Raw genomic sequence first — 115343 nt, forward strand, 5'->3', positions numbered from 1 at the left:
CAAGGCTAGAAACAGAACCAACCAGAGGGGATGGCTTTGACCGCGCTTGCTTCGCGGATCGGGAATCGTTTTTAATTGGTCTATGAGGGACATGGACGGCTACTTTTATGATGATTCCAGTCCATCCTCATTTTTCTCTCTAGACCTTGAAACCACCCTGCTTGTTTGCATCAGAGAAGGGGTCTCTACCGAGTCATCAGTTTCCTAACTGCCAGACTTTGTAGTAGCCGCATGTAGCTTTTGACGCTGTTCGTCGGTCAAAACGGCATCTTCTTTTGTGCGTCCCTCTTTTTTGACCGCAGCCACGCTTACTTTCTGCTCAGGGGTTAGCTTTAGAGAAGCTAGCGCTTTGTGGAAGGAAAGCTTTTGACCTCTAGCCGCTTCTAGCTGAGACTGCTGCTCTGGAGTCAATAGTTTTTGAATCTCCGCACGGGTCATGTCTTGAATCTTTTTAAGCTGTGCTTTTTGGGGAGCCGTGAGATTCAAATCTAAGGCAGGTTTAGCTTGAGCCATCAAAGAAGGAGACTGAGCGAATGCAGGAATCATCGGGACGCAAGTCAGCGTTGCGGCTAACACTGCACTAGGCAATAGTTTAATCAAGTTCATGTTCGGTACCAGTAATAGAATGGCTAGCTTGACGATCGAGAAAAGATGGTCTGACTGCTGAATGGTAAGAAACTTCAGCGTTGCGGCTCAGGTCTAGTCAGCAAACTCGACTTCATAGTTTCCGTCACTGTCAACCGTGACTTGATTGCCTTCATCATCAACCGTAGAGATGGCTGTATTCCCGTCTTCATCGACACAGACCGCAGTGTCAACCCCGTTGTGAGCGCATTCGACTTCTCCATCTGCTTTGGCAGGATGGGCAAACACCAGCAGACTGGCAGCAGTAACCATTGCCACTATGCAAACAGAAAAGAGTTTTTTCATCATAATCAGCAGTATTCAAAGAGTTAACAGGCTTAGAATTTGAGGAATCACAACTTTGCAGTTGAAATTGTGAACATAGCTACATGAATGCAGTGCTAGCGATAGATTTAAACTAGCTAAGAAATCATTTTTATTTATCAGAAGAACTTCTATAAACGGACGAGAGGCAGATAGAGAATTGGTTGTATTTACGTATTGTGAATTGAGGTAGGTGTGATAGTTGACGAGCCAACCTTTAGCGCTCTGCAACAATTCCATTTAAGGTCTGTCTTTGCACTAAGATACGGTCACTCTTTACGATCGCTCACCATCACTCTCTATGCAAAGATTTCTAGGGCAGGCATTTTTGATGGTGCTGTTGGTGGCGCTCCCAACTTGGGCGAGTCAGTCGTTGGGGGTGGTTTATCCCCCTGCGGATCACCAAACGACGGCAGCGCGAATTTTTTTGATTGGCTCGGCTCCGATCGCGGGTTCTGTCTCAGTGAATGGTCACGCGATCGCCCGCAGCCCCGGCGGACATTTTGCCCCTAGTTTTCCATTGCAGTTGGGTGAGAATCTATTTTCGTTGCGCTATCGAGATCAGGAAGTCAAGATCAAGGTGACGCGCAAATCGACGGAGCCTGTTGCTCCAGAAGGATTGGCGTTTGGTCAGAATTCTTTAATGCCGATCGCCGAGATCGCCCGATTGCCAGGAGAGCTGGTGTGTTTTGGAGCGATCGCCCCGGCAAACGCGATGGTGTCGGTCAAACTGGCGGATCAGATTATTCCATTGCAGCGTCAAACGGCGATCGTCACCTTGCCCGAAAATTCTGGAGTGTTAACGGGATTGACTCAACCCACTCCTATCAATGGAGCAGGACAGTATGCAGGATGCGTCAAGGCTGACGCGGCTGGAGAATTAGGTCAGCCTGAATATCTCCTGAATGTGAAAGGAGCCAGTTTTGCTCAAGCTGCTCCTGGAAAGGTCAAAATCCTGGCTCCTGCCCAGCTAGAAGTTGCCGAAGTGACGGCAGATCAAGGCGTTGCTCGAACGGGAGCCAGCACCGATTATTCGCGCTTGACTCCTCTCCCAAAAGGGACTCGCGCCAGCGTGACTGGGCGGGAAGGCGAGTGGCTGCGGCTCGACTATGGCGGATGGATTAAAAGCGGCGAGACTAAAATTGTCGCGAGTTCGGTGCCTGTACGATCGCTAATTCGCGGAGTCACCTCTCGTCAAAAAGCCGATTGGACAGAGATTCTCTTCCCGCTTCAGGTGCCCATTCCCGTTACAGTTCAGCAAAGTAGAGACACGTTTGTTTTGACGCTCTACAATACGACCGCCCAAACCGATACGATTCGTCTCAGCAGCAATCCGTTGATCAGCTTTCTAAACTGGCAGCAAGTTGAGCCGGGAAGAATTGACTATCGATTCTTGCTCAAATCGTCTCAGCAGTGGGGCTACAAGCTCCGATATGATGGCACAACGCTCGTGTTGTCTCTCCGAAATCCGCCGAAGAGTGTCCCCAAACGACAGGCAAAATCCCTTGCAGGTGTGCGGATTCTGCTCGACCCAGGGCACGGCGGACCCGAAGATTTTGGGTCACGAGGTCCGACGGGCTATCCCGAAAAAGAGGTCGCGTTGATCACCTCAAAATTGGTGCGATCTCATCTCCTCGATCGAGGCGCAACGGTCTTGATGACTCGTGAAGCCGATGTAGATTTGTTGCCCAACGATCGAGCCGCGATGATTCAAACAATGGAGCCAACGATCGCCATCAGTCTCCATTACAATGCACTGCCGGACGATGGCGATGCCTTCAACACCAAAGGCGTTGCTGCGTTTTGGTATCAGCCGCAGGCGCAGGATTTAGCCGCCTTTCTGCATGATTATTTAGTCAAAACCCTCGATCGACCTTCCTACGGCGTTTTCTGGAATAATTTAGCGTTAACCCGTCCCACTGTTGCCCCTTCTGTCTTGCTAGAACTGGGGTTTATGATTAATCCGATCGAGTTTGAGTGGATCACAAACCCGCAGGCGCAGCAAAAATTAGCCCTCGCCTTAGCCGATGGGATCACAGAATGGTTGGTGCAAAACCGTGAGCCGATCGCCAACAGTCATTAGAATGATAAAAACACCACAAGGGGGGCGCAATCGATGCCAGGGCAACTAGTATTAGTCGATGATGAACCTGGACTGCGCGAGGCAGTGCAAGCCTATCTCGAGGACAGTGGTTTTGTAGTCAACACGGCTAGCAACGCCAAAGAAGGTTGGGAACTGGTTCAGCAGAAACTACCCGACTTGGTGATTACCGATGTGATGATGCCCCAAGTCGATGGCTACCAGTTTCTCAAACAACTCCGCGAAGACCCCAGATTTCAATCGCTGCCCGTCGTATTTCTGACGGCTAAAGGCATGACGGGCGATCGCATTCAGGGCTATGCAGCGGGCTGTGATGCCTATTTACCCAAACCCTTTGACCCCGACGAGCTAGTGGCGATCGTGACTCGTCTCCTCAAGCAGCGAGAATCGCTCAAAGCGTCGGGTGGCAGTGGTGACGCGCCTGATGTCGCAGATATGGCACGTCAGATTGCCGAGATTCGCGCGATTTTGATGCAGAGAGGCGCGATCGCTCAATCGACCCCTTCGGTCAAGCTTGATTTTACTCCTAGAGAGCAAAGCGTTTTAGATTTGGTGGTAGACGGCTTGATGAACAAAGAGATCGCTCGTCGCTTAGAAACCAGTGTCCGCAATGTCGAGAAATATGTCAGCCGTCTGTTTAGCAAAACTGGAACCAACAGCCGAACGGAGCTAGTCCGGTTTGCGTTGGAGAATGGCTTGATCACATCGTCATGAACCCAGTTCGCTGATCGGGTTGTCAAAGGTGAGGCGGAACGTCGTGCGATCGCTGCGTTCAGCCTCTAAGGTTCCTTCGATTTGGTGAACTAACGATTGGACAAGCTGTAAACCTAAAGAATCTAGGCGGCTGAGGTCAAAATCAGCCGGGAGATTGCTGCCGCTATTGCTGACTGTTAGAGTAGTTTGACCTTCTGAACTGCTTTCGAGACTTACCACAATTTCGTCGATCGAGGTTTCTTGAAACCCGACCGTGTGGTTCCGAGCATTTCTTGACTGTTGCCAAGCCGCGACTTCTTGCTTCAAATGTTGATCAGGAATCCGACGATCCAAACATTCAAGGCTTGAATTGGATTTTTTCAGCGTTTTGCGAATCGTTTTGTGGGAAATCTGCTTGACGTGTCCTAATTTCACCATCCGCTCGGCGAATAACCGCAGCGTCCATCGCACTCGCCCCGCTGGAGCTTCTGAACATCCACCTAAACGTCGTCTCCTGGTCTGCATTCACCGCCCTACTAAAGTCTTGATTTGGGCAACAACCAGTTTAACTCTAACGGATTTCGTCTGATGACGCTTTTCTCTCAGCCACAGGGCACTAATTCCCAATAAATTTGCTCACGCCTCAACTTAGCCTTTTTGATTCTGCGATCGAAACCGTCCTGAGATAAATTCTCGTTTTTTGAGGTGTTTGGTGTCTCGTCCCGTGACTCGCTCTCGCCACATCTGAAAGCTAGAGGGTTTCATCTCGCGCCGCATCAGGGCGATCGTTTGCGGTTCGGTCAAGCCAAACTGAAGCTCGATCGCGTCAAAGGTCGTTCGATCTTCCCACGCCATTTCAAGAATGCGATCGAGGGTTTCGCTATCTAACTCTGGTAAATCCATCTTGCCCATAGAACTCACTTTCCCCATTGTATCGGCAGGGGTAAGAAGCAGTGGATTCGCCCGATCGCTCATAGTATAAGTGAAAATCCCACAGAATCAACCTGTCTACCCTACAGGAGTTAGTTTGCGGCTTTCTTCGAGTGGTTTAACAGGCTCGATCGCTGGAAAATGCTGATCGACTAAACCAGGAATTTCTTTTGCATCAATCTTGCAATAACGAGCTTTTCCAGGCATCACCACATTGGGACCTTTGCTACAGTTTTTCATGCATCCTGTACCTTTGATGGTGACGTGATCATCAAGCCCTCGATCGCTGAGTGCCGTCTCTAATGCCTGACAAATCGCTCGACCGCCTCGCTTCATGCAGCCCGATTTTTGGCAGACGAGAATCGTTTCTTGCGATTTTTTGACCACAGGCTTGGCAATACTGACCGTAGAGATCGGAACAATGGGTTCGATGAAGTCAGCTTTGAGTTTAAAGGTTTGAGTGTCTCGATCGAACTTCTTTCTGCCAGACACGTGCACCCAATCGCCCGGAACCAAGACGCGACCCAAGCTAGTCCGTGATTCTTTTGTGAGCTTAATAGAGCATTCGCCGTCGGCGGTCGCAAGCTGCAAACGCTTGATTTTATAACCATCTTCAAGTTGGTATCCCAGAAAGCGCCCCTCTAAGCTGAACGCGGTTACTTGGTTCGCCTGAGACTTTGCCATTATCAAGCTCCAATGTTGCAAATGATTAGTCTTTGTTTATTGAAAATAATATTCAACAACGCTTATCACTTAAGATTACAACAAACTTTTCTATTTGCAAACTCTTCTCATTAAGAATTTAAGAATTGACACGAGCGATCGTCCACATCCCGTAGCGTCCATAGCTTGTCGTGCGATAGTGTGATGGCAGCAATTCCTGAAGGCACCATGTCGGCAAATTCTCCGATTGTTCTAGCACTAGATTTTGATGGCGTTGTTTGTGACGGACTGAGAGAATATTTTCAAACGGCATGGCGAGCCTATTGTCAGATTTGGAAGCCTGATGATGAGACTCCCAGTGAAGAGTTAGCGCCTCAATTTTATCGATTGCGTCCCGTGGTCGAGTCGGGTTGGGAGATGCCGATTTTGATTCGCTCCCTTGTCTTGGGCACTCCAGAAGACGAGATTTTGCAGAACTGGGCAGCGATCGCGGCTCAATTCATCACAGATGATGAGTTAAGTGCGGCGAATGTAAGCGCGATCGTTGATGAAATTCGCGACCAGTGGATTGCCACAGATTTAGAGAGTTGGTTAGCCGAGCATCGCTTTTATCCGGGTGTGGTAGACCGATTGCGTGAGGAGTTGGCTTCAACTCAATGCGTCATTATCAGCACAAAAGAAGGACGCTTTATTAAACAACTATTGCAACAGCAGGGGATTGTGTTATCCGATCGACAGGTCTATGGCAAAGAAGTCAAACGTCCGAAATATCAAATTCTCAAAGAACTAACTCTGGAGTATGGAACGACTTCGATTTGGTTTATTGAGGATCGGCTCAAGACACTGGAGACAGTTAAAAAACAGGCAGGATTGGAGAATGTGACGTTGTTTTTAGCCGATTGGGGATACAACACGATCGCAGATAGACAACTCGCCTCAGAGGACGATCGGATTCATCGTCTGTCGTTAGAACAATTCACCCAAGATTCCGCAAACTGGGGCGTTGAAAAATAGTCAAACGTTGACACCTTAGCGGCACTCTGTCACAAGGGTAGGGCGACGAACAAACATCAGTGTTCTACTCAGTTTGAGCCAGTTTTGCAGAATAGATGTGCCACAATCGATTGTTTGCTGACGCTCCGTCTACAAGCGATCGGCGCAAAACGTAAGTTCCCTTAAAGGTCTGCACGGCTCGGCTTTGAGTGGTTGCCGTCAAAGTCACCGGAACGGTAACATATTGCGAACCCGCCGCACCTTCTATGTCACTCGGTTCGCCAATCTTGACTTGAGTCGATGCCGTGTCTGCAAAGCCATTTTTGAACGCTTCAAGGGTTTGACGACTGGCTGACCCGTTGTCTTGCCAAGTGCGATAGGCTTGCTCATAGTCTCGGCGATTAATGGCGTTGTAATAACCCTGAATGACTGCAACGGCATCCTCTGATTGAGAACTGCTGTCTTGAGGTGAAGCTTTTATTGCGGGAGTCGAAACTGCGTCGGTTTGCAGATTAGACGGGGTAGGACTGTTCTTGAGTTCTGAGTTCTGAATCGAGCTACAGCCTGACATCCAGCCAAGCATCAAAACGCTGACAATTAGAAAATGAGTGGTTTTCATAGGAGTTTTTGATCGAGAAAGCTGCTTTGTCTATAAGACCAGACACACGCCTAAAGCAGGCAGTTCCGCATCAAAAAATACCATTGATCAGATTTCCGTCTACAGAAATACTCTGGCTATCTCTTTAGAAATAGAACGCTCGGTTTATCAACAAGTCAATATCTCAATGATGAGTGAGGCTATCGTGTTGGAAACATAGCAAGATTCCGCTCATAAAAAACTACAATGCTAAATCTTATAAATTATTTATTGAACGGGCTAATCTTGAATATTCAGGCGATCGTGGTTTTATTGAAAACTGCTAACCACTGATCCCAGCATTTTCATAGAATATTGATTGCTGAAAGTTTGACCACCGAATCGAAGCAGGTATGCTGTTGATGAGACACTACCCAAACCTATGCTTGATCTGACGAAACTCGCGCAGCAAATGCAGGGCATCAGCCAACATCTCAGCGTTGAAGCCGTAGCAACTCGGCAGCGATTAGAACGCGCCCAGTTTTTGATTGAGCAAGCTCGATCGCATCAAGACGAATTAGTCGAGCTTCAAGAAACCTGGCGAGATCGGATGATCTTTACTGCTGCCACGCCGATCGAGCCACTTGACACCTACCTCGACATTAGCGCGGCTCCGATGGCACACACGGCGATCGCGACCGATGGTTCTCAAATTGCCCCCAGTCACCACGAAATCGCCTACTGTTATCTGATCAACGTCGGGCGAATTGTCTTGCACTATGGGCAAAGCAAATTGCCGCTTTTAGACAGCCTCCCTGAAGTGTTTTATCGCCCCGAAGATCTCTATGTCTCTCGTCAATGGGGCATCCGCACCGAGGAATGGATGGGCTATCGCCGTACCGCATCTGAAGCGACGATGTTGGCAGAGCTTGCCTGTGCGCTCAATGACGAAGGTAGACGATCGCACCTGCGCGAACGGGGAAACCTTTCAACTCAGCTCTCATTCATCACTCATCCGTCGGTTGCGATGGTCGATGGCTCTCTGATTCATTGGTTTTTAGAGCCGATGCCCCACGAAGCGAGAGATATGATTCTCACGCCCATTCTCAAAGCGTGGGATCAGTTGCGATCGCTCCGCGTCCCTTTAGTCGGTTATATCAGCGCATCTCGAAGCGGAGAGGCACTCAACTTTTTACGACTGCAAACCTGTCCTTTTTTGGCTCCTGATTGCGGTACTCACTGCGCCGGAAAAACAGAACGTCCGCCTTGCCAAGTGCTTGACCCACTCAAAGATACGGCACTTTGGGCAAAGCTTTTACAACCAGGACAGCGTAGCCCACTTTGGCGCAGTTCTGCCAAGATTTTGGATTTGTATGGCGATCACACGATTCATTTTTGCTATATGAATGTCGGCAGTGAGATTGCTCGTGTCGAGGTTCCCGCTTGGGTCGCACAGGATGCAGACCTTTTAGACTCCGCGTTGAGTTTGACGCTGGCACAAGTGCAAAAAGGCTATGGCTATCCGGTCGCATTGGCAGAGGCACATAATCAGGCAGTCGTGCGAGGCGGCGATCGGTCTCGTTTCTTCGCATTGTTAGAGCAACAAATGATCCGCGCGGGGCTGAGAAATGTGGGCACCTCTTACAAAGAAACCCGCAAGCGCGGCAGCATTGCTTAAAGGAAGAAGCGAGATATCGGGCAGGTGAAATTAGGGAGCAGTGGCGAGGTTAACAGGTCATCATTCAATAGCGTTGCCACTAGCTTAAGCATTGCCTGCTGGCGGCGATACAGTTCTACTTGCTGCAATTGCCAATTGAGAATCCAACATTCTTGTACCCCTCTGGAACCATAGAGCTTGAGTTTGGCTTCTCGATCGCGTTGCTCATTTGCTAGCCCTGGAGACAAAACCTCGATCGCCAATTCTGGCAAATGTCCGGCTTCGTCTAATGCAACGGCTAGCCGAGTTTTACTAATCCAAACGACATCAGGAATTACATTATCAGCATCGTATTTTAAGGCTTTGAGCCTTCTTGATCGGTGTGAAACGTCCATGGCGAACATCTGCATAGTGATTCCGATAGACCCAACATTTCCACAGGTTTTCTGGTGCTTCCAGTGAGGCGCTCTGGTCGCAAATAGTTCTCCATCAATGATTTCATAGCGATTGCTGCTTTCGGGCAATCGCTCAATGTCGGAGGTCGTCCAGTGTATTCGCTCATCGGTGGTCTGGCTCATGGGCATCGTTTAGGGGTTAGATGACAATGAACGTGGCGGGTGAACGACCGCCTTATCGGCGGGTTGACCGCTCTAACTTTAAGGACAGGTCGTTTCACGCTTGCTGAAAGGAAAGCGAAAAGACGGACTCATCCAGTGCCCCTGCCCTGTTTGGGCGATGGGCACGATGGAATCTGATCAGACCGATGGCACCCGAAGGGCAACGACGAGAAATCCTCGATTGGTATCACCTGATGGAGAATCTCCAGAAGGTGGGCGATTCAACCGGGCGCTTGCAGAAGGCGAGTGCTTTGCTTTGAAAAGGACAGGTCGATGCCACGCTGGAGTTGTTTCAGGACTGTTCCCACAAGCAGGCGGACAACTTCTGTGCCTATCTTCGCAAACATCGCCACCGCATCGTGAACCATCAGTACTACCAGAGTGAGCAGATTTGTTCCCTTGGGTTCGGGGCAGTGGAATCTGCCGTTAAGCAGATCAGCCGACGCACTAAAATCTCTGGGGCATAGTGGAATTCAGAAAGTGTGCCACAAGTATTGGCTCACCGCTGTGCTTATCTCAATGACTTACTCACCCTCTGAATCATTCCGTCTGCAAAACTGACATGCTCCCGAACTGTGTGCCCTGCGATCTGACGTGGTATACACCAAGTGGGAAGAGGCGTACCGCGATCCGATCGTCGAGCGGGGGTTTTTCGCCGATGTGGTGCGACAGACCATCCTATAACCAAAACAGGAGAAGCCTCCTGACTGAAAAAAGCATGGCTCAAGGATAACAAACCCTCTCTCCTAATTTTTGAAAGTATTTCAATTTATAACAACAACCGAAAAGGCGATCGCGCCGCATGGAATTCTCTGCTATCAAAGTAAAGACTGCTCAAGTTTGATTTATCGCCTTTAGCCTCACTTGTAGCCCGACAGATCGCACATCGTTTAGCCCCCGCGAGAGTGCCCATGAACAGCCAAGAAACCGTTTCCACTTCCAGTACTTCTCCATCCGCTCAAAGCAGTGGTGGGAGAACTGAACCCTATAAAAATTATTTTGCTCCTCTCCCTGCTGTGTCGCTGCCCAAGGGCGGTGGAGCGATTAAGGGAATGGGTGAGAAGTTTTCTGCCAATCCAGTAACAGGCACCGGTTCGATGTCAGTCCTGAGCGCCATCAGTCCTGGTCGTTCTGGGTTTGGGTCGCAGTTATCGGTTTCCTACGATTCGGGGGTAGGCAATAGGATGTTTGGGCTGGGCTAGAATCTATCGCTGCCTTCGATTACCCGCAAGACCGACAAAGGCTTGCTTCGCTACTGGGGTAGTGAGGAGTCGGATGTTTTCGTGCTTTCGGGTGCGGAAGATCTGGTGCCGATTCTGGTTCAGAACAACCAGAAGAGGTGGGAACCTGAAAGGCTAGAGCCACGCACGGTGGGGGTGAAGACTTATCGCATTCAACGCTATCGATGCCGGATTGAGGGATTATTTGCGCGTATCGAACGTCGGACTAACGCAGCTTGACAATCTTCGCCTTTTGGCGGAGTGTTACCGCGATCGACGCAGGCGCTTTGGATCACGTTTAACTTGATTGCTGCCATTCTCAACTCCGAGCCTGCCTCCTCTTCCTGATTCACGCAAGAGGTCTAATTTTTCCGGGTATTGCCCAGATTCCATGAAGATTGAATGATAAAGTCACTAAACCACTGAAAAAGTAGTCTAGTCTCTAAAGTAGAGATTGCTTAAAAAGCCTAAAATCATATGCCGCGAAACTTGGTTAAAGGTCTTCCTACAAGCCTTATTCAACGCATTTCGGGTTTCACCCTACCAATGCTGTTAGCAATTATTACACCCGTGTCTCCTGTCTAGCTCAACAAGGGGTTGCCGCCTATGAAGGCTCAACGCGTTCGGGAACGCCTTCCAGCTTGACGGATGATGCATATACTTTAGGACCTGGCGATCGGGTTCGGATTGACGTATTCAAACTGACCCAACTTTCTGGTGAGTTTCAAGTTCTGGCAGATGGCTCTTTGAACCTTCCCCAAGTAGGCAGTATACCCATCACCGGAATGACGCTTAAAGAAGCGGCGAATGCGATCTCCGAAGGGTATTCCCGAATTCTTAAATATCCGGTCGTGAGTGTGAATGTGATAACTCCTCGCCCGGTGCAAGCTAGCATTTTGGGCGAGGTCAATCGCCCAGGAGCATACACTCTCACAGAAACCGGACAGATTCCTACCGTAGCACGAGCGCTCCGACAGGCAGGCGGTATTACTCAAATGGCAGACCTGCGTCGGGTAGAGGTTCGTCGCCCTCGGCGCTTCGGCGAGCAGGTGATTAAGGTTAACCTCTGGGATTTTCTACAAACGGGTGATTTTCGCCAAGACGTTACCCTGCGGGCTGGAGATGCGATCTTTGTTCCCACTCTCAGTCAAACGAACTTGGCTGAGTCTATTCAACTGGCCTCAACCAGCTTTAGTGCAGACAAAAGTCAGGCATTAAACGTTGCTGTCATCGGTGAAGTCTACCGTCCCGGTCCTCACACCGTCACTGCTTCCGCCCGCACAGGTGCTGCTGGAGAAACTGGGCAGGCAAGTGGTTCTGGAGGAGTTGAGACACCTCCCACGATTACTAGCGCAATTCAGATTGCGGGTGGAATCAAGCCTCAAGCAGATATTCGTCAAATTCAGGTTCGACGTTTGACTAAAAATGGCAGCGAGCAAGCCATCGTGATCGACCTCTTAAAGCTGTTAAAGGAAGGAGACATTAGTCAGGATCTGTTTCTACAGGACAGGGACACTATCGTTATCCCAACGGCAACCACCATTTCTTCCGAAGATTCGATCCAGGTTGCTGCCGCCAGTTTTTCTCCAGACAGCATTCGGGTAAACATCGTGGGCGAAGTGAAGCAGCCTGGAGCAGTTAAGATTCCACCAAATACCCCGCTCAACCAGGCTGTCTTGGCAGCAGGAGGATTTACAACGCGGGCGCGGACCAAGTCAGTCGATCTGATTCGGCTAAATCCGAATGGCACCATTACAAAGCGCAATATTGCCATCAGTTTTGACAACCAGCTCAACGATAAAACCAATCCGGCGCTTTACAACGATGACATCATTATCGTGAATCGCTCTGGATTAACCACTTTTTCAGATGGCTTAAACTCCGCTCTGAATCCTATCACTAACTTTCTATCGTTATTTAGCATCTACAGAATCATTGTTGGCAAGTAGGCGCTTACTAGATTTTTAAAAAGGAAAAATTGTATTTAGATTATCATCAACGAACAAACAGGTTTACGAATCAAACGGCAAATCAGGTAAGGCTTAACGTGTTTCCTCGCACCAGTCGCTTAGCGAACTGATATCAACATGGAGAACCATCAAAATCCTCAGGCATTGTCACCAGAAAACCGCACCGATAAGCGATTTCAGTGGCCATCGTCAATCAGACCGGATCACTCCAACGAAGGTGATGAAGGTGGTTTAAATCTCGGTCAGGTTTTTGGTGTATTGAAGCGACGGTTACCTGTCATTGTTGGAGTAACCATTGTTGTAACCTCTGTTGCGATGCTCAAGGCGTTGACCAGTAAGCCTATTTATCAAGCCGGGTTTGAAATTTTGACGCGGCCAGTCACTGTGGAAAATCAGGTTATATCTTCTGTGCCTCAAACCCTTAGTAATAAGGAAGGACAGCAGCAACCGGAAAAGACCATAGATGCTACTAAACTAAAACTGCTGAAAAGTCCTAAATTACTTTCACCGATCGCTGACCAATTGAAGGCTAAGTATCCGACCATTACTGACTATGAGCTAGCTGCCAGTCTTTCCATAACCCCGGTTCCCAGCAGTGAAATTCTAGCTGTGACCCTTCAGGATACCAACCCTGAGAAAGTGAAAGCGATCTTGAAGCTTGTAGCAGACTCCTATCTCAAATACAGTCTAGAAGAGCGGTTAGCGGATGTGCGGCAGGGGATTGAGTTTGTGGATGTCCAAGTGCCTCAATTACAGAAGCGGGTTAACGCGGCTCAGGATCGACTGCAAAGCTTTCGTCAGCGGTATGACCTGATCGATCCAGACACAACCGGGAAACAACTGGCAGACTGGACCAATACGGTGGGTCAACAACGCCTTGACACACAAATCAAACTAAATGAAGCGCGTGCACTTTACAATAACTTGCAGAAATTGTTGAGCCGATCGGACGATCCGGCATCCACAGCGTTGAGTAGCAATACCCGCTATCAGGCTTTACTGAATCAGATCTTGGCGGTAGAGGGTGACCTTGCTAAAGAGTCATCGCTTTTTAAGGATGATACTGTTAACGTTCAAGTTCTTAAAGAGCAGCAGCAAAACCTCATACCGCTGCTACAGCGAGAAGGGCGACGAGTGCAGGAAGAAGTTGCCAGCAATATTCGGGGACTGGAAGACCGCGATCGCATTTTGGGTCAGGCAGACAGTCAGCTCAGCCAGCGAGTGAAGCAGTTATCCGTTGTGTCTCGTCAATACACAGACATTCAACAAGAGCTAAAGATTGCAACAGATAATCTGAATCAATTTCTGACTAAACGGGAGGCATTGCGGATTGATGCCGGGCAACGGAAAACTCCCTGGCAAATTCTGACCCCCCCTGGAGACCCAGGGCTGATTTATTGGAAAAAGAATAACCTTCAAACCCCATTGTTCCGTTGAGTTGGGAGACCAGGTTCGCCCCAATTGAACGAAGGAATCGGGCATCATGCCTTTTTCTCTGGTCAACAAATCAGCCCTGCCATTGGGAGAGGGATTTAAGGTGAGAGCAGGGACTTTTGCAAGAGGTCTATTGAGCCGTTCAGCAACACCCAATTTGCAGCGAGGGGAGATGCGATCGTGCCCCCAGTGTTTGAACTTTTGGACGATCGAGAGAAATCTGTCTTTACACGAGCGATTTTCACCAAATTTCTTGACTATTTTTGCTTCAACTGCCTAAATTACAGCTATTCTGTGGCATAGTTTTCAAACCCTGCTGACTGTCTGACTGTGTGATGCCAAATTTATGACTTCTAACGTGAACCCTCAACCCTCTGCGCGACCTGCAAAAACATCCGGGCAATCTGCGTCGCCCGCAAGTGCTTATTCGCCGTCTGTGCCGATTTCTCTCTATCGCGAAGTGACTGCCGAGCTTCAGGCTTCAAAGACGACCATAGAGGCGCTTAAAGCCCAAAACCAGCAGTTAGCCAAGCAAAATAACTATCTGCGTCAAGAAGTCGAGAAAGCTGCCTTGACGACTCTGCATCTCCGTCAAGTAGTGAGTAACCTGCCTCACGTCAATATGGAGTTGCCTCAAGTTCCTCATGTAGAGACAATGCTAGAAGCTGGATTTAGCGCACCAGCATCTCGTCTTTCTGCTCCTCCGTCGCCCAAACACTATCAGGTCAGGTCAACTGAGTCTCCCTTTTTGTCAGATGATTTGGTCTTTGAGCAAGAGAGTCAGCCTCGTCGAAAAATTCAGTCTGACAAACGCCCGACTGAGCTAAGCGGCTGGTGGTTGGGCATGATTATCGTCATGATTGTGGTGACAGCCTTTGGCACAGGCTTTTTGATTGTGCGTCCTCTATTGCCATCTGCCAATAAATAGACGAGTCTGAGAGCGAATGACGCTACAAATCTTGACAAAATATTCGCTAGATTGAGCAGTTGTGCAACAGTTTGTCAAGAAAAGCTGGGAGCGATCGTGCGAGACTCAACAAGGATTCACTACGAAAGGCATGACTTCGGGTTAAAACGGTAGTCGTCGTTACAAACCCTTTCTTAGTAACGGTGATAGAAGAGTCATGCTGGTAGATATAGACAAATTGACAAGGAGTGTAAGCGCTTGAAGAAGGTTGAGGCTATCATCCGCCCGTTCAAACTTGATGAAGTCAAGATTGCATTAGTCAATGCTGGCATCGTGGGCATGACTGTTTCTGAAGTCCGGGGTTTCGGACGGCAGAAAGGGCAAACTGAGCGCTATCGTGGCTCAGAATACACGGTTGAGTTTTTGCAGAAGCTCAAGGTTGAAATCGTGGTTGAAGACGACCAGGTTGATATGGTGGTAGACAAGATTATTGTCGCGGCTCGCACTGGAGAAATCGGAGACGGCAAAATCTTTATTACTCCTGTGGATGAAGTCGTTCGGATTCGGACTGGGGAAAAGAATTTGGAAGCAGTCTAACGAGTGTTCCAAAGATTCCTTAGAAGTAACTCTTTATAATTCACCTTTCCAGACTTGATCAGACAACTCCGATTTGGGGTTGTCTTTTTTTGGCTAGAGACACAGCATTAGCTGCGAGCCTTCAGAGGTTTTTGTGACCTCAATACGCGCCTGGAATGCTTCTCGGAAGTAGGGCATGTGCGTTACGGTGAGAATGCAGGCAAAATCAGGAGCGATCGCGTTAATGGCAGCAATGAGTCGATCGCAGCCTTCTTGATCCTGTGTGCCAAATCCTTCATCGACGATCAGCATTTGTAGGGCAGTGCCCGATCGCTGCGATAGTAATCGAGCCAGGGCAAGACGAATCGCAAAGTTTACCCGAAAGGCTTCTCCGCCTGAATAGGTTTCATAAGGGCGCGTTCCGTGAGCATCAGCAATCAGAATATCCAACGTCTCTAACGATTTGGGATTTTGAGTGATGCCTCGCGCCGATTTGCTAGACGATTTAGAGCTACGGGCAGTGCGCTGAGTCACGAATTGAACATGTAGTTGGTTGGCACTGAGACGCGAGAGAATTTGATTGGTCGTCGCTTCTAGCTGAGGCAAAACGTTTTCGATCAGCAGCGCCTGAATCCCATTTTTACCAAAGGCTAAGGCGAGTTCTTGATAGACTCGGCTCTGCTGACGCGCCAGTTTTAACTGAGTTCTGAGGTCTCCATCTTGAATTCTCAGAGCATCTTGCTGCTGTTGCTGCTGCTGAAGCCGACCCAGACGCGCAAGCTGTTGATCAAGCTGTTGGCGTTGGCGTTGCAGTTCTTGCTCAATCGCTTGAATCTGAGTGCTAAAGTCGGGAGTTTGCTCTAAATAATTGACGAGTTCTTGAGTGTGACGACTCACCGTTTGCAAATCGTGTAGCCGCGTCTGAAGCGTCTGCGCCAAGTCTTGAAGACGCTGCTGCACTTGCGGAAATTGCTGCTGTGCTTGCCGCAGTTCTTGAAGCTTTAGCTGCCACGGCTGTGCCTGCCGGAGCGCGACTCTGAGGGCATTGTGTTGCGCCAGGTCATAGCCAATGTCGGCAATTTGGCGATCGCTCTGCCCAAATCCGGCGGCGGTGTCTGCTTGGAGTTGTTCGATCTGCTGGTCTAGCTGAGACAGTTGGGCAGCTAGCTCTGGCTGACGGGCAGTAATCTGTGCCTGTCGTCGCTGTGCTTGTTTGACATCGGCGAGCTTGATTTCTGCCCAGCGCCAGCGATCGACGGCTCCTCGTGCCAGAGCGTGGTCTTTTTCGTCGTAGTTGAGTTGCTGAAGGCTGCGATCGAGCAGCGTTAATTCTTCTTGCACCTCAGTGGCGTAGTCTCGATCGTGCAGTTGTTGTTCGAGTTGAGCGGATTCTGTCGTGAGTTGTTCTAGGCTTTTTTGCACATCGGCGGTGGTTTGAAGTTGTTCTTGCAGTTGTCCGCGTCGCTCTAGTGCAGAGCCAAATTGCACGAGTTTAGTGTCGAGTTCGGCATATTCTCGCCGCAAAACTTGAATTTCTCGCTCAGACACCGCCAACTGTTCTCGAATCACCCAGATTTGGTCAAGGACTTCTTGCTGCTGCTGCTCGTGTTTTTGCAAGACAAGATTCCAGTGAGGCTCATCAAGGGGGCGATCACACAAAGGACAGGGAGGATAAGAGGAATTTTGAGGGGTGAGAACTGAGGGTTGAGTCAGCGTCGCCACCGATTGAGTTGCAGACTCGATGGATCGTTCGTCCGTCCCTCGATCGGGGGACAATTCCCGTTCTAGTTCGCCAAGTTCTTGATTGCCGAGTGTGCCTTGTTTCAGCATCCGAATTTTGTGATCTAATTCGGCTAACTGGGCTTCGTGATCGCGCTGATGGGCTTGCAGTCGCTCCATAAAACTGCGTCGCTCTAGCCCTTTTTCACGGACTTGTTCTTGATAGAGTTTGAGTCTCTCTAGCTCCTCAATATGGGTGGCAACTTCGACGACAGCGCGCTGTAATTTGGGCTGACGCTGCTGCTGAGTGTGAAGCTGATGTGCAGAAGTTCGCAGTTCGTCAAGGCGGGCAGTCAGTCGGGTAGAGGCGCGATCGAGGTCGCTCTGCAAGTGTTGCCGACGCTGAAGCAAAGGAGCCACCTTCATCTGAAGCTGGTCAAGCTGAGTTAGCTCAAGCCGCGCTTGCCGCAGGTGTTCGACCCCGGCTTCAATATCGGCGGCTTTGCTAAGAGTGCGCTGAATCTCCTCGGACTGCTGCTCTAAGGCGACTCGTTGCGCTTGCAGATTTTGAGATTGACTTTGAAGATGGGTGAGTTTTGCGGATTGCTGCTGCTGATAGTGCTGGCGTTTCGTTTGGGCAACTTGGTGATCTTGAAATTTTGCGGCTAGCGTGTCTTCCTGCATTTGCAGCGTTTGCCACTGCTGATATCCACTGGCGATCGTGCCTTCTTGTTGCAGCAATAAAATTAACGTTTGTCTCTGATGATCGATCTGCGTCAGCTCTTTTTGCAGCCGTTGACAATCTTGATTGAGGTTGCGTTGCTGCTGCTGTTGCCAAGTGAGCTGTTGCTGTGCGTTTTGGCGGTGTTGTTGGCTAGCTAAAAGATTTTGTAACTGATCGCTGTAGGCAGTCTGCTGCTGCTGCATCTGCGTTAGCGTCAGTTCTAGCTCAATGCGTTCTTGAGCGATCGCTTCGGTTTGCTGCAACTGTTGCTGAATCGATGCCAGATTTCGCTCTAGCAGTTCGACCTGCCCTTTAAACTGGCGGGATTTGTCTTTGGCTTGCTCGGCTAACTCGTCATAGCGCTGTAGCTTGAGCAGGTCAGCGAGAATCTGTTTGCGATCGCCCGGACGCTTGAGCATAAACTCATCGGCGCGACCCTGCCGCAAATAAGCCGAGTTAACAAACGTATCGTAATCGAGCTTCAAATGCTCTAGAACGAGATTTTGGGTGGCGCGAATGCCTTTTTCGGTGAGCGATCGAAACGCAGTTGCACGAGGAATCTCCGCATCCTGATTTTTCACCTCTCCGTGAGCAATTTGAAACTCTAACGCCACGCCATTTCCTCGTTGTCGAGTGCGAATGATGCGATAGGTCTGTTGATGAATGCTGAACACAAACTCAACGCGCACTTCTGTTTCGCCAACGTGAATCACATCATCTTCAGACGCGGCTCGACTTTCGCCCCAAATTGCCCACGAGATAGCCTCTAATAATGACGATTTGCCCGCCCCATTTGACCCACACACGCAAGCGGTATGCAGCCCGCGAAAGTCGAGAGTGGCTGCACGATAGCTCAAAAAATTCTTGAGTGTGAGTTGCTGAGGAATCATTCAGAGCAAATTGCCCGACTGAGTAAATTGAGTACAAATGCACCGAAGTACACCCGCACTTCTTGTAGTGTAGGCGTTAGAAGGGTTCGTCCGAAATAGTTTTAGAAAAATTCTCAAGAATTAGGGCGCGATCGAGCACTTCATACTCCGTTTGGGAGATTTTTCACTCATCAGGAACCTTGCCAAACTTCCCTCTGTCATTGACATCATCGCTACGAGATCAGACTCTCAAAGGACACGCAAATGTTGAAATTCAGAAAATGGCAAACGGGGACTGTCTTGGCTCTCACATTGGGCATGACCTCCACAAGTCTGGCACCCTTTGCTTTGAGCAAAGCCGCAAACGCTGCGCCCTTGTTCCCTTCACAGCAATACCCTCAATACCCTCAATATCCCTCGACTCAACAGGCGCAAACGGGTCAGGTCAGAATTCCGCGTGGCGCAGTTTTGCCCGTCACCTATGACAAAGATAGAATCATTGTTGCTCCTAACGAAACCAGTGCAGTCACGCTAAAGATTGCGAGAAACGTCCGCACTTCGTCAGGTTCGCTGTTGATTCCGGCTGGAAGTCAAGTAGAAGGCGAACTCAGACCGTCGCAAGGGGGCACTCAGTTCTTTGCGAAAACGTTGATTTTGACCAATGGCGATCGCCTCCCGATCGATGCCTATTCTAATGTCGTCACTCGCAAAGAAACGATCAAAAAAGGAGCAGATGTAGGCACGATTTTGACCGGAGCCGGGATCGGCGCGGGTGCTGCTGCCATTATTGGAGGCATCACAGGCAATCGTCGCATTTCTAAAACCAATGTTTTGATCGGCGGCGGTTTGGGTGCGCTGGGTCAATTCTTGCTGCGACGCGGCAGTGCAGAGGTGCTGGTGGTCAACCCTCAAACCGATTTGGCGCTGACGTTGAATAGCTCTCTGGCGCTCAACCCGACTTACTAGGAATGAGTGATTAGATAGCTCGTCAAAACTCAACATACGCTAAGATCCCTGGCTTCTTGTAGAAGTCGGGGCTTTTTGATGCTTTGAAAGTCACGTAAGATATTTAAACGGTTCGGTGATTAACGACACAGCATTAAGGGCAAGCAGGATGTTTTGAATTTCTGATTCCATCATTAGTTTTTCATCGTAACGTGAACTTTATGAGTGCCTTTCAGATCTTTTATCATTAAATTTCTCAATCCTCCAATCATTATTTTAAGTATCTAATGTCTCAAACTGTGGTGGTCAAAATTGGTACGTCTAGCCTGACTCAGCCTGAGACGGGTCAACTTGCGCTGTCAACGATCGCGGCGTTAGTTGAGGTTCTCAGCACCCTAAGACAGCAGGGAAATCGAGTCGTGCTAGTCTCATCGGGCGCGATCGGAGTGGGGTGCGCGAGGTTGGGGTTAACCGATCGTCCCAAAACGATCGCGCTTAAACAAGCGGTTGCCGCCGTTGGGCAAGGTCGCCTGATGCGAATTTATGATGACTTTTTTACAGCCATGCAGCAGCCGATCGCGCAAGTGTTGTTGACTCGCGGCGACTTAGTTGAGCGAAGTCGCTATGTCAATGTCTACCGCACCTTTCAAGAGTTGCTGCAATTAGGAGTCGTTCCGATCGTCAATGAAAACGACACGGTTGCGGTGGATGAACTTAAATTTGGCGATAACGACACCCTATCCGCCCTAGTCGCCAGTTTGGTAGACGCAGATTGGTTGTTTTTGCTCACTGATGTCGATCGCCTCTATTCGGAAGATCCGCGCAGCAACCCCGATGCTCAACCGATTGCTCTAGTTCAAAATATGAAACAACTGGCGGACGTGCAGACCGGAAAGCCAGGCTCTCGCTGGGGCACAGGCGGCATGGTGACAAAAATTGCTGCTGCCCAGATTGCGACAGGTGCCGGAGTGAGAACGGTGATCATGCAGGGGAAATCGCCGCTCAATCTCTTAAAGATCTTGGCAGGAGACGCGATCGGCACTCAATTTGAACCTCAGCCGCGTCCTTTCAACGCTCGTCAACGCTGGATCGCTCACGGGTTAATCTCAACTGGAAAGCTCTTATTAGACGAGGGAGCCGTCGAAGCCATCTGTAAAGCCGGAAAATCTCTGCTCGCTGCCGGAATTTTGCACGTCGAGGGCGAGTTTGAAAGCCACGATGCCGTAACCCTGTGCGATCGGGCGGGTCACGAAATCGCGAAAGGGCTAGTCAACTACAGCCGTGAAGAATTGCAGAAAATTCAGGGGCACCACTCCGAAAAGATTTCTGAAATCTTGGGATACTTGGGCGCGGACACGATCGTGCATCGAGACAATTTGGTGTTGAATCAGTAGGGACACCGACGAGAAAACTTCTCCTACTGGGATTCTATGTCGTGAAATCGACTGAAATCGATCGCGCGCCGTCCATCACTGCTATAGGTCAACATCTCGGCAAACTGCACATCCCATAAGATTTCTTGAGTCATATAAGAGTAGCGAGCATGAACGGTTTGGGCGACGGTTTCATCGACTCCGGTTAATGACACCACAATTTCTGTCGCGCGATCTCTGAGCGACTCTGGAGTTTCACCATAGAGCGGACTGCTTTCGTCGATCGGGTGCATCGCCGTCCACGTCAGGTTAAACACGGGCGATTGAGGGCGACTGAGCGGCAAGTCATAAAAACGCCGCATGGTTTGACCTTCTTGAGTGACTTCATCGCGCACAACAAACACCCACAGTCGAGCTTCTAAAATTTGGTTGCCTCGCTCATTGGCGGTTCTAAACATCAGCGTCGGCACCCCGTTGTGAGGAGAAATGATGGCAAATCGACTGAATAAAATTCGTGCCGTCGGTCGAGCCAGTCGAGCAAATGCCAACCCGGTGATCACCGCCACGCCCAACAGCCCCAACATCGCCTCGATCGAGACAATCACGTTGCCATAAAACGTCTTGGGTGAGATTGCGCCATACCCGATCGTGCCCATTGTCTGCACGCTGAAGAAAAAGGCATCCCAAAACGAGCCGGGTTGAGCGTTTGCAAGATTGTCGCCACCAATTAGATAAAGGCAAGCAAACACGGTGTTAGTGAACCCATAAAGCACCAGCGTTAGGGTAAAAAACCAGGACCAGGAGATCGTTAGCAGCAAATAATAAAGATCATTCCAAGGAGAACGCCTAATGCCGAGCCGCACCACATTGGTGTGTCCTTTCTCATCTAACATTCGCTGTGGCGTAGGCGGCAAATTCTTCTGAGACTGCCGTTTGCCGAGCAAGTTACGAACAAACCGTTTGCTAGAGAGCTTCATAGGAATAGAGTCGCCTAGAGTTGCCCAAATCCTACCGCATTTCTTTAATAGGCTAGTGCGATCCCGTCGGCGCGAGGCTCTGAGGCTGCCATGAACACACCGTTTTGGCGCAGAATGATTTGTCCTCGACCAAATGCACTCGGTTCGGCACTAATCTGAATTTTATGGTGACGATCGCTCAATCCGACAGCGACATCTTGGGGAACAGTGTGTTCTAACAAGACGCGGTTTCCTTCCATCCACTGCCAGCGAGGAGCATCCAGCGCCGCCTGCGGGTTCATACCATAATCGACGAGATTGACAACCATCTGCAAGTGTCCCTGCGGCTGCATCGGACCGCCCATGACTCCAAAGGGTCCGATCGCCCGTCCTTCTTGACTGAGAAACCCCGGAATAATCGTGTGAAACGGTCGTTTCCCCGCCCCGATGTGATTGGGATGTCCGGCTTTTAATGAGAACCCTGTGGCGCGATTTTGCAGAGCAATCCCCGTTTCAGGAATCAAAACGCCGCTCCCAAAGCCCATAAAATTTGATTGAATGAATGACACCATCAAGTCGCCGTCAGACGCAGCCAGATAAACAGTGCCTCCTCTAGGAAGCCCAGCAGGAGCGATCGCCAGTGCCTCGTCCCCGATCAGGTGCCGTCGCTCTGCTGCATAAGATTTACTGAGTAAATGAGGAATTTCGACTGCCATAAATCGCGAGTCGGCGACGTGCTGATGGGCATCGACAAACCCTAGTTTCATTGCCTCAATTTGCAGGTGAAAACTCTCGATCGATTCACGGGGATAGCGTGACAGGTCAAACCCTTCGAGAATATTGAGTGCCATCAACGTCGCGATTCCTTGACCGTTGGGCGGAATTTCCCAGACCGTGACTCCTCGATAATCGGTTGAAATCGGATCGACCCAATCGGCTTGATGGGCTGCCAGATCTTCTAGGGTGAGCAATCCGCTAGTGTGAGCGGCAAAGTGGGCGATCGCCGCTGCCAATTCTCCCTGATAAAAAGACTCGCCGTTGCTGTGCGCGATCGATTTCAATGTTTTTGCATGAAGCGGGCTACTCCAAATCTCTCCGGCGTTCGGTGCCCGTCCATTAGGAAAAAACACCTGCTGGAAGGGCTGAAATTCTGCGCCCGTCAACGGCAGATAGACCCGTTCTGCCCGTTTCCAATCGCGTGCTGTCTCAGGAGACACCGGAAAACCCGATTCTGCATAGCGAATAGCGGGTTCAAATAAGCGATCGAAGGGCAGTTTCCCCCAGCGCTTTGACAGGGTTTGCCACGCTGAGACTGCCCCCGGAACCGTCACTGTTGACCAGCCGAGAAACGGCATTTCTGCCAGTCCTGCATAGGGTTCTAGCGTCAAGCTCTGCGGACTTTTGCCCGACGCGTTCAAGCCGTGTAGTGCGCCATCCCACACCAGCGCAAACGCATCTGAGCCAATGCCGCTTGACGTAGGCTCAACCACGGTGAGGGCGATCGCCATTGCTAACGCTGCATCGATCGCATTGCCGCCCGATCGCAGCATTTCAAATCCCGCTAGGGTGGCTAAAGGTTGGCTCGTGGCGACAGCGGCTTGAGTGCCCATGATCACCCTTCGCCCAGAGGCGTAAGGATAGTGATTTAGGTTTTTAGCAACTCGGTTGAATACTTCAGACATTCTCTAAACGGCTTCAAAAGGCTTACAGGGCTGACAGTTGTGGGACTGAGCTATTTCTTCAAAGCTAGATCCACCTCTAACTTTGAAAATAATATCCTGCTTACGGCTGAATCAGGGTTTGAAGTCTAAAACCTGCTCAAATTTTGTCTAAAATATTGTTCTTAGACCCGCTCAAACATTCCCCAGGCTTGAGAAATCACCTTTCCGGCTGATTTTGCAAAAATAACGGCAAGCAGAACCCCGATCGCTGAATCTGGCAATGACGAATGGGTGAGGGCAACCAAGCCTGCCGCGATTAGCACCGAAACATTTGCAATGATGTCATTGCGAGAGCAAAGCCAAACAGAAGACATATTGATGTTATCAGTGCGGTGCCTGGTCAAAAGAAACAAGCAAAGTAAGTTCGCGCACAGTGCCACAGTCCCGATCGAACTCATGATCTCTAGCGTCGGTGTTGTATTGAAGGACAACTGATAGACCGCCCTAGAAAATACTACGATCGCAGAGATAAACATGATGCCCCCTTTTAACAAAGCAGAGCTTGCCTGTGCCCTTTGCCCTCGATTGATGACATAGAGACTACTGGCATAAGCGATCGCATCCCCCAACATATCAAGCGAATCTCCGGTCAAAGCTAGAGAATTTGCCAACACGCCAGATACAATCTCTATCCCAAACATCACCATGTTGATTGCTAGAACAATCCACAAAACTTTACTCTGATGTTGAGTCAGCTTCTCTAACTCACAAGACTTTTTCTGACAGCATTCATCAGCCATTTTTAGCCTCTCAGTAGCTTAAACATTATTACATTCAAAAGAACGTTAGATTGATAGTTTCAACTCTACAATGTTCATACGAATGTTTGAATGACTTTTGAAAAAGATTGATTGCCTATACCCGACTGTTTTTCAGCACATAGCGCAAAACATCACTCACTAGCTGATTGCGGAGCGAGTAGTAAGCGAGTTTGCCGTCATTCCGATGTTTGAGTATCTTCAAATCACGCAGTTTGCGAAGGTGGTGAGAGACAGCCGCGATCGGAACACCTAAAATTGCAGCCAGATCACAGACGCAGAGTTCCTTGCCATCCTGAAGCGCGTAGAGAATCTTTAATCGGGATTTATCAGCAAGAGCAGTGAAGATGATTTCTGCTTCTTCTAAAGAGTCAGTCATCAACAGATCAGCACGAACCTCAGCTACTACTTCATGGTTAAAGCAGCGCACCTGACAGAGATCATCTGACTTAACGTTTGTCACGATCGTAGACCAATAATAGAACGAGTTGACACCACGTCAGTTGTCCAATTTGATAGACAGGGTACACCCCATGCTACACATTGTTTCAATCGAAAGCCAGTCAGGATCTCGATCGCGCCTGTTGACTCAACGATCACAAACGCTCGGTTCGATCCGGAATGCTGACACGGGTTGGTGAATTTATGATCATGAGGATATTCCACCCTTTTGTTGCGCGGCGGATACGCACCATGACTTACCGAGCGTTGCTTCTCACCGGGGCTATGATTACAACGGTGGCTGTGACTACACTAGCAGCGATGACATCTCAGTCTGTTCAAAAAACGGCGACCATTCAGGCATCGATCGCTCGGTTGGATGCTGCACCAATCGCAGACAGTCCGGCAGCTTCTCATGATAGCAATCCTGAGTTGAGCGACTTTCCGCACCAGAAAATCAACTTAGTCGATCAGTCAAATCAGTCTCCAGAGTTTGCTCAATTCATCCAGCAGTTTCGGCAAGCGGTGCAAAATCGGGACGCTCAGTTTATCCGCGATCGTGTCACTTCTAAAACCGAGTTTGATTTTGGCAAACACCGATCGATTAATTATCTCAATCCTGATAATCCTCAGTCGCCGTTTTGGTCACAGCTAGAAAAAGCGATCGCACCAGGATGCACTGACGAAGCAAACACAGCACTGCCTCAGACTCCGCCCAAAGGAACCGTTTTCTCATGCTCGACTGTGTTTCGGCAATTTGAAGGGGCTAGAAATGCGCCTGCCAACCAAAAAATATCCGTTTCTGAAACCTCGATCGTCGTAGTCGGAAACGGCGTGAACGTCCGGTCAGAACCCGAACAAAAGGCTCCGGTAATTGCGCTCTTGTCAGATGAGATTGTGACATTCGATCGTGACACGTTTGAGAAATCCCCAATGCAAATTCAGCAAACCACGCTAGAGCCAGACAATCTCGACGGCTGGACACCTGTGATTTTGCCCAACGACAAACGCGGCTATGTCTCAAATCGGTTTGCCTATCGACCGCTCGGATATCGTGCCATTTTTGCTAACCCTGACGGACGTTGGATGATGCAGGCGTTTGTGTCAGGAGACTGATTTATCGCGCAATCGACTCAAACCCGTGGCAAGATCAAAGGCAACGCCTACCAGACTTGACTCTTATGCCTGACGTGACCTCGATCGCGGCTCACTACCACGAGCGCACCAAATACGACCCGGAGACCATTCACGCTAAGAGTAAGTCTCTCGATTGGAATCAACAGCCCGTTCCCTTCAAAGATTACAAAATTGGGGTCTCGTTTGATCTCAAGCCCTATCTCAATGATCCGCCTCAAGATGTGGCTGGGGTTTGGTGGCAGCGATTATCAAAACTGCTGTTTTGCAGCTATGGGCTGACGGGCATGGTGCCGACGGGTGCAGAACCGCACTATATGAGAGCATCACCCTCGGCTGGAGGGCTATATCCCGCTGAGATTTATCTGATCTCTCGCGGCACACCGTTCTTACCTGCGGGGCTGTATAACTATCAGGCAAAGACCCATTCTCTGCTGCAATTTTGGGAGAGTGATGTCTGGACCTCTCTGCAATCGGCGTGTTTTTGGAATCCGGTTTTAGAAGGGACGCAACTGGCGATCGTGATCTCTGCTGTTTTTTATCGATCGTTCTGGCGCTATGAAGATCGCGCCTATCGCCGAATTTTCCTCGACACCGGGCACCTGCTCGGAAACCTAGAGCTTGCCAGTTCTCTAAACGATTTTCGTCCGCATCTAATCGCTGGGTTTGCCGATGAAGCGGTGAATCAGTTGCTTTATTTAGATTCACAGCAAGAAGGCACGATCGCCGTCATTCCCTTAGCCGATGTGCGCGAAGTCACTCAAAATCTGCCCCTCACCAAAGCGGCGCTGCCATCGGGGACTCAACTTGATTATCCCAATCTAGATGACGGAGAACTGCTGAGTTATTTTCACCAAACCACTCAAATTCCGGTCAATCCCGCCGCCAAAGTTAACTGGAAACCTGCGTCTACAGAAGAACAAGATAAATATAATTTTCCGTTTTGTCTCAAAGTGTCTACCGCTTCGGCGGCGATCGCGTGGGGCGATCAGTTAGAAAACCTTGAGCAAACGATTTTGCGGCGACGATCGACCCGCGCTTACAGCGGTGCTGCCCTCACCTTGGATGAGCTAAACGCCTTGCTAGATTTCACCTATCAGCCTCAACATTATGTTGAGCAAACGTTAGACGGCTCCCCCGATTATTGTGATCTGAGCTTAGTCGAAACCTTTATCGCCGTTTCGTCAGTCACCGGACTTGAAGAAGGCTGCTATTACTACGCACCCAAAGCCCAAGAGTTGCGGCAGATTCGCTTTAAGAATTTTCGACGAGAATTGCACTATCTCTGTTTAGGGCAAGACTTAGGACGCGATGCCGGAGCGGTGTTGTTTCACACGGCAGATCTCAAAGCGGCGATCGAGCGATATGGCGATCGCGCCTACCGCTATCTCCATTTAGATGCTGGACATTTAGGACAACGCCTCAACCTTGCCGCCATTCATCTGGGCTTAGGCGTGAGCGGCATCGCTGGCTTTTTTGACGATCAGGTCAATGACGTGTTGGGCATTCCTGCCGACGAAGCCGTGCTGTATATCACCACATTAGGGCGACCTCGTAGACAATCGTGAATCGCGATCGTCGCATCTAGACAGTGAGCGTTTGTACTGATACGCTCAATTGACGAGTGATGCCATTTCTCAATGTCTTTTGATAACCTCTGCAAGCTGCTCTCAGAAAAATATCCCGATCGCTTTGCCACTTGGCTGCTAGGAGAAGAATCTCGATCGGTAGAAGTCCTGAAAACCGAGTTGGGTATTGAGCCGATTCGAGCCGATTCAGTCACGTTTTTGCAAACCACCCATCGAATTCTGCATCTAGAATTTCAGACTGAGTTAAAGTCAAACCCACCGCTCCCCATGCGGATGCTTGATTATTGGGTTCGGCTACACCGACTGTATCGATTGCCCGTCACTCAAGTGGTTGTGTTGCTGCTCCCACCCCCGATCGGAACCCCGATCGAAACCGTTTTTGAGCTAGAAACCACTCGTCACGAATATCAAGTGGTGAAAATGTGGGAGCAAGACGCTGAATTCTTTCTACAAGACCCTGTTCTGCTGCCGTTTGCGCCTTTAGCCGCGACCCAAAATCCCGACCAGTTGCTTGATCGAGCCGCCCAGCAAATCAGCCAAATTCAACCTACTCAGCGGCGGCAGGAAGTGTCAAGCTATTTGCAGGTTTTGGCAGGGTTAAAATATAACAAAGATATCATTCGCCGCATATTTCGAGAGGGAATTATGAGAGAGTCAGTCATTTATCAAGAAATTCTTCAGGAAGGACTTCAGGAAGGACGGCTGAGAGGGCTTCAGGAGGGACTTCAAGAAGGACGGCAGGAGGGACGGCAGGAGATGACCCTGAAAATGCTGCAAGAAGGAGTTGAAATAGAACTCATCGCTCGTGTGACGGGACTCTCGATCGAGCAGATTCAAACGCTCCTCGCTGAGGCTAACTCAAACTCTGAGACAGAGCAAGGCTTTATCGAATGAATCCATTTTCACTAGCGTCTTTAAAGATATAGCTATGGCTACTAAGACAAGTTGAAGATCATCTATCTATGGGAATACTGTGGAGAATGATGTTAACTAGATAAAATCTGATGGTTGCGATCGCTTCTTCCCCATCCGCAGTTGCTGATATTTTGTCTAAACTGCTGAATCAGCCGATTCATGAACAGCAAGTTAATCCGTTGGTGGCATATCTAGGGGCATTGTCCGCCGTGTTGGTCGGCGTTACCCATGCTGATGGTCAGGTTACAGACCAAGAGAAGCAACGACTGGGGAAGACTTTGACTCAGTTTATTCCGTCAGGCAGTGTGTTGAATAGTGTGGTGCGATCGCTGGTGCAAGGCGTACGTGAGAGCAAAATTTACGCGAAGCCAGCAGAATTAGCCACGCTGACAAGCCTATTCGCCGAATCAGAAAAGCTGTTGCTGATTATGTTTGGCTACGAGATGGCAACCGCCGACGGCGATCTTGACCCTAAAGAACAGAAGTATCTCCGCATTATTGCCCAGCATTTACATCTAAAGGATGAATGGATCGTGGCTTTGGAAGCAGGATTAATTCATCAGCAGACGAGTGATGTTTTGAGTGAAGTGCGTTATCTGCTTGACCCTGCTAGATTTCAAGCGCTTGATCCAGTGTTTGCTAAAGCAGCTAGCCAAATACTGACGCGACTTCCAGAAAGCGCTAAGTCTCACGGGGCAGGCGTGAAAGTCGGCTACGAAACCCTGGCAAGGTTTCAAGCCCAGCGCCAACAGTTAGATCGCTGGTGCGGTGAGCTTTGGCAAATCGTTTCAGAGTGCCACGATCTCATTCCCCTTCCCCAGCAGCTAGAAACCAAACTGCAAGAAATTTCTCAAAGGCTGCAATCACAGAAGTTCCGCGTTGCTGTCGTGGGCGAATTCAGCCAAGGGAAATCGACGTTGCTAAACGCGCTGTTAGGAGAAGAAATTCAGCCTACGCGAGTGATTCCGTGCAGTGGCAGCATTACGGTGTTGCGCTACGGTGAGCAAAAGCGGGTGATTTGTCGCTACCGAAATGGGCAAGAAGAGATTATTCCTTTAGAAGAATATCAGGCTAGAGCATCGATTCCTGACGATGTGGCTCTGGGCAATCGGCAAGATGCGCTGACTTCTGATGTCTTGGAAATTGTCTATGAGCATCCTGGGCTGGCACTGTGTCGGCATGGAGTTGAGTTGATTGACTCACCCGGCTTAAACGAGCATCCTGAGCGCACTCGCATCACAAATCAGCTTTTAGAAAATGCGGACGCGGTGATCTTTTTAGCCAATGGTCCACGACCAATGACTCAGGGCGAACGAGAACTGCTGACGAGCTTAAAGTTGAAATTGAATGGAGGACAAGCCGATCGACCTGCTAATAACCTGTTTGTGTTGGTGAATTTTATGGATTTGCTGCGGCGTGAACCCGATCGTCAGCAAGTCCGGCAGTTGGTTGAGAATTCCGTTTTCGGCGAAGTTCCAATCCTTGAAACCCCAAAGCAGCTTCACTTTATCTCAGCTCAAGCTGCTCTGGAAGCAATCGTTGAAGGCGATGACCAAAACGATTATTTGCAGACCTTTCGAGGATTTACTCAAGTATTGGAGACGTTTCTCACTCAAGAACGAGGAGCGATCGTCAATCAGCGCAGCCAAGCTGATCTGGATGGTGTGGCACAGTCGCTAACTCTGCAACTCAAGCAGGCAGAAGAGATCATCGCTGGAGAAGTTGCAGTCTCCAATGCTGCCAAGCAGGACATCGTGAACAAGATTGGTGAAGCGAGTGGATATTTAGCTAATTTGCAAACGCTAATCCGATCGACCAGTGAGCAAAAACGGGACGTGGTGAAGCGGCTTGAAATCAAACAGCACTTAAAGAATTATACTGACAAAAAATCTGCCTCTTGGAACTCTAATCAGGGATCGACAAACAAGATTCTGAAAGAATTTGGCGATAAATTTCAATCAGATTTGTCAGATGCCATTGGCGAATGGACGCAAACTACAGTCATTCAAGAAACGCTTACACCCACGCTTAAAGCTATTGACTCCAACATTCAAAGTAAGATTTACCAGTTCCAAAAGAGTGCTGAAGCGATCGACCAAAGGACAGGTTCTCAACTAGCCATCCAATTCGATTTGAGCGTGAAGCAAGTGGCTCCCCAGTTCGAGTTTACTGCTGCTGCTGGCTCAGACGCATGGGAAGCTGCTTGGGACATCGGACTCGGGAGTATCAGTGGATTGGGTGCAGGGGGACTATTGGTAGGAGGCATTGCGCTTGCTGTGAGCAGTATTGCTTTCTTTCCGCTAGTGCTTACAGGTGGAGCAATTGCCGGAATCGCCGCTGGAGGTGCAGCTTTGGGGACAGCAATTGGAGGGGCAATCGGCTTCCTCACACCGCCCGACCAAGAAGCGATCAAGCGAGAAGTTATTGAAGAAGGCTTCAAGCAGTTTCATGCTCAAGATGGCACGGGTCAACTGATGAAGTCACTCGATACTTTGGTCGAAAGTGTGTTCGATCAAAGACTGGAGACCATTCAAGCTGTCACTCGTCAATACATGGCTCTGCTCAATTCGTTGTTAATCGATTCAGAAACCGTGCATACGTCAACATTGAACGAAGTTGCCGCAGAACGGCAGTGGTATCAAGAACAGCACTCTAGGTCAGTCGCCTTCCAGTCTCGGCTTAATAATTTTTTGGCTTAGACCTTACAACCATTCAGTTTTTGAACAATCCCCAACCACTACACAAGTATGCTTTTTCAATTTCCGGCAGCGATTCAACTAGGGCTTGATACAGGTAAGCTAGTTCAGGTTATTTCTAAAGGTGTGCCGATAGGTCAGGTACGAGAGGTGGCAACAGGTCACTTCGCGGGACACGCGATCGGGGTTACAGGACTAGACCCACTGACAGGATTTTCCAGCCTGCCACTTTTGCAAGCAACCACTGCGGTGATTGGTGTTGGGGTTGCAGCAACGGCTGCCCTTGCCGCCGTGAATCTCTATCAAACGATAAAACTTCGTCAAGATGTTACAGCTTTGCGGTTAGAGGTCAAAGACGGCTTTATTGACCTCAAGCAGGCATTGCGCGACCAAGGGTTAGAGGTGATTGAGCATATCGATCGTGTCGCCGAAGACGTTGAATTCCGTCACCATCGCACGATTCTCGCACGAGCTTATGGGCTGTTTAACCAGGCGACTATTCGTCTGCAATCGGCGCTCACAGTTCAAGATCTCGCACGTCGAAATGCCGACATTAACTCAGTCCGCGACATGATGTTTGAAGCATTAGCAGACTACGACAACCCTCAACTACTCAACAACACAAATGCGGCTGGTTATATTCGTCGCCGTGAATGCGTTTGGGCGATTCAACAAGCGATCGCCTTTACCTATCAACTGCAAGGCGAACAAACCAGTGTCAGTCATCGATTGGAGACACTCTGTACTACTATTCGTCGCGATTCCGTTACTGCGGTCAACCAGATTGACTCTCAGTCCGAACTTGACTTCCTCTTCCCCGAACTTGTCCGCATTCACGACCACGACTTGCAAGCGCTCAACCTCTGGCAAACTCAGATTGACTGGGTACAAACGCTAGATTCAGACGAAATCAGACTCTTGAATAGGTCTGAACTTAACCCAGTTGATCTAAAAATGTCTGGAACAGGATCTTTGTTAGAAGTGCCTTCAGAGCAAACTCTTTACGAAGAACTTCAGCCAAAGTCGAACCCCGCGACTCTGTGCAATCAACTTCGGCTAATGATGGCTCCAGATATGCGACTTGAGTATGCTTCTGTGATTAGTCAACAGGCACAAAGCAATGACTTAAAAGCGCTGACTATGGATAAGTTACAAGCTGCATCAGACTATACGATCGCTAATCTTTATCACTATTTCCAACCTGAGGAAGGGGTTCTAAGCAGAGAGACAACTTAGCGAGCATCACCCGTGAACTGTCCTTAACGAATGGCTATACGAGTTTTTGCAACAGGCAAAAGAAGATGAAGTTGCCGCAATAAAACCCCTACGAGATCAAACTGTCTCAGGCTAGTTTTTCAAGTTGCAAAGCTCCACAGTGAGTGAAATCGCCGCGCTAACCTTCAGCGAATGCCGTAGACTGAAATGTGAATTTGCGAAAGGGAACGGACGATGCGGCTATCTCAGATGCTATTTGTCACACTGCGGGAAGACCCTGCGGAGGCAGAAATCCCCAGTCACAAGCTATTGCTGAGGGCTGGCTATATTCGTCGAGTCGGCAGTGGCATCTATGCCTATCTGCCTTTAATGTGGCGCGTGCTGCAAAAAGTTTCACAGATTGTCCGCGAAGAAATGAACGCGACGGGCGCACAAGAATGTCTGCTACCGCAACTTCAACCCGCCGAACTCTGGCAAGAATCGGGACGCTGGGACACCTACACCAAAGCTGAAGGCATTATGTTTGCCCTGGTTGATCGCCAACAGCGTGAACTCGGTCTAGGTCCGACTCACGAAGAAGTGGTTACGGCGATCGCGCGTGACATGATTCGCTCTTATCGACAGTTGCCCCAAACTCTCTATCAAATTCAAACCAAATTTCGCGATGAGATTCGTCCTCGATTTGGCTTAATGCGGGGTCGAGAATTCATTATGAAAGATGCCTATTCATTTGACGCTGACGAAGCGGGAATGAAGCTGACCTACGAAAAGATGAATCAGGCATATCACAATATTCTCAGACGATGTGGGCTGAAGTTTCGAGCCGTCGATGCCGATTCGGGCGCGATCGGAGGCTCTGGTTCTCAAGAGTTTATGGTGCTGGCAGACGCGGGTGAAGACGAGATTCTTTACACCGACGATGGACACTATGCTGCCAACGTCGAGAAAGCCGTCTCTCTGCCCCCCGATGCCGAGCCGTCACCCTTCACCACCCACGAGAAGCGAGAAACGCCGGGAACAGAGACGATCGAGAAGCTCTGCAAGTTTCTCAAATGCTCTCCGACTCAACTCGTCAAAAACGTCTTATACCAAGCCGTCTACGACAGCGGAATCACCGTTCTAGTGTTGATTCACATCCGAGGCGATCAAGATGTTAACGCCGTTAAGCTACAAAACGAACTGGTCAAATTAGCCGCTCAATACGGCGCTAAGACCGTTTTGTCGCTCACCGTTCCTGACGCTGAAGCTCAACAAAAATGGGCATCAAAGCCTTTGCCATTGGGCTATATGTCTCCTGGCATTAGCGATGACTACATTCGATCGTCAAAAGAGATTGCGCCAAAATTTGTTCGACTCGTGGATCAAACCGTTGTCGAGTTGCAAAATTTCGTCACCGGATCTGATGAGTCGGGCTATCACGTCGTCGGGGCAAACTGGGGCGCACAGTTTCAGAAGTCGCCGCACGTTGTTGATTTAAGAAAAGCGAAAGCGGGCGATCGTGCCATTCACGACTCAACCCAAATCTTACAAACCGCACGGGGCATTGAGATTGGGCACATCTTCCAGCTCGGCACCAAATATTCCACGGCGTTGGGTGCGACCTACACCAATGAGCAGGGCGAAGAAGTGCCGCTGGTGATGGGCTGCTATGGCGTAGGCATATCTCGACTGGCACAATCGGCGGTTGAGCAATCTTACGATAAAGACGGCATTGTTTTTCCGGTGGCGATCGCGCCTTATCACGCGATTGTGATCATTCCCAATGTCGGAGATGCTGAGCAAGTCGCGGCGGCTGAAAAGCTGTATGGTGAACTGAATCAAGCGGGAGTTGAAACCCTGCTGGATGATCGCAACGATCGGGCGGGTGTGAAGTTCAAAGATGCTGACTTGATTGGCATTCCCTATCGAATTGTCACCGGAAAATCGCTCAAAGACGGTAAAGTTGAAGTCGTGCAACGAGCGACCAAAGCGGTGCAAGAGATCGCGATCTCAGAAGTCGTTTCTACCTTAAAACAATGGATTTCTGAAGCAACCCACCGATGACGTGCGGTTCCGTGGGTTTCGACTCCACCTACTAGTGAGTTGAGGGCTGAGCGAAGTCGAAGCCCGATCCATCGGACCTTTATCTTGATGCAGATCCGAAACTCTCTTTAAACAATCTTCCGGAATCAGTTCCGAAGCGGATGTAGTCAATCCTGTTGCATCCTCCACAAATTGATTGTCTAAAGTCCGAGATCCAACACTAGGAGGGATTCCTCGATGCAAGACCAACATTCGACTCGCCGCATTCCTGTCGGAATGGTTGCAGGGTTGTCAGCCCTAGCGGTGACAGCAGGCAGCGCGACTGCATTTTTAGCGTGGCATTCGACCCAGCCAAAACCTGTAGAAACTGCCCCTGCAATCTCTAAAGTTGAGCCACAGCCCTCGCCTTCTGCATCAGTGGCTCCCATAGTGGCACCGTCTGTCCAACCGATTCGCCAATCAACTCCAAAAGTGGCATCGCCTGTTGTTGAGACGACCGCTAAAATCTATTGGCTCAAAGATTCTGGAGTTTTAGAGGCAGTGCCCGTCAAGCTGAAACCTGGCGATCGCTCAGAGTCAGTGTTGAGCGGCGCGATCGACACTCTGCTCAACGGTTCACCTGATCAAACACTCACGACGACGATTCCTCAAGGCACCCAGCTTAGAAGCCTCAAAGTCAAGCCTGACGGTATTCACATTGATTTGTCATCTGCTTTCACAAAGGGCGGCGGCAGCGCGTCTATGATGGGTCGCGTTGGTCAGGTTCTCTACACGGCGACTAGCACCGATCCAAGTGCGCCTGTCTTTTTGTCGGTCGGAGGGCAACCTCTCGAAACGCTGGGCGGTGAAGGCTTGATGTTAGATCAGCCCATGACGCGACGATCGTTTGAGAAAAATTTCGTCTTAGAAGCCCGATAGAAGGCTTTTCGATGGGTTGCAGCCAGAACTGATCTTCTTCACGGCGATAGTCTGACGTTTCAGAGTTGCTGCCAGGATGGAAGTGCCGATTGCAAATCCTGGCACTCAAATTTGATCAGCGGCAAATTTCGTCTTACCAGCCGTCTGTTTCAGTCTCGTTCCAGACTTCGAGATCTAACTCAGCGAGATAGGTCATCGCATTCTCAATTTGGGCATGGCTTCCTTGGAGATTGAGGTCAAACCAGCCATCACCGTTGGCATTGGCTCCTAAAACGGCGGCTGTGATATTCACGGTTAATGAATAATCAGAGATTAAACGAGAAATCACAGGCTCTTGATGATAGTGCTTGGGAATGCGGATGCGAATGCGCTTTTGAGTCGATCGGCTATCTTCGTTTGTTATGGTTCGCATAATTAATTTGGCTCCTTTTTATTTACGGTTTCTCAGTCGGAATACCGTGTTTTGTAAGTAAGATCCTAACGAAGAACGCTAGAAAATGCAAGAGAACCTGTTGGTTAGGGCGTGTTTTAAAACTCTCTCGCTGCGATTCTGCCTCGCCCTGAACTGAAGTTCGGGCTAACTTGGGAAAGTCCGTTGAAACGGACTGAAGATCTGAGTTGACTCGCGTTCAGTCCGTTTTAACGGACTTGCCACTATCAGCCCAAACTTCAGTTCAGGGCGGGATAGCGCCGAAGAGCAGATTGTTAAACACGCCCTAGCGCCGACGAGCTTTACTGACCATCTTGCGCGACAGGCGGAGCTTGAGATCTTCCTGGTCTGCCCACTCTTGCAGCAATCGATAAAACACTTGACGATCGTCATTTTTCAACACCGCTACCTGATCCGCCGTCTCAATCACGTAGGGATAACCACTGCCGATCACGACTTCAGCTCGCACCCAGTCAATGATTCGGTTGTGCCATCCCGCTTCATAGACCCAAACGGGAAGCTCTAACCGCACGGGATAACTGTCTTTATTCGTTTTGAGATAGGTGAAGGCAACTTTATCGGCTTGGTCGCCGTAGTGATCTAAAATTCCCGATCGCTGACAGAGAAATAGCGGGGTGCGATCGCCCCATTCCATTGTGTGACTTTGGGTGCGGTTGAGCAGTTGGGCATCGTGAATAGATTTTGTCTCTGGCAGATTGCCCAAACGCCGCAGCATTTCAGTTAAATCGTGAGCGCTAGACGTATCGATATAACTGACTAACGGCACTCGATAATGCTCACTTGCCTGAAGAAGTTTGCAGATACACTTGACGTAAAAGTTGCGTGTCTCTTCGTCGAATGCTTCGGCAAAAGTCGCGACTAACGAGCCGTCGAAAAACGCCAGACAGGTTTCACAGCCAGCCCGCTCATCCATATATTGAATGAGTCGATCGGTTTCCATCTCAAAGCGGCGGAGATTGACCTTGCGATCGGCAAGATCGCCCCGTCCGACTCGCAGATCGCTAGGGGTCATCACATCTAAATCGATATCCTTTTCATAAATGCCAGACGGCAGATGAAAGTTTTCATACCAGCCGATTTGCACCAGTGCAACGGGCACCGAGATATCTTTGCTAGGATAAATTTGGGAGCCATCGACCGCAAATGTCGAAATCCCGGTGAGGCGATCGCGCACCCACTCTAGACTTTGCTCACGGCTCTGCCAAGTCAGCTTGGAAGGAATCACCCAATCGGGATGGGTGCCCAACGGTTCTAACGGCAAGGCTCCGCAAGATTTCATCCCTTTCAAGATCTCGTGCAGACTGGCAGATGACTGCTGTGACATCTTCGCCAACGCCATCCTGTACTGCTGAAGTTCCTGCAACGCGGTTTTGTCATAACTCATAAAGTCATCGCGTTTTTTGTCTAGCAAGCTCAGAATTTGAGATGGCTTAATCGGCATGGCGAACGAATCATTTGGTACTTGGGTACTATGGTAGACCGAAATGTCGAATTATCTTGATTTTGATGAACGATCGAGCCAGATTCCTCTCAGTCCTGCGGCTTTTGCGGCTCTAAAATCTTCTTCGAGGCTGTCGCCAACGTGCCAGATTTGTTCGATCGGATAGTTATGTTTAGCGATCGCGCTCTTAAAAATCTGCGGACTCGGTTTTGCGGCTCCTACTTCAGTCGAGATCGTGACCGAACTGAAGAAATCCTTCAAATCTAATGCTTTGAGAACGGAATAGAGGCGAGAATCGAAATTAGACAAAATCCCTAATGTGATGTGGCGATCGCGCAATTTCTCTAAAGTCGGCACCACGTCGGGGTAGAGAATCCAGGGATCTGCCGTGGCAAAGTGATCATAGAGTTCTGCAAAAAAAGTGGGGAAGTCAGAAAAATCGTTCAACACGCCGAGTTTGATGAACGTTTGTTCGACGATCTTGTTCCACCACTCAAATTCTAAATCGGGAATCTCGCTCAAAGAACGTCCTGGAAATGCAGGCGAACCCGCGGCTTTAAAGCTTTGATAGAACGCTTTGTTTAATTGCTCGATCGAGACATAAATGCCATGCCTTCGAGCAATCTCGCCATACACATCACCCACGCTACCGCGAACGCCAAATAAAGTCCCCACGGCATCAAAAAAAATGAGTTGGGGACAATTCATAAGCACTCCAAACTATCAGATAAAGTAATTCGGAGAATCAGCGATCGCGACTTCCTGCTAACGCATCGGCGATCGGCTTTGTCACCCAATTTAACCCGACTCGAATCTGATGTCTCAGCGTCGGCATCCGATTTAAGTAAGCAATCCGCCGCGCAATGTGGGCGATCGTCCCATCTAGCTGAATGCCCATTCCCGTGAGGGTTGCGTTGTTTTCGCCCAGAGTCATCATCTCGCCCAAATATTGGTATCGGAACGGCAAGAGCGGACGATTGGTGAGCGATGCCCAGATATTCCAACCCGCATAGTCAGATTGTTGAAACGCGGCTTGAGCCGTTGCGGGAACTTGTTGCCCGTCAGCGTCTTTGCAGTCTGCCAAATCTCCTAAAGCAAAGACTTCTGGAGAATCTACTACTTGCAGAGTTGGTGTGGTGATTAACTGTCCGCGCTGATTTTGCTTGAGCGGCAGGTTTTTCACGACTTCGTTAACGCGAGTCCCGACTGTCCACAGCACAAGATCGACTGGGATCGAGTCTACCGCGCCTTTATAGCTCAGAGAAATCGTGTCTTCGGCGATCGAGTCCACCGTGGTCTCTAAATCTAACCAAACGCCCCGCTTAGTGAGTGCTTTATCAGCAGCGTCGCGATTATGGGTGGGTGACGATCGCAGAATTTGATCGCCTTGCTCAACGAGTCGGAGTCGAACTCGATCGCCCAGCCGATCCGCCAATTTGCACGCCAGCTCGACCCCGCTATAGCCTGCGCCGACAATCGCGATCCGAATCTTGTCGCGAGGTGATTCTTCTAGCTGTCGCAGTTTTTCTTCTAGCTGATAGGCATCTGTGATTGTCCGGAACGGCAACGCGTGTTCCGCCGCACCGGGGACGAGATCAAGCGGTGTTTCTCCGCCCATCGCTAAAGCGAGGCGATCGTAGGTCAAGACTTCACCGTCTTGAAGCGCTACTTGCTTAGATTCAATGTCAATACTGGCAGCTTCTTTTTGACAGAAGCGAATTCCAGTTCCTTCCAGCAATTCTTCATAGGGCGGGGCAACTTCCCAGCTTTGCAACTCGCCTGTCAGCAACTCATATAGAAATGGAGAAAAGACAAAGCGATCGCGCTGATCGACCAAAACGATTTCTGGTTTTTCTGCCTTTGTCCAGGGCAGTTGGCTCAATCGCAAGGCAGTATAAAGACCACCAAAGCCACCACCAAGAATACAAATGCGGGCAGGTTGTTGAGGCATAGGTCAATGCAGAGGGACTCTCTCCTCATTGTAGGGAAGTGAGCAGAAATCAGCATCTCAGTTTTGACTTTCCTTCAGGTTTTAACTTTCCTAAAGAGCCGATTAGAGGCAAAATGGCTTGAATCTAAAGGCAGTGTTTTATCGCGGGGCAAACCTCATGACCAAATTAAAAGTCGGGCTGTTGTTTGGCGGCTGTTCAGGAGAGCATGAGGTGTCGATTTTGTCGGCAAGGGCGATCGGGCAAGCACTCAAAACAGACTCGAATGCGGACAAGTATGAAGTGTTGCCGTTCTACATTCAAAAAGACGGCTACTGGCAAGCGGGTCATTTGGCTCAACAAGTGCTGGAATCGGGGACGGCGATCGCTCCCTCAGACTCACCACAAACTCGCTGGCAGTTTCCCTCTCAAGCCGCCGCGATCGATGTGTGGTTTCCGGTTTTGCATGGTCCCAACGGTGAAGACGGCACTGTGCAGGGGTTGCTCAAATTGATGCAGGTTCCTTTTGTCGGCTCAGGCGTGTTGGCATCGGCGGTCGGCATGGACAAACTGGCGATGAAAACCGCTTACACTCAGGCAGGATTGCTCCAGGTGAAATATCTGGCAGTGACGCGATCGCAAATCTACTCCAATCCCTGCATCTTTCCCAAACTTGGGGATCACATTGAGTCAGAACTGGGATATCCCTGTTTCGTCAAACCTGCAAATTTAGGATCGTCGGTCGGAATTTCTAAAGTGCGAAATCGCGCTCAGTTGGAAGCCGCTCTAGATAATGCTGCGAGTTACGATCGGCGCATCATTGTTGAAGCAGGCGTGACTGCGAGAGAAGTCGAGTGTGCCGTTTTAGGCAACGACAACCCGAAAGCATCTGTGATTGGTGAAATCACGTTTGAAAGTGACTTTTACGATTACGAAACTAAATACACCGCAGGGCAAGCCGGGTTAGAGATTCCGGCACAGTTGCCCGACGCGATCGTGGCTCAAATTCAGGAGATGGCGATTCGAGCGTTTGTGGCGATCGACGGAGCAGGCATCGGACGCGTCGATTTCTTCTATGTCGAATCGACAGGAGAAATTTTTGTCAATGAAATCAACACGTTTCCAGGGTTCACTGCCACCAGCATGTATCCGCAACTTTGGGCAGCTAGCGGAATTTCTTTCTCAGAGTTGGTCGATCAACTCATTCAACTGGCGTTAGAGCGATATGAGAGTCTGAGCGATTCATGAGTAACGCGATGTGCAATTAATTTTCCCTCTTCACGCAGTGGGGCGAAGCCCTCCCAATCCTTCTCCCCAAGGAGAAGGGCTTTCGGACATTTCTGGTTCCCTCTCCATCGGGAGAGGGCTAGGGTGAGGGCAGTCTTTGCAAGTGTTTCAGGAAAGTCGCACATCGCGTTAAGTAACCGTTACACCTGCTCAATCAGCCCCATTCTCTCCCACCAGCGATTGAGCGGGAAATAGACCACAGGTGCCCATAAGCTGCTGAGAATGGCAGAACTAAGAGCAACAAACTGGTGATACGTCCAAATCTCCATCAGCGATCGTCCTCCTTGCAAACTGAACTGAATCGCCGTCACCGTCTCAGCTAGCACCGCCATTCCAAATACAATTAGCGCTACTGAGATAAAATCTTCCTCAATATATCGCTGCTTTTGCAGTCGAGCCGTCAACACCCCAATCAAGGTCAGACTCAGCGCATGAGTTGGCGAGGGAGAAGTCATTCCATCTTGCAGCAGCCCCAAAATCAACCCTGCTAAGGCACCTTGAAACATGGTTCGTTTGACGCTCCAGGCAACCACCCAAATCAACAACCAGTTGGGACCGATGCCTGCTAACTCCATTCCAGGTAGGCGCATCGGCAAGACTAGCAGACACATCAAAACCGAGATCACCGTCACCCCCCAATTAACCAGAGGACGCGAAATAGGGTGACGATCGAACAGATCCTCTAAAGCCATATTCATGGGGTTGCTTTGGGGGCGGGCGTTTCATCAGCAGTCGGGACAGGAGGAGATATCAGTTGCGGCTCTCCCAGATTCGCCGAATTGGGATAAACCGTTGCCCACTCTAAATAGTTAATCGGAGCAGTTAACTCGATGACCGCTTCAGGTGCAGGGCTTTTGTTGAGATCAACTGACTCAATTCGCCCGATCGGAATGCCTGCCGGAAACAGTTGGCTAAATGAGGACGTAGATACCACATCGCCTCGACGCACATCCGGGACTTTCTCAAAAAACTCCATCACGGCTCGATTGGCTGCCTTGCCTCGCAAAAAGCCCATAAAGCGGCTGCGGCTAATGGTCACCCCGACTCGACTACTCGGATCGCTCAGTAAAAGCACTTGGCTGGTGTGAGCAGTGACATTGCTAATCCGACCCACTAGACCACCCGGACTGAGCACGATCGAGCCAACTTGAATGCCATCCTGATTGCCTCGTCCTAAAATCACCTGCTGCCACCAGTGATCGGCACTGCGACCAATTACCGGAGCCGTCACTCCCTTCGTTTTCTTGGCAGAAACGAATCCCAAGAGTTCCTCAAGGCGTTGATTTCGGCTTTCTAGCTCAATTAGACGCTGCTGAAGCTCTTGCGCCTGAGCAGTCGCTAATCGGTCTTGTTGAGCGGGGTTGCCCTGAAATGGACGCGTGATTAACTGGTAGGTTTCTAGCAGCATCCCTCCCTGAGTTTGTCGAACAAAAAGGGCCGTGCTGAGTGCCGCAGTCACCAAAGCAGTCTGAATTCCATAGCGTTCCCACCAGCGTCTCAGTGCGTACATTCAACCTCGTATGTTGGCTGGTCAACTTCACAAAACTATACGTTTCAGATCCAGCATTATGATCGCTCTCCGCAACTGGCTCATGTATATCAGGAGATAAATTGCGGAGAATTTTTCTAGCGAGAAGGGCGAGTGCTAAACACGCGCTCTAGCTGTTTGAAGTTTTCTAAGACTCGTCCCGTTCCTAACACGACGCAGCTTAAGGGATCAGCCGCAACGTGAACCACGATCCCCGTCTCGTGGCTGATCAGCGTGTCGATGCCTTTGAGCAATGCACCGCCACCCGCCAGCATGATACCCCGATCGATAATATCTGCGGCTAGCTCTGGAGGAGTGCGCTCTAGAGTCCGTTTGACCGCATCGACGATCACAGACAGAGGCTCTGACATACTCTCGCGGATCTCAGGACCTTTGATAGTGACCGTTCTGGGTAGACCTGACAGCAGGTGTAGACCCCGCACCTCCATCACCGCTTCATCTTCTTGAGTGGGGTAGGCAGACCCAATCGAGATCTTGATCTCTTCTGCCGTTCGTTCTCCAATCACCAAGTTGTGAACCTTTTTCATGTAGTGAATGATCGATTCACTCAGTTCATCTCCAGCCACTCGGACTGACTCGCTGAGGACGGTGCCCTGCAAACTCAGCACCGCAACTTCAGTGGTTCCGCCCCCGATGTCAATAATCATGTTTCCGGTCGGCTCAGCCACGGGCAACCCAGCTCCGATCGCGGCTGCCACAGGCTCATCAATTAAGTAAACTTCTCGTGCCCCTGCTTGAGAAGCGGCTTCCATGACCGCGCGACGTTCTACCCCAGTCACACCGCTGGGGATGCCGAGCACGACACGGGGTGACACGAGCGTTTCGCCGCCATGCACTCGTCTGATGAAGTGCTTTAGCATTAGCTCTGCGGTATCAAAATCGGCGATTACGCCATCTCGAAGCGGACGAAGCGCAATGATGTTTCCGGGAGTCCGCCCCAGCATTCTTTTGGCATCTTCGCCGACCGCTAAGGGAACTTTTTCGTTCTGGTCCATCGCAACGACGGAAGGCTCTTGTAGGACAATGCCTTTACCTGACACGTAGACAAGTGTGTTGGCGGTGCCCAAGTCTATACCCATGTCCCGGGATACGGAGAAGCGACTGAAAAGACCCACTGGTTTCTATGCCTCAGATTAACGCGATGAGTACGATCGAGAGAGTGCGTTCAAGCACCTACCTTGATTGATAGTGGATTCTATTACAATTTTGACCGTGAGTCTAGTCAAATGGCAGAAAGACATCGATTGCAAAGCCCTTTTTTTGAGCTAAACCGATATGCTTAAAAGCTCAGATGCAAACTTCCCTCATCATAGAGGTAAAGTGCTGATTAAACTGACGTTCTTTCTAATTACAAAACAGGATTGATTGAAAGAATTAGATTAGATTTTTTGACTCATCAAGGCTGCAAAAAGAATCATCAAACAATAGTCTTAACCCTTCATCTTTAGCGCTAGAATTTAAGTACAAACGTATTTATAAGTCAACGTATTTAAGCGATCCAGAGTGAAAGTCTTCCTCTAGGATAGAAACACCTAACTTGTGAGCAGAGAAGTATGAGCCTGAATGTGGTGACGCTAGTGGGTCGAGTCGGCGGCGATCCCGATGTGAAATATTTTGAGTCGGGCAGTGTCAAATGTCGGCTCACTTTGGCGGTGAATCGTCAATCTAAGAACAGTGATCAGCCTGATTGGTTCGCTTTAGAGCTTTGGGGTAAGCAAGCCGATGTCGCGGCTAATTACGTTCGTAAGGGCAGCTTGATCGGGGTAAAAGGTTCCTTGAAGTTTGATAGCTGGAAGGATCGCAATACTGGAGTCGATCGCACCTCGCCAGTGGTGCTAGTCGATCGACTCCAGCTATTGGGGTCAAAGCGCGATTCTGAAGGGGGCGGAACGGAGTCACCAGGCTATGTAGATGACTTTTAAGCCCATCCGCTTTGAAGTCAAAATCCCCGATTTCTCGAAGAAGCTGGAAATTCGAGTTCTGTCACTAATAACTAATCTGTAGGGTGACTGACCCCTCGATTCGCTGTTCGCCTCCGATCACAGGGGTAGGGGCTTTTTGAGCGGCAGCAACTCTGAAACTGGCGACATCTGCCAGCATGGGAGGTGGAGCAGCCGCACCGTTAACCTGAATGCTGACAACTTCTCTGCGAGTCAGGTTTAGAGCACTAAAGACCGCATCTGCTTGACCCTGCGCGTCTTGGGTTGCTTTGCGAAGGGCAAGCTTTTGGGCAGTCGCGATCGCGTCGTCTGTGGCGACAAAGCTCACGCCATCAATTCGGCTGGCTCCTGCTTTGACGGCATCATCGAGCAAGGTGCCTGCTTTTTCAGTCGGTACTCGAAAACTCACGAGGTTTGAGGCGCTGTAGCCATCTAGCTTTTGGCGATTGTTGTCATAACTATAAATTGGATTGAGGTTAATGCCTGTCGTCTCAAGCTTTTCGACGTTGCGAGATTTGAGCAGCGTCACTACGGCATTCGATCGACGGGCGACCGATTCTTGAACTTCGTTAGCCGTCTTTCCTTGAGCCTCTACTCCCAGTCGCACTTGAGTAATGGTCGTAGAAATTTCTTCGATGCCGCGACCTGTCACAGTAAGCGTTCGTAACACTTTTTCTTGTGCCAAAGCTGGACTGGTTAAAGATAAACTCATAAATCCAAGGGCGATCGGAAGGAATTTAACGCGGTTCCAAGTCAAAGCAGGTTTTAAAGCTGAACTCATCTAGATTACTCCTCACTAAGCAGTGGTTACATCGGGGCTGATGTATCTACTCTGTCATGGTCGAGGAGCGATCGTCGCAGTGGTTACATTTTTTGCAACTTAAAAAGCCGGATTAACTCCTGAAAACAAGTATTAATTGCTACCATTATAGAGCGACATATGCTGAACGACACCTTGCTATTTTCGATTAAACCTGAGCGTAATGAAATGTTAGTCCACGTTTGAAACTTATCCTGGACAGGAGAGCCTTAGATGTTGTCTCACTTACCCTTCTATTTCCTAACAGGATGTTTGACCCTTATCACGCTGACTTCAGCCGTTTCTTCTGGGAATGCTCAACTTTTTAACAGTGCAGTTGACCAGTTGCCTGTCAGCGATCGCTCAACTTTAAAGAGTGGTAAAGCCTTAGTGACTGGAGAAAAAGGCAATTACGTCGCAAGGGTTTTAGTCAAAAGCTCTCAAGACACTGCTTGGAATGTGTTAACTGACTATGGGAGCACCTCAAAATTTATCCCTAATGTCGTTTCTAGTAAAGTGTTAGAGTCAAACGGCAACCGTAAGGTCATTGAGCAAGTCGATGCCAGACAGATCTTTTTTGTTAACGTGCGATCGCGAATCCGATCTTCAGTGACCGAAACGGCAAAAACTCGCATTGACTTCCAGCTAACAGATGGTGATCTGCAAAGCTTAAAAGGTTATTGGACAGTAGAGCCGATCGCGGCTTTTTCAGGAGCAAAAGCCGATCAGGTGCTGATTACTCAAGTGGTTGAGGCACAGCCTAAATCGGGAACCCCGAAAGATATTTTCTACAATTTGTTTAAAGACTCTTTAGGAAAAAATCTGAGCGCGATCAGCCAAGAAGTTGGGCGGAGATCGCGTTAGTTTTCTTGAGTACAAATTGCGATTTTCGTAGGGCTACCGCACAGGTGAAAATAATCTGAGCGGTAGCCCTAAGTTGTATGGACTTGCTCAGAGTTTTGCTAGCAATCAGTAGACATTGGGGCGCTGTTAGAATGATTCTGCTAGTGGGCTAAGAGGGAATATTTGTTTGAATCCTTACTATAGAGGTTCTAAAATCAGCCAATAAGCTTAAAAGTTTCCGCACTATTATGTAATGTTTATTGCATTTTCCGGGAAGTCGATGAATCAGAGCGATCTTACGAGGTGGACACTTCAGCGAATCTATCTTCTATGCTGCATCTACTGCGCGATCGCTCAGAGCTTCGTGAGACGAGCCAATTTGAATCGAAGACACCCTGCTTTTTAGACGATCTCCCAAGTTTCCTTGAACCTCAATTTGAACGAGTCGCCACAGTGGATAACCAGCAAGTTTTTCAACTCATCGATCGTATTCTGCCGTTTGAGGCGTGTCTCTATCATCAGATTTTGCCTCTGTCGCTTACAGATCAGTCTCTTCAGCTTGGCATGGTGACGCTAGAAGATGTGGCTGCTCTCGACTATGTGCGGCAAATTATCACGTTTATGGACTACTCGCTGGTGCCGCAAACTATCCCTTCAGACGTTCACTATGCCGCTCTGTCTGCCTATCTCAACCATATTGAAAATCAAGCTCCCGTTGTCCCTTCAGACGAGTCTGTCGTTAATTTAGAACCCGAAGTAACCTCTGATAAGTCTGATCGATCGCCAGAAGATCCCGTCGTTGTTGAACAGAATTCTCTCAAAACTCCGGAGTCTTTTGAGCAGTCAGAAGAAACTGAGGATCAATCCACGATCGTGATTCAAGATGCAAACGCAACGTTTTTAGTCGATAGCCCTGATGAGATAGATGATTTGGCGTTTTCTACCAAAATTCAGTTGGCTCACAGCGATCGAGCGCTGCAAGACAACCCTCAACCGTCTCCCAGTCAAGAACCTCTCGCACCTTCCGCCACATTTCTTTTAGACTCAGAGCCACTGTTGCCCCCAAAACTTCCGCTTCCTGGAAACGCTTTGCCCACGTTAGAAATCAGCACTGACTATTCAAATAGCAATCCAGAACACTTATCTAGCTTGCCTCCTGCCCAACTCCTACGAGAGCTGCTAGGGCGAATTTTTACGGGTGGAATTGGTCGGCTCTATTTTGAGCGTTGTGAGGCAGTGGGGCGCATTTTGTGGAGCCAAAACGGAGTTTTGCAATCGGTGTTGAGCGATCTGCCTCTGTCTAGCTTTCAGGGCGTGATCAATGAATTGAAACAACTGACTCACCTGCCGTTGACTCCCGTTCAGAAACCAAAACAGGTCGAAATCGAGCGGCTCTGTCAACAAACCCGTCTTTTGGTGCGGCTGCGAGTCATGCCCAACGCCTACGGCGAAGAGGCGACTTTGCAGATTTTGCACGGAGCCGCCCTCAAATTTTATCAACAGCAGCAGGTCGCTAACTTAAGCCGTGATGCGCTCAACATTGCCAAAGAGTTAGAGCAAAAGGTGCGTGAAATTCACGATCGGACTCAAGCCGATGCTCAACTTCCTGATCAAGCTAATCTGACCCAAGTTTTGCAGATTGTAGAGCAGCAGATTGCCGCCCTCAAACAGCTTGAATAGAGACGTTCATCAAGTATCAAGCGATCGCCACAGCGGGTTGCCAACGCCCTAGCGGTTTGCCGATAATGGCAAGCTCTTGCATCAGTTGATCAAAGCGATCGGGCGTTAAAGACTGCGGACCATCAGAGAGCGCCTTTTTAGGATTGGGGTGAACTTCGATCATCAAAGCGTCGGTGCCTGCGGCGATTGATGCCATTGCCATCGCGGGGACGTATTCGGCTCGACCTGTGCCGTGACTGGGATCGATCATGATGGGCAGATGAGTCAGCGATCGCAAGACCGGGATCGCAGCCAGATCGAGGGTATTGCGGGCATACTCACGATCGAAGGTGCGAATTCCCCGTTCGCAGAGAATCACATTCGGGTTTCCGGCAGCGAGAACATATTCGGCTGCCATTAGCCAGTCTTCGATCGTGGCTGCCATACCTCGCTTTAAAAGCACGGGCTTGTCCTGAGCGCCCACTTTTTTCAACAGAGAAAAGTTTTGCATATTGCGGGCACCGATTTGGATCACATCTGCCACGGCTGCCAAAGGCTTTAAGTCTGCTGCATCCATCAGTTCGGTGATGATCCCCAGTCCGGTTGCGTCTCGTGCGGCGGCTAGTAAATCGAGCGCACTTTCGCCATGTCCTTGAAATGCGTAGGGTGACGTGCGAGGTTTAAACGCACCACCTCGAAGAAATTGTGCTCCGGCTGCTTTGACTCGTTGAGCCGTTTCGATAATCATCGCTTCGTTCTCAACCGAGCAGGGACCTGCCACCACTACGAGAGGATGGTTTTCACCGATGTAAACGACTCCGTTAGGGGTGGGCACGGAGACGCTACTGGCTTCACCCTGACGATATTGGCGACTGGCACGTTTGAAGGGTTGCTCGACGCGCAAAACCTGTTCAACCCAGGGGCTGATCTCCTTAAGCTGCAGTGGGTCGAGGTCAACGGTGTCTCCGACCAAGCCAAACACGACCTTGTGTTTGCCGATAATCTTCTCAGGGGTCAACCCCCAAGCAGTGAGTTCATCGGTGACGCGGGTCAGTTCGACTTCCGGGGTGCCGACTTTCATAACCACAATCATATGAGAACCTCTGCGGTGTTGTAGATGGGCAGTGGACTATATTATGCGATCGTTCCCCTCAACAAAGCTATTAAGAAATTATTGACGCGTACAGAAATAAAGGTAAGTCTTTCCCTGTAAAACGCGCCCAACCTAACGCTCCCAGATGACTGAACGCTGTTAGATGTTGCCCATCACCCGCCGCAGATCGGCTTTTCATTACAACCGATTAACTCTCGGCGGTCAGTGTGCATGGGCATTGTTATCCGGCGATCTCCATTGTGTCTTCTCAATTTGTAAAATCCTGAAAAACTGTTCAAAGCTACCGGAGCGCTACGATAAAGCAAGCAACGACAAATGTCCATCCTCATAAAATAATTTAACCGCGTTAAAATCCCGCCGCAGCAAACTTTCAACTTGCAATGTTGAACAGTTTCCCAGACGAAGCCAAATAACTTTCGGTGGATTCCCAAATACTAAGCTCAGGTCGTGCATGTCCGCGTCTTTCGAGACAATCATCAAATCATTGTCTTTTGCATAATCCCAACTATTGGGTCGATCGTTGCCTTCATGCCCACATCTCGAACGTGAAGAGAGTTTGGGAAAAGATCACTTAAACGGTTCGCCAACTTAGGCGACAAGTTTTCATCAAAAAGTAATTTCATGCGGATGATGGAGCGGTCATAAATCGACGCTCACGATCGGCAGCATAAGCAATGCAGGCTTTTAAATCTTCTCTCGTTAGATCGGGAAAATCGTCGAGAATTTCTGCTTCGGTCATCTCGGAAGCCAGGTACTCAAGCACTTCATAAACCGTAATTCTTAAACCCCGTACACAAGGCTTCCCACCGCGTTTATTAGGTTCAATTGTGATGAAGTTTCGATAGTTCATAGCTAAAATTATCGTCGTTAGATTTGTGGTGTAGTAATGTTAAAAACCCTTGAGTTCATCTCGTGGAAAGCTCTTTTGAGGCTTCAAGTCAAGTATCCTACAATTCGTCACGTGTATAAGGTTTTAGGGATTTTCATCACCACTTCACAGTAGTTCTATTATATAGTTTTGCCAGTCGCAATCAGCACCAACAGATTTTGGTGTTGTTGATTACCCCTATCACCTCAACAATTCGGTAAACGAGTAGATTATCAAACACTAAAAGTAATGGGTGATGAAGGTATACAAAATCATGCCTCGTGGCGATCGGGTTTCCTATATTTGTGACTTCTAACGGCTGGTGCTTCACCGAACGGCAATAGAGTTCGCCATATAACTAGCTAATAGCGTACATCGCCATTCCGTGTGCAAGCGCTTGTTAGGCAATGCACTCACCAATATGCATTCAAGAAATATCGATGTCAGGATCAACATTTTTTTGAATTAATATTATCGCATTGACTGTGGCACAATAATTACTTTGCACATCCTGTATCGTGATAGCATTTGGATCTTGAATGTTGCTGAAGTCTACGCTTTGAAGATCTTGAAGGCTTGCTTTATAATGAGCTAATGTATTTCTATCAGTGAAAGGTTTTTGTAAACCACTAAATTCCGCAGAACCTTCATTTAGTGCAAACCTCCCAGTGATTTCATTCGGTATATCAATCCACTTAAAAACAGATTCACTTAAACGTTTACTTTTACTACCTTTAAATCTTCGTAAATAAGCTTCATCTTTTCCCTTGCTAAGAGCATAGTAGTTAATGAATGACTCAGCAGCTAGAGCAGAGAAAACAACTGAAATCATATTCGACTTGTTAATTAACTGCAATTTGTGTATCAGGCAAGAAGCATTTTCTGGCGACAAGCTTACACCCTGATAGTTTAAAGATGTAACTCCAATTTGTGTATTTAGATCAGCATCAGTTTTCTGTGAAAAAATAGGTTTTTCTAGAGCTATTTCTAGATAAGCTTCGTGGTTTGTAAATTCAACTTTATCCCAGTTCATCAACTCTCTCAGGAAATTTAAATTTAATAATCCTGGCTTCTGCCTAAATTCTGCCTAAATCCGAATCTCGTGACTTAGCCCGACAATCTTCTCGCATAATACCCTTCCACAAGAATCTTAGCCTGAAAGATTCAATACTTCTTTCACTGGAGAGTTTTTCACTGTCTGTATAAGATCCCAAATTCAAGAATTGGAGCGATCGTCGTGATGGTGGCGCAACGTAGAAAACTAAGCGGGTCAGTCGTTACTGTCTGCATGAAAGCGGGGTGCAGAAAGCCCCAAAGCAAGCCGTGTTTGCGGTCATTATGAAACAAGTGAGATGTCAGAAATCAAAAATAATGGGTGACGACTGGCTACCTAAATAACCCTTCGCCACCCACTACGCAACTCTATAACTATTCGCTAATTTCTTTCTTTTGTCGTGCTGACTTCCAAGCGTCACTTAAGCGCTTGAAGTTGATATTAAATTCTTCCCAGCCGATGCGGGTGCCGACTCGTTCTTCATCCCAAGAGGCGGAGATTAGCCCATAAGATAACCCCAACACGCCCAACCCTAAGAACCCCATGCTCACCAGCACGACTGCCACATTAGGCAATTTGATTCCGGCTTTGATTAGGAGAAAATAGCTGGCAATAAACGTCAACATCCCCAAAGTGCTGGGAATGCCGCAGAAAAAAGCCATGCGTCGCGCCATGCGTTTGCTGACCGCTTCAGGAATCGTGCCTGAATCTCTCGACGATCGGGAACTCTTCTCTTTACGAACGCTAGACTTTTCTGCTCTCTCAGCTTTGGCAGGAGTCGAGACGCTAGGCTTCTTCTCACGCTTAGGCTTTTTGTTGCCCTTTTCTACCGCAGGCTGGCTAGGAATCTTCGCCAATTTTTTCTTTTGGGTCGGCTCGAAGGGCAAGCGATCGGACGAGTTACTGTCTTTAGAATCAGACGACATCGGCTAATACACTCCTTAACCGCGAATGCCGAGACGAGTAATCAAAGCACGATAACGCTCTTGACTGCCTTTGTTGATATATGCCAGCAAACTCTTGCGCTGACCAATCATCTTCAGCAGACCCATGCGGGATGCGTGGTCTTTTTTGTTGGTTCTCAAGTGGAGACTGAGTTTGTTGATGCGCTCGGTGAGCATCGCCACCTGCACATCTGCCGATCCGGTATCGGTTTCGTGGACTTGATAGTCGGTGATAATTTCTTGTTTACGCTGTTGCAGCAGAGCCATGAGATGAAGTCTTTCCGTTATTGAGTGTGGATGTGCAGTCTCCCATGTTACCACAATGAATTTGGTTGGAGATGATGGAGTTTAGGAAAGGCGATCGCGTTCACAGTAAGATTGCGGCGAGTGAGATAGTGCAAGGAGTCAGAGTGAGGAAACTAGCGGTTCTGATCGGTTTCGTGATTGGGTTGATGTGCATTGCTGGCTTTCCTCAGTCTGCTCATGCGGCGATCGCTCAACCCGATCGTATTCCTCTCACGCTAGAACGGCTGCAAGAACGGCTGCGATCGCCCGTCCCGCGTGAGGGCACTCGGATTTTGGATCTGCGGGGCACCACGATCGACTTGCGCCCCGAAAACGCTGCCTTTCGCGATCAGTTCTACAGTCTGGTGCAGGCTCAGCTACAGCGTCCGGGGTTGCCATTGGGATTAGATTTGAGCTATTCGCTGATTGAGGGAGATTTAGCGATCGGGAAACTAGGGTTACGCGCCCCGTTGTATGGAGAATCGCTGTCTCCAATCTTCACGCCGACTGAAAAAAAGCAGTTGCAGCGCGATCGTCGTCGTCTTTCTCGCCTCAGCACGCTGTCTCAATCGCTGCTGATCACGCCCAAAGAAGGATTACAGGCACCATCCGCCCAAATCACGGTGTTTCGCGGACCGATTAAACTCGCACAGACTCGCATTACTGGGTTTGCAGACTTCTCCAACACGTTTTTTCTCAGCCGCATGGAGGCGCAGGGCGCGCAGTTTTCATCGGGGGCAGACTGGTCACAAACTCGATTTAGCTTGCCCGTGAGCTTTGCGAGTGCCAATTTTGGGCGAGAAGCCCTGTTTCGCAACGACATCTTTTTTGGCAAAGCAGAATTTAATCAGACGCAGTTTCGGGGTGAAGTAAGCTTTCAGAGTAGCGAATTTCAAGCGACCGCAAATTTTAATCAGGCGGTCTTCTATCAAGTGGCAAACCTCACGCGGGTGCAGTGGCAGGGCAACGCTGATTTTGCTCAGACGCGATGGCGAGAACAAACGCTGTTTACAAAAGACAAATTCAATCAGTTGTTTTTTCTAACCGATGCCACGTTCGATAAACCTGCTGTCTTTCGCGAAGCCCAATTCAATCGAGCCGTCAACTTGCGCGGAGCCACGATTCTCGATCGAGCCGATTTTAGCTACTGCTCGTTCTCAAAAGGTGCCTATCTCAACGTCGCTGGACTGCGATTTGACTCTGACAAGGCGAAGATTTTGGGCGATCCGGGGCAAATTGGCAAGGCGATATCGGTGCCAACGTTGCAAGGGAACGAAAATCTGCTGCGAGAATTAGTGAGAAACTTTCGGCGACTGGAACAGATTTCTGACGCAAATCAAATCGATTACACAGCACAACGATTGCGATCGCAACAATTACTCCAACGGCTATTTGGCACAAACTTAAACACGGCTACGATTCCGCAGTTAATCAAGGTTGGATTCGATCAGAATCAAGCCTCGGCGATCGTGCAGCGTCGAGACAAACAATCGTTTCGCAACCCAACCGAGTTGCTCACCGTCACAGCGGTTGATTTGGGAACTTACATCAGTGTGCGCGATCGCGTTATCGCCGCCGAGCCGTTGTCTTCAACGCTGAATGCGCTCGATCGTTGCAGCATCGCGTTTCAGTGGGTGTCTCTGAGTCTGCTGCTGTTGCTGAGTCGCAACGGCACGAGTTTTTGGCTGATCTTTGGCGTAGGACTGGTGACGATCGCTTATTTCAGCATTTTATTTTGGTTTGTCGATCGCTGGCGTAGACGCTACCCAAAACCGATTTTGCCCACCTGGAGTGAGTTTGCTGGGGTGAGCATCTTCGCGATGGTGCTGAATCTAGGCGGACTGGTGGCAGTGTTTCGCAACGGAGATCGCCCGTGGATGACGCTGGCGTGTTTGGCGATCGTTATGGTGCCGATTCCGCTGATTCTAATCGGGCTGCTGTATCGGCAGGGTCGCTATCATCCGCTTTTAGATGCCAGCTATTTTGTCGAAGAAGGCACCTTACGACAGTTGAGAGTTTTGATCGGACGGCTGCCGATTATTCCGCGAGAGCCAGTGTTTCGCGATCGCTATCTGCCTATCTTGTGGGATCGTCGGTGGAGTTGGCTCAACTATTTTGACTTCAGCTTTAACAACTTTTTGCGCTTTGGCTTCAACGACATACGCCTGCGCGATCAATATCTGCCCAATCTAGTCACCGGGCTTGTCTGGTATCAGTGGAGTTTGGGAACGCTCTACATTGCCTTGCTGCTCTGGACCCTTTCTCGCACGATTCCGGGTCTCAATCTCTTGATTTACTTCAAATGAGATTTTTGACTCACGATCGCTGCCAAGTCGCCTACAAACGAGAAAAATGACTCATAATTCTCAAAATCGGCTAGATTCACAAAATATCGTCCAGTTTTTGCAAACGATTGAGGAATTATTGTTAACATACATCTGCCAGAAAGCTATCTCTAGCAGAAGAACTCATCCAATAAAAAGTTAGCCAAAATTGTTTTACTGCCTACAATGAAAGCTCAAATTTAAGGTCGATTTTCTCTAAATTTTTCAGTCCGCTATCGATTTGTGTGTGTTGAGGAACCCCGTGAAAAGCTCTAAAAAGCGCCCCGTCTCGCCGAAGCCTGTCCCCTCTCGATCGACGCAACCTAAAAAAGTTGTTTCTAACCCCAAAAAGTCAGCAAAACCCGGAGGCAAAAAGCTGCTCTGGCTGATGTTTTGTTTAACCGGAGTGGCAATGCTTTCGGCAACGGCAGGCGCATTACTCGCGGTTTCTCTCGCCAGCACACCTCTGATGCAGCGTCAACTCAGCCCCGCTCAAGCCTCCGTGTTTGGCAAAGGGGGCATCTCAAGTCGAGGCAGTCTAAAATTGCCCGAACTGACGCGCCCTGTCAACATTCTAGTTTTAGGCGCAAAAGTGCTGACAACAGATCTGCAAAATCCACCTGATAATCTCAAAAATCTGCGCTATCAGGCACTCGTTAACTCCTTTGACGGGCTAACTGATGTCATGCTGCTGCTGCGCTTTAACCCTGAAACCAAGAAGCTGACGGTTCTTTCAATTCCACGCGATACGCGCACCTATATTCCTGACCACGGCATCCATAAGATCAATGAGGCAAATCTCTATGGCGGTCCGGCGTTGGGCGCAAAAACGGTGAGTGAACTGCTCGGTGGCGTGGGTATCGATCGCTATGTCACTATCAATGTTCAGGGCGTGCAAGCTCTGATTGATGCGCTGGGGGGCGTGACGGTTTTCGTTCCTAAAGACATGAAATATAAGGACGATAGCCAACACCTCTATGTCAACCTCAAAGCAGGACGGCAACACCTCAACGGCGACCAAACCCTGCAACTGCTGCGCTTCCGTTATGACGAATATGGCGATATCGGACGAATTCAGCGCCAGCAAACGGTGATGCGCGCACTGATGGAACAGGCACTGAACCCCACCACGGTCACCCGCATTCCACAACTGCTCTCAATCATTCAGTCCCACATTGATACCAACTTGACCGTTGAAGAACTCGTCGCACTGACGGGTTTTGCATCTCAAGTGAATCGATCGAACACCAAAATGCTGATGATTCCTGGAGAATTTAGCGCTCCAGGTGAATATGATGCAAGCTATTGGCTTCCTCACCCAGCTCAGATTCAAAAGCTAGTCGGTCAGCATCTCGACTTTGGTACCACCGCTTTAACCGAGGATCAGCCCGCCACCTTAAGAGTTGCCATCCAAAATAGCATCCCCCAAAACAAAGGTGTGCAGTCAGTGATGACTACCCTTAAAGGAGCGGGATTTAACAACGTTTATCAAGACAACCCTTGGACAGAGCCATTGAGTGTGACTCGCATTGTGGCTCAACAAGGAGACGTAATCGGTGCAGAATCGGTGCGTCGATCGCTCGGCTTCGGCGAAGTCAGAATTGAGGCGACGGGCAGCCTTGACTCTGATGTGACCATTCAACTCGGCAAAGACGCGCTTCAGCCAGCTAAAAAGTTGCTGCGCCCAGGTCTTAAAGATCCTGCTGAGGGTCGGAGTGAGTCACGATCGATGATCAATCCCGCAAATTAAAAAACGATTTTGCTGTAAAAGGTTTTAAAAGAGGCTAAAAATAAAAGGAAGATACCTCAAGCAAAAATGGGCGATCGTAAATGACTATCGCAACGTACAAATGGACAGTCGACCGCTATCACCCTGCGATCGAGGCTGGCGTATTTGATGATCAGCCTGTTGAGTTATTGAATTGATAGAAACTTACAGCAGACGGAAAATAAAGGGATAGACGAATGGTTCATCAGGCTTGGTGAAGCAGTGAGCCAGCGCCCAAATCGTCAGACCCCAGTGAATTGCATAGCCTAGTGGAAACAAAACCCAGCCCAGCAACCCAAACGTCAGCAGAGATGGAATCAAAATCAGGATGCCCCAAAACCAGATGTTGAAGTGAAAGTTGATGGATTCTTTGGCGTTGGCTTTGACCACCGGATCATCAGAAATAAACGTAATGGCGATCGGAACGCCGATAGACAAAAAGGTCGTACTAAAAAAAATGGCTCCGTGAGACAGGCAGGATAGCAACTTGCGCTTGTCTGAATCGTGGGTTCCTTGCATCCTGGAATTGCTCCTGTTGATAGTTTTTTACCTTAGCTCGATCGTATCGTTAATCGAATCGCCTTCAGTAGTGGAGTTTACCGTACTTCTCTAAACGTCGCTCTTTTCCTCTAGATAGATTTATTGGCGCGGCTCAAGGTCTGGCTGAATGGTGGGCGTAACTATCACCTCTGGGTTGAATGGCTGAAGGGTTTGGGTTGAGCTATTTTGCGGAGGTTGGGCAAATCGCTGTGCCAAGTTTATAAAGTCGGAGGGCACCATGACGATCGTCGTTGTATTGTTTTCTGCCCCAATTTCGGTCAGCATTTGCAGGCGACGCAGTTCGAGCGCGATCGGGTTAGCGCTAATCATCCGAGCGGCTTCGGCGAGTTTGGCAGAGGCTTCTTGCTCGGCGGCAGCTTTGATGATGCGGGCGCGCTTTTCTCGAATCGCTTCGGCTTCTTTTGCCATTGCGCGCTGCATCGTGGGCGGAATCTCGACATCTTTGGTTTCGACGCGCTCAATCACAATTCCCCAGGGTTCTGTGATTTCATCGACGATTTCTTGCACTTTGATGTTGATTTTGTCGCGATTTTGCAGCATATCATCGAGAATGTTTTGCCCGACTACGTTTCGCAAAGTGGTCATTGCAACTTGATAAACTGCCGTTTGATAGCTCTCAACTTTGTTGATTGCCTTGGACGGATCAAGAATGCGGTAGTAGAGAACGGCGTTGACTTTAATGGTGACGCTATCGGCGGTGACGGTTTCTTGTGGCTCAATGTTGACGGTTTTCGTCCGCACATCAATTTGCACTTTTTGATCGACAAATGGCATGATCCAATACATGCCGGGACCCATCACGCCTTTGGTGCGTCCAAGTCGGAAGATCACGCCACGTTGATATTCTCGATCGATCTTCAACCCATTTAATGACACGATAAACAGCGCACCAATCAGCGCAGTTATAAAGCTTCCCATCGTGATATTCCTCAAGGTGTACTTCTGTTCTAGCACGGCGATCGAGGTGCGATCTTGTCTGATCTAAGACTTCCCTGCCATCCGATTCGTTCTAAAGGTGACGTTTGAGCCTTCTTGAGTTTGCTCTAATACGAGTAGCGGTGTGGGTTTTGCTTTTTGATCCCAGTGCATATTGGCGATCCGTCCTTGAATAGCGGGTTGCCAGGTTTCATTTTCGTGAGTTGGGCTGAGAAAGGTCTCGAAGCAGTCAATAATCTGATTAATGGTCACAGACGTGGGCTGAGTCGGCAATTTGAGAATCTTGATCTGAACCCGGAAGAGAACTCGCTTTGAGCCTTTGGTTGTGCCATCGCCTGCGCTGTATTCTAAGTCAAAGATTTCATCGACTTGTCGCCCTGTGCTGGCAATGCCGACCTCAGCTTGGTTATTTGGGTTTGCGCGCAGTGCCAGCGTGATTTTGTCTTTGACTTTGAGCTTGATCTGGTTGACGATCGCAAAGTGAAACACTTCTTCTGCCATTCGCATTCTCAGATAGTCGAGGTTAAACTCACGCGAATGGATTAGGTCTGGGTTGCGCTCCATTTTGCCGATCATTTCAACGGCGTATTTAAGTTTTTTGTGCAGCTCGCGATTCTTAAAGGTTTCAAATCGAGTTTGCTTTTTAAGCTTGCTGGCTTGAATTGTCGAAAAGATGCCTAAGAAGACCAGCAGCAAAAACAGCCCACCAGAGGTCGCCATCCAAACCTGTTGCCCAGCGTCAGTTGTGGCGGATACACTAATCGGAGCCTCAGGCTTTGTTTTGACCGTCTTGAGAGGGACTTGAGCAAGCCACGGTGCAACAGAAACAGATTGGAGTGACATAGTATTAGGGCTGGCTAGAACTTGGCTCATTCTTCAATAATGCCCTTGATTGACCTTAGATCAACCACCCGTATTTTTACTTGTGTTTTTGCTACATGGCTTTTATTCCGCTCTCTCAAGCTAACACGCTGCAAGCGATCCGATTGGTGGCAACTGACATGGATGGAACGCTGACGATCGCTGAAAAATTCACGCCCAGTCTCCTAAAAGCGTTTGAAACTCTGACCACAAAAGGCATTCAAATTGTGGTGACGACGGGGCGATCGGCGGGTTGGGTGAGCGGGTTGGCTCATTATTTGCCTGTGGTGGGCGCGATCGCCGAAAATGGCGGCATCTTCTATTTGGGTGAATCTGAAATTTTGCTGACTCCGATTATGGATCTGACTGATCATCGACAAAAGTTAGCTAACTCGTTTGAGCGATTAAAAACTCAGTTTCCCCAGATTCAAGAATCGAGCGATAATCGCTTTCGGCTGACCGATTGGACGTTTGATGTAGAAGGCTTGAGTTTAGATGAATTGAACACGATCGCTCAATGTTGCAAATCTTGGGGCTGGAGTTTCACCTACAGCACAGTGCAGTGTCACATCAAGCCGCTTCAACAAAACAAAGCAGCAGGACTGCTTACAGTCTTAAAGGATTATTTCCCAGCCTATTCTTTTGAGCAGATTTTGACGGTGGGCGACAGCCCCAATGATGAGAGTTTGTTCGATGCGAGTCTCTTTCCGCAGTCGGTTGGGGTGGCGAATAGTTTGCATTACGCCGATCGACTCCTACACAAACCGACCTATGTGACAGCAGCCTCAGAAGGTGAAGGATTTTGTGAACTGGTGGATGCGATCGTTCACGCCCAATGACATTCTTGAAACACTTTCTCCGCTGACTTCGCTAGCGTCCTAAAATAGCCCTCTAGAAAGTCGGGGCGGGACGCGATCGCGGCAAAGAAACTGGTGCAAGGTCTCAGCTAAACGCAAAAGCTGGTTGTGAATGGGGCAGTGGACGATCGCATTCTCCACTGCCCCATTTTGTGAAAACTGGAGAATTCAGTTAACTATCTTTAACTCGATCGAGCCGCACGTCACAATTCCCTAATAATTGATCATTGAGATCTTTAAAAGAGCGATCGTAATCCATGCCCAAAACTGTTGCGGATGTCATGACTCGTGACCCTCTCACCGTGAGTCCCAAAACCTCCATTACAGAAGTGATTCAAGCGTTGGCAGAGCGCAAAATTAGCGGGTTGCCTGTGGTGGATGAGACGGGAAAACTGGTTGGGGTCATTTCTGAAACCGATCTGATGTGGCAAGAATCAGGCGTTACGCCTCCTGCTTACATCATGATTTTGGACAGCGTGATTTTTCTTGAAAATCCGACTCGATATCAGAAAGATCTGCACAAAGCCTTGGGGCAAACCGCTGGCGAAGTCATGACTCGCGACCCGACCACGATTACTGCCGATCAGCCCTTACCCAATGCCGCTAGAGTCATGCACGATCGCAACGTTCGCCGTTTGCCAGTCTTGGATGAGGCTGGGCACGTCGTCGGAATTCTCACTCGTGGCGATATTGTGCGGGCGATGGCAGCCGAACAAGCCTGAAACTTTAACCTCCCTAGTTTTCCCATTTAAAATGACCATGAATCCTGATTCAGTCAAAGCTTCTCTTGAATCCGCTGATTTTGGCGAACGACTGCGGGCAATTAATCATTTGCGTCAACTCGATCCGGCGATCGCGTTTGAGTTAATCAAAGTCCCGGTTGTGGACAGCAATGTGCGAGTGCGCTATGCGGCAGTCAGCCAACTGTCTTCGCTGGGGCGGCAAAACTTAGGCGAAGCCGCGACGATTTTAAGAGCCGGGTTGCTTGACCCCGAACCCGACGTGCAAGCCGCCGCCGCAGACTCAATCGGAGCTTTAAACCTCACTGAGGCGTTTGACGATCTGCAAGCGCTCTATCGCCGCACCCCTGAGTGGTTAGTCAGCTTTAGTGTTGTTGCAGCGCTGGGTGAGTTGGGTGAGCCGCGCGGGTTTGAGTTATTAGAAGAAGCCTTAGCATCCGACAATGACTTGCTAAAAACAGCCGCGATCGGGTCTCTAGGAGAACTGGGAGATGCGCGTGCGGTGAGTCTTTTAATTCCTTACGCCACTAACCCAGATTGGCAGATTCGCTATCGCGTGGTGCAAGCGTTAGGCAAATTTGAGAGCCAAGAGGCGCGATCGACGTTAGCAAAGCTGGCAACGGATGAAGTCGATCAAGTGGCTCAACAAGCCAAAAACTGCCTAGAAATCGCCTAAGATCGTGGATTAAACACCCTCAACGATCGCAGAGCACCCGTATCCCCTACTCAAGCTTGGGAGAAGGGGAGCCAGATTTCAAAGTCCCTTTTCCACGATTGGGAGAGGAACTTTGGGTGAGGGCAAGGACTTTTGCAAGCGGTTTGTTGAGGGTAGCGGTGAGAAGTGGATTGCGACCGATCATAAACGAAATGACTCAGAAAGACGGCACATCCGATTCGCGTGTCTCTACCACCTGGGATGTGGGCATTGTGCAACTAGCAGGCGGCACGATCACAGCGTGTACACAGCCGCGCAAGAAATTTTAGGCGACGATCGACCAACTGTAAGATGCGTCTTCAGTCACGATTATTGCTATCGTCTAATCGCGCCCTTCGTTGCTTGAGCGTTGCCCATGATCCTCAACTCTATGTTGCAAGTCCGCTGCGGGTTTGTCAGATTGGTTAGTTTTGGACTGGCGATCGTTTTGTCGATCGGGCTGTCAGGCTGCAATCCTCATTTGTTTAAAACTCAAGCGGCGCAGGTGCCTCAACTGGTTCTCACCACCCTCACCGATCCCAAGACGTTTAACCCGGCTCTGATTCAAGAGTTTCCGAATATCTCACTGTTTTGCTTTGAGGGGCTGACAAAATCAGACGGACTGACGGGTAAAATTCAGCCCGCGTTGGCGGAGTCGTGGCAGATTTTGGACGATCGCAAGCGGGTCGTGTTTAAGCTGCGCCCAGGGCTGAAATGGTCAGACGGGCAGCCGTTGACAGTGGACGATGTAGTATTTACGTTTGAGACGATTTTTAACCCCAAGATTCCGACTGATTGGAAGGACAGCCTGAAAGTTGGTCTGCAAGGTGCGTTTCCCGTCGTTAAAAAACTGGATGACTTACGCGTCGAGTTTGCGTTGCCAGAACCGTTTGCACCGTTGTTAAATGCCCTTTCTGGTGCGCCTGATAATATTGTCATTCTGCCAAAACACATTCTCGGCGAGTCGGTGCAGACGATCGGACGGGATGGCAATCCGCAGTTTCTCTCAACGTGGGGAACGAACACCGATCCCAAAACGATAGTCGTGAACGGGGCGTATCAGATTGAGAGCTTTCTCGGTGGGCAGCGATTGGTTTATCGCCGCAATCCCTACTACTGGCGCAAAGATGCTCAGGGAAACCAGATGCCTTATGTCGATCGCATCATCTGGCAGTTCATCGAGAATGTCGATACGCAACTCCTGCGATTTCGGTCTGGCGATTTGGATGTGATGGGAGATGCGCGTCCGCTGCGTCCAGAATATTTTTCGCTGCTCAAGAAAGAAGAGAAGCGGGGAAATTTTAAGCTACAAAACGGCGGTGCGTGGTCAGGCACTCTCTATATGGCGTTTAACTTAAACAAAGCGAATAAAAATGGGAAACCGATCGTCGATCCCATAAAATCTCGCTGGTTCAACACGTTAGCGTTTCGTCAAGCCGTGGCGTATGCCATCGATCGCGACCAGATGAACAACAATATCTTTCGCGGATTGGGCACGATTCAAAATTCACCGATTACGGTACAAAGTCCGTTTTTTCTGTCGCCCAAAGATGGGCTGAAAACCTATGACTACAATTTGGAGCGATCGCGCGAATTGCTCAAAAGTGCCGGGTTCAAACTCAATAATCAAGGGCAATTGTTGGATTCTGAAGGCAATCGAGTTCGGTTTACGTTGATTACAAATGCAGGCAATAAAGTGAGAGAAGCGATCGGCGCTCAGATCAAACAAGACTTGAGCAAAATCGGCATTCAGCTAGACTTTAACCCGATCAATTTCAACACGTTGATCGATAAAACTTCGACTTCGCGAGAGTGGGATGCTCACATGATTGGGTTTACCGGAGGAGTTGAGCCTCACGGATCAGCCAATCTTTGGATGAGTAGTGGCGGTTCTCACTCGTTTAATCTCAAACAGCAGCCAGGGCAGCAACCGATTCAAGGATGGGAAGCGAACGACTGGGAGAAAGACATCGATCGCTTATTTATCGAAGGGTCAAGAGAACTCGCTCCAGCAAAACGTCGGAAAATTTACGCTCAGTTTCAAGAAATTGTGCAAGAACAACTGCCTGTGATTCATCTAGTCAACGACTCAGCTTTGATGGTGACGCGCGATCGAGTCCAAGGGCTAAAATATTCTGGCTTACCCAGTTGGGGTCTTTGGAACATCGACGAACTTAGAATTAAAGAAGACTGACAAAATTCAAAATTCTCGCTTCCCCATGACTCAGCCCGAAGTTCTCAAATCTCTGCTCAATGCGGTCGCACAAGGAGACGTTAGCCCAGAAGACGCGATCGACAAACTCAAAAATCTTTCTTATGAACGGGTCGGAGAGTTTGCCCACATCGATCACCATCGCGCTTTGCGAACAGGTTTCCCTGAAGTGATTTGGGGATTGGGAAAAACACCTCAGCAGATCGCCCAAATTATGGAAGCGATGCGAAACCGCACCTCAACCATCATGGCAACTCGCATCGAGCCGGACGTTTATGACGCAATTAAAGCGATCGTGCCTGATGTACGCTACTATTTCACCGCCCGAATCTGTGCCCTAAACTTACCCCAACCTCCAAACCCTCAAATCGCAGGAACGATCGGCATTCTCTCAGCCGGAACCGCCGACCTCCCCGTTGCCGAAGAAGCCGCGGTCACCGCCGAGCTTTGTGGCTTTAAAGTACAGCGACTTTGGGATGTCGGAGTCGCCGGAATTCACCGATTGTTGAATAACCTGCACGTCTTGAAGGATGCCGACGTGCTGATCGTTGTGGCAGGCATGGAAGGTGCATTGCCCAGCGTAGTCGGGGGTCTGGTAGATTGCCCGATCGTTGCCGTACCGACCAGTGTGGGATATGGAGCCAGTTTTAACGGACTCGCACCCTTATTAACGATGCTCAATTCTTGTGCGGCGGGGATCGGAGTCGTCAACATTGATAACGGGTTTGGAGCCGCGATTTTAGCCGGACAAATTCTTAGAACGGCAGCGAAACTTCGGGCAAACCCCAAGGAATTTTAGACGATGGATCAATCGTTTTATCAGCAGGGCATCGCTGAAGCAGATGCCCATGACTATCAGAGAGCGATCCAATCTTTTGATCAGGCGATCGCCGCTCAACCCGATTTCACCGAAGCCTACTACCAGCGCGGACTTGCTCGATTTAAGCTCAACGATTTGACAGGTGCGATCGCGGACTACACAGCCGCAATTCGGCTCGATGCCAATCACACCCGCTTTTATTTTGCTCGAAGTTTGACCTACCTCAACCAAGGCGATTTGCAAGCCGCGATCGCCGATGCCGAGCAGGTGATTCGGCTCGATGCCAATCATGCGGGGGCTTATAATCTGCTGGGCAATCTTTGGCAGCGAAAGGATCAGATTGGCAAAGCGATCGTCCATTACAAAAAGGCGGCAGAACTTTATTTATCGCAAAAAGACACCGTAAGCTGTCGGCGCTGTATGGCGATCGCTCAACAGCTTAAACCCAAATCGCCCGATCAGTTGGCTCAGTCAGTTGCCCCGATCGAGATGGGTGAATTTCTTCAGCAAGCTATCACCAAAGCGCAGCGCGGAGATCTAGGAGGCGCGGTCGAGGATTTAGATTGGGCGATTCAAATCGATCCCCAAGATGCAAATGCTTACGCAGCGCGGGGTCGAGTTTTAGAAAAAATGGGCAACACCTACTACGCGTCAGAAAACTATCAACTGGCGGCGAGACTGTTTGCTCAACGAGGCGACGCGGTGATGCAGCAGTCGATGTTAAACGCAGTTCAGCAGATTAAACGTCCTGAGCGGCACTATGCACCTGCCCCCGTCAGTCGCCCAAAACCCCCCGTTTCGTCGGGGCGAATCAGCCCCCAAGTTCAAGACAAATTGAGGCAACTTGTGGGCTACGATCGCAGAATTGCCAGCGATCTCGTCGAACAGCTAAAGCTTAAGAATCCCGGTATGCCAGAAGACTGGTATTGGGAAAAAGCAATTTATGACTTGGAACGCGATCGTCGTTAGGATTTCAGACTGCCTCGCTTTAGCTGTTCTCGCTCGATCGCTTCAAACAACGCTCTAAAATTTCCCTCACCAAACCCTTGAGCTTGATGAAGGCGATCGTCCACTCGATAGGTGTGTCGCTCGATCAGTTCAAAAAAGAAAGTCGGTTGCTGAAAAACTGGCTGAGTAAAGGTTTGCAGCAAAACGGCTTCGGGCACCTCTGATTGCCAATCGACTAAAATCTGTTGAGCTTCAATATCAGTAAGCTGCGACTCAGACAACACGCAGTCACCTCGCTGCCGCACCTGATCGTAATAGCTGGCAGGCACCTTTAAAAAAGACAGCCCCGCATCACGGAGTTGCGCGATCGCGTCCACAATATTCTCGGTGTGAATTGCAATATGCTGCACCCCTGCACCGCCATTCAAATCCAAAAATTCTTGAATTTGAGAACTGTCTGAAGTCGGCTCATTAATCGGCACTTGCACCCGACCATTTGGGTCGCGCATCACCCGACTGCACAGCCCAGAGCGATCGGTTTTAATCGCGAACATCTGCTGAGGCTCAAAGCCGAGAACGGTTTCATACCAACTAACGGCTCGGTCTAAGTCTCCGATCGCGACGTTGAGAACGACGTGATCGATGCGGCTAAACGTGATATTTGGGAATGTGTTGGAGTCTTTGTCCACGAGAGGCAAAGCGATCGAGCGCTCAATCAACGTATGGGTCAACGTTCCCCACGCAGAAATTTGTGCCCACTTTAACGGTCCTTGAGTTTGCAGGGGTTGGAGAACGGTGGCTCCTTGAGCGATCGCCCGATTCATCACAGCCTCAATATTCTCCACGCCAAACGCCACATCTACCACCCCTGGAGGGTGAGCGCTTAAAAAATCACAAACGGGGCTGGAATCGTCAAGAGCAGACGAGAAGACAAAGTAGATAGAACCATTTGCAACAGCTTCTGTATGGGTGTGATCAGAAGAGGGAGCAATGCAAAACCCTGGTGGAACCGAGTAGAAACCAAGTCTTTGAATAAACCAGTCTCGCGTCTCACGAGCGTCTTCTACATAAAAATGGATGTGATCGATTTGCATAAAAACCTGAATAGTTAGCTCAAAGTCTCTGACTGTAGATTTTGCCTTGATTACTGAATTTTCGGGTCGCTCTGAAGGAAGAATCTAGATTGATGCACGATGGCAGGGGCGATCGCGTTTCACACAATCCGAGATTGACCCTATGAGTCGGCACCCCTAATCCTTGCATTTGCGATCGCCATTCTCCACTAAACTGAGTTCATCCACAAACCAGGCTGTCTGTTAAAATCAAAAGCCTACTCTCGACTGCCACAGTCAGAGACACTCTATCGTTCTATCGAGAGCAGATATCTGATATCGTGACAAAAACCACGGGGGGAGCAGTGGAGTATTCGGATTCATCAACACAGGCAGAGCAACTCAAAACCATTGGTTCAAAACTGAGCCATGAGCGCGAAGCCCGATCGATGTCTTTAGCAGCAGTTGCGACCAAAACCTACATTCCTTTGCGACTGCTAACCGCGATCGAAGCCGGACGGTTGGATCTGTTGCCAGAACCAGTCTTCGTCCAGGGGTTCATTCGTCGCTATGCTGACACGCTGGGCTTAGATGGAACCGCTCTATCAAAAGAATTTGCGATCGAGTCGCCAGTGCTTAGCTATGAGGCAGAACCGCTTCTATTAGAGCCAGTCGAAGTCACATCTAAGCCGTCTAAGCGTCCTTTGTGGCTCTATGCGATCGGAGGCGCGATCGGTCTAGGAGCGGCAATTCTGGTGATTGCAAGCTTAGTCAATCAGCCTAAAAAAACTGAACCGCCCGTTTCTAAGCCTTTGACGACCAACGGCACAGCTTCTCAAACAGCAGCGTCACAGGCGACTGCACCAAAGACACCCCTTTCATCAGTGTCTCCTAGTGCCAATGTTAAACCCGTTGCGGTAAAGCTGAATGTGACTGATGAAAGCTGGGTACAAGTGACTGTGGATGGCAAAGTTGCCTTTGAGGGCACTCTGCAAAAGGGCACCCAACAAGCGTGGGGAGGAGAAAAACAAGTCCTCATCAGCGCCGGAAATGCGGGAGGCGTTTTAGTGTCTTATAACAACGGAGTCGCTAAACCTTTAGGCGCACCGGGTAAGGTCGTAGAAGAGGTAAAATTTCCGTCAACCCCTTAAGCAGAGGTCATTTCTCCAATCAAGCGCGAACGATTTTTGGGGCGATCGCCACTGCTCGATCGACTCCTTTTGCCTGATACTCTCCGGCAGCATATTGGTCAACGTGCTGAAAAATGGCAATGGGTGCCGTCGTCCGACAGGTAAAAAACTCCAGCACCACTTTGCCCTCTGGAAGCAACCGAACTTTTGGCGACAGATCTTTTGAGGCTTGGGCGCGCCACTGCACCTGCACCTGAGCCGGGAGAGCATCAATGAGCCGATGATTTGACCATCTGCGAGTTTTCCCTAATGTCCCAAATTCTTTGAGTTCTCGACGCAAAATTGAGGCAACCACAAATGACATAGGAGAGCGATCGCCCTCGATCGCGTCCATCAAATCGGCAAGTCTGCCTTCTGGCTTTGGGGGGGTTTCTTCCCCTCCACACGTCTTTAAAGCGGCTTCTCAAAAGAGCCGTAGTGCTCAATGCTTCTGGCAGTGCCCAAGTCACGCTCAAGCCATCTTTCTCTAATCGATAGAGATAGCTCACCAGCCGGATTCCTGCCTTTAGCTTTAGTCTGGGCAGCTTCATCAATACACATCCAGTACCAGCGGCACTAATAAACCATCGCCCTCGATCGTTAGGCATCTGAACCGTAATTTCTGGCGAATCGCCTACGTGAAATAAATCTCCTAACCCTGCAAGCGAATCTGGTTCGGGCACGTCGGTTTCTGCAAGTGATCGGGCTTTGGGATGATTTTCTGATTCGGGCAATACCAAAGACTTTTTAATATATTGCCTAATTTTCTGAAGAGCTTCTAAAGAGACTTTTTGAGTAGACATCGGTGAATAGCGCTATCTTTGCCTACAGTTCCCAAATTGAATCTAAGAACAGCGTTTTGACGGCTTCTCGATTCATAATGAGAACAGGACTTTACATTGCTTCATCATGGCGAGAGATTTGCGGGGATTCATCAAACAGCTTGAGCAACGGGGGCAGTTGCGCCGCATTAGTGCCGCCGTTGACTCAGATTTAGAGATTGCTGAGATTGCTAATCGGATGTTGCAGCGCGGCGGTCCTGGGCTGCTGTTTGAGAATGTCAAAGGCTCTCCTTATCCAGTCGCGATCAATCTTTTGGGCACCGTCGAGCGGGTCTGCTGGGCGATGAATATGGAGTCTCCGCAGGAGTTAGAGACGTTGGGCAAAAAATTGGCGTTGCTCTATCAGCCCAGACCGCCCAAGAAGGTGTCTCAAGCGATCGACCTCGGCAAAGTTTTGTTTGATGTCTTGCGGGCAAAACCCGATCGCGATCTGTTTCCGCCCTGTCAGCAAGTCGTCGTCAAAGGTGATGACGTAGATTTGACCACGCTGCCCATGCTGCGCGTCTATCCCGGCGATGCAGGCAAGGTGATGACGTTGGGATTGATGATCACTAAAGATCCCGAAACCAAAATCCCAAACGTGGGCGTATATCGATTGCAGTTGCAGTCTAAAAACACGATGACGGTGCAGTGGCTCTCAGTGCGCGGTCCGACTCGCCATTTGAGAAAAGCGGCGGCGATGGGGCAAGATTTAGAAGTTGCGATCGCCGTCGGAGTCGATCCGCTGGTGATTTTGGCGGCGGCGACTCCGGTTCCGATCGATATGTCTGAGTGGCTGTTTGCCGGACTTTACGGCGGATCGGGCATCCATTTAGCCAAGTGCAAAACCGTTGATTTAGAAGTGCCTGCCACCTCCGAATTTGTGTTAGAAGGCACTGTCACACCTGGAGAAGTCGGTGTAGATGGTCCAGCAGGCGATCACATGGGCTATTACGGCGGGGTGAATGAGAAAGCGCCTCTGTTTCGATTTCACTGCATGACTCACCGCAAAGATCCGATTTATCTGACGACGTTTAGTGGTCGTCCGCCCAAAGAAGACGCGATGATGGCGCTGGCACTCAATCGCGTTTATACCCCAATTCTCAGACAGCAGGTGCCCGAAATTGTCGATTTCTTTTTGCCGATGGAGGCATTGAGCTATAAAGCAGCCGTGATCTCGATCGACAAAGTGTATCCCGGTCACGCCCGACGAGCCGCTTTGGCATTTTGGAGCGCACTGCCGCAGTTTAGCTACACAAAATTTGTGATTGTGGTCGATAAAGATATCAACATTCGTGATCCGAGAGCGGTTGTTTGGGCAATCACGTCGAAAGTTGACCCCGCCAGGGATGTTTTCATCTTGCCTGATAACCCGTTCGACTCGCTGGATTTTGCGACCGAAAAGCCGGGTCTAGGCAGCAAAATGGGCATTGATGCGACAACAAAACTCTATCCAGAAACCGATCGCCCGTGGGCTGCGCCGTTAGTGTCTGACCCCGATGTCGCGGCAATGGTCGATCGGCGTTGGGCGCAATATGGGCTAGCAGATTTAGAACTCGGTGAAGTCGATCCCAGTTTGTTTGGCTATGACATGAAAAACTAGGGTCGGGTATTCCCCCCATTCAGTCGGGTTTCATCCGATCGGATGATTACTCTTTTTTCTTCAAAAACTGTATGATTAGATACAGAAGGAAAAACGTTCATCCCCTATCAAATCGTAGACGGGACGGAAGTAAGGGCTACTCCTGAAGGAACGCGCTTCTCTTCACCTCACAAAAGCATTTTGGAGAAGCGATTCATGAAACTTATCTATCGTGGCAACACCTACGACTACGACCCAACTCAAGCCAGACCTGACAATGCCGGAGGACCTGTTAAGCCCGCGCCGCGTCTTCAAGCACCCTACACTTTAATGTATCGTGGGGCAACCTATCACGTCGACCCGACTGTTTCCCAACCTCAATCATCTCACCCCAGATCCTATGATTTGATGTATCGGGGAGCAACCTATCACGTCGATCGTGATGCCCAAGGAAATCTGACCGCCTTGACGCAGTCGGCAGCCGCATCTCGATCGAAGTCTGCTGCGAGAATGTCTCAGCGAGAATTGAGTCAAACGCATCAGACAAATGTGTCAAACAACCTGCAACGCCGCTTACAAGCTGCTCAAGAGCGAGGCGACCAGAGATTGCTTGACTTGTTAGAAGCAGAGCGTCAACAAATCACAATGAGCCACTGATCCGACACTAGAGTTGGAATTGATAAGCGGTAGGGATGTTCGTGGAATGTCCCTATCGTTTTTTGTGACGAAATTAGAGATGGACTAATTATTCAACCCGATGTTCAACAATCAGCATTACTCCCTGAAACTCGCCGTTGATCGAGAAGGATTGAGTGGTGCGGATGCGCTGATTTGGCTGAACTAAATTAATGGTTTCGGTCGCTATGAGATTGCCCGTTACTTTGTCACGAATGTCAAAGACCAGCAGTTGACCCATCTCTTGAGCCGTCATTAAGTAGTTAAAAAAAGGCGGATCGGAGCTTTCGATCGTGATTCTGCCCTCGCCAATCACTCGACCCACAAAATTTTGAGTGACTTTCTTTCCACCCGGAAATTCGTGATGGTTCGTTTGAATCCACTGATTGTTGACAATTTGCTGCGTTAGCAAGCCCGTAAATCGCATTATCTCTTGAGCATTACGATCGAGTCTGATCCAATCGCCTTGCCATACGCCTATGTGTTTTGGAAAGACGGCAAACTCTTCGAGTTGGGGTTGATGATTTAATTCCATACGCTAAAGCTTACAAATCTATTGCTAGAGAAACAGCACTTGTGTGGCTCGATCGTATCATCCCAAATAGGGAGCGGCTGAACGGGAACCATTGCCTGCGATCGGCTTGGCTCCACAGAAGGCAGCACAAACAAAAACGGTAGAGACGTTTCATGAAACATCCCTACCGTTTTTTGTAGCGAACCTCTAAAGATGGGCTGTTTATCTAACCTGCTGCACCGTCCTAAAGTATTCTCTCCTCTAAATTCTGACGTTGCTGAAGAGAACTATGAATGACCCTCACCCCCAACCCCTCTCCCCAGGGAGAGGGCTAGGGTGAGGGCAAATTCCTTGATTCTTACCCCAGATTCAGTAACGCCTAAATTCTCATGTCGATGACATCACTTAACCTGCATTCACCGGGAACTCTCCTGGTCGGATCGAGAGCGTCACTGTCTGACCACTTCGATTGACTTGAAGGGATAAATTACTCCCGATCGTGCTGGCTTCTACCGCTTGCTGCACCTCGTTTGCCGACGCAATCGATTGACCGTTGATCGTCTGAATCACGTCTCCTTTTTGCAGCCCTGCTTGGGCGGCGGGCGAGTTGCGAATGATGTTGGTAATCAGTGCTCCGCGATCGGTTTGCACATTGATGCCTAAGCTGCGATCGCGGTTGAGCAGGTCTCTCGTCGTCGCCGATAGATCTGTCATCTCAACGCCTAAATAGGGATGATCGACTGATCCTTTGCTGATCAGTTGGTTGGCGATTTGCTGCGCCTTGTTGATCGGAATCGCAAATCCCAAGCCCTGAGCGCCGCCAATAATCGCGGTGTTGATGCCAATCACTTGACCACTTTGATTCAGAAGCGGTCCGCCCGAATTGCCAGGATTGATTGCCGCATCGGTTTGAATGTAGTTGGTGCGACGATCGGGCGAACCAATTTCGCTGCTCGATCGTCCGGTGCCGCTGATAATGCCTGCCGTGACCGTGTTGTCTAGCCCTAGCGGATTGCCAATGGCGATCGCCCATTCTCCCGGTCGAAGTTGGTCAGAGTTTCCGATCGCCACCGTCGGCAGATTGCTCGCCTGAATTTTCACCACCGCCACATCGGTCAGCTTGTCTTCACCGACCACCTGCCCGGTAAATTCGCGCCCATCTTTGAGTTTGACGGTGACTTGATCGGCTCCATCGACCACATGGGCATTGGTCATTACCAATCCATCTGATTTGACAATGAATCCTGACCCGGTGCCGCGGGCAATTGCTTGCCCTGACTCAGATGATCGGCTGGTCACTTTGCGTGAAGAGTTAATTCGCACCACCGCAGATCCCGTTTTATCAACGGCTGCCGAAATAAAGTTTTCGTTAGCACTATTGCCCAATGCAGCAGGGACTTGAGCAACTAACGGCTGCGTTTGCACCGCGTTTGTTGGGTTGAGTTGTGTGCCAATTAACGCAGACAGCGCACCGACTGAGACGAGAGAGAAAGACGCGATCGACTTTTTTAGAAAATGATTAGAAGCCATTTCAGAGTTACCTAGAAAAAAGGATGGATTGACCATTGAAGCGATTTCTGATCCTTACCCACAGGATCACCATGCTGAATTCGCCCTTGAGGATTCATCTTCTACAGATCTGTACTTAACCTCAAGATCAGCCCTCACATTCACTATTATGATTAATTCATGTGACAAAGAAATTTCGGGCTTTAGATGTTTCTAAGGCATTTTGGAAAACTTGCTTTCGGTTCAGGTTTTTTGGCTTCTAGGAATTCTTGAGTCTGCACGAGTCTTAAAAAGGACAATCGCGATGGGCAACATTCCAAAACTCAATCTCTTTATAACTCTGTCTGTTAACCGATGCCCTGCACTCTCAATCTGCGAGAACCTGAGCGAGTAGGATTTGTGCAGCCATCATGCGTTCTAAAAAGTCACCTGAAATTATCGTGACTCCAGAGCTTCAGCAAAAGTTGATTGAGGTGCACGATCGTCTCTGTCAGGCATATGGGTGTCCGATTCCCTACTTCCACGAGTTAGACCCGTTGAGTGAGTTGGTCTCAGCCTTGCTGTCTCATCGCACTCGCAATGCTGACTCGGCAAACGCCTTTCATGAGCTGCGGCGACGATTTCCCGATTGGCAAGCTGTGCGAGATGCCCCGGTTGCGGAGGTTGAACAGGCGATCGCTCGCTGCACTTGGGCAGAGCAAAAAGCGCCCCGAATCCAGCAGGTTTTGAGACTGATTGGCGATCGTCGCGATGGCGATCTCTCGCTAGACTTTCTCAAAGACCTGTCTGTTTCAGACGCAAGAACGTGGCTCGAATCGTTGTCTGGGGTGGGACCTAAAACGAGTGCTGCGGTGCTGTCGTTTAGCGTGCTGCGTCGTCGCGCGCTGCCTGTTGACAGTCACCATCACCGAGTTGCGATTCGATTGGGCTTAATTGCAGAGACGATCGCGGTTGCCCCGGCTCATGCACTGTTAGAAGCGCAGTTACCACCTGACTGGACGGCTCAACAGGTTTACGACAACCACGAAGTTTTGATGCTGCATGGTCAACGCTGCTGCTATTACCAAAATCCTGCTTGTCAGCGATGTCAGGTTCTCGACCTTTGCCCGTTTGGACAAGCTCGATCTGACCTCAAGCGATCGTGAACTCAATCACTTTATAATCGCGCATCCTCTTATTTACCCAAATCCCCGAATCAGTTTAGGGATTCAGGGAATTTGCACATTGCGTAAAGTAGTTTAACTACAATTCACCAGAGCGCTTCTCGAACTACCAGGTGCAGTGTTATAAAGCCAGCCAACTCTCGATAAAATTCCAAAGTTTCTGCCAAACGTCCGTTGCAGATCAACTTCTACCCACACTTCACCGTTTGCATTTTGCTGAGAAGTCGTGACCCCGTTGGTTTGGGTTACAAAAACTGACTGACCAGCGCCAGTGGCTGCGATCGGGTTTGCGCCACGCCTAGGTTCTCGAAGTACATCTATTGGAACGGCATCTCTCAGTTTGCGGCACGCAGTCGTTTTTTGAGGTGGCGGCTGTACGGTTCCACAATTGAGCGCAGCAAAATCGACAAATCCACTCGGATTGATCTGAACACGAGCGGGCGGAACAGCGGGTAAAGGCTGTACTAGAGCCACCGCAGTTCCAGCCCTAAGAAAGCGATTAGGCAGCACTTCTGGGTCTCTAGGATCTGCCGTTCTAAACGCCGAGGTCGGCTTGCTCACGACACAGGCAACTACTTTCTGAGCCACTAGCATCGGCGCAGGTTGAGGAACCGCCAGCACAGGCAACTCTAGAGCGATCGCCGCGATCGTCATTCCTGCCACAACTCTAACCAAGATGCGATTGTTTCTCGTATCCATCAATTTCACTCACAGAATATATATCCCTTCTGTACCATGATTTAAGTCCCGAGTCCATAGCTGGTTTGGGTTAAGGAGATGGCGCGGATGAAGGCAACGGTGACGGAATCGCACCCTCGATCGGCGACGCACTCGGACTGGGTAATGCTCCCGGTTTGTTGCCCTTTTGCAACGTCACAAAAATATCGTAACGAGTGGTGCGATCGCTCGTCACAGCCGACGTGACCCCGATCGAGTTTGTAGCTTCGAGCACCGTGCGATTCATCGGGGGCAATTGCAGCAGCGGAAAGAAATTATTCAAACTGAGGGCGCGATCGACATCCATAAAGAAATACCCATTGGTTTGCTCTAGCGTCGTTTTCGTGACTTTCCTAAAGGCTTCACTCTCAGAAAGTGGACTGGCAGGCTTGGGCAGAAAACTGGGAGTCGCAGGCGTACCGAGATTGAGACTGAGAAATGCCACATCTCCATCTAGCCAGCCGTGAGTCACGCTCACATCCCCAGTTGGCAACAACCAGTTGACGACAGACTGACCCTCAATTCTTGCCGCCTCAACTTTAAACGTATATTTGCTTGCCATCACGTCATCAAGCTGCTTCAGCGTTTTTTCGGCGGTGCGACGATCGTTGCTCTGCACCATAAACACCAAACTGGTCGGTGAATTGGTTGCCGATTTTTGAGCAGACGGAATTAGCGCTAACGAAAATTCTCCCTGCATCCAGTTGAGCAAATCGTCCTCTAAGTCTAAATTCACGGCTGACTTGATTCCCTGACGCAGCTTTTCTGGGTTGCTCAACAGCCCTTGTGGAAAGATATAGCGCACTAGACTTGACGAAGCCCCTTGAGTAAACTCTTGCCAAAATTGTTTGAGGTCGCTGCCCGATGCCATTCTCAATGTCTCTGCTGGAAGACGACTTGGCATCATTTTGGCGTTGTTTTTTCCCTCAAATCGCTGCTTGCTGTCGGGCGTGAGCCACCAAACGGTTTTGAACTGAATGCCATCGGGTTCTAAAGTCGCAGTGGCTGCGAGACCTTGGTTTTGCTGAAGCTGAGTCATCAACCCTTGTGATGGCACTGGACGGTTAGAATTAATTGCCGACGAACTCACCAACGCGGGAATATTCACATAGATTCTCGCCCACGATCGCTCGGTGTTAATCTGTCCCAACGCATCTCCATAACTGGGTGTGCTAGACAGCGCTTTTCCACCTTTGTAAGTGTCGATCGCCTGATCGATCGCCTTGGGAGTGGTTGCTACCAAAACTAACTGAGCATCTAGCGCCGCGATCGACGCACTTTGATCCGGGCTGCCCAACGTCTCGCGAATGTCTATACCCTTATATTTGCGCGTTGACCACTGACCTGTTTTGGTTGCCGGAGACTGATCTAAAACCGCTTTTGCCTTGACGGGATCGGCGATCGGCAACACGAGAACCATCGGTTCAGAATTAGCAGGCAGCGCAGGCTGAGACGGAGATGGAATCGTCACGCCAAACTGAGGCGACAACACCGCTAGAGTGACTTCTTTTCCGACCCACGGCTGCACGTCTCGCTGAAACTCTAGCCCTCTGCGCGTCAGAAAGCGATCGCGAAACTGTGCCAGATTTTGATCAAACGCGGCTTGGCTGCGAGGCGTGCCAAACGATCGTAGCCGCTCCCACTGATCGGGTTCAGTTGAGACTGACACGACCATCAGCGCATCTTGAGGCACCACATTTGCTCCGACGGGCATGACGCTTAAACGCCCTTGCCGAGAGATCAGCCAGTAAGTCACCACGCCGCCCCCAATCAGAAGGGCAGAGGCTCCGAGTGTCAACAGCAGAGGCAGCTTTTTCGATCGGGATGTGGATTTGACGTTCATTAAGGACAGAAAAATATTAGCAAGCCGTGATTCCTCTAGAAAGTATGCACGTTCTTTGCAGATCCTGCTAGAGGTGACACCAATTCAAAAAATGTTTGCGACAGATAGGGCATCGCCGTCAAGCTAAAGCCAGTGATAGAAGCAACGGTTTCGAGAGTCAAATCGGCAATGAGTCTACCCAAAAATCAATATTTCATCTGTCCCTCTCCGTTCTCAATTTAGTATGACCCCTTCACGAAGATAGGGGTCTAACGAGTTAAGTAAGTTAAGGGAAACCATAGAAAGCTGACACGCCAAAGGGTAGCCCAACTTCTCTGTAGGAGTAGGATGATGATCAGAATAGTTTAATCTGATCCTAGTCTTTCGCCTTTTTCATGGGAACTGATACTAGCCACGCCTTTGTCAGTAATTGGCTCTATCAACTGAGATTCTTGGGTTATCTGGTGATAATCGCGTGGGGAGTCGCGATCGTGAATTTTGGGCTGTTGGGGAAAACGTTGAATCGGTTTGGTCTGGTTCCTCGAACTCTGATCGGGTTGCCCGGAATTTTGCTGTCTCCGTTTCTCCACACCGACTGGCAGCACCTTGAAGGCAACACCGTTTTCTACTTAATTTTTGGCGGGTTAGTATTTCTGCGAGAACCCAGCGATTTTGGGGCAATCACGGCAGCGATCGCGGTCGTTTCGGGTTCTGCCCTTTGGCTGATTGGCAGACCCGTGAGATATGTGGGCGCAAGTGGCGTTTTGTTTGGCTATATAGGGTTTTTGCTTTCGTTTGCTTATTTCGATCGCAATCTCTCTTCTGTGCTGGTGCTGATATTGACGGTCATGCTGGTATTCTTTACTCAGCGATTTGGGCACACGCTCTGGTTGATTGTTCCCATCCGCAAGCAGATGGCTTGGGACGGGCACCTGGTGGGATTATTAACGGGTATTTTGGTGGCGCGTGATCTGCCAACGTTTAGAGGCTGGTTTGACCAGGTGATAGATGGCTTAACTCGATTTGGGCAATCGCTGACGTAGGAGATCAATCTCGTTATGAATGCGGGTTAGGGTTAACTACTCGCAGGATGCTTCGTTGGGTTTTGGGGTTGCGTCGGGGTAAAAAGTGACGATCGCTCGATTAGTTTTTACAAACACAGCTTTAAAGGGCGGCGCTGAAGAGTCGCGCACGGTGTAAAGACAGGCTCGATTTGCATTTGAGGTGTTTCTAAATGATTTGAAAGCGCGAGTGGCATCGATTAAGATTTCTTGGGCATTGCTGACATAGGAATAGCCTTTTTTAGAGTCTTTGGTCACGACGCGATTGCCCTGCCGAACTTCGACACCCAACGTATAGATCTCTCCGTCAATCACTTCTTCTGCTTTAGAGTTGTTGGGCAGTCGTCCGGCGATCCCCTGATTTTGCAACTGTAAATATCGACCTACAAAGTGCAGTCCGCCAATTTGATTTGAGCCGCGAATTTGCCCACAAAAAATATGTTCAAATGCACCACGGTCTGACCAAATCGTGATTAAATCATCTCGAAACTGATTTTCACTTCGCCGTCCTAAAAAGAGTTCTCCACCCACCGCTTGTTTAATTTGCTGCACGACTTGAGGAGACTCTGCCAGCAATCTTCTAATACCAATTGTGCCAACTTTGCTGCCAAACGTTCCGCAAGTATTGAGTACTTTTTGATCGAACGCATTAAGCTGAGGTGGAACGGGAGTGATGTCAACCTTTCGATTTCTAGGAACACTGACTGTAACCGGATTGTTATCTTGATCAAAGAAGGGAAGCAACCCTGATTTTGCAGGTTTAATAGAACGTTTTTTTGGAGACTGAACCGTTTGCGATCGCAGAGACTTAGCCGTGACTGACTGAATAATGGGCAATGATATGCCTATCAGCAAAAGCGCTACTCCACAAACACTGCTCGTAACTAACCTGCTCATAGAACCCCTCAATAATAAACTCTACTCAGCAGATAACTCTGTCAGTAGACTATAAAAAGCTCTTCTTTTGTTCCATTAAAGGGAACGATCGCGTTCAAGTTCAGACAAACTGGGTCAAGGTTTGATGAGGATTTGCTTTAAATCCTGATCTGCATCCGGCATCGAGAAACAAACTCTATCTTCTGCGAAATAAACTGTCATGTTTAAGAAAATCCCGTTTGGATTTTTACTGCTTCTCGGTTTGGTCTATGTTGGATTTGGTGATCAATTCTTGCCACCCTCGATCGGGCAATACAGCGTCCAAGCCCGTCGTTCGCTAGATGGCATGATGATCGGTATGTTTCCTGAGTGGCGACCGAAAACGAATCCTTATAGTCGCACCGAAGATGCGCTTCAAAAAACAGAGCAAGGCGGAAAATCTAAGTAATGAAAAGAGACGAGTTCTGAGTCGGTGAGAACTTCAAAACTCGTCTCTTATAGATTCTTAGACTTTTTTTAGCCAGCTAAACATTGCTCGAAGATCTTTACCGACCTCCTCGATCGGATGTTCTGCTTCGCGGCGGCGCATCGCGGTAAAGCCGGGTTTTCCAGCCTGATTTTCTAGCACAAACTCACGGGCAAACTGTCCAGTTTGAATCTCGCGGAGAATCTTTCGCATCTCGGCGCGAGTGGCATCAGTGACGATGCGAGGACCGCGCGTCAAGTCACCATATTCTGCGGTGTTAGAAATGCTGTCGCGCATTTTTGCCAAGCCACCTTCGACAATTAAATCGACGATTAGCTTGACTTCGTGCAGACACTCAAAATAAGCCAACTCTGGCTGATAGCCTGCTTCTGTCAAGGTTTCAAACCCAGCTTTGATCAATTCACTCAAGCCACCGCACAGCACAACCTGTTCACCAAACAAGTCGGTTTCGGTTTCTTCGCGGAAGGTGGTTTCGAGAACCCCAGCACGAGTGCCGCCGATGCCTCTTGCGTATGCCATTGCCCGATCGCGTGCCTGACCTGACGCATCTTGATAGACCGCAAACAGTGCCGGAACGCCTTGACCTTCCTCATAGGTTCGCCGAACAAGATGTCCGGGTCCTTTAGGAGCCACCATCACGACATCGACATTGCTAGGAGGCACTACTTGAGCAAAGTGAATGTTAAATCCGTGAGCGAATGCTAAGACATCGCCTTCTTTGAGATTGGGTTCAATTTCGTGGGTGAAAACGGTTTTTTGCACCTCGTCGGGGAGCAAAATCATGATGAAATCTGCGGCTTTGGTCGCATCGGCGACGGTGTGCACCGTTAACCCAGCATCTTTGGCTTTGATTGCAGACTTGCTGCCCGGATATAGCCCCACGATCACGTTCATGCCGCTGTCTTTAAGGTTGAGGGCGTGAGCGTGTCCTTGAGAGCCGTAGCCAATGATGGCGATCGTCTTTCCAGCCAGCAAATCTAAGTTGGCATCTGCGTCATAATACATACGCGCCATGATGGAGTCTCCTTGCAGCAAGTCTTAATGGGGTGTTCTCAGAACTCTTAATAGTACCAGAAGTGCGGTCTGGCTTAATCGATGAGTGAATATTTGAAAACATTGTCTGCGTTAGGGTCGTGATCCTGAAGACGAAAAACCGACTCGCACAAACTCTTCAGAACAAATTTAATTGCGTCGGAGTTGGCTCAACTAAGTTCCACGGCAAAGGTGGAACCAAAGTATTTTGCTGTTCAAGAAGATGCTGAAAATGTCGGGCAGTTTTGGGCGATCGCTCTTCGATCGGACAATGTACAAAAAAATAAACACGGGTTCCTTGTTGAAGCCAGCGATCGACGAGTCCAACCCATTCTTCCAGATAAACTTGATTCATTTCTAGATCGGGGTGACTGATGAAGCGAATCAGACTAAAAGGAGCGGTGACGATCGGCTGAAGGGGAACGTTTGGTTTTCGTCGCTCAGAGTTAATTTGGGGATCATCGGAGGCATTATAAATCGGGCGAGTATCGAGCAAAACCCGTCCGATTTTGAGATCTTTCAACAGTGCGTTAAGTCGGCTACTGTAAGGATCTTTAAACCAATCAATATGCCGGACTTCAACGGCTAGAGGGGCTTTACTCTCGGCCCAACCCTTGAGAAAAGTCGTTAAGTCATTGAGATTCGCAGGACTGTAGCTCGGAGGTAGCTGCAGGAAAAGTGGACCTAAACGATCGCCCAATCCCTGCATCTGCTCCAAAAAGTTTAAAGCACCGGACAGTGAAGGCTCCAATAATCCGTTGTGAGTTAGCGACTTGGGCAACTTCAAACAGAATTCAAACCCAGGAGGCGTTTCTTCTGCCCATCGTGAAACGGTTTTTGAGTCGGGAATCGAGTAGAACGTCGTGTTTCCTTCCACACTGGTGAATCGACGACTGTAGAGGTTGAGAAAATCGCTCGACCGACTCTTAGCCGGAAACAAGTCGCCCACCCAATTTTTATAAGCCCAAATCGCACAGCCAATGCGAAAGTTCATAGAGTTACATTCGCTCCAGCACTTGAATTCCTAACAGCGACAGCCCTAATTTCAACGTCCGAGCCGTCAAATCACACAGCATTAAGCGAGACGTTCTAGCAGGCTCTTCAGCTTGAAGAACGGGACAGCGATCGTAGAACTGATTAAACTTTTGACTCAGTTCAAATAGATATTGACACAATCGATTGGGCAACAGATCTTGACTCACGGCATCTAACGTATCTTCTAGCTGCAATAGATGTTTTGCTAACGTTAATTCTGCGTCTTCTCTTAACAGAATGGTTGCCTCAGATCCTAAGTTTTGAAAGTCAATGTTTCCTTTCCGGCTAATTCCCTGAACCCGCACATAAGCGTAAAGCATATAGGGTGCTGTATTGCCCTGAAGTGCCAGCATTTTGTCGTAACTAAAAATATAGTTACTCGTGCGATTTTGGCTCAAGTCGGCATATTTCACCGCACTAATTCCCACAATTTGAGACGCATGTGTGATGAACTCTTCAGTTTCGTGCCGCTCTTCTTCTTTGAGTCGAGATTCTAAATCTGCACGGGCACGATCGACCGCTTCATCTAGCAAATCGCGCAGCCGGATGGTGTCGCCCGATCGAGTCTTCAGCTTTTTGCCATCTTCGCCCTGCACCAACCCAAACTGAACGTGCTCGATCGTGATGTCTTCGGGAATCCACTCAGCTCGACGCGCCACCTGAAACACCTGGGCAAAGTGATTTGCTTGCCCTGCATCTGTCACATAAATCAATCGCTTCGCGTGATCCTCTCGAATCCGATAGCGAATCGCCGCTAAGTCAGTCGTCGCGTAGTTATATCCTCCGTCAGACTTTTGAATAATCAGCGGCAAGGGTTGCCCTTCTCGATTTTGAAAGCCATCTAAGAAGACACATTTCGCACCGTGATCTTCGACGAGCAAACCTGCTTTTTCCAAATCTTCAACAACCGAACCCAAAAGCGAATTGTAAAAAGATTCACCGCGTTCTGTAATACAAATATCCAGCAGATTATAGATAACCTGAAACTCTTTTCGAGACTGCTCACACAGCAAATTCCAAGCTCGAAGCGTCTCTTTTGACCCCGACTGAAGCTGCACCACTTCTTGACGAGACTGCTCTTGAAATTGCGGATCTTCGTCAAATCGCTGCTTGGCTTTTTTATAAAATGCCACCAAATCTCCCAAATCTAAAGCATCCGCAGTGGTCAATGCTTCTGGGCAAACTTCGCGGAGATAAGTAATCAGCATCCCAAACTGAGTGCCCCAATCTCCCACATGATTTAGTCGCAGAACGTCGTGCCCCTGAAACTCAAGAATTCGAGCAATGCAGTCGCCAATGATCGTCGATCGTAGATGCCCAACGTGCATTTCTTTGGCAATATTCGGACTTGAGAAATCCACGATCGTCCGCTTCGGTTTCTTAACGGCTTCCACACCTAAACGATCGTCTACCTGAAACGCGGACAATCTCGCCTCTAAATACTCCGGCTTTAGCGTGAAGTTAATAAACCCTGCACCCGCGATCGCCGGAGGCAAACAAAACTCAGACACATCAAGCTGCTGAATTAATTCCTCAGCGATCGCTCTTGGCGCTTTTCCTAATCGTTTTGCCAATGCCATTGGCGCATTCGATTGATAATCGCCAAACTTTGGATTGCTCGTCGGCCCCAACATGGGGTCGGTTCCCGTGAACGCTTCTCCAAACACAGCAACCAAGGCTTGCTCAAGACAACTCTTTAATTGTTCGACGACTCCTTTAGGAACCTGCAAAGCATCTATGGCATCCATCATCTCAAAACCTGCAAACAGAGTAGCTGATCGAGTTTCACTACTTATACAAGATAGCGACTTGACTCTCTATCATTCAGCAAGAGCGATCGCTTGGGCAAGAAAACTAATAAAATTTGACTGAAAAATTCTTGGCGGTGCTGAATCGATCGATGAAGCACAGATTTTACCCTCACCCTAGCCCTCTCCCAAAAGGAGAGGGGACAGGAGTTCTGGTTCCCTTACTCCCTGGGGAGAAGAGAGTCTTGTTCCCTCTCCTTGGGGAGAGGGCTAGGGTGAGGGTGAGAAGGTGCACCTTAACCAATCCACGTTTCTAAGCCTTGACAAATCTCATGCTCAAATCTAGCCAGGGCGATCGCGTCACGGGGGCACTACTCGAAATGAAGTCCACCCCGGTTTCTGCGATCGCTCGAATCGTCTCGATCGTCACATTCCCCGAAGCCTCGATCTTCGTGCGGTCGCTACTTTGCCGAATTTTCTGCACAGCATTTCGCATCAAATCGAGCGGCATATTATCGAGCATGATGATATCTGCTTTGTGCTGCAGTGCTTCTTCGACCTGCTCCAAACTCTCTGTCTCAACCTCGATCGACAGGGGATAGGGAATGTGAGCACGAACTTGGGCGATCGCCACTCCAATTCCGCCCGCCGCCACGATGTGATTGTCTTTAATCATCACAGCATCATCCAATCCCATCCGATGATTCACCGCTCCTCCAACTTGAGACGCATATTTTTCTAGCAGCCGCAGCCCCGGCGTTGTCTTGCGAGTATCGACCAGTCGAGCCGGAAGATCCTCGATTTTCTCTGCATATTTTCGAGTCATTGTCGCGATTCCAGATAAGCGCATCGCCAAATTTAGGGCAACCCGTTCTCCGGTCAGCAGCGCATCAAACGACCCTTGCATTTCAGCGATCGTCTCTCCTTTTTGACAAGCTCTTCCTTCTAGAGCCAACGCTTTGAAAGTCACAAACTGATCTAATAAGTAGAAGACTCTGGCAGCGATCGGCAATCCAGCAACCACGCCATCTTCTTTAGCCACCCATTTGGCAACCCCGATGGCATGACCTTGCGGAGTGCCAGCAAGCAAGAGGCTTTGAGTAGTGCGATCGCCGCGACCAATATCTTCTAAAAGCCAATCTTGAAGGGAGCGATCGAGCACTAAGAACGGAGGCAGTACGGGGGTTGAGTAGTTCATCAAACTATCTGAGAGGTTGATCGCTAGACTTAATATTGGGTCTAGCCTATCGTCTCTTAAAGGATGTTTGAACAGTAATCTTCAATGTTACAGGTTTAGATCTCGCTAAATCTCCATTAATTATTAACCCGGCAACGATTGATGGGTCGTTGCAGAACTTTTTCGCCCCCTAAATCCCCCAATCCTGGCAGGGCTGATTAGTTGTCGCCAGATAAAATCTACAAGCTTGAGTCTTCGTTCAGCATCAGAATGATGCCTTAACGCAAGATAAAGGGTACAGATTTTCTTTCTCGACCTTGATTAGCTCTGCCAATCCTGGGGGATTTAGGGGCAGAAGCCGACTGAACCGACGTGGCAAAGACTGAAGTGCAATCTCAACGATTGCCGAGTTAATAAGAGGATCTAGCCCCAGAGTGTCAACGAATTTTAGATTGATTTGGAGAGGCATTTTGAATCAAGAACTGGATGCAGGATTGAAGAGGTCAGCGGCGATCGTGGTGTTTGACATTGATGGCGTGGTGAGAGATGTCAGCGGCTCTTATCGTCGTGCCCTCGCTGACACCGTGGAACAGTTTACTCAAAACGCCTACCGTCCGACCTCTCAAGAGATCGATCTTCTCAAGTCAGAAGGAACGTGGAATAACGACTGGGAAGCATCTCAGGAGCTAGTGTATCGATATTTTGAGACCCAGAGGTCTTTACGAAGTTCGATCGACCTCAACTATTCAGAATTAGTCGCATTTTTTCAGTCTAAATATCGTGGCACCGATTCCGACCATTGGACGGGCTATATCTGCGATGAGCCTCTGCTTTTAGAATCTGCGTATCTAGATTCGCTGACTCGATCGGGCATTCGCTGGGGCTTTTTTAGCGGGGCGACGAGAGCCTCTGCAAATTATGTGCTAGAGAAGCGATTGGGATTGCAGTCGCCTGTTTTAATCGCGATGGAGGACGCTCCGGGTAAGCCTGACCCTGCCGGACTGTTTGAGAGCGTGCAGCAGCTTGAAAATCAGCCGGACTTAAGAAATCCTGTGCTGTATGTCGGGGATACTGTTGCGGATATGTATACAGTCGATCGAGCGCGAACCATGCAGCCTGATCGAGTCTGGATCGCGATCGGAGTGCTCCCTCCCCACGTTCAGCAAACCTCTGAGCAAATCCGCTCCTACACAGCCTTATTGATTCAATCAGGAGCAGCCACTGTGTTGAACAACGTGCAGGAACTCACGCCTGAGAAAGTTTTTGAGCTAGTGCAGCTTCAATCTACCCGTATTTAACCGTGATGACAGGCAACGAACCTAATCCCTCCGAGGCTCGATCACAACTCAATGCGGGTGCGCTATGCTCAAAATAAGCCACCAAATTCGCTTTGTATAAAGGGTATCAGCTATGAAGTTGCCACTACTGCTGCTAGGGTTCAGCTACCTCATCAGCTTTACTTCTCCTGCTTTCGCCGTGACACCCGCCTCAGTCAATGCCAATGACACCGTTGCTTGGTCGAAAGTGGTTGAGAATCCATTTGATGGCAAAATTATCTACGATCGAAACTATAAAGCCGATTTTGTTTTTGTGAGCAGTTGGTCAAAGAACGGTATTGGTGTCACCTACACTCAAGTGAAAACAACCGTTATCGACTATGGCTATCGTCGTCGAGGATTTGGGCTTGGGTTTGGACGATTTGGACGGTTTGGAGGGTTTGGAGAATTCTCTAACGACGCGCCAGTCTATCAACGCTTTGCCACCGAGAATGTGCCTGACTCAATTAGCCTAGCGATCGACGGCAAGGTTTATACCTATCAGAATGGACCCGTGTCTCCTGAACTTGCCGCAGCTCTTGCCAGCGCACCACCAGAAAACGTCAAGATTCGGTTGATCTGGCAGGACGGGAGAACGAAGGACACAGAGGTTGGCAAAGATACGGTGAGAGCTTGGAGAACAGTGTTCAGTCCATCCTAATGATGTGGCACTGGAGTCCTAACAAGTCTCCCCAGGAAAAGTGCGTGCCCCCCTCTAGAAGTTGGCTTACTGAAGGGTTAAGAATTTCTCTAGGGCGGCGGCGATTTGGGGAGGCCAGCGACGAGTCGTTTTGACCCAGTTGATGTCTTTATAGCGGCGATCGAGTCCGACTGCTGACACCCACTGGCTCTCAGCTTCACCCTGTTTGCCCTGCACCCACAAAGCCGCCGTCAGCGCTGCCCGCATATCGGCAAATTTAGGATACTTGCGAACTAAGTTTCTCATTGTGCGAACTGCTTCCTCGGTTTGCCCAATCTGATATTGAGCGAGGGCATAGTTGGCACGAGCAAACGCATATTGAGGCGCGAGGTCAGAGGCTTTTTGAAAGTCAGCGATCGCGACCTCCCAGTTGCCTAACCCAGCTTGGGCATTGCCGCGATTATTGTAGGCAGCGGGGTCTTGAGGGTCGAGTTCTAAAACGTGGTTATAGTCGGCGATCGCTGCGTTCCATTGACCCAAGCCTTCTAGCGCTGCACCTCGGTTGAGGTAAGGATCAGGGGCACTGGGGGCGAGTTCCATTGCTTTGTTAAAATCAGCGATCGCGCTATCTAATTTGTTTTGGCTGACTCTGGCATTGCCTCGATTGCTCCAAGCGGCGGCATTGTCAGGGAACCGATCGATGATTTGAGTCCAATAGCCTTCTGCGGTGGCAAAATCGCCTTTATTGGTCGCTTCAAACGCTTGCTCTTTGAGAGTTCCTAGTTGCTCAAACAAATCTAGAGCCGAGGGTTGGGGCAAAACTTCATCAGCCGCCCAAGCGAACGGCATTCCTAACCCGATCGCCACAACCAGCAAAAACGCCAAACAAAACTTCAGCAAGCAACGCATTCGAGCACTCCAGATTCACGACATGAGAGAAAGTTGACTGTCAGGGGGTTGATAGCCCAAATGTTTCCACGCTGCCGCCGTCGCGATCCGTCCGCGAGGGGTACGGCTGAGATAGCCAATCTGCATCAGATAGGGTTCATAGACTTCTTCGATCGTCTGTGAGTCTTCTCCTGTAGAGGCGGCGAGCGTTTCAAGTCCTACCGGTCCGCCGTTGTGCCGCTCGATCATAAAGCTGAGAAGGCGGCGATCGGTCCAATCCAATCCACACGGATCAACATCAAACAATTCCAGCGCTTCTGCCGCGATCTCTTGAGTCACCTCTCCAGAAGCTTTAACCTGAACGTAGTCTCTGACGCGTCTCAACAGGCGATTCGCGATTCGGGGAGTGCCACGAGACCGCCGCGCAATTTCACAGGCACCTTCGGCGGTAATAGGCGTGTTTAACAGCGCTGCCGTTCTTAATACGATAGAAGTTAATTCGTTGAGTTCATAAAAGCGGAGTTTTTGAATCAATCCAAAGCGATCGCGCAACGGCGAAGTCAACGCGCCGACGCGAGTGGTGGCACCCACTAAAGTGAAGGGAGCCAGCTTGAGCGATTGGGTTCGGGCACTGCGCCCTTTGCCGCCAATGATATCGACTCGAAAATCTTCCATTGCCGGGTAGAGCAGTTCTTCTGTAATTCTAGGCAAACGATGGATTTCGTCAATAAACAGCACATCGCCCGGTTGCAGCGTCACCAACAAGCCCATAATGTCGCGGGGACGCTCTAGAGAAGGGGCACTGGTAATTTTGCAATTGACCCCCATCTCGGATGCCAAAATCAGCGACATCGTGGTTTTGCCTAAGCCCGGAGGACCATAAAGCAGCAGGTGATCCAACGGTTCACCTCGAACTTTTGCGGCTTGAATGGCAATATCTAAAACATCTTTTAGGTCTTTTTGCCCGACATAATCGCTCAACTTCTGAGGTCGCAGCCGTTCTTCGGGTTTGCCGTTTTCTTCAGGCTCTGACTCTGGACGCACCAACTCCGTCCCAGCTTGCCTGCGATGTTGACGGGATTCAGCGACGCTCATTGGTAAGGGAAGGTTCCCCAACTCGGAGTTGGAGCGTTCTGGCTCAGATGGCTGTTTCTTGGAAGAGATAATCGCCATAATTGAGTACAATCATACCCGTAGACTTTAGAAAAAGATGACGATCGCAGAGACTTTTCCGATTCCTGAGGCGATTTCTTTTGAGGAAGCCATTGCGCTGACTCAATCTTTTTTGGCTGAGATGCAGCAGGGGAGCCTGTCCGACTCAAAAATTGAAGGGACGATCGCCGCGTTAGCTGCTAGTGAAAATGGAGCGCGAGGGTTTTTCGTCACTTATCTCACCGATGAGCGATCGTTCGCTGATCAGCCGTCTGATCCGATAGTGCAAGGGTTGCGATCGTCGCCCGAACTCGTGTCTGAACTGTTGGTCAAGAATTTAGCCATGTCTACCGCGATGATTCTTGCCCATACACGCAATCAAAATTTAGAGATGGCGCAAGGATCGGAGCGAGTGCAGCGACGTACAGTGCAGTTAATTCAGCTTGTGAAGTTGGCGATCGTGCAAACAAAGCTACAAACATTATCGGAGACGATCACGATGAATGCAGGGCACTATCAGCGCTTTTTAGAACGATGGGGCTACGATATTGAGCAGCGAGATGCCATTCAGCAGATTCTAAAAAGAGTCATCACCTGATATCTTCGATCGCTGCAGTGGGTAGTGTTTGAAGTCTAAAATTAAGCGCAGGATTTCTAAGTTTGCGCTTTTGAATGAGCAAAGAAAACTGCAAACAAATTTCATCACCAAGTAAATGCGTAATGTGACTTGTTCCCAAATAGGACGATGTTTTTGGTAGTAATAAAGCTGGCTGCGACGATAGTCTAAACGCAGCTTATCTGGCGTTTTGCTGACTGAATAGCCGCCGAGGTGAATCAGGGCAACTGAGGGAGCATACACAACTTTCCAGCCTTTAGTCTGAGCGCGTCGGCATAAGTCTGATTCCTCAAAGTACATAAAGAACGTTTCATCAAACCCCGCCAGCGCTTCAAACAAGCCTTTGCGAATAAACAGGGCGGCTCCAACGACGATATCAACGTCCTGCATCTTGGCGAATTCCTGACTTATCTGATGGCGACTTCGATCGTCAAGCTGTTGTTTTAGAGCTTGACACTCGCCCCAAATGCTGATTTCTGGAGCGGTCGATCGCTGCAACCCTCCATCTGGGTTGAGAAGCTGCGGTCCGATGATGCCGATCGTCGGATCTTGTCTCATCAGATCCACCAAGTAGGGCAAAATATCAAACGTCAAAAGGGTGTCAGTGTTGAGCAGCAGCAAAAATTCTCCGTTTGCAAGACTGGCTCCTCGATTATTGCCCGACCCAAAGCCACAATTTTGACTCTGCCGCACAAGCTGCACAGCCGGAAACAGCGTCTCGATCAGATCAGCGCTGCCGTCGGTTGAGGCGTTGTCTACCACGATGACTTCATGAGCGATCGTCTGAAGCGTATTTTGCAGCGAATCGAGGCAATCGATCACAACCTGACTTCCGTTGTAATTGACCAAAATAATGGAAACGGTAGCCATGTGCTCACTCCTCTCAGCCTTGATTTATCTCCAAAACCCATCCAGCTTGCCTCGAAATCCATGATAGGTTCCAAGAATACAGGCAGCCATCTTTTGGGGTTTAGATTTAGGGTCGAATAATCCGATCATAATTATCGTGACGATCGCGTATTTAATCCGCCTTAAACCGCAACTGATTCGGTTCAGTCCTTGAGAATAGGTCAATTCTAAATAAGTATGATTCCGGCAGATATAGTAATGCCGCAATGGAGAATAAATCTGGAAGATTTTCTTTTTTCCGACGAGTTGGATCGCGATCGGGTCACCAAAACGATGCTGCATAGTCGCGAGGGGAGCAATCAAGTTATGAAAGCCCGCCCGTCTCAGCCGCAGCCCATAGTCTAAATCAACGCCATCAATAAATAATTTTGGATCAGGGGGTGTCACTTTCGCCCTACTCGTCAGCCAAAGTAGAGATCCTGACGTGATCGGAGCATCGCACTCAAAGGGTTCCGTGAAGCTAGGCGCTTTGTAACCTTGAAAATGATCGCCTAGAAATACACCTGGTTCTACCGTTTCACCCGTGCGGGCATCGATCGCCTGAGGTCCTAAAATACCGATCGGGTAATCTGCTGTCGCGACTTGATCATAGGTCTTCAGCAGCAACTCTAAACAGTCGGGTGCGGGTTGACTATCTTGGTCAAACATCCAGAGAAAGGCAAAACCCTGAGACCCAAACCGTTCCACCGCTAGGCTAATTCCAGCCGCAATGCCAATATTCTCAGGGTGATGGAGAACCTGAATCGCGAGATTTTGAACATAGTCAGGGTCTAAAACTAGCGGCTGTCGAGAGTTATCGACCACTAAAACTTGCTCGATCGAATAAGACTGACACTGCAAAGCGTTGAGGCAAGCATTGAGAGCCTCAGCATCTTCATAAGCGGTGATGTAGGCTGCAATGCGATAAGCATCCTGTCTGATGTCCCCCATCCGAGAAATTCGAGTCATGGTTCATAGACGTTAAGGAAAGAGATCTGCCGCTTTAAAAGGCGAACCAGACTGATCTTTCTGTGAAAGAATCGGCAAGCTGGATAGTGACCAGTCGATCGCTAAATCAGGATCATTCCAAAGAATACAGCGTTCATGCTGCGGTGCATAATAATCCGTCGTTTTGTAGGCAACCTCAGCGATCTCTGACAGCACGACAAATCCGTGAGCAAATCCCGGCGGCACCCAAAGCTGGCGTTTGTTTTCGGCACTTAGTTCATAAGCAACCCATTGACCAAAGGAGGGCGAACTTTTACGAATATCAACCGCTACGTCGAGGATCATTCCTAGCAATGCTCGCACCAACTTGCCTTGAGGCTGCTGAATCTGATAGTGCAGCCCTCGCAAAACAGATTTGGTGGAGCGAGAGTGATTATCTTGGACAAACGGAGTGGCTACTCCAGTTTTGTCTTGGAAGGTTTTAGCATTGAAGCTCTCAAAGAAAAAGCCCCGATCGTCACCAAAGACGCGTGGCTCAATCAAAACAACATCAGGAATTTCAGTACAAGCAACTTTCATAAATCAATGGTTCGGACAATTTTTTCCAGGAAAGCTATCCATCGAATAGGGTGCAAATACAAACAAGCACTGGACAAATAACTATGGAAGCCATTGTACAGAGCCTACTGACGAAAGTGGGCGTTTTCGCAAACTGCAAGTGACCTTTTTCGTGATGTTGTTTTCGACAATGCTGATTGTGTGTGGCAACGTCAACTTCACGACCCTGAGCCGGTATCGTGAGGTGAATGAGAAACCGTATCGACGACGCTTTGAGAAAGCGTTTGAGTTTCTGCCCTTCAACGTCGAACTGGTGAACCTGGCGATCGCCCCCAGCAGTCGATTGCTGTGCGTCATGGACGCTTCATTTTTGCCCAAGAGTGGGAAAGCCACAGCAGGACTTGACCGCTCGTGGAATGGTTGTGCCAGTCGGGTGGACAGAGGCTTAGAGGTGTCGGTGATTAGAGTGGTGGCGGTTGAAACCGCTACAGCACATGCCCTATCCGCTCAACAAACCCTGACTCATTCCGAGTTACCCACTGAGATCACTCGAATGAATCAGTCTCTCTAAGCTGACCCTCATTATTTAACTTGATAGCCTGCCCACTATGGGAAATGTGTTTCCGATGCTAGCTTGGGCAAAATAAATGTCGGTCAGCTTATCACCTCAAACAGGGGCGGCAGATGCGGATGCCCCAGGTCTAGCACTTGGCAGATAGTGCCTATGGCAAGGAAAAGGAAGGCTTTATCACAGGTGTGATGCAGTTGAAGTCAAGTCCAGGACGTTGCCAAGTTCGACTTTTCTCCCCATGCGTCTCTGGTGACTCTTCCCTTTGTGCTCTCAGTGAGAAGTGTCAAACGCCGTGCCCTCACCATTCATCTGCTCGACCGCTTCAGACTTGGAGCCGACTGCGATTAAATCTCACCTCAATTATCAAACCTTTCTGTCCTACGGCTCGATCGCTGCATAAAATCGTCTAGAGCATTGTAGATTAAGTGTAAAAGTAGCAGACTATCTTCTGAGAAAAATGACGTTACAAGAAAGTGCCAGTTGTTGTAATGTTCTACATTAAGCTTCTAGGCTGACCTAAGCCCCGTACTTTTTGATGAGGTTTAATTCTGTTCACAAATTCTATAGGAGCTATAAATTCATGTTCGTTGAAATTCACCCGGCACTTCTTCGGAAAATCGCAACTGATTCCGAACGCATCCCTTCGCTGTACTACTCTGACCATGCCCTGGTTTGCCAGTTCTTTTGGATGCGGCTGAAGTTGCTTTATGCGTTGATTTCAAAGAGCGTGAACTCTCAAGCCACTTGTCTCGACTTTGGGGGTGGAGGGGGTGTATTTTTTCCAACGTTAGCCAGATATTTTCAGCGAGTAGTTTTTATCAATAGTCCGGACAGTTTTGAATCGCCAACGGCAGAATGCGGGTTTGAGCCTCCTCGGCGCGGTCAGATGCTGACGGTAGAATGCGGGGTTCAGCCTCTGCCTCGAAAATTGTCCGGACTATTGTTTTATTGACCTAGAAGATAAAGAGGCTAGATCTGTCGTTGAACAGTTTGACCTAAAAAATGTCCGCCTAATCAAAAGTGATATTGCCAAAGGGGATTTAGAGGATGCTTCATTTGATATCGTGATCGCAGCAGATGTCTTGGAACACTTTCAAGATTTATCGTTTCCGGTCAGCGTGATTAAGAGATGGTTGAAGAATGACGGACGTTTATATACCTCTCTTCCGACAGAAAACTGGATTTATACTTCCCTAAGGAAAGTGTTTGGCGTTCAAAAACCTGAAGATCATTATCATACTGGTTACGAGGTTGAACGATATCTTCAGAGCAATGGCTTTAAGCCTATTAGAAAGAAATTTGTGCCGCTAGTGATAATTTGTTTCCTTTATTCTTAGTAACTGAATGGCGAAGGTTGTAGCTAGGCTAGTGAGCGTAATGCATACTAAGCGCAATCTATGTTACTCTAAATTGCGCCGAAATAATGTGTAGGTGAGAATAGTGAAAAAGAACAGGGACTTCTCTTCATTGAATGAACTCTTCAAAGGTTCAGAGGGAGCCTTTTTAACACTTTCCTTAATATTTGGACTGATGTTTCTGATTGTTCTTCCGCCATTGCAAGCACCCGATGAACATGCACATTTCTTTCGAGCCTATCAGCTAACTGATGGCAAAATTATCGCTGACGTGTTAACAGAAAAAAAAGATCGTGAGGAAAGAGCAACCTATCTAGGCGGAGGAGCATTGCCTTCGAGCGTGATCAGAACAGCAACCGTCTGGGCTGGTCGTATTCCGGGTCATTCAAGTGAGAAAGTAAAAAATGAACAATTCTTGGAAACTTGGGCAATGCCTTTAGAGGCAGAGAAAACGACTCGTGACGTGTTTAATTCGGCACCTTATAGTCCTATTCCATACATTCCACAAATGATTGGAATTGCTTTTGGAAAGCTTTTCAATCTTCCTCCCCTCTGGCTCACTTACTTAGGCAGATTTGCGAATTTAGTCATTGCAACACTTATTACCTTTGTTTCGATCAAAGTTTTACCTATATATAAATGGGTTTTCTTTCTACTGGCGCTAACCCCAATGGCACTCTCTCAGAGAGCTTCTTTATCCGCAGACGCTGTACTAAATGGCGTTTCCTTTCTACTGATTGCCACGATTATCAACTGCGCATTTAATTCTAAAAAAGTTAAAGTATTAGCTAAAGATGTTGCACTGATTTCATTGGGAGGTATTCTTGTATCTTTGTCCAAGATAGTCTATTTGCCGTTTGTATTACTATTCTTCCTAATTCCAAGGCATAAGTTTGATACTCGAAAAAATTATTGGTTGTCGTTTCTATTTTTGATTTTGTCTAATGTCTCGATTTGTTTCTTGTGGAATTTATCTGTAAAACATTTGGGAGTGCCCGTCTCTAGAATAACGGGTGCTTCGATTGAAGGACAAGTCGAGTATCTATACTCTCACCCACTAATGGTTTTCAGCATCGCCTGGAACACATTGCAAAATATCAGATTTATTTTGGATTCGTTCATTGGCATTCTTGGTTCTCTAGATACTCCCATTCCAACGATCACGGTGCTCTCCTATCAAGTCATACTGGTGCTAGTTGCACTGGTCAGTAACCAGGCTGGCATTGTCATTTCACTATCAAGTAAGCTCACAATTCTCTTTGTTCTGGGAGCTACGGTTACCCTAATTCACTTACTGATGTATTTGGTATGGACAACAGTCGGCGGGACAGACGTTTTAGGCGTTCAAGGTCGCTATTTTATACCAACTTCTCCGTTATTTTTCTTGCTGCTGTATAATCAGCGGTTTTCCTTCGATATTTCCGAGAAAAGCTTTCAGCGTTTGATCATTTATTACTCTGTTTTTGCTCTGCTAAGCAGTTTGATTGCGATGATAGCTCGCTACTATTAATAACAACCTCTTTCATCTATCACCGAATGATTCAACCTCGATCGTGCCTCGAAGCCTGTAATTGCCCAATGAGAAAGCTAGATATAATTGCCGTTGTAATTCCTTGCTATAAGGTGCAATTGTTCATTCTGCCTCTCATTGAGCAGATTGGGCAAGAAATCGATCTGATTTATGTGGTAGATGATGCTTGTCCACATTCAACAGGTCAATATGTGCAGGAACATTGCCAAGACCAACGGGTGAAAGTGATTTTTCATCATAAAAATCAGGGAGTAGGTGGCGCGGTTATCTCTGGTTATCACCAAGCCCTTCAAGACGGTGCAAGTATTATCATTAAGATGGATGGAGATGGGCAAATGAACCCGTTTTTGATTCCTTTATTAATCAGCCCTATCGTTGGCGGCAAGGCGGATTATGTGAAGGGAAATCGATTTTTTGATTTGAATTTTTTGAATACCATGCCCAAAATTCGGATTTTTGGCAACGCAGCTTTATCGTTGATTAGTAAAGTTTGCACGGGCTACTGGAACATCATGGACCCAACAAATGGATATACTGCAATTCATGCCAACATTCTTTATTTGATTCCCCTGCATAAACTAGACAAGCGTTATTTCTTTGAAAGCGACTTGCTGTTTCGTTTAAGCACAGTACGGGCGGTTGTATTGGATGTGCCAATGCGGGCAAAATACGATGATGAGATCAGCAGCCTAAGAATTGGTAAGGTCGTTTGGGAATTTCCTAATAAATATTTGACACGACTGTTGAAACGAATTTTTTACACTTACTTTCTGCGGGATTTTAACGTAGGTTCAGTAGAATTGGTCGTAGGACTATTCTTGATTACGCTCGGCACTCTATACGGAGGATATAACTGGTATTATAGTCTGACTTCTAGTGTGATCGCCACCAGTGGTACGGTCATGATTGCCGCTTTACCGATTATCTTAGGGTTTCAGTTGCTTCTGGCTGCTATTCACTATGATGTGATGAACGTTCCCAAAGAATCAATATATCGATTTTTGAAGGAACATGTCGCTATAAATGTAAACAGCGATAGAACTGGTAATATACAAAGCGAAGAAAATCGAATCAATCGAGAATAATTGTCTTACACAAAAGACGCAGGTACGCCCATAAGAACTATTCAGATCAAAGAACTTCGCTAAGAACAGACTGATAAAAGCTTTCTAGTTCTTCAACGTGCTTATCAATTTGACGAATCTGGTGAGGCGCTGTAGTGAGTTGTTTTTGATATTTATCAGGTTCGCTATCTATTCTTTTGAGAATGATTGCCAGATCACTAATATTATCAGGAGAGAAGATGTTGCCATTAATTTCAGGAATGATGTCTTCAGCTAGTCCTCCTTTATTTGAAGCAACTACCCATACTCCCGCTAAAGTGGCTTCACGTGTTATTAAGCCAAAGCTTTCAGACCATAGTGAAGGTGCAATTAATACATCAATGTCGCTAAAGTACTCTGGCATTCGCTCGGCTGATAACTTGGAAATAAATGTAACGCACGTACTTCCCCAGTATTCATGGCGTATCTTGTCTGAAGACATGGACAAGTCGATAACTGTTACCTCGCAATTTTGTAACTTTTCGGTAGTAATGGCATCCTTGAGGAAGTAATATCCTTTGTGAACGCAAATTCCCCCAGCATAACCTAAACGTACTTTTTTATTAATAGATGGTTTGCGCGGAAGAACGGGTTGGGGTTTGATACCATTGCGGTTAACTTTTATTTGAGAGAAGCCATTAAGTCTATACAGCGCTGCCTGAGATTCAGAAACTGCTAGGATTAATTTGGCTTTGTTGAGGTATTTTGCCAGATAGCGATGACGCTGCATTGAACTATTAATGTCGGTAGCATAACGAACGAGAACTAACGGATCATTTTGTTTATAGTCAACTTCCACACCGTTCTGATCCATCATGAATTGATAGTCGCAAATCCACCAGGCATCATGAACTGTAACCAGATAAGGTATGTTTAAGCGAACCGATACTTCTAGGATGGAAGCTGTTAATCTTTGGATGCAGTGAAAATGAATTAGGTCTGGCTGGGTAAATTCTAGATATTGACGAAAGATTTCGTATACTGTTTTATCTTGATAGCGCCAATCGATCTTTGGATAAGGTGGCAGGCTAAGTTTGGTGACACAAACACCATCTTGGTTATACTCAGATAGCTCATAACCATTAGAATTATTGATATCGTAAGTGAATACGGAGATTTCATAGCGATCGCTATATTGGAGTTGCAGATGATCGATGATATTTTTTAACAGGAAGGTAGCTCCGCCTAAAGCCTGTGGAGGATATAAGACATTTACAAATAATAATTTTTGTTTTGGTTGACTTCTAGTGATTAAACCTGTTGAGATGGCTTTCTTTATACCTGAGTCGATAATCGATTTAAGATTGTTTGCCACTACTTCTGGCTTATAGTCGCGTATAGCCTTATCCTTTGCACCTAAAGCTATATTCTCGCGTATCTTTGCATTACCAACTAATAGGTTTAACTTGTCAAACCATTCTTCAGAAGTATGGGCGATCATCACATCTACCCCATCCTCCAAAACCTCTAAATATGTTTGTGTAGCACTTACTACAGAAGGTACATCAACGGCTGCTGCTTCTAACCATTTAATTTCGCTCTTGCAATCATTAAATAAACTTTGTTCTAATGGTGCAATGTTGATATCAGCTTGCGATAAAAATTCCCAGTAGATATCTAAGTTATTTAACAACTCAATTCTATCAATACGTTCGGCAAAAACAACAAGTTCTTTTGGTAACTTTAAATATCCAACAATAGTCAACCGAACGTTTGGATACTTTGCCATAATCTGAGAGAGTGCAGGTGCAACTATCTGAAAATCAGCGTCGTGAGTTTTCGTTCCACTACCATAGAAAATCGATAGATAATCTCTATGAAGTTTTGCAGACGAGGAGACTAAAAATTGTAAAATTGTCCTATCAAGAGCATTACGATGGCAAAAGCTAGTACTCCCGGTTACTTTCTCTATCTCTCGTGCTAAAGCTGGGGTGGAAACAATTGCAGAGTCACACAGTAGTAAGGCTTCTCGATAAAGTGCAACACCTTTAACTAAAGCTTTATATTCTTCAGGTGAAAGCTGTCCCTTGAGTTTTTCGTAGGATTTTGGATAAGATTCGCGGTCAAAAATAAGATCGTCAATATCAAAAAAAACAATTTTATTGAGAGATTTAGCGTATTCAATTGTCTGGACAACATCTGAGAATGCTGGTACTCGGTAGAAGATCACAACATGACAAAAGTGTATTAAGGAATTGGCTTTTTTATGATCACGCCAAGAAACCCAATTAACCTGACAGTTTAGTAGCTGTAATTGCTCTAATTTTTGTTGGACTCGGTAACGAAAGCATTGTGGAAGCGTCTCTTCTACAATGAGAAGAACGTTGGGGTTTTCGGGGACAAAGCGCGGTAAATTAATTTTGGGCAGTGAAGATTTGGGTATAAAGTTTTCCTCTGAGGATGATTGGGGTGAAATCTGAAGAGACTTTTTCAGCGCTAGTTGTTGAATTTTTTGTCGAAAATTAGTAAACCTTAGACGAGCTTTCCAAAATTTACTCGTTTCCATCCAAGCGAGGACACCTTGGCAGTGTGCTAAATCCCCTTGGGTTTGGTGGAGTTGGGCGCGCGATCGCTCTAGTTCCGCCCGTGTTTGCTGAAGTTGAGAGAGAAGGTCTTCTAATTCGCCGTGTATCATTGGGTTTCATTCATAACAGCTAGTTCGCTCAGGTTCATCTATTGCAATATTTTGTTTTGTAGGAACAATGAATGTTGACTAAGATGAGGGTCAGCCTAGCTTGTGCTTAAAGCGGAACCACAGAGAACGCAGTCGCCAAAACTTGCTGGTTTCCATCGATCTGATTTGCTGGTGAGCACCTTCCAGGTTAGCTTGTAGGGTCTTGCACTCTTCTCTAACCTCTGTTAAAGATTCTTGCTGCTGCTGAGTGAGTTTGGTTGAATCAACCAATTCAAGCTGCGATCGCTGAAGTGCAGCCTGATCTGCTCGCCAGTCCTTTCGTAAGTGCACCAACAAATCATCTGAGGGATCAAGATAAGTAGAGTCTAAAGTCTCTAACAGAGGCTCAACCCGATCGGAGCAAATCGCCACAAAATACAGCGGCGCTGGCAAACCGCTCACTCTATTAGACACCGCTTTGACATCTCCTGAGTAAGCTTTGATTTTGGTTTGGTTGCTACTGGTTAGAGAGGTAATCCAAGAACCAACAGCAAGCTTTTGCCCATAGGTATGAACTTGTTGAAAATGGCGCTTTAAGAGATCTAAAAATTCCTCATAATAGAGTTCTTTAACATGAAAAGAATTGATGTCGCCGGGTTCGTCTGAATAAACGAGCCTATTTGGAGACGAAATAATCAAGAGTCCATCTGCCTTCAAGACTCGTTTGACCTCCTGCATCATTTCTTCATGCTGGTCATGATGTTCGATCGTTTCAAACGAAGTCACCACATCAACCGAGGCATCAGAGAGTGGAATCGCGCTGCAAGAACCCACCAAAAAATTCAGATTGGTAAGGTGGCTATATTGTGTTCGAGCATGACTCACTGAATCTTGATCAATATCGACCCCAACCACCGAGGCGGCACCCTTTGCTAAGAGAGCACTCCCATAGCCTTCACCTGAGGCGATGTCCAGCACCGCAGCCTCACTGACAAAATCGAGTGCCAATCCATATCGGTGGAGATGCTCGTATTTAATAATGCCGTCGAGTTGAGGAATAAATCGCTCTCCAGTAAATTCCATCGCGGTTCTCTTTAAATGGGGGGTTAACTCTTGTTGAGAAAGCTGAGGAAACCTCAAATCATTATCTGATTTTAATGCCTTGATAGCTATTAAAGTTAATGCAGCAGGATACTCTAAAGCAACAATTCGGCATTCCTCAAATCCAGCTTGGATTACTTGCTGCCAAGCATCGCTACCATACTCTGTGTAAACTAAAAAATCTTCTCGTCCCATTTTTGGATCACCATGATAGCTAGATGGTAAATCATGACGGGAGCGAGTTAGACGATCAAGAATCATTGGCACAGTGAATGCAAGCAGTCCACCCGGTTTTAAAACGCGATAGCACTCTGATAGACCAACAACTGGGTCAGAAACATGTTCCAGCGTATCCGAGTGACAAACGATATCAAAGCTAGAGCTTTCATAGGGAAGATCCATCATATCAACGTTAGGATAAACCCCTAGAGAGTGTCTAGGCAACCGAGATAAAAATTGGGTGAGTGAGCCTGCTTCGTTAATTTCTAGTAGGTGTAGAGACTGAACTTCAGGCATCTGAACAAACTCTGCAAACGTGCCTAAAAACTTGAAGTTGGACATCAGTGCCGAGGCAAGCGCCATTGATCGCAAGTTAGAGCCGCAGGTCTGGCAGTGAAACCCTTGTTGACGATCGATGTAGTCAACTTCCTCGCGACTCAACTCCCAATCTTTAATTAGACTCTCCCACAAAACAGGCGTAAAGGTCAGTTGAGTTGCGCCGCAGCACAAGCATCTAGAAATCAACGATCGTGACAGCATGATTAAACTTGGAGCGTAAAAGACACATGAAAAGTTTGCTGGGGTTAGGGTTGTCTGATGATACCCATGAGAATGACTAAAGAACTCACATAAAATCTAATTACACTCAATCTAAGTGATTGAATGGGATATCTCCATTTCAGAGATTCTGATCATACCAAACGTCAAATTAGTAGCGCTAGATTCGACAGTCAATAGCAATTGCAGCCAATCTAACATTTCGTGACTGTCTTGGGTACCGTCAGCAATTGCAGGTTCCAATACATAGCTTCCTCCTAGAATGTCTGGCCACTTCGTACAGAATTCTACATCTAGGTGAGAGCCAGACGTTAATTCAGGAAGTTCATAACGGTATTGATAGTTATTAAAACCAGTGATTGCGGTTCTCAATCGATCGTAGATGGAGACCCCGATCAGAGGCATTTGAATCTGATCGTGGGCTAAGATTCTAACCACAATTTTGACCCACTCACCTGGGCAAAGAAATCCCGCTTCTGCCCCAGTGCTATCCAGTATTTTAAAGTCAACAATTTCGGCTCGTCCTGTTCCAAATCGTTTAGCCTGCGAAAAAGCAAGATATGCTCTCCTCATAAAGGGATTAGCTCTACTTTGATTTTGTCTCTCAGCCTCCTGCTGTTTCTGGTGTATCAGAGGCGCGTAAGGGAGATGGTGAGCGTCTACTTCAGCTCTGTGATGGGCATTAATCTGCTCATACATCCACGCTTGATACCTTCTTGAGATTTCGGGCGGCTCCCCGGTTGAGACTAGAGAGCCTGAATTAATCCACACCCCCCTTGAGCAAAGGCGAGCTACTGCTCCCACGTCATGGGAAACGAACAAAATCGTTCCTCCCGAATCCTGGAAATCTTTGATTTTCGCCATGCAACGATGCACAAAAATACCATCACCCACTGCTAAAGCTTCATCCACAATCAGCACTTCCGGATCGACATGCACTGCCACTGCAAATGCCAATCGCACAAACATCCCGCTTGAATAGGTTTTTACGGGCTGGTCAATAAAATCACCAATCTCTGCAAACGCTGCAATGTCATCAAACCTAGCCTCAATCTCCGCATGACTCAGCCCTAAAATTCGCCCATTGAAAAAGACATTCTGCCGCCCCGTGAACTCTGGGTTAAACCCACTTCCAAGTTCTAGGAGAGCCGACACTCTTCCTCTGACAGCAACCTCTCCCAGAGTCGGCTGAAGAGTTCCTGCAATAATTTGCAGCAGCGTGCTTTTACCAGAACCGTTTTGACCGATAATTCCCAGTGTTTCTCCTTGAAAAACCTCTAAGCTGACATTTTTCAATGCCCAAAACCCTTCAGCTTGAGTCTTTCCGGGTAAGAGGATCTCCTTTAATCGATCGACTGGATGCGAATAGCGCTTGAAAGACTTTGAAACATTTTTTAGCGAAATAACAGCTTCACCCACTTCACGACCCCTCCAGGTCCCCACACTTAATTGAATGTTTAGGAACTAGTTTATAAAACATCTGCAAACGCAGGGCGCAATCGTCGATAGACCCATAGCCCGATCGAGAAAACCACAATCGAAACCAGCGATAACACCCCTAATTCCGTCCAATGCTGAAGTTTACCCACCAACACTACATCGCGGTAAAGCTCGACTACGATCGTCAGAGGGTTAAGCCAAAATACCCAAAATCTCAGTCCTTCAGGAATCGATGAGGCTGGATAAACGATCGGAGTCATATAAAACCACAGATTCAGAATTACGCCGATTGTTTGTGGAATATCTCGCAAAAACACCGTTAGTCCAGCAACAAGATAACCTAAGCCTGCCGTCAAAAGCAGTTGCGGAATCCAAATGAGGGGCAGCAGCAGCAGAGTGCTGTGAATTGCATGGTTAAAAAATGCGACAAACGCAATCAGCAGCATCAAGCCCATCGTGCTATCGACAAAGGCAGAACAAATCGGAACCAAGGGCAGCAGCGCGACTGGAAACACCACTTTTTTGATCAGATTGGGCTGACCTACCACCGAAACAGCCGCTTGGGAAAATCCACTCGTGAAAGCAATCCAGGGAATCAAGCCCGCAAAGAGCCAAAGCCCGAAGGTAAAGCGGTTGTCTGGCAGCCCTTGCAAACTTAATTTGACTTTTAAGACGATCGAGAATAAGTATGTGTAAACCAGCAGTTGCGCTAACTGATTTAGTACCGTCCACGCGTTGCCTAGAACCGATCCTTTATATCGGGCTTCTAAATCGCGCTGAACTAGCGTCTTTAACAAATCTAGCTTTGTCCACCAATGGGGCGGCACCGGAAGCCATTGAACCAGACGGGTGGCTTTGCGAGTCGCTGTTTTGACGGAGTTCAGCAAAATTGGGGTTACTCCTAAACTTACAAAATTCCCGATCGACCCTGTAAGAATATCAGGAGATGGCTTGTTATGTAATTTTGAATGTGGAAGTCGGTTTGTATAGATGTTCGATTGAATTATTCTGCAAGTCTCTCATCTAATCAGGCTCAAACTGCTTTTAGGTTTGCTTCTGATGCCTCAATCGCGTCCTGTACACTACGTGCAACACGGTGGCAAGTGCAGCTAGGTGAGTCAGCATTCATCAGAGCGGTAGGTTTTGGGAATTCTTGTGAACTTTAAAGTCAGGTCTGCCTCGATAGACCATTCAAACAGTTAACGGTTTTAAGACTCAAGTGCAAAAAAAAGCTCTGATCACAGGACTCACAGGACAAGACGGCTCCTATCTCGCCGAACTTCTCTTGACTAAAGGCTATCAGGTTTTTGGTCTGGTGCGTCGCTCTAGCTCTGGTAAGGTCGATCGCATTGGTCACCTCTCAGGCAATGTCACCATTCTCTCAGGCGATCTGCTGGATCAATGTTCACTGATGGACGCGATCGAGCAGTCTCAGCCCGATGAAATCTATAATCTGGCATCTCAAAGCTATGTGCCCATTTCGTGGACTCAGCCCGCACTGACGGCAGAATATACGGCGTTGGGCGTGTCTCGATTATTGGAGTCGATTCGTCGCTGCCACCCTAGCTCACGGTTCTATCAGGCTTCGAGCAGTGAGGTGTTTGGTCAGCCCGATGAGTCGCCCCAAACCGAACGGACGGCTTTCCGTCCTCGTAACCCCTATGGAGTTGCTAAAGCCTACGCTCACTGGATGACCGTCAACTACCGTCAGCAGTATGGCTTATTCACTTGCTGTGGAATTACTTACACTCACGAGTCACCGCGTCGGGGCACCGAGTTTGTGTTTCGCAAGATTACGCAGGGGGTCGCCATGATTAAGCTGGGGCTAGCAAGTGAGCTAAAACTGGGCAACTTAGGGGCGCGTCGTGACTGGTGCTATGCCAAGGATGCGGTCTATGCGATGTGGCTGATGCTTCAGCAAGACCAGCCCGATGATTTCATTATTGCGAGTGGCGAAACGCACTCAGTTGAGGAGCTTGTGGAATGTGCTTTTCAGTGTGTAGGACTCTCTTGGAAAGACTATGTTTCGGTTGACCCTTCTTTTTATAGACCCGATGAAGCGGTGCAACTAGTGGGATCGATCGACAAAATTCGTCAGCAGTTAGGCTGGCAGCCTCAACATCCGTTTAAGCAGTTGGTGGAGTTGATGGTTGACCATGATTTAAAGGAGTTGACTGATCGCAGGCATTAGAGGCGAGTCGGTATTGAGAGGGCACGATCGAGCAATCCACTACGTCTGAGGAAATTCTGCGAGGGAGCTGCTGAAAGCTTATACACTGCTAATGACGTGAATGGCTCAAGTTGTGCCTCATCAGCTACTGATCAATCTATCGTTTTTGGCAGATAAGCCGACAGGTCACACGGTCTATGCAAACAGTCTACTTCCCCATTTGAGAAGTCTAGACCCCATACTATTGACCTCGCAGATCTTCCCAGACGATCGCTGCTACCCGATTCCACCTCATTTGACTCCCGATCGAGGGGGAAAAGGACATCTCTCCCGGCTTTTGTGGACTCAATTTGAGTTGCCAAACCTTTATAAAAAGTTAAAGGGAAGCCTATTATTTTCTCCTATTCCTGAGGCTCCACTGTTCACAAAGATCCGTCATGTGGTGACATTACATGACTTGATCCCGCTGCGGTTTCTAAAGCGGTTTTCTCCTCGAACTCCTTATTTCAAACATTATATTCCTCACGTTTTATCTCAAGCAGAACAGATTATTTGTGACTCTCAGGCAACTGCCCAAGATGCGATGAGTTTCTTCAATATCTCTGCTAAAAAAATGACTGTCATTCCTTTAGCATACGACGCAGAGCATTTTCGCTATTTGGACTTACCAACTCAAAATTATTTCTTATATTTAGGTCGGCATGATGCTTATAAAAATCTAGGGCGAGCGATCGAGGCTTTTTCTAAATTGCCCGATCGCGCTAGCTATGAGTTTTTGATTGCAGGTCCGACTGACGATCGCTACACGCCTACATTGGTTAATCTGGTGACTCAATTGGGCTTGACTGAGCGAGTTAAATTTTTGAGTTATGTTCCTTACAGCGAGTTGCCAACCTTGTTAAATCAAGCGATCGCGCTCGTGTTTCCAAGTCTGTGGGAAGGATTTGGACTGCCCGTTTTAGAAGCGATGGCGTGCGGAACCCCGGTGATCACCTCAAATCTATCGTCTATGCCAGAAGTGGCGGGAGAAGCCGCGCTGCTTGTTGACCCATATGATGTGGAAGCGATCGCCGATGCGATGCACCAAATCAGCCGCGATCCTACTTTGAGAAGCCAACTGCACCAACTCAGTCTCGATCGAGCCAGTCACTTTAGTTGGGCAAAAACCGCAGCAGCCACGGCAGACGTTTTGAGTCAGTATCTCTAAAAGTTGACCTGATTTCTGACCTCTGCTCAGTCGCGTGAAACAAGCAGCACAACTCCACAGATAATTAACCCCATCCCAGCGATGCGAGTTAGCGGGAGCGACTCGCCAAAAATAAATTTACCCATCAGAACGGCGAAAACATATTGCAACGCCACCGCTGGGCCCAACACACTCAGTTTCACGCGAGTCAGCAGCAGGATATAGAGAATTGCGCCCATCCCGTAGAAGACCAGCCCGATCAGTAGCTCTGGCGTGGTCGCAATGCTGAGGACGTGACCTGAGAAATTTCCCGCATTGACTCGTCCTAGCTTTTGTGCGCCTGTTTTTAGAAAAAACTGTCCGCCTGTGCCTGCGGCGATCGACATTAAAAAGAAGGCAAACTCTTGAAAGTTCACAGGCAATCCTTTGAGAATTTATTTGAGAGCTGTAGACGCGAAGCCCCAACAGTCTACCGTAGCGGCACAGACAGAGAGCAGTTAAGGAAAAATCAGAATTTTGTAGGTTTCTGGCGTTGGAGTAATGGCTCGATCGACTGCCATCGCCAAATCTTTAAGCGGATAGCGATCGCTCACCAAAGCATCGACATCAATGCGACGATTAAACACAATCTCAGCCGCTAGTGACTGAACCCGATAAGACGAGCTATAGCTGCCCATCAAATCAATTTCTCGTCGATACAAAACATTGGGATTGAGCGGAATCTCTAGCTCATCGGGAAACTCGGCAAAAAAGAGAATCTTGCCGCCTTTGCGGGTGCAGTCCAGCGCTTGAAAAAAGGCTTTATCGCTAGGAACCGCCAGCAGACTCACATCTACGCCCATGCCTTGAGTGAGTGCCTGAATTTTGTCCACCAGATCTGGATCACGAGCGTCAAATGCGGCATCGGCTCCGACGCTGAGGGCTTTCTCCATGCGAGAGGGCATCAGATCGGTGGAGATTGCTTGCGCTCCAAAATATTTGACCAGCATAATAAACATGAGTCCGATCGGACCTGCCCCCGTCACTAAAACGGTTTGCCCTGGAGCAATTTGCGCTTTTTTGACTGCCTTTAAGCAGCAGTTTGTCGGCTCGACAAAACTGGCTTGCTCAAAGGTTACGTCGTCAGGAATGATCATCAATCCACCATTGCGAACAATGTGACCAGGGACTTTCACATACTCGGCAAAGCCGCCGCCACTAGGCGCAAATCCGGCTGTGGTGGTGATGGTTTTGTAGACCTCACACATTGAAAAGTTTTCGTTGAGGCAATAAGCGCAGTGCATACAGGGAATGTGATGCAGCACGACGACGCGATCGCCCGTCTGCCATTTTTGCACGTCAGACCCAACGGCAGCGATCGTTCCAGCGGTCTCGTGTCCAAAAATTCGCGGTGGCTCATAAAGCGGATATTTAATCTTCTTAATATCTGACTGACACAAGCCCACGACCCGAACCTGAACCAAAACCTCATCCGCTCTAATCTCTGGCAGCGGCACGTCTTCATAGCTAAGCTGGTCAACCCCGCGAAATACCTGCGCTTTCATCAGTCAAATCCCTTGAATAACTCTCCGATAGTGACTGTACCATTAGCGATCGAGACGCTGCGTGAATATGAAGTCTATTTCTGGCAAGCGGCTGTGCAAGATTGTGTTCCCGTTCACGATCGTGGGCGCTTTGACTTTACAACTCGTGACTCGATCGTAAAGTCTGGAATATCGCGCAGTTCCGATTCGTCTAAATTGTATTGTTCACACACTAAGCTTAGTCGCGTTCCCGGAACCTTGACAGCGTTCACCGAGTGGGTCAAGTCGCCTTGAAAATGAATCAACAAATTTTCTTGAGGTTTGACTTGCCCAACTTGACGTTTGTGATCGCGCAAAACCAGTTCTCCGCCTTGCATCTGAGACGGCACCTGCACATAAAGCACACTGACGCTTTCAGGCGGATCGATCGTTTTGCAATAAGACCGCAATGAGCGATCGATGTGGGGATCTACGCGCGATCCCTCTTGCAGCAATAAAGGGTTGAGATAAAACGCATTGCACGTAGATTCAAGAGCGAGATCTAAATAAAGCTTAAAGAAGGGGAATTTTTGAGCGACGGTTTCGAGTCCCGATCGCTGAAATGCGATTGAAAAACCTTTGGTGCTCACAAAATCGCGGTTGAGATTATTGACTGCAAAATAAGGACACGCCAGAATATCTCGGCGCAAATCATCCAAATAAGTCAGGGAAAACGCGTTGGGGTTCTGACGGTAGTAACTCAAGAGATTTGAAGGGGCGATCAAAGGTTTTTAATTTTGTACCCATTTGATTTTTGAATGCGACCCATCATCGGTTATCGCAAAATCGAGTAGAGACGTTTCGGTGGAACGTCTCCACGCCATCGGGTAAACGCGCGATCGCCTTCACGAAATCGATATTACAAAAAATTGTAGAGATGCAACGAACGACATCTCTACAGCATTACGGTCTATTAAATGGCGGACACAGGCTAAATCATCAGATTTAAAACTCTATTTCTGACCCATTTGAGCCGCGACTTCGGCTGCAAAGTCAGTCTCTTCTTTTTGGATGCCTTCACCCAACACAAACCGGACAAATCGACGCACTTGAATGTTTTCGCCCAACTGAGCAACGTTGCGCTTCACCAACTCATCAACCGTGATGTTTTGGTCACGAATGTAAGGCTGGTCGAGCAAGCACATTTCTTTGAGACGCTTATCGATCCGCCCTTGCACGATCTTCTCTTTAAGCTCTTCTTTTTTGCCACTCAGATCATCTTTGCCCATCTCGATCGCTTTTTCTTTATTGACGATCGCTTCAGGAATGTCGCTGACTTTCACGTACTCAACGTTGGGGCACGCTGCTACCTGCATCGCCACGTTTCTCACGAGTTGTTGAAAGGCTTCGTTGCGTGCCACAAAGTCGGTTTGACAGTTGACTTCAACCAGAACGCCAATCCGTCCGCCTGTATGAATGTAGCTATCGACTAATCCTTCCGCCGCGACTCTGCCTTCTTTTTTGCCCGCAGACGTGATTCCCTTTTGCCGCAGCCATTCTGAGGCTTTTTCTAAATCCCCATTGTTTTCCTGGAGTGCTTTTTTGCAATCCATCATGCCTGCGCCCGTTTTTTGGCGCAATTCACCGACCATCTTTGCCGAAATGTCTGCCATTTGCCTTTCCCTAATCAACGAGTGGTTAGCCGTCAGCCGTTAGGGGTTAGACACCTACGACTAACGGCTGAACGGGTCGAGTTATTCTGCGGCGGCAGGTTCTGCTGCTGCTGTTGCTTCTTCGGGCGCGAAGGCTTCGCTTTCGTCGTATTCGTATTCGTCGTCAGCGCCTTCGTAATCGTATTCGTCGTCGAGTTGACCGTGACGACCTTCATAGATCGCATCTGCCAACCGACCTACTATCAGCTTAATCGAACGGATCGCATCATCATTCGCCGGGATGGGAATGTCTACGACATCGGGGTCGCAGTTGGTGTCAAGCAGCGAGACGATCGGGACACCCAACTTCAAGCATTCTTGAACGGCGTTATATTCTCGCTTTTGATCCACGATTAGAACGATATCAGGAACCTTCCGCATGGCTTTGATGCCACCGAGATATTTCTGAAGTTTGTCGAGTTCGCGTCGCAAGACAGCGGCTTCTTTTTTAGGCAGCATATCCATTGCGCCCGTTTCTTCGCGACGCTCAAGATCTTTGAGGCGATCGACGCGGGTCTTGATGGTCGCCCAGTTGGTCAGCATTCCACCGAGCCAGCGCTGGTTGACATAATAGGCTCCGCAGCGAGACGCTTCTTGAGCCACGATTCCGGCAGCTTGGCGTTTGGTGCCAATAAACAGAAACTTTTTGCCTTGCTCAGACGCGGTGCGCACGTAGTTGTAAGCGGCATCCATTAACTGGGCGGTTTGCACCAAGTCAATGATGTGTACACCATTACGCGCGGTGTAGATGTAGGGGTCCATCTTGGGATTCCAACGACGAGTTTGGTGCCCGAAGTGGACTCCAGACTCAAGCATTTGAGCCAATGAAACAACTGGCATTCTTTTTACTCCTGTATTCGGGTTAATCCTCCACCCAGGTGAGTTTCAAAAAGTTTGAAACACCCGAAATCCTGAGTGTGTGGGTTGAAACAACTTTACTAGGATAACACAATAGAGTCGTGCTTGAGGGGCTGAAAAACTGAAGAAGGGAGGCTCGATCGCCTCAAATTCAAGGAGTCAGCGTAAGTCCCTCAACCCCAACTTCGAGCCGAATGACCTTCGCAGGTTCAACTCCTGTGCTAGGAGGTAGAGACATTCCCCCATTGGTGATCACGTAGATTGAAGTCCGATCGCGCTCAGTGCGACCAAACGCCAATGAGGTACTCCCAGTCACGCCTTGATCGGCTTCGGCGATCGTAGTCACCGTTCCGTCGGGGGCAATCCGCACGACGCTGTTGTAGATATGAGTGGTTCCATACAAATTGCCGTGGATGTCGAACGCAAAATCGTCAATGTTGACATTTTTAATTGCGATTTCCGGTGTACCTGCGTTGCTATCCGAGCCAAGCGGAATCTGAACTAAGGTTTGGTGTTGAGTATTCGACGCGTAGAGAGTTCGCTGGAAAATCTTGAGTCCGTTGACGGCAGGAATGGGATTTTCAAGACTTCGCCGATCGAGCAGTTCATGTTCTAGCCAGATTTTTGTTGAGTTTTGGGTCGCGTTGAATTCCCAAATGGCACCGAGATAAGAATCTGCGATCAGATAGCGATCGTCGATCAAATGAGTCATGCCGTTGAGAAATATTGCATCTGCGATCGTCACCAGCGTTTCAACCTTGCCTTGAGTCACTTTAAAGATGGCTGAAATCCCGTCCTTTAGCACGCCTGAAACGAAAAGATTACCGTTCTGATCGAAGACAATCCCCGCTGCCTTTCCGTCTACTTTGGCAAACTCACGCCGCTCACCGCTAGGATTGATTTTGTAGAGTTTGCCGTCTTCGTAGCTCGTGACAAAGAGCATTCCCTGAGCGTCGATCGCGATGTTTTCAAGAAACGTGTTGACCGGAAATTCAGCGAGGCAAAAGTTGGGCACGATCGCCATTGGAGTCTGGTCAAAAATTGGCGGAAGCTGTGGATTACTCATGACGGAACTCCCTGACGTGTAGATTTATGGCTGCTGAGATTCTGCATAGGCATCATACACGGCACGAACGGTGTACCAGTTGAGAAAAATGCGGGCAACCTGCTCGGCGAGTTGGGGTTTGCCTTGTTGAATCAGCCAGCCGATTAGAGGAGCCATCGTGCGCTCGTTGAGGCGACCTCCGATCGTCAGTCCTTCCCACAGCGCTCGACTAATCCAGGTCATCTGAATCATCAGCCGCACGTCCCAAGTCGGATGTTTTTGATAAAACAACACGCCCATTCGACCGCGCTGAATTTCTTTGTCGATCATGCTCGGAATCTGATCCAATGAGAATGCAGGATGCCAGTGATAGCCGACCGCATCGGGACATTTAATCAGCTTTAATCCCAATTGTTTAAGCCGCACTCCTAGCTCCAAATCTTCCCAGCCGTAGAGTTGAAACCCCACATCAAACAGTCCAGCTTTTTCGAGCCAGTGACGGGCGATCGCCACGTTTCCGGTCGCAAAATAGGCGGCTGAAAAATCTGTCACCTTAAACGGTTCTGCGGTCGGATGCTCAAAATTGCAGGTGTTGATGACTCGCCCATAGGTAAATAAGCGAGCAGGCTCTGAGCCTGTGCCAGAGGCATCGCTTCCCAACTCTTTTTGACCCTCCTGAAGTCCTTCTGCATGAGCACGAAGAAATCCGTCTGTGACGACTAGATCACTATCAATGAAGATGATCGTGTCTCCGATCGCCTTCTCGACCCCAAGATTTCGAGCCGCCGCCGCGCCTTGATGGTTTTGACAAAACACTTTTACATGAGGGAATTCTGTCGCTTGAGAATGCAGCCACTCGACTGTCCCATCGGTGGAGCCGTCATCGACTACCACAATCTCGTAGCCAGAAAATAAGTCGCTGGGCTGCTGATCCTCGAGCGCCTTCAGGCACTTCTCTAAAATCGGCTGACGATCGTACGTCGGAATCACAACACTAAAAAACACGGCTTTCCTCCACACGAGACGTTATTAGTATCTCTTTTTGGTTCACAAATCTGTGCAACTCCTGACATAACATGACGCAGATTCGATAGATAATGTATCGTCGTTACTACCAATTGAGAAAATTCATGGGTCGTGCTAATAAGGTTGTCCTAGCATATTCGGGTGGAGTTGACACATCTGTCTGCATTCCTTACCTCAAGCAGGAATGGGGCGTTGAAGAAGTGATCACACTGGCGGCAGATCTGGGTCAAGGGGACGAATTAGAGCCAATCCGCGAAAAAGCCCTAACGTCTGGCGCATCTCAATCTCTGGTCGTAGACGCTACTCAGAGTTTTGTCAAAGATTATGCGTTTCCCGCCATTCAAGCCAATGCGCTCTATGAAAATCGTTACCCCCTCTCTACGGCGCTGGCTCGTCCGTTAATTGCCAAACTGCTCGTCGATGCGGCGGCTGAATATGGAGCCGATGCAGTCGCTCACGGCTGCACCGGAAAAGGCAATGATCAGGTCAGATTTGATGTGGCGATCGCGGCTCTCAACCCCAATCTCAAAGTCCTCGCCCCTGCACGAGAATGGGGCATGAGCCGCGAGGAAACGATCGCTTACGGCGAACAATTTGGCATTCCTTCTCCGGTGAAGAAATCCTCGCCCTACAGCATCGATCGTAATCTGTTGGGTCGCAGCATCGAAGCCGGTCCGCTCGAAGATCCCTGGACAGAAGCCCTAGAGGAAGTGTTTGAGCTAACGAAAGCGATCGCCGACACGCCCAACGAGCCAGAATATGTTGAAATTGGCTTTGAGCAAGGGCTTCCGGTTAGTCTCAACGGCGAGATGCTGAGTCCGATCGACCTTATTACCCAATTGAATCAAAAAGCTGGGGATCATGGATTCGGTCGCCTCGACATGATGGAAAACCGTCTCGTTGGCATCAAATCACGAGAAATTTATGAAGCTCCGGCGCTGTTGGTGCTGATTCATGCTCACCGCGATCTAGAAAGCTTGACCCTGACCAAGGATGTGACTCAATACAAACGAGGCATCGAAGAAACCTACGCTAATCTGGTCTACAACGGTCTTTGGTACAGTCCTTTAAAAGGGGCACTGGATGCGTTTGTTCACCAAACCCAAGAGCGGGTTTCAGGAACGGTACGCGTCAAACTGTTTAAGGGAACTGCGATGATTGTGGGTCGTCAATCGAGCAAAACCCTTTACACACCCGAATTGGCGACTTACGGCTCTGACGATAAATTTGACCACAAAGCCGCTGAAGGCTTCATCTACGTTTGGGGTTTGCCCACCCGCGTCTGGTCACAAAACCTGCGAGGCTAGTCTCAAGTATCCATAAAAGTAAGGGGCGATCGCGACTCAAACGATCGCCCCTTTCCATGTGCAATGATTTCGAGAATTACTCGCTGTCACCCGCAGGTTGCTGACTGGCGATCGTCGCTTCTTGTTTTGCCTTACGAGCCTCTAACCAGAGAGGAATCACAATCCAGGCGACGACGATCAGCAGGGCAACGATCGTAAACTGCGATGCCAACGCAATCAGCTTTTCTAGCGGCACCACCTGCCCCGCAAAGAATGCCAGCGACACCATCACCGATGCCCAGGCAACCGCCCCAGCGACGTTATAACCCATAAACCTCCAGTAGGGCATCTCAGCGATGCCAGCCAGCGGACTCGCAAAGATTCGCAGCAAAGCAATAAAGCGACCAAACAGAACGGCTTTCCCGGCATTGTCGCTGAACTGCGATCGCAACCCTTCTAGCTGTTCTTCCCGCATCCGAAATAGGCGACCCACCTTCAGCAACATTGCCCAGCCGCCATAGCGACCGATCCAATAGCCACAATGCCCACCCAAGATAGCCCCGGCTGCGGCATCGCCTAAAACCAACCAATAGTTGAGCTTATCGTTTCCGGCAAGAAATCCCCCTGCTAACGTGACCGTTTCTCCAGGAATTGGTAATCCCAAATTTTCTAGCAAAATTCCTAGAAAGATTGCCCAATAGCCATACTGCTGGGCAATTTCCTGGATCGCTTCTGGCGAGATAAAGTCAAGTGACATGCCAACAACCTTTACAAAGCTTAATCCTTCTCGTCGATCTTGACTTGATTCCAAGAATCCGTCAATCCCAATCTTTCCAGAGCCTATCTCAATTCTGTTGGAAGGAATTCTTCAGTCTTAAAGACGACCCTGATTTTTGCGTTTCTGATTATCTGCTGCATCAAACGCTCCATTTAAAGCCTGCGAGAAAACTTTTCATTAAACTAGAGCGTAGCAGAACGCAAGATAAAGATTCCGTAAAACTTATAAGAATCAAGCTGTGTCCTAGAATTCCATCCCTATAGTTGTATCAAAGAGTTAAGTAAATCTACTTAACTCATAAGAAGCTACTTTTTGCCTTCATCTCAGCGCTTTAACGCTTGCTAGAGATTAAGTCAAGCTGTATGTATACGTCTAAGGCAGTTGAGTGAGGTTATTCAAATGAACGAAATTATGGTTAAAGATGAGGTTGTGGTTTCCAGAAGTCACATCGAAGAGATTCGGCTTCAGCCACAAAATCGTTTAGATCTAGAGGGTGGGGAATGGCTTCAGCAGCAGCTTAAAGCGATCGCGCCCCGACGCTATAAAACTTGGGTTATCGACTTCTCTGACGTTGAGTTTATCGATAGCTTTGGGCTATTTTCCCTTGTGAGCGGGTTAAATCTCGCTACCGAATCAGATGCTCGTCTTGTTTTGTGCAGTTTGCGCCCCTCGGCACGACTCATCTTTGAAATCACCCAACTCGATCGAGCGTTTAATATTTTTGAGAGCTATGACGCTCTACTGACAACTCTTGCAATCTCCGAATCGGTCGTTCCAGCGTTAGAGGTCGCCTAAGAGGGCTGACAAATCTGATATTCGCTGGTTTGAGCGATCGTCAGATCCAAAATCGGAGTGTTGCTTAAACAATGCCAGTGGCACACAAATAGATTGGGCGATTGAGACTTGAGACTTGCGATCGCAGGGGCTGCCGGAAATGGGAATAGCCGATCGAAAACGACCGTTTCCCCATTAAACCCAAACTGCATCAAATAGGTTGAAGGACTGGCTGAAATCAATTTCAGTAATCGCTGTCCCAATTCATAGAGCGGCTGTCGATAGCGATCGGGCAAATGAAGCGGCTGGAGATAGCGGCGTGGCTCAATCGCCGTGATTGCTTCAGCATAAAGTGCCCCCTTTGAAGTCAGCACGATCGGGAGCCAAAACTTCCCGATTCCTGTAGAAACGTGCAAATCTTTTTCTACCCGTTGCCGCAGCCCTAAAACATCACGGCAGTCATGATAAACACTCTTTTGAGGAAATTCTAGAGAATCTGGAAGTCTCAGCATGAGGGGACATAACAGAATGTCCTCTAAACAACTTGTACCGTCTGTCAACATTTGCTGGAGACGGGCGATCGTCTTAACCTCCACTTCATAGTGAGCTTGAATAGCCACCTCACTTTGAGATGACGGTTCCTTAGTGTCACCTAAGTCTTGAGGATGAGGAGTGACAGAGGGTGTGAGAATTGCCTGTTTCAAGGCTTCACCCAGCAAATCAGACTCCTCATCCACTACGATTAAAACTTTAGGCATTCCCGAAGCTAGGCAGTGAGACATCTCCTTCAGAGCGAGGGAAACTCGGCAAATCGAGATGGGAGGTGCGACGGGTTCTCACCGCCAAACGGTAGCTGACACTTTGAAGCTCGGCGTGAAGCTGACGATTTTCTCGCTGCACCAGCGCAACTTTTTCGCGGACAGGAGCCATCCGTTCGGCAAACTTTTGCTTATAGATCTTGGGCAATTCTTGGACGACTTGCTCTAACATGCGGGCACGATCAGTCAATTCTTGCACGGACTGGCGCAGTTGATAGATTTCAGCATCTCGTTCAGAAATCTGTTCTTGATAGAACGTCACCTGCTGCTCAACGTTTTGCAGTTGCTCTCGCAGTGCCCGCATTTCATCTAAGTGGCGCTCAGACGAGATATCTGACGTAGGCACGGCGGCGTTGCCCTTGACGAGACGAAAAAGCTCTTGAGAAAGCTGCTGGACGAGTTGGTCGCGCATCTGCAACTCTTCTTGCAGACGCACAACCTCGACTTGTAGGGGTTGATGCGAAAGGGTGTCAGCTTGGGTCACTTACTTCAATTACTCCATTATGAGTGGGTGGTTTGCTTAAGATTTTCTTCCCAAAGACGGGGAGGAGAAGCGCGACGAATCTCACGCCAAATTGCAGTTGCCGCTAATGTACCATCTGCAACCGCAATTGATACCTGATTTACTCCCTCTTTTAGGTCTCCCAGTGCAAAAACCCGTGGATGAGAGGTGCGACACATACTATCGGTGACTAAATTCCCCCCTTTCCACTCCAGATCTAGCCCTTTGAGATACTGACTAAAGAAGTGAGAACCCATCGCGATCAGTCCATTTTCAAGCTCAATAGTCGAATCGTCTTCTAGCTCAACGCCCGTCATATGATGATCGTGCCCCAAAAAGCGGCGAATGGGCGTTTCTACCAGTGGGTAGCCGTGCGCCGCTAGCTTTTCGCGCATCTCTTTGCCCACTTCACACAGCCCTTGAGTAAACACCGTGATGTAGGGCGTAAACCAGTTGAGCACGAAGGCAGTATTAATCGCGGATTCTGTATTCACAAACAGACCGCATTGAGTATCCCCGATTTCATAACCATCGCAAATCATACAGACGTGCAGGTTATATCCGGCGTAGTCGTAAACGTTCTGCATATCTTCTAGCTGAGGGAGATGATCAATCAACCCGCTAGCGGCAACTAGATATTTGGAGCGAAACACGGGATAGGTGCTGTCTTTCTTGCCAACTTTGACCTTCACTGCAAAGGTGTCACCTTCATCCTGAATGTCTTCGACAAAGCCAGGAAGATAGTCACCATCTAATGAGAGAAGATGCTCTTGCCCCTGCTGTAGGATAGTGCGTCCAGGTGTAGTGGGAGGCAACCCTAAATAATTTCGCGTATCCTGCATCCAGAACGATCGACCGCGACCTTTCTCAATGACTAAGCTCGAAAGACGATATCGTTGCAAATAGAGGGCGGCAGATAACCCGCCTGCACCGCCGCCGACGACGATCGCATCATAAACATAATCGAGCCGTTGGTCTAAATTCTTTCTTGAGAGCTTCATGGTGTGACTTGATAAAACTAGGTGAATACAAACATAGGGAGCCATCACAGCCCCCTAACGTCAACAAAAAACCCTACTCTCATAGCCTAGCTCGATCTCTAGACCTCAGCCGTTTCAACCTCGGTCTCTTCTTCTTTGGGCACTTCTTGCTTAACGGTCATATAGCGAATGACTTCGGTGCTGAGGCGCATTGCCCGCTCCATTGGGGCAACCTGGCTGCCGTCGCCCTGATAGTTCATTTGCACATAGACACCTTCGCGCTGTTTGGCAATCTCGTAGGCTAAACGACGCTTACCACGATGCTGAGTTTCGATGATTTCTGCGCCGTTTTCCTTCAGAATATTCTGATACTTCTCGATCGCTCCATCGACTGCTTCGTCACCGACGTCGGGACGAAGGATATACATGGTTTCATAAACGTACTTCATTGCAACGGTCTCCTTATGGACAATGGGCTTTCTGGATGGTCGATCGGCACTCAATTTGCATCTCTGTTGACCAATCATCAAAAAAGCAAGGACTTACAATTCTATCTCAGTTTCTCAGCAATCCGGTCGCCCGATTCAAGATTTTGAGGGCTATA

Annotated in this window: 108 protein-coding genes, 4 pseudogenes and 1 riboswitch; of the genes and pseudogenes, 49 read left to right on the plus strand and 63 right to left on the minus strand. The window is 48.7% G+C overall.

From position 1 onward, the window contains the following. Positions 1 to 204 precede the first annotated feature (204 nt). Both A8707_RS06300 and A8707_RS06305 read right to left on the minus strand, forming a co-directional pair. Positions 205 to 606 (minus strand): hypothetical protein, encoded by a 402-nt coding sequence (locus tag A8707_RS06300; RefSeq protein ID WP_068815958.1) that lies wholly within the window; start codon positions 604 to 606, stop codon positions 205 to 207. 93 nt (positions 607 to 699) lie between these two features. Further along, positions 700 to 903, minus strand: coding sequence for a hypothetical protein (locus A8707_RS06305; RefSeq protein WP_156518385.1), 204 nt, complete (start codon positions 901 to 903; stop codon positions 700 to 702). Between the two features lie 346 nt (positions 904 to 1249). On the opposite strand from A8707_RS06305, the gene A8707_RS06310 reads away from it, so the two are divergent. Beyond that, positions 1250 to 3031 (plus strand): N-acetylmuramoyl-L-alanine amidase, encoded by a 1782-nt coding sequence (locus A8707_RS06310; protein ID WP_068815960.1) that lies wholly within the window; start codon positions 1250 to 1252, stop codon positions 3029 to 3031. Positions 3032 to 3064: 33 nt separating this feature from the next. Next, complete coding sequence (locus tag A8707_RS06315) at positions 3065 to 3763, plus strand: response regulator transcription factor (protein WP_068815961.1); 699 nt, start codon at positions 3065 to 3067, stop codon at positions 3761 to 3763. Here the strand turns inward: A8707_RS06315 and A8707_RS30575 are convergent. The 3 genes from A8707_RS30575 to A8707_RS06330 all read right to left on the minus strand — a co-directional run bounded on the left by A8707_RS30575 (position 3758) and on the right by A8707_RS06330 (position 5356). Continuing rightward, positions 3758 to 4267, minus strand: a complete 510-nt coding sequence (locus A8707_RS30575) for a hypothetical protein (RefSeq protein ID WP_156518387.1) — start codon at positions 4265 to 4267, stop codon at positions 3758 to 3760. The genes A8707_RS06315 and A8707_RS30575 overlap by 6 nt on opposite strands. A 123-nt stretch (positions 4268 to 4390) precedes the next feature. Continuing rightward, positions 4391 to 4717, minus strand: a complete 327-nt coding sequence (locus tag A8707_RS06325) for a TIGR03643 family protein (RefSeq protein ID WP_231947958.1) — start codon at positions 4715 to 4717, stop codon at positions 4391 to 4393. A 33-nt stretch (positions 4718 to 4750) separates the two neighbouring features. After that, entirely contained in the window at positions 4751 to 5356 is a 606-nt protein-coding gene (locus A8707_RS06330; RefSeq protein WP_068815963.1) for a (2Fe-2S) ferredoxin domain-containing protein, read from the minus strand. A gap of 183 nt (positions 5357 to 5539) precedes the next feature. Between A8707_RS06330 and A8707_RS06335 the strand changes: the two genes are divergently transcribed. Further along, positions 5540 to 6349 (plus strand): HAD family hydrolase, encoded by an 810-nt coding sequence (locus tag A8707_RS06335; protein ID WP_231947959.1) that lies wholly within the window; start codon positions 5540 to 5542, stop codon positions 6347 to 6349. Positions 6350 to 6413: 64 nt separating this feature from the next. Here the strand turns inward: A8707_RS06335 and A8707_RS06340 are convergent, their stop codons facing one another. Continuing rightward, entirely contained in the window at positions 6414 to 6947 is a 534-nt protein-coding gene (locus tag A8707_RS06340) for a hypothetical protein (RefSeq protein WP_068815964.1), read from the minus strand. 400 nt (positions 6948 to 7347) lie between these two features. On the opposite strand from A8707_RS06340, the gene A8707_RS06345 reads away from it, so the two are divergent. After that, positions 7348 to 8583 carry a DNA double-strand break repair nuclease NurA gene (locus A8707_RS06345; protein ID WP_068815965.1) on the plus strand — a complete coding sequence of 412 codons (1236 nt, stop codon included), beginning with the start codon at positions 7348 to 7350 and terminating at the stop codon, positions 8581 to 8583. Here A8707_RS06345 and A8707_RS06350 read toward each other — a convergent pair. Further along, positions 8580 to 9140: a Uma2 family endonuclease gene (locus A8707_RS06350; RefSeq protein ID WP_068815966.1), complete on the minus strand. Its 561-nt coding sequence runs from the start codon at positions 9138 to 9140 to the stop codon at positions 8580 to 8582. The genes A8707_RS06345 and A8707_RS06350 overlap by 4 nt on opposite strands. A 141-nt stretch (positions 9141 to 9281) precedes the next feature. On the opposite strand from A8707_RS06350, the pseudogene A8707_RS29545 reads away from it, so the two are divergent. From A8707_RS29545 to A8707_RS06370, 6 genes and pseudogenes are all read left to right on the plus strand, one after another. Beyond that, positions 9282 to 9718, plus strand: a pseudogene (locus A8707_RS29545) (ISKra4 family transposase); the annotation flags it as partial. A 513-nt stretch (positions 9719 to 10231) separates the two neighbouring features. Continuing rightward, positions 10232 to 10639: pseudogene (locus A8707_RS29550) on the plus strand (SpvB/TcaC N-terminal domain-containing protein). Between the two features lie 401 nt (positions 10640 to 11040). Next, positions 11041 to 12348 carry an SLBB domain-containing protein gene (locus A8707_RS06355; protein WP_068815967.1) on the plus strand — a complete coding sequence of 436 codons (1308 nt, stop codon included), beginning with the start codon at positions 11041 to 11043 and terminating at the stop codon, positions 12346 to 12348. 138 nt (positions 12349 to 12486) lie between these two features. Then, complete coding sequence (locus A8707_RS06360; protein ID WP_068815968.1) at positions 12487 to 13806, plus strand: GumC family protein; 1320 nt, start codon at positions 12487 to 12489, stop codon at positions 13804 to 13806. 343 nt (positions 13807 to 14149) lie between these two features. Then, positions 14150 to 14731 (plus strand): hypothetical protein, encoded by a 582-nt coding sequence (locus tag A8707_RS06365; RefSeq protein WP_068815969.1) that lies wholly within the window; start codon positions 14150 to 14152, stop codon positions 14729 to 14731. Between the two features lie 237 nt (positions 14732 to 14968). Further along, positions 14969 to 15307, plus strand: coding sequence for a P-II family nitrogen regulator (locus A8707_RS06370; protein ID WP_068815970.1), 339 nt, complete (start codon positions 14969 to 14971; stop codon positions 15305 to 15307). Positions 15308 to 15400: 93 nt separating this feature from the next. Here the strand turns inward: A8707_RS06370 and A8707_RS06375 are convergent, their stop codons facing one another. Then, positions 15401 to 18619, minus strand: a complete 3219-nt coding sequence (locus A8707_RS06375) for an AAA family ATPase (protein WP_068815971.1) — start codon at positions 18617 to 18619, stop codon at positions 15401 to 15403. A 243-nt stretch (positions 18620 to 18862) separates the two neighbouring features. On the opposite strand from A8707_RS06375, the gene A8707_RS06380 reads away from it, so the two are divergent. Further along, positions 18863 to 19564, plus strand: a complete 702-nt coding sequence (locus tag A8707_RS06380; protein WP_068815972.1) for a hypothetical protein — start codon at positions 18863 to 18865, stop codon at positions 19562 to 19564. Positions 19565 to 19830: 266 nt separating this feature from the next. After that, positions 19831 to 20937, plus strand: coding sequence for a glutamate 5-kinase (gene proB, locus A8707_RS06385; protein WP_068815973.1), 1107 nt, complete (start codon positions 19831 to 19833; stop codon positions 20935 to 20937). A gap of 23 nt (positions 20938 to 20960) precedes the next feature. On the opposite strand, the gene A8707_RS06390 is transcribed toward proB, so the two are convergent. The 4 genes from A8707_RS06390 to A8707_RS06405 all read right to left on the minus strand — a co-directional run bounded on the left by A8707_RS06390 (position 20961) and on the right by A8707_RS06405 (position 24814). Further along, positions 20961 to 21893 (minus strand): ion channel, encoded by a 933-nt coding sequence (locus A8707_RS06390; protein WP_082906253.1) that lies wholly within the window; start codon positions 21891 to 21893, stop codon positions 20961 to 20963. Between the two features lie 44 nt (positions 21894 to 21937). Next, a complete protein-coding gene (locus tag A8707_RS06395; protein WP_197484653.1) occupies positions 21938 to 23554 on the minus strand; it encodes a gamma-glutamyltransferase family protein in 1617 nt (538 codons plus the stop codon). 161 nt (positions 23555 to 23715) lie between these two features. Continuing rightward, positions 23716 to 24333 (minus strand): cation efflux transmembrane domain-containing protein, encoded by a 618-nt coding sequence (locus A8707_RS06400; protein ID WP_068815974.1) that lies wholly within the window; start codon positions 24331 to 24333, stop codon positions 23716 to 23718. A gap of 115 nt (positions 24334 to 24448) precedes the next feature. Further along, the gene (locus A8707_RS06405; protein WP_068815975.1) at positions 24449 to 24814 is read right to left on the minus strand and encodes an ArsR/SmtB family transcription factor; all 366 of its coding nucleotides are present in this window, start codon (positions 24812 to 24814) and stop codon (positions 24449 to 24451) included. Positions 24815 to 25044: 230 nt separating this feature from the next. Between A8707_RS06405 and A8707_RS06410 the strand changes: the two genes are divergently transcribed. From A8707_RS06410 to A8707_RS06440, 7 genes are all read left to right on the plus strand, one after another. Further along, positions 25045 to 25908 (plus strand): hypothetical protein, encoded by an 864-nt coding sequence (locus A8707_RS06410; protein WP_156518388.1) that lies wholly within the window; start codon positions 25045 to 25047, stop codon positions 25906 to 25908. A gap of 65 nt (positions 25909 to 25973) precedes the next feature. Further along, positions 25974 to 27494, plus strand: a complete 1521-nt coding sequence (locus tag A8707_RS06415) for a SagB/ThcOx family dehydrogenase (protein ID WP_068815977.1) — start codon at positions 25974 to 25976, stop codon at positions 27492 to 27494. Between the two features lie 72 nt (positions 27495 to 27566). Next, positions 27567 to 28409, plus strand: a complete 843-nt coding sequence (locus A8707_RS06420; protein WP_068815978.1) for an Rpn family recombination-promoting nuclease/putative transposase — start codon at positions 27567 to 27569, stop codon at positions 28407 to 28409. 110 nt (positions 28410 to 28519) lie between these two features. Beyond that, a complete protein-coding gene (locus tag A8707_RS06425; RefSeq protein WP_068815979.1) occupies positions 28520 to 31129 on the plus strand; it encodes a dynamin family protein in 2610 nt (869 codons plus the stop codon). Between the two features lie 48 nt (positions 31130 to 31177). Further along, positions 31178 to 32362, plus strand: coding sequence for a hypothetical protein (locus tag A8707_RS06430; RefSeq protein ID WP_068815980.1), 1185 nt, complete (start codon positions 31178 to 31180; stop codon positions 32360 to 32362). A gap of 213 nt (positions 32363 to 32575) precedes the next feature. Continuing rightward, on the plus strand, positions 32576 to 34384 hold the full coding sequence (locus tag A8707_RS06435) for a proline--tRNA ligase (RefSeq protein WP_068815981.1): 1809 nt from the start codon (positions 32576 to 32578) through the stop codon (positions 34382 to 34384). Between the two features lie 216 nt (positions 34385 to 34600). Next, positions 34601 to 35281: a GerMN domain-containing protein gene (locus tag A8707_RS06440; protein WP_068815982.1), complete on the plus strand. Its 681-nt coding sequence runs from the start codon at positions 34601 to 34603 to the stop codon at positions 35279 to 35281. Between the two features lie 133 nt (positions 35282 to 35414). On the opposite strand, the gene A8707_RS06445 is transcribed toward A8707_RS06440, so the two are convergent. The 4 genes from A8707_RS06445 to A8707_RS06460 form a co-directional block, all read right to left on the minus strand. After that, on the minus strand, positions 35415 to 35693 hold the full coding sequence (locus A8707_RS06445) for an NIL domain-containing protein (RefSeq protein ID WP_068815983.1): 279 nt from the start codon (positions 35691 to 35693) through the stop codon (positions 35415 to 35417). Between the two features lie 304 nt (positions 35694 to 35997). Further along, a complete protein-coding gene (locus A8707_RS06450; RefSeq protein ID WP_068815984.1) occupies positions 35998 to 37173 on the minus strand; it encodes a DNA double-strand break repair nuclease NurA in 1176 nt (391 codons plus the stop codon). 51 nt (positions 37174 to 37224) lie between these two features. Further along, the gene (locus A8707_RS06455) at positions 37225 to 37881 is read right to left on the minus strand and encodes an HAD-IA family hydrolase (protein WP_068815985.1); all 657 of its coding nucleotides are present in this window, start codon (positions 37879 to 37881) and stop codon (positions 37225 to 37227) included. A gap of 37 nt (positions 37882 to 37918) precedes the next feature. Continuing rightward, positions 37919 to 39124: an NAD(P)/FAD-dependent oxidoreductase gene (locus tag A8707_RS06460; protein WP_068815986.1), complete on the minus strand. Its 1206-nt coding sequence runs from the start codon at positions 39122 to 39124 to the stop codon at positions 37919 to 37921. Positions 39125 to 39281: 157 nt separating this feature from the next. Here A8707_RS06460 and A8707_RS06465 point away from each other — a divergent pair, with 157 nt between their 5' ends. After that, a complete protein-coding gene (locus A8707_RS06465) occupies positions 39282 to 40349 on the plus strand; it encodes a D-alanine--D-alanine ligase family protein (RefSeq protein WP_068816059.1) in 1068 nt (355 codons plus the stop codon). Positions 40350 to 40528: 179 nt separating this feature from the next. Here the strand turns inward: A8707_RS06465 and mreD are convergent, their stop codons facing one another. From mreD to A8707_RS06480, 3 genes are all read right to left on the minus strand, one after another. After that, positions 40529 to 41086 (minus strand): rod shape-determining protein MreD, encoded by a 558-nt coding sequence (mreD, locus tag A8707_RS06470; protein WP_068815987.1) that lies wholly within the window; start codon positions 41084 to 41086, stop codon positions 40529 to 40531. Further along, entirely contained in the window at positions 41083 to 41898 is an 816-nt protein-coding gene (gene mreC / locus A8707_RS06475) for a rod shape-determining protein MreC (RefSeq protein ID WP_068815988.1), read from the minus strand. Before mreC ends, mreD begins: the two co-directional genes overlap by 4 nt. A 116-nt stretch (positions 41899 to 42014) precedes the next feature. After that, positions 42015 to 43016 carry a rod shape-determining protein gene (locus tag A8707_RS06480; protein ID WP_068815989.1) on the minus strand — a complete coding sequence of 334 codons (1002 nt, stop codon included), beginning with the start codon at positions 43014 to 43016 and terminating at the stop codon, positions 42015 to 42017. Positions 43017 to 43490: 474 nt separating this feature from the next. On the opposite strand from A8707_RS06480, the gene A8707_RS06485 reads away from it, so the two are divergent. Continuing rightward, a complete protein-coding gene (locus tag A8707_RS06485) occupies positions 43491 to 43859 on the plus strand; it encodes a single-stranded DNA-binding protein (RefSeq protein WP_068815990.1) in 369 nt (122 codons plus the stop codon). 64 nt (positions 43860 to 43923) lie between these two features. Here A8707_RS06485 and A8707_RS06490 read toward each other — a convergent pair whose 3' ends face one another. Beyond that, positions 43924 to 44658: an SIMPL domain-containing protein gene (locus tag A8707_RS06490; RefSeq protein ID WP_068815991.1), complete on the minus strand. Its 735-nt coding sequence runs from the start codon at positions 44656 to 44658 to the stop codon at positions 43924 to 43926. 252 nt (positions 44659 to 44910) lie between these two features. Between A8707_RS06490 and A8707_RS06495 the strand changes: the two genes are divergently transcribed. Beyond that, positions 44911 to 45540, plus strand: coding sequence for an SRPBCC family protein (locus A8707_RS06495; RefSeq protein ID WP_068815992.1), 630 nt, complete (start codon positions 44911 to 44913; stop codon positions 45538 to 45540). Positions 45541 to 45849: 309 nt separating this feature from the next. Further along, positions 45850 to 47199 (plus strand): ATPase, T2SS/T4P/T4SS family, encoded by a 1350-nt coding sequence (locus A8707_RS06500; RefSeq protein ID WP_082906254.1) that lies wholly within the window; start codon positions 45850 to 45852, stop codon positions 47197 to 47199. 16 nt (positions 47200 to 47215) lie between these two features. Here the strand turns inward: A8707_RS06500 and aroF are convergent, their stop codons facing one another. The 6 genes and pseudogenes from aroF to rpsO all read right to left on the minus strand — a co-directional run bounded on the left by aroF (position 47216) and on the right by rpsO (position 51425). After that, entirely contained in the window at positions 47216 to 48271 is a 1056-nt protein-coding gene (aroF, locus tag A8707_RS06505; RefSeq protein WP_068815993.1) for a 3-deoxy-7-phosphoheptulonate synthase, read from the minus strand. Positions 48272 to 48583: 312 nt separating this feature from the next. Next, positions 48584 to 48915, minus strand: a pseudogene (locus tag A8707_RS30460) (DUF5615 family PIN-like protein). Then, a complete protein-coding gene (locus A8707_RS06515; RefSeq protein WP_068815994.1) occupies positions 48912 to 49142 on the minus strand; it encodes a DUF433 domain-containing protein in 231 nt (76 codons plus the stop codon). The pseudogene A8707_RS30460 and the gene A8707_RS06515 overlap by 4 nt, the downstream one beginning before the upstream one ends. A gap of 445 nt (positions 49143 to 49587) precedes the next feature. Continuing rightward, positions 49588 to 50193: a hypothetical protein gene (locus tag A8707_RS06520; RefSeq protein WP_068815995.1), complete on the minus strand. Its 606-nt coding sequence runs from the start codon at positions 50191 to 50193 to the stop codon at positions 49588 to 49590. A 395-nt stretch (positions 50194 to 50588) separates the two neighbouring features. After that, on the minus strand, positions 50589 to 51140 hold the full coding sequence (locus A8707_RS06525) for a PAM68 family protein (RefSeq protein ID WP_068815996.1): 552 nt from the start codon (positions 51138 to 51140) through the stop codon (positions 50589 to 50591). Positions 51141 to 51155: 15 nt separating this feature from the next. Beyond that, entirely contained in the window at positions 51156 to 51425 is a 270-nt protein-coding gene (gene rpsO, locus A8707_RS06530) for a 30S ribosomal protein S15 (RefSeq protein ID WP_068815997.1), read from the minus strand. Between the two features lie 71 nt (positions 51426 to 51496). Here rpsO and A8707_RS06535 point away from each other — a divergent pair, with 71 nt between their 5' ends. After that, a complete protein-coding gene (locus tag A8707_RS06535; RefSeq protein WP_082906255.1) occupies positions 51497 to 53749 on the plus strand; it encodes a pentapeptide repeat-containing protein in 2253 nt (750 codons plus the stop codon). Here the strand turns inward: A8707_RS06535 and A8707_RS27915 are convergent. Further along, positions 53737 to 53877, minus strand: a complete 141-nt coding sequence (locus tag A8707_RS27915) for a hypothetical protein (protein ID WP_156518390.1) — start codon at positions 53875 to 53877, stop codon at positions 53737 to 53739. The two genes, A8707_RS06535 and A8707_RS27915, sit on opposite strands and share 13 nt — an antisense overlap. Before the next feature lie 152 nt (positions 53878 to 54029). Here A8707_RS27915 and A8707_RS06540 point away from each other — a divergent pair, with 152 nt between their 5' ends. Further along, on the plus strand, positions 54030 to 55517 hold the full coding sequence (locus A8707_RS06540) for an LCP family protein (RefSeq protein ID WP_068815998.1): 1488 nt from the start codon (positions 54030 to 54032) through the stop codon (positions 55515 to 55517). A 183-nt stretch (positions 55518 to 55700) separates the two neighbouring features. Here the strand turns inward: A8707_RS06540 and A8707_RS06545 are convergent, their stop codons facing one another. The 3 genes from A8707_RS06545 to A8707_RS06555 all read right to left on the minus strand — a co-directional run bounded on the left by A8707_RS06545 (position 55701) and on the right by A8707_RS06555 (position 57875). After that, the gene (locus A8707_RS06545; RefSeq protein ID WP_068815999.1) at positions 55701 to 56054 is read right to left on the minus strand and encodes a DUF4870 domain-containing protein; all 354 of its coding nucleotides are present in this window, start codon (positions 56052 to 56054) and stop codon (positions 55701 to 55703) included. Between the two features lie 120 nt (positions 56055 to 56174). Then, the gene (locus tag A8707_RS06550; protein WP_068816000.1) at positions 56175 to 57014 is read right to left on the minus strand and encodes a slipin family protein; all 840 of its coding nucleotides are present in this window, start codon (positions 57012 to 57014) and stop codon (positions 56175 to 56177) included. A gap of 63 nt (positions 57015 to 57077) precedes the next feature. After that, entirely contained in the window at positions 57078 to 57875 is a 798-nt protein-coding gene (locus A8707_RS06555) for a hypothetical protein (RefSeq protein WP_068816001.1), read from the minus strand. A 95-nt stretch (positions 57876 to 57970) separates the two neighbouring features. On the opposite strand from A8707_RS06555, the gene A8707_RS06560 reads away from it, so the two are divergent. The 6 genes from A8707_RS06560 to A8707_RS06585 all read left to right on the plus strand — a co-directional run bounded on the left by A8707_RS06560 (position 57971) and on the right by A8707_RS06585 (position 64185). Then, positions 57971 to 58732: an HAD family hydrolase gene (locus A8707_RS06560; protein WP_068816002.1), complete on the plus strand. Its 762-nt coding sequence runs from the start codon at positions 57971 to 57973 to the stop codon at positions 58730 to 58732. A 299-nt stretch (positions 58733 to 59031) separates the two neighbouring features. Further along, positions 59032 to 59472, plus strand: coding sequence for a CBS domain-containing protein (locus tag A8707_RS06565; RefSeq protein WP_269452678.1), 441 nt, complete (start codon positions 59032 to 59034; stop codon positions 59470 to 59472). A 37-nt stretch (positions 59473 to 59509) separates the two neighbouring features. Then, complete coding sequence (gene nblB / locus A8707_RS06570) at positions 59510 to 60166, plus strand: phycobilisome degradation protein NblB (protein ID WP_331711686.1); 657 nt, start codon at positions 59510 to 59512, stop codon at positions 60164 to 60166. A 394-nt stretch (positions 60167 to 60560) separates the two neighbouring features. Further along, positions 60561 to 62378 (plus strand): ABC transporter substrate-binding protein, encoded by a 1818-nt coding sequence (locus A8707_RS06575; RefSeq protein WP_068816005.1) that lies wholly within the window; start codon positions 60561 to 60563, stop codon positions 62376 to 62378. 25 nt (positions 62379 to 62403) lie between these two features. Continuing rightward, positions 62404 to 63195: a nickel pincer cofactor biosynthesis protein LarB gene (larB, locus tag A8707_RS06580; protein WP_068816006.1), complete on the plus strand. Its 792-nt coding sequence runs from the start codon at positions 62404 to 62406 to the stop codon at positions 63193 to 63195. A gap of 3 nt (positions 63196 to 63198) precedes the next feature. Beyond that, on the plus strand, positions 63199 to 64185 hold the full coding sequence (locus A8707_RS06585) for a tetratricopeptide repeat protein (protein WP_068816007.1): 987 nt from the start codon (positions 63199 to 63201) through the stop codon (positions 64183 to 64185). Here A8707_RS06585 and hppD read toward each other — a convergent pair. Next, positions 64182 to 65258, minus strand: a complete 1077-nt coding sequence (gene hppD, locus A8707_RS06590; RefSeq protein ID WP_068816008.1) for a 4-hydroxyphenylpyruvate dioxygenase — start codon at positions 65256 to 65258, stop codon at positions 64182 to 64184. The genes A8707_RS06585 and hppD overlap by 4 nt on opposite strands. 299 nt (positions 65259 to 65557) lie before the next feature. Here hppD and A8707_RS06595 point away from each other — a divergent pair, with 299 nt between their 5' ends. Next, positions 65558 to 66367 carry a helix-turn-helix domain-containing protein gene (locus tag A8707_RS06595; RefSeq protein ID WP_082906256.1) on the plus strand — a complete coding sequence of 270 codons (810 nt, stop codon included), beginning with the start codon at positions 65558 to 65560 and terminating at the stop codon, positions 66365 to 66367. A gap of 248 nt (positions 66368 to 66615) precedes the next feature. Here the strand turns inward: A8707_RS06595 and A8707_RS06600 are convergent, their stop codons facing one another. Continuing rightward, positions 66616 to 67188 (minus strand): hypothetical protein, encoded by a 573-nt coding sequence (locus A8707_RS06600; protein ID WP_197484654.1) that lies wholly within the window; start codon positions 67186 to 67188, stop codon positions 66616 to 66618. Between the two features lie 106 nt (positions 67189 to 67294). Here A8707_RS06600 and A8707_RS06605 point away from each other — a divergent pair, with 106 nt between their 5' ends. Both A8707_RS06605 and A8707_RS06610 read left to right on the plus strand, forming a co-directional pair. After that, positions 67295 to 68809, plus strand: a complete 1515-nt coding sequence (locus A8707_RS06605; RefSeq protein ID WP_068816009.1) for a UbiD family decarboxylase — start codon at positions 67295 to 67297, stop codon at positions 68807 to 68809. A gap of 92 nt (positions 68810 to 68901) precedes the next feature. After that, positions 68902 to 68966, plus strand: a riboswitch (Glutamine riboswitch). Positions 68967 to 69004: 38 nt separating this feature from the next. Beyond that, positions 69005 to 69445 carry a DUF4278 domain-containing protein gene (locus tag A8707_RS06610; protein WP_068816010.1) on the plus strand — a complete coding sequence of 147 codons (441 nt, stop codon included), beginning with the start codon at positions 69005 to 69007 and terminating at the stop codon, positions 69443 to 69445. 88 nt (positions 69446 to 69533) lie between these two features. Here A8707_RS06610 and A8707_RS06615 read toward each other — a convergent pair whose 3' ends face one another. The 3 genes from A8707_RS06615 to A8707_RS06620 form a co-directional block, all read right to left on the minus strand. Beyond that, entirely contained in the window at positions 69534 to 69998 is a 465-nt protein-coding gene (locus A8707_RS06615) for a DUF3598 family protein (RefSeq protein ID WP_068816011.1), read from the minus strand. After that, the gene (locus tag A8707_RS27925; RefSeq protein WP_156518392.1) at positions 69989 to 70159 is read right to left on the minus strand and encodes a hypothetical protein; all 171 of its coding nucleotides are present in this window, start codon (positions 70157 to 70159) and stop codon (positions 69989 to 69991) included. The genes A8707_RS06615 and A8707_RS27925 overlap by 10 nt, the downstream gene beginning before the upstream one ends. A 223-nt stretch (positions 70160 to 70382) precedes the next feature. Continuing rightward, positions 70383 to 71507, minus strand: a complete 1125-nt coding sequence (locus A8707_RS06620; protein ID WP_068816063.1) for an HhoA/HhoB/HtrA family serine endopeptidase — start codon at positions 71505 to 71507, stop codon at positions 70383 to 70385. 389 nt (positions 71508 to 71896) lie between these two features. Here A8707_RS06620 and A8707_RS06625 point away from each other — a divergent pair, with 389 nt between their 5' ends. After that, positions 71897 to 72631 (plus strand): endonuclease III domain-containing protein, encoded by a 735-nt coding sequence (locus A8707_RS06625; protein ID WP_068816012.1) that lies wholly within the window; start codon positions 71897 to 71899, stop codon positions 72629 to 72631. Between the two features lie 93 nt (positions 72632 to 72724). On the opposite strand, the gene A8707_RS06630 is transcribed toward A8707_RS06625, so the two are convergent. Beyond that, on the minus strand, positions 72725 to 73348 hold the full coding sequence (locus tag A8707_RS06630; protein WP_068816013.1) for a hypothetical protein: 624 nt from the start codon (positions 73346 to 73348) through the stop codon (positions 72725 to 72727). A 70-nt stretch (positions 73349 to 73418) separates the two neighbouring features. Continuing rightward, positions 73419 to 75209 carry a DUF3352 domain-containing protein gene (locus A8707_RS06635; protein ID WP_068816014.1) on the minus strand — a complete coding sequence of 597 codons (1791 nt, stop codon included), beginning with the start codon at positions 75207 to 75209 and terminating at the stop codon, positions 73419 to 73421. A 374-nt stretch (positions 75210 to 75583) separates the two neighbouring features. Between A8707_RS06635 and A8707_RS06640 the strand changes: the two genes are divergently transcribed. Next, complete coding sequence (locus A8707_RS06640; protein ID WP_068816015.1) at positions 75584 to 76231, plus strand: rhomboid family intramembrane serine protease; 648 nt, start codon at positions 75584 to 75586, stop codon at positions 76229 to 76231. 36 nt (positions 76232 to 76267) lie between these two features. Here A8707_RS06640 and A8707_RS06645 read toward each other — a convergent pair whose 3' ends face one another. After that, positions 76268 to 77146 carry an EndoU domain-containing protein gene (locus A8707_RS06645; RefSeq protein WP_082906257.1) on the minus strand — a complete coding sequence of 293 codons (879 nt, stop codon included), beginning with the start codon at positions 77144 to 77146 and terminating at the stop codon, positions 76268 to 76270. A gap of 199 nt (positions 77147 to 77345) precedes the next feature. Between A8707_RS06645 and A8707_RS06650 the strand changes: the two genes are divergently transcribed. Next, positions 77346 to 77573 carry a hypothetical protein gene (locus A8707_RS06650; RefSeq protein WP_068816016.1) on the plus strand — a complete coding sequence of 76 codons (228 nt, stop codon included), beginning with the start codon at positions 77346 to 77348 and terminating at the stop codon, positions 77571 to 77573. A 57-nt stretch (positions 77574 to 77630) separates the two neighbouring features. Here the strand turns inward: A8707_RS06650 and ilvC are convergent, their stop codons facing one another. The 4 genes from ilvC to nadC all read right to left on the minus strand — a co-directional run bounded on the left by ilvC (position 77631) and on the right by nadC (position 82625). Further along, a complete protein-coding gene (ilvC, locus tag A8707_RS06655) occupies positions 77631 to 78626 on the minus strand; it encodes a ketol-acid reductoisomerase (protein ID WP_068816017.1) in 996 nt (331 codons plus the stop codon). Positions 78627 to 78783: 157 nt separating this feature from the next. Continuing rightward, positions 78784 to 79638, minus strand: a complete 855-nt coding sequence (locus A8707_RS06660; protein ID WP_068816018.1) for a DUF72 domain-containing protein — start codon at positions 79636 to 79638, stop codon at positions 78784 to 78786. A gap of 4 nt (positions 79639 to 79642) precedes the next feature. Then, positions 79643 to 81430, minus strand: coding sequence for an arginine--tRNA ligase (gene argS, locus A8707_RS06665; protein WP_231947961.1), 1788 nt, complete (start codon positions 81428 to 81430; stop codon positions 79643 to 79645). 310 nt (positions 81431 to 81740) lie between these two features. Beyond that, positions 81741 to 82625: a carboxylating nicotinate-nucleotide diphosphorylase gene (nadC, locus tag A8707_RS06670; protein WP_068816020.1), complete on the minus strand. Its 885-nt coding sequence runs from the start codon at positions 82623 to 82625 to the stop codon at positions 81741 to 81743. A gap of 449 nt (positions 82626 to 83074) precedes the next feature. Between nadC and A8707_RS06680 the strand changes: the two genes are divergently transcribed. Both A8707_RS06680 and A8707_RS06685 read left to right on the plus strand, forming a co-directional pair. Continuing rightward, entirely contained in the window at positions 83075 to 83902 is an 828-nt protein-coding gene (locus A8707_RS06680) for a TIGR01548 family HAD-type hydrolase (protein ID WP_231947962.1), read from the plus strand. Positions 83903 to 84014: 112 nt separating this feature from the next. Next, complete coding sequence (locus tag A8707_RS06685; protein ID WP_068816022.1) at positions 84015 to 84581, plus strand: hypothetical protein; 567 nt, start codon at positions 84015 to 84017, stop codon at positions 84579 to 84581. 66 nt (positions 84582 to 84647) lie between these two features. Here A8707_RS06685 and A8707_RS06690 read toward each other — a convergent pair whose 3' ends face one another. Together A8707_RS06690 and ruvB are read right to left on the minus strand one after the other, a co-directional pair. Next, positions 84648 to 85469 (minus strand): tetratricopeptide repeat protein, encoded by an 822-nt coding sequence (locus A8707_RS06690; protein ID WP_082906258.1) that lies wholly within the window; start codon positions 85467 to 85469, stop codon positions 84648 to 84650. Between the two features lie 15 nt (positions 85470 to 85484). Then, positions 85485 to 86621, minus strand: a complete 1137-nt coding sequence (gene ruvB / locus A8707_RS06695) for a Holliday junction branch migration DNA helicase RuvB (protein ID WP_074382473.1) — start codon at positions 86619 to 86621, stop codon at positions 85485 to 85487. A gap of 37 nt (positions 86622 to 86658) precedes the next feature. On the opposite strand from ruvB, the gene A8707_RS06700 reads away from it, so the two are divergent. Continuing rightward, positions 86659 to 87198, plus strand: a complete 540-nt coding sequence (locus tag A8707_RS06700; protein ID WP_068816024.1) for a hypothetical protein — start codon at positions 86659 to 86661, stop codon at positions 87196 to 87198. Here the strand turns inward: A8707_RS06700 and A8707_RS06705 are convergent. Genes A8707_RS06705 through rfbC form a run of 3 tightly spaced genes read right to left on the minus strand, consistent with a single transcriptional unit; the run spans position 87178 to position 89631 of the window. Beyond that, positions 87178 to 88086, minus strand: coding sequence for a glycosyltransferase family 2 protein (locus A8707_RS06705; RefSeq protein ID WP_068816025.1), 909 nt, complete (start codon positions 88084 to 88086; stop codon positions 87178 to 87180). The genes A8707_RS06700 and A8707_RS06705 overlap by 21 nt on opposite strands. Before the next feature lie 24 nt (positions 88087 to 88110). Then, a complete protein-coding gene (locus A8707_RS06710) occupies positions 88111 to 89073 on the minus strand; it encodes a glycosyltransferase (protein WP_197484655.1) in 963 nt (320 codons plus the stop codon). A 12-nt stretch (positions 89074 to 89085) separates the two neighbouring features. After that, on the minus strand, positions 89086 to 89631 hold the full coding sequence (gene rfbC, locus A8707_RS06715) for a dTDP-4-dehydrorhamnose 3,5-epimerase (RefSeq protein ID WP_068816026.1): 546 nt from the start codon (positions 89629 to 89631) through the stop codon (positions 89086 to 89088). A gap of 154 nt (positions 89632 to 89785) precedes the next feature. On the opposite strand from rfbC, the gene A8707_RS06720 reads away from it, so the two are divergent. The 4 genes and pseudogenes from A8707_RS06720 (at position 89786) to A8707_RS06735 (ending at position 94152) form a co-directional block, all read left to right on the plus strand. Further along, complete coding sequence (locus tag A8707_RS06720; RefSeq protein WP_068816027.1) at positions 89786 to 90181, plus strand: hypothetical protein; 396 nt, start codon at positions 89786 to 89788, stop codon at positions 90179 to 90181. Positions 90182 to 91119: 938 nt separating this feature from the next. Next, positions 91120 to 91518 (plus strand): annotated as a pseudogene (locus A8707_RS30580) (class I SAM-dependent methyltransferase); the annotation flags it as partial. 103 nt (positions 91519 to 91621) lie between these two features. Beyond that, a complete protein-coding gene (locus A8707_RS06730) occupies positions 91622 to 93046 on the plus strand; it encodes a DUF2142 domain-containing protein (RefSeq protein ID WP_197484656.1) in 1425 nt (474 codons plus the stop codon). Positions 93047 to 93114: 68 nt separating this feature from the next. Next, positions 93115 to 94152: a glycosyltransferase family 2 protein gene (locus tag A8707_RS06735; RefSeq protein ID WP_068816030.1), complete on the plus strand. Its 1038-nt coding sequence runs from the start codon at positions 93115 to 93117 to the stop codon at positions 94150 to 94152. 46 nt (positions 94153 to 94198) lie between these two features. Here A8707_RS06735 and A8707_RS06740 read toward each other — a convergent pair whose 3' ends face one another. The 4 genes from A8707_RS06740 to A8707_RS06755 form a co-directional block, all read right to left on the minus strand. Further along, positions 94199 to 96805, minus strand: coding sequence for a glycosyltransferase (locus A8707_RS06740; protein ID WP_068816031.1), 2607 nt, complete (start codon positions 96803 to 96805; stop codon positions 94199 to 94201). Positions 96806 to 96895: 90 nt separating this feature from the next. Beyond that, positions 96896 to 98644, minus strand: coding sequence for a methyltransferase domain-containing protein (locus A8707_RS06745; RefSeq protein ID WP_068816032.1), 1749 nt, complete (start codon positions 98642 to 98644; stop codon positions 96896 to 96898). A 111-nt stretch (positions 98645 to 98755) separates the two neighbouring features. After that, complete coding sequence (locus A8707_RS06750; protein ID WP_068816033.1) at positions 98756 to 100081, minus strand: ABC transporter ATP-binding protein; 1326 nt, start codon at positions 100079 to 100081, stop codon at positions 98756 to 98758. Positions 100082 to 100131: 50 nt separating this feature from the next. Next, positions 100132 to 100989 carry an ABC transporter permease gene (locus A8707_RS06755; RefSeq protein ID WP_269452679.1) on the minus strand — a complete coding sequence of 286 codons (858 nt, stop codon included), beginning with the start codon at positions 100987 to 100989 and terminating at the stop codon, positions 100132 to 100134. Between the two features lie 332 nt (positions 100990 to 101321). Here A8707_RS06755 and A8707_RS06760 point away from each other — a divergent pair, with 332 nt between their 5' ends. After that, complete coding sequence (locus A8707_RS06760; protein WP_068816034.1) at positions 101322 to 102293, plus strand: GDP-mannose 4,6-dehydratase; 972 nt, start codon at positions 101322 to 101324, stop codon at positions 102291 to 102293. Between the two features lie 100 nt (positions 102294 to 102393). Continuing rightward, positions 102394 to 103479 (plus strand): glycosyltransferase family 4 protein, encoded by a 1086-nt coding sequence (locus A8707_RS06765; protein ID WP_197484657.1) that lies wholly within the window; start codon positions 102394 to 102396, stop codon positions 103477 to 103479. A 26-nt stretch (positions 103480 to 103505) separates the two neighbouring features. Here A8707_RS06765 and A8707_RS06770 read toward each other — a convergent pair whose 3' ends face one another. From A8707_RS06770 to A8707_RS06780, 3 genes are all read right to left on the minus strand, one after another. Next, positions 103506 to 103874, minus strand: coding sequence for an EamA family transporter (locus A8707_RS06770; protein WP_156518395.1), 369 nt, complete (start codon positions 103872 to 103874; stop codon positions 103506 to 103508). A gap of 81 nt (positions 103875 to 103955) precedes the next feature. Continuing rightward, positions 103956 to 105002 (minus strand): zinc-dependent dehydrogenase, encoded by a 1047-nt coding sequence (locus A8707_RS06775; protein ID WP_068816035.1) that lies wholly within the window; start codon positions 105000 to 105002, stop codon positions 103956 to 103958. Positions 105003 to 105115: 113 nt separating this feature from the next. Further along, positions 105116 to 105724, minus strand: coding sequence for a 2OG-Fe(II) oxygenase (locus A8707_RS06780; protein ID WP_068816071.1), 609 nt, complete (start codon positions 105722 to 105724; stop codon positions 105116 to 105118). A gap of 50 nt (positions 105725 to 105774) precedes the next feature. Between A8707_RS06780 and A8707_RS29560 the strand changes: the two genes are divergently transcribed. Next, on the plus strand, positions 105775 to 105969 hold the full coding sequence (locus tag A8707_RS29560; RefSeq protein ID WP_156518397.1) for a hypothetical protein: 195 nt from the start codon (positions 105775 to 105777) through the stop codon (positions 105967 to 105969). A gap of 4 nt (positions 105970 to 105973) precedes the next feature. Here the strand turns inward: A8707_RS29560 and tsf are convergent, their stop codons facing one another. The 4 genes from tsf to A8707_RS06800 form a co-directional block, all read right to left on the minus strand. Then, positions 105974 to 106633 (minus strand): translation elongation factor Ts, encoded by a 660-nt coding sequence (tsf, locus tag A8707_RS06785; protein ID WP_068816036.1) that lies wholly within the window; start codon positions 106631 to 106633, stop codon positions 105974 to 105976. 81 nt (positions 106634 to 106714) lie between these two features. Next, positions 106715 to 107512, minus strand: coding sequence for a 30S ribosomal protein S2 (rpsB, locus tag A8707_RS06790; protein WP_068816037.1), 798 nt, complete (start codon positions 107510 to 107512; stop codon positions 106715 to 106717). Between the two features lie 169 nt (positions 107513 to 107681). Continuing rightward, entirely contained in the window at positions 107682 to 108596 is a 915-nt protein-coding gene (locus tag A8707_RS06795; protein ID WP_068816038.1) for an SMP-30/gluconolactonase/LRE family protein, read from the minus strand. A 24-nt stretch (positions 108597 to 108620) separates the two neighbouring features. Then, positions 108621 to 109580, minus strand: coding sequence for a glycosyltransferase family 2 protein (locus A8707_RS06800; protein ID WP_068816039.1), 960 nt, complete (start codon positions 109578 to 109580; stop codon positions 108621 to 108623). Positions 109581 to 109705: 125 nt separating this feature from the next. On the opposite strand from A8707_RS06800, the gene A8707_RS06805 reads away from it, so the two are divergent. Beyond that, on the plus strand, positions 109706 to 110908 hold the full coding sequence (locus A8707_RS06805; protein ID WP_068816040.1) for an argininosuccinate synthase: 1203 nt from the start codon (positions 109706 to 109708) through the stop codon (positions 110906 to 110908). 76 nt (positions 110909 to 110984) lie between these two features. On the opposite strand, the gene A8707_RS06810 is transcribed toward A8707_RS06805, so the two are convergent. Further along, entirely contained in the window at positions 110985 to 111644 is a 660-nt protein-coding gene (locus tag A8707_RS06810; protein ID WP_068816072.1) for a DedA family protein, read from the minus strand. Positions 111645 to 112064: 420 nt separating this feature from the next. Here A8707_RS06810 and A8707_RS06815 point away from each other — a divergent pair, with 420 nt between their 5' ends. Next, complete coding sequence (locus tag A8707_RS06815; protein ID WP_231947963.1) at positions 112065 to 112460, plus strand: STAS domain-containing protein; 396 nt, start codon at positions 112065 to 112067, stop codon at positions 112458 to 112460. Here A8707_RS06815 and A8707_RS06820 read toward each other — a convergent pair. The 4 genes from A8707_RS06820 to rpsF all read right to left on the minus strand — a co-directional run bounded on the left by A8707_RS06820 (position 112457) and on the right by rpsF (position 115188). Then, positions 112457 to 113221, minus strand: coding sequence for a hypothetical protein (locus A8707_RS06820; RefSeq protein ID WP_231947964.1), 765 nt, complete (start codon positions 113219 to 113221; stop codon positions 112457 to 112459). The two genes, A8707_RS06815 and A8707_RS06820, sit on opposite strands and share 4 nt — an antisense overlap. Next, entirely contained in the window at positions 113190 to 113741 is a 552-nt protein-coding gene (locus tag A8707_RS06825) for an Npun_F5560 family protein (RefSeq protein WP_068816041.1), read from the minus strand. Before A8707_RS06825 ends, A8707_RS06820 begins: the two co-directional genes overlap by 32 nt. A 17-nt stretch (positions 113742 to 113758) precedes the next feature. Continuing rightward, positions 113759 to 114760 (minus strand): NAD(P)/FAD-dependent oxidoreductase, encoded by a 1002-nt coding sequence (locus A8707_RS06830; RefSeq protein WP_068816042.1) that lies wholly within the window; start codon positions 114758 to 114760, stop codon positions 113759 to 113761. Between the two features lie 98 nt (positions 114761 to 114858). After that, entirely contained in the window at positions 114859 to 115188 is a 330-nt protein-coding gene (gene rpsF / locus A8707_RS06835) for a 30S ribosomal protein S6 (protein WP_068816043.1), read from the minus strand. Positions 115189 to 115343: the final 155 nt, after the last annotated feature.

This window comes from Phormidesmis priestleyi BC1401, from assembly GCF_001650195.1.
GTDB classification, from domain to species: Bacteria; Cyanobacteriota; Cyanobacteriia; order Leptolyngbyales; family Leptolyngbyaceae; genus Phormidesmis_A; species Phormidesmis_A priestleyi_B.

Bases quoted from the DNA above. Each gene is read 5' to 3' on its own strand.
- A8707_RS06300 (WP_068815958.1), bottom strand. From the start codon at position 606: ATGAACTTGATTAAACTATTGCCTAGTGCAGTGTTAGCCGCAACGCTG.
- A8707_RS06310 (WP_068815960.1), top strand. From the start codon at position 1,250: ATGCAAAGATTTCTAGGGCAGGCATTTTTGATGGTGCTGTTGGTGGCG.
- A8707_RS06315 (WP_068815961.1), top strand. From the start codon at position 3,065: ATGCCAGGGCAACTAGTATTAGTCGATGATGAACCTGGACTGCGCGAG.
- A8707_RS30575 (WP_156518387.1), bottom strand. From the start codon at position 4,267: ATGCAGACCAGGAGACGACGTTTAGGTGGATGTTCAGAAGCTCCAGCG.
- A8707_RS06325 (WP_231947958.1), bottom strand. From the start codon at position 4,717: ATGAGCGATCGGGCGAATCCACTGCTTCTTACCCCTGCCGATACAATG.
- A8707_RS06330 (WP_068815963.1), bottom strand. From the start codon at position 5,356: ATGGCAAAGTCTCAGGCGAACCAAGTAACCGCGTTCAGCTTAGAGGGG.
- A8707_RS06335 (WP_231947959.1), top strand. From the start codon at position 5,540: ATGGCAGCAATTCCTGAAGGCACCATGTCGGCAAATTCTCCGATTGTT.
- A8707_RS06340 (WP_068815964.1), bottom strand. From the start codon at position 6,947: ATGAAAACCACTCATTTTCTAATTGTCAGCGTTTTGATGCTTGGCTGG.
- A8707_RS06345 (WP_068815965.1), top strand. From the start codon at position 7,348: ATGCTTGATCTGACGAAACTCGCGCAGCAAATGCAGGGCATCAGCCAA.
- A8707_RS06350 (WP_068815966.1), bottom strand. From the start codon at position 9,140: ATGAGCCAGACCACCGATGAGCGAATACACTGGACGACCTCCGACATT.
- A8707_RS06360 (WP_068815968.1), top strand. From the start codon at position 12,487: ATGGAGAACCATCAAAATCCTCAGGCATTGTCACCAGAAAACCGCACC.
- A8707_RS06365 (WP_068815969.1), top strand. From the start codon at position 14,150: ATGACTTCTAACGTGAACCCTCAACCCTCTGCGCGACCTGCAAAAACA.
- A8707_RS06375 (WP_068815971.1), bottom strand. From the start codon at position 18,619: ATGATTCCTCAGCAACTCACACTCAAGAATTTTTTGAGCTATCGTGCA.
- A8707_RS06380 (WP_068815972.1), top strand. From the start codon at position 18,863: ATGTTGAAATTCAGAAAATGGCAAACGGGGACTGTCTTGGCTCTCACA.
- proB (WP_068815973.1), top strand. From the start codon at position 19,831: ATGTCTCAAACTGTGGTGGTCAAAATTGGTACGTCTAGCCTGACTCAG.
- A8707_RS06390 (WP_082906253.1), bottom strand. From the start codon at position 21,893: ATGAAGCTCTCTAGCAAACGGTTTGTTCGTAACTTGCTCGGCAAACGG.
- A8707_RS06395 (WP_197484653.1), bottom strand. From the start codon at position 23,554: ATGTCTGAAGTATTCAACCGAGTTGCTAAAAACCTAAATCACTATCCT.
- A8707_RS06400 (WP_068815974.1), bottom strand. From the start codon at position 24,333: ATGGCTGATGAATGCTGTCAGAAAAAGTCTTGTGAGTTAGAGAAGCTG.
- A8707_RS06410 (WP_156518388.1), top strand. From the start codon at position 25,045: ATGACTTACCGAGCGTTGCTTCTCACCGGGGCTATGATTACAACGGTG.
- A8707_RS06415 (WP_068815977.1), top strand. From the start codon at position 25,974: ATGCCTGACGTGACCTCGATCGCGGCTCACTACCACGAGCGCACCAAA.
- A8707_RS06420 (WP_068815978.1), top strand. From the start codon at position 27,567: ATGTCTTTTGATAACCTCTGCAAGCTGCTCTCAGAAAAATATCCCGAT.
- A8707_RS06425 (WP_068815979.1), top strand. From the start codon at position 28,520: ATGGTTGCGATCGCTTCTTCCCCATCCGCAGTTGCTGATATTTTGTCT.
- A8707_RS06430 (WP_068815980.1), top strand. From the start codon at position 31,178: ATGCTTTTTCAATTTCCGGCAGCGATTCAACTAGGGCTTGATACAGGT.
- A8707_RS06435 (WP_068815981.1), top strand. From the start codon at position 32,576: ATGCGGCTATCTCAGATGCTATTTGTCACACTGCGGGAAGACCCTGCG.
- A8707_RS06440 (WP_068815982.1), top strand. From the start codon at position 34,601: ATGCAAGACCAACATTCGACTCGCCGCATTCCTGTCGGAATGGTTGCA.
- A8707_RS06445 (WP_068815983.1), bottom strand. From the start codon at position 35,693: ATGCGAACCATAACAAACGAAGATAGCCGATCGACTCAAAAGCGCATT.
- A8707_RS06450 (WP_068815984.1), bottom strand. From the start codon at position 37,173: ATGCCGATTAAGCCATCTCAAATTCTGAGCTTGCTAGACAAAAAACGC.
- A8707_RS06455 (WP_068815985.1), bottom strand. From the start codon at position 37,881: ATGAATTGTCCCCAACTCATTTTTTTTGATGCCGTGGGGACTTTATTT.
- A8707_RS06460 (WP_068815986.1), bottom strand. From the start codon at position 39,124: ATGCCTCAACAACCTGCCCGCATTTGTATTCTTGGTGGTGGCTTTGGT.
- A8707_RS06465 (WP_068816059.1), top strand. From the start codon at position 39,282: ATGACCAAATTAAAAGTCGGGCTGTTGTTTGGCGGCTGTTCAGGAGAG.
- mreD (WP_068815987.1), bottom strand. From the start codon at position 41,086: ATGAATATGGCTTTAGAGGATCTGTTCGATCGTCACCCTATTTCGCGT.
- mreC (WP_068815988.1), bottom strand. From the start codon at position 41,898: ATGTACGCACTGAGACGCTGGTGGGAACGCTATGGAATTCAGACTGCT.
- A8707_RS06480 (WP_068815989.1), bottom strand. From the start codon at position 43,016: ATGGGTATAGACTTGGGCACCGCCAACACACTTGTCTACGTGTCAGGT.
- A8707_RS06485 (WP_068815990.1), top strand. From the start codon at position 43,491: ATGAGCCTGAATGTGGTGACGCTAGTGGGTCGAGTCGGCGGCGATCCC.
- A8707_RS06490 (WP_068815991.1), bottom strand. From the start codon at position 44,658: ATGAGTTCAGCTTTAAAACCTGCTTTGACTTGGAACCGCGTTAAATTC.
- A8707_RS06495 (WP_068815992.1), top strand. From the start codon at position 44,911: ATGTTGTCTCACTTACCCTTCTATTTCCTAACAGGATGTTTGACCCTT.
- A8707_RS06500 (WP_082906254.1), top strand. From the start codon at position 45,850: ATGCTGCATCTACTGCGCGATCGCTCAGAGCTTCGTGAGACGAGCCAA.
- aroF (WP_068815993.1), bottom strand. From the start codon at position 48,271: ATGATTGTGGTTATGAAAGTCGGCACCCCGGAAGTCGAACTGACCCGC.
- A8707_RS06515 (WP_068815994.1), bottom strand. From the start codon at position 49,142: ATGAACTATCGAAACTTCATCACAATTGAACCTAATAAACGCGGTGGG.
- A8707_RS06520 (WP_068815995.1), bottom strand. From the start codon at position 50,193: ATGAACTGGGATAAAGTTGAATTTACAAACCACGAAGCTTATCTAGAA.
- A8707_RS06525 (WP_068815996.1), bottom strand. From the start codon at position 51,140: ATGTCGTCTGATTCTAAAGACAGTAACTCGTCCGATCGCTTGCCCTTC.
- rpsO (WP_068815997.1), bottom strand. From the start codon at position 51,425: ATGGCTCTGCTGCAACAGCGTAAACAAGAAATTATCACCGACTATCAA.
- A8707_RS06535 (WP_082906255.1), top strand. From the start codon at position 51,497: ATGATGGAGTTTAGGAAAGGCGATCGCGTTCACAGTAAGATTGCGGCG.
- A8707_RS27915 (WP_156518390.1), bottom strand. From the start codon at position 53,877: ATGTTAACAATAATTCCTCAATCGTTTGCAAAAACTGGACGATATTTT.
- A8707_RS06545 (WP_068815999.1), bottom strand. From the start codon at position 56,054: ATGCAAGGAACCCACGATTCAGACAAGCGCAAGTTGCTATCCTGCCTG.
- A8707_RS06550 (WP_068816000.1), bottom strand. From the start codon at position 57,014: ATGGGAAGCTTTATAACTGCGCTGATTGGTGCGCTGTTTATCGTGTCA.
- A8707_RS06555 (WP_068816001.1), bottom strand. From the start codon at position 57,875: ATGTCACTCCAATCTGTTTCTGTTGCACCGTGGCTTGCTCAAGTCCCT.
- A8707_RS06560 (WP_068816002.1), top strand. From the start codon at position 57,971: ATGGCTTTTATTCCGCTCTCTCAAGCTAACACGCTGCAAGCGATCCGA.
- A8707_RS06565 (WP_269452678.1), top strand. From the start codon at position 59,032: ATGACTCGTGACCCTCTCACCGTGAGTCCCAAAACCTCCATTACAGAA.
- nblB (WP_331711686.1), top strand. From the start codon at position 59,510: ATGAATCCTGATTCAGTCAAAGCTTCTCTTGAATCCGCTGATTTTGGC.
- A8707_RS06575 (WP_068816005.1), top strand. From the start codon at position 60,561: ATGATCCTCAACTCTATGTTGCAAGTCCGCTGCGGGTTTGTCAGATTG.
- larB (WP_068816006.1), top strand. From the start codon at position 62,404: ATGACTCAGCCCGAAGTTCTCAAATCTCTGCTCAATGCGGTCGCACAA.
- A8707_RS06585 (WP_068816007.1), top strand. From the start codon at position 63,199: ATGGATCAATCGTTTTATCAGCAGGGCATCGCTGAAGCAGATGCCCAT.
- hppD (WP_068816008.1), bottom strand. From the start codon at position 65,258: ATGCAAATCGATCACATCCATTTTTATGTAGAAGACGCTCGTGAGACG.
- A8707_RS06600 (WP_197484654.1), bottom strand. From the start codon at position 67,188: ATGTCTACTCAAAAAGTCTCTTTAGAAGCTCTTCAGAAAATTAGGCAA.
- A8707_RS06605 (WP_068816009.1), top strand. From the start codon at position 67,295: ATGGCGAGAGATTTGCGGGGATTCATCAAACAGCTTGAGCAACGGGGG.
- A8707_RS06610 (WP_068816010.1), top strand. From the start codon at position 69,005: ATGAAACTTATCTATCGTGGCAACACCTACGACTACGACCCAACTCAA.
- A8707_RS06615 (WP_068816011.1), bottom strand. From the start codon at position 69,998: ATGGAATTAAATCATCAACCCCAACTCGAAGAGTTTGCCGTCTTTCCA.
- A8707_RS27925 (WP_156518392.1), bottom strand. From the start codon at position 70,159: ATGTTTCATGAAACGTCTCTACCGTTTTTGTTTGTGCTGCCTTCTGTG.
- A8707_RS06620 (WP_068816063.1), bottom strand. From the start codon at position 71,507: ATGGCTTCTAATCATTTTCTAAAAAAGTCGATCGCGTCTTTCTCTCTC.
- A8707_RS06625 (WP_068816012.1), top strand. From the start codon at position 71,897: ATGCGTTCTAAAAAGTCACCTGAAATTATCGTGACTCCAGAGCTTCAG.
- A8707_RS06630 (WP_068816013.1), bottom strand. From the start codon at position 73,348: ATGGATACGAGAAACAATCGCATCTTGGTTAGAGTTGTGGCAGGAATG.
- A8707_RS06635 (WP_068816014.1), bottom strand. From the start codon at position 75,209: ATGAACGTCAAATCCACATCCCGATCGAAAAAGCTGCCTCTGCTGTTG.
- A8707_RS06640 (WP_068816015.1), top strand. From the start codon at position 75,584: ATGGGAACTGATACTAGCCACGCCTTTGTCAGTAATTGGCTCTATCAA.
- A8707_RS06645 (WP_082906257.1), bottom strand. From the start codon at position 77,146: ATGAGCAGGTTAGTTACGAGCAGTGTTTGTGGAGTAGCGCTTTTGCTG.
- A8707_RS06650 (WP_068816016.1), top strand. From the start codon at position 77,346: ATGTTTAAGAAAATCCCGTTTGGATTTTTACTGCTTCTCGGTTTGGTC.
- ilvC (WP_068816017.1), bottom strand. From the start codon at position 78,626: ATGGCGCGTATGTATTATGACGCAGATGCCAACTTAGATTTGCTGGCT.
- A8707_RS06660 (WP_068816018.1), bottom strand. From the start codon at position 79,638: ATGAACTTTCGCATTGGCTGTGCGATTTGGGCTTATAAAAATTGGGTG.
- argS (WP_231947961.1), bottom strand. From the start codon at position 81,430: ATGATGGATGCCATAGATGCTTTGCAGGTTCCTAAAGGAGTCGTCGAA.
- nadC (WP_068816020.1), bottom strand. From the start codon at position 82,625: ATGAACTACTCAACCCCCGTACTGCCTCCGTTCTTAGTGCTCGATCGC.
- A8707_RS06685 (WP_068816022.1), top strand. From the start codon at position 84,015: ATGAAGTTGCCACTACTGCTGCTAGGGTTCAGCTACCTCATCAGCTTT.
- A8707_RS06690 (WP_082906258.1), bottom strand. From the start codon at position 85,469: ATGCGTTGCTTGCTGAAGTTTTGTTTGGCGTTTTTGCTGGTTGTGGCG.
- ruvB (WP_074382473.1), bottom strand. From the start codon at position 86,621: ATGGCGATTATCTCTTCCAAGAAACAGCCATCTGAGCCAGAACGCTCC.
- A8707_RS06700 (WP_068816024.1), top strand. From the start codon at position 86,659: ATGACGATCGCAGAGACTTTTCCGATTCCTGAGGCGATTTCTTTTGAG.
- A8707_RS06705 (WP_068816025.1), bottom strand. From the start codon at position 88,086: ATGGCTACCGTTTCCATTATTTTGGTCAATTACAACGGAAGTCAGGTT.
- A8707_RS06710 (WP_197484655.1), bottom strand. From the start codon at position 89,073: ATGACTCGAATTTCTCGGATGGGGGACATCAGACAGGATGCTTATCGC.
- rfbC (WP_068816026.1), bottom strand. From the start codon at position 89,631: ATGAAAGTTGCTTGTACTGAAATTCCTGATGTTGTTTTGATTGAGCCA.
- A8707_RS06720 (WP_068816027.1), top strand. From the start codon at position 89,786: ATGTTGTTTTCGACAATGCTGATTGTGTGTGGCAACGTCAACTTCACG.
- A8707_RS06735 (WP_068816030.1), top strand. From the start codon at position 93,115: ATGAGAAAGCTAGATATAATTGCCGTTGTAATTCCTTGCTATAAGGTG.
- A8707_RS06740 (WP_068816031.1), bottom strand. From the start codon at position 96,805: ATGATACACGGCGAATTAGAAGACCTTCTCTCTCAACTTCAGCAAACA.
- A8707_RS06745 (WP_068816032.1), bottom strand. From the start codon at position 98,644: ATGCTGTCACGATCGTTGATTTCTAGATGCTTGTGCTGCGGCGCAACT.
- A8707_RS06765 (WP_197484657.1), top strand. From the start codon at position 102,394: ATGGCTCAAGTTGTGCCTCATCAGCTACTGATCAATCTATCGTTTTTG.
- A8707_RS06775 (WP_068816035.1), bottom strand. From the start codon at position 105,002: ATGAAAGCGCAGGTATTTCGCGGGGTTGACCAGCTTAGCTATGAAGAC.
- tsf (WP_068816036.1), bottom strand. From the start codon at position 106,633: ATGGCAGACATTTCGGCAAAGATGGTCGGTGAATTGCGCCAAAAAACG.
- rpsB (WP_068816037.1), bottom strand. From the start codon at position 107,512: ATGCCAGTTGTTTCATTGGCTCAAATGCTTGAGTCTGGAGTCCACTTC.
- A8707_RS06795 (WP_068816038.1), bottom strand. From the start codon at position 108,596: ATGAGTAATCCACAGCTTCCGCCAATTTTTGACCAGACTCCAATGGCG.
- A8707_RS06805 (WP_068816040.1), top strand. From the start codon at position 109,706: ATGGGTCGTGCTAATAAGGTTGTCCTAGCATATTCGGGTGGAGTTGAC.
- A8707_RS06810 (WP_068816072.1), bottom strand. From the start codon at position 111,644: ATGTCACTTGACTTTATCTCGCCAGAAGCGATCCAGGAAATTGCCCAG.
- A8707_RS06815 (WP_231947963.1), top strand. From the start codon at position 112,065: ATGAACGAAATTATGGTTAAAGATGAGGTTGTGGTTTCCAGAAGTCAC.
- A8707_RS06820 (WP_231947964.1), bottom strand. From the start codon at position 113,221: ATGTCTCACTGCCTAGCTTCGGGAATGCCTAAAGTTTTAATCGTAGTG.
- A8707_RS06830 (WP_068816042.1), bottom strand. From the start codon at position 114,760: ATGAAGCTCTCAAGAAAGAATTTAGACCAACGGCTCGATTATGTTTAT.
- rpsF (WP_068816043.1), bottom strand. From the start codon at position 115,188: ATGAAGTACGTTTATGAAACCATGTATATCCTTCGTCCCGACGTCGGT.